This is a genomic window from Acinetobacter sp. ANC_7512 (assembly GCF_056779935.1).
This window is the reverse complement of the sequence record NZ_JBWYIX010000001.1, coordinates 115,344-230,686: the sequence shown is the minus strand read 5'-3', so window position 1 is coordinate 230,686 and position 115,343 is coordinate 115,344. Positions and strand designations below refer to the sequence as shown.

General features: G+C 39.1%; 114 protein-coding genes, 1 tRNA gene, 6 pseudogenes and 1 riboswitch (2 of these 122 cut by a window edge). Of the genes and pseudogenes, 38 read left to right on the top strand and 83 right to left on the bottom strand.

Annotated features, from left to right (window positions below; genetic code table 11):
- Together AC1M9H_RS01155 and AC1M9H_RS01150 are read right to left on the bottom strand one after the other, a co-directional pair.
- Positions 1-379, bottom strand: the 5' portion of a protein-coding gene (locus AC1M9H_RS01155; protein WP_035263843.1) for an NAD(P)H-dependent oxidoreductase. 254 nt of this gene lie to the left of the window's left edge; the window shows 379 of its 633 coding nt (coding positions 1-379); its start codon is at positions 377-379; the stop codon falls past the left edge of the window.
- Between the two features lie 41 nt (positions 380-420).
- Positions 421-1,278 (bottom strand): SDR family oxidoreductase, encoded by an 858-nt coding sequence (locus tag AC1M9H_RS01150; RefSeq protein WP_481612553.1) that lies wholly within the window; start codon positions 1,276-1,278, stop codon positions 421-423.
- Positions 1,279-1,406: 128 nt separating this feature from the next.
- Here AC1M9H_RS01150 and AC1M9H_RS01145 point away from each other — a divergent pair, with 128 nt between their 5' ends.
- Positions 1,407-1,784, top strand: a complete 378-nt coding sequence (locus AC1M9H_RS01145) for a winged helix-turn-helix transcriptional regulator (protein ID WP_481587091.1) — start codon at positions 1,407-1,409, stop codon at positions 1,782-1,784.
- Between the two features lies 1 nt (position 1,785).
- On the opposite strand, the pseudogene AC1M9H_RS01140 reads toward AC1M9H_RS01145, so the two are convergent.
- The 12 genes and pseudogenes from AC1M9H_RS01140 to AC1M9H_RS01085 form a co-directional block, all read right to left on the bottom strand.
- A pseudogene (locus AC1M9H_RS01140) lies at positions 1,786-2,046 on the bottom strand (type II toxin-antitoxin system RelE family toxin); the annotation flags it as partial.
- A 328-nt stretch (positions 2,047-2,374) separates the two neighbouring features.
- Entirely contained in the window at positions 2,375-2,815 is a 441-nt protein-coding gene (locus AC1M9H_RS01135; RefSeq protein WP_481612552.1) for a GIY-YIG nuclease family protein, read from the bottom strand.
- Entirely contained in the window at positions 2,812-3,558 is a 747-nt protein-coding gene (locus AC1M9H_RS01130; protein WP_481591110.1) for an SLATT domain-containing protein, read from the bottom strand. The genes AC1M9H_RS01135 and AC1M9H_RS01130 overlap by 4 nt, the downstream gene beginning before the upstream one ends.
- A 102-nt stretch (positions 3,559-3,660) precedes the next feature.
- Complete coding sequence (uca, locus tag AC1M9H_RS01125; RefSeq protein WP_481612551.1) at positions 3,661-7,281, bottom strand: urea carboxylase; 3,621 nt, start codon at positions 7,279-7,281, stop codon at positions 3,661-3,663.
- Positions 7,282-7,283: 2 nt separating this feature from the next.
- On the bottom strand, positions 7,284-7,937 hold the full coding sequence (locus AC1M9H_RS01120) for an urea amidolyase associated protein UAAP2 (protein ID WP_481612550.1): 654 nt from the start codon (positions 7,935-7,937) through the stop codon (positions 7,284-7,286).
- A gap of 15 nt (positions 7,938-7,952) precedes the next feature.
- Positions 7,953-8,690, bottom strand: coding sequence for an urea amidolyase associated protein UAAP1 (locus AC1M9H_RS01115; RefSeq protein WP_481589888.1), 738 nt, complete (start codon positions 8,688-8,690; stop codon positions 7,953-7,955).
- Between the two features lie 28 nt (positions 8,691-8,718).
- Positions 8,719-8,830, bottom strand: a riboswitch (guanidine-I (ykkC/yxkD leader).
- A 220-nt stretch (positions 8,831-9,050) separates the two neighbouring features.
- Positions 9,051-9,725 carry a hypothetical protein gene (locus AC1M9H_RS01110; RefSeq protein WP_481589887.1) on the bottom strand — a complete coding sequence of 225 codons (675 nt, stop codon included), beginning with the start codon at positions 9,723-9,725 and terminating at the stop codon, positions 9,051-9,053.
- A 300-nt stretch (positions 9,726-10,025) separates the two neighbouring features.
- Positions 10,026-10,943 (bottom strand): LysR family transcriptional regulator, encoded by a 918-nt coding sequence (locus AC1M9H_RS01105; protein WP_481612549.1) that lies wholly within the window; start codon positions 10,941-10,943, stop codon positions 10,026-10,028.
- A gap of 103 nt (positions 10,944-11,046) precedes the next feature.
- A complete protein-coding gene (locus AC1M9H_RS01100; protein WP_481612548.1) occupies positions 11,047-11,847 on the bottom strand; it encodes a sulfite exporter TauE/SafE family protein in 801 nt (266 codons plus the stop codon).
- Between the two features lie 43 nt (positions 11,848-11,890).
- The gene (locus tag AC1M9H_RS01095; RefSeq protein WP_481592758.1) at positions 11,891-12,385 is read right to left on the bottom strand and encodes a flavin reductase; all 495 of its coding nucleotides are present in this window, start codon (positions 12,383-12,385) and stop codon (positions 11,891-11,893) included.
- Between the two features lie 96 nt (positions 12,386-12,481).
- The gene (locus tag AC1M9H_RS01090) at positions 12,482-13,525 is read right to left on the bottom strand and encodes a methionine synthase (protein WP_481589885.1); all 1,044 of its coding nucleotides are present in this window, start codon (positions 13,523-13,525) and stop codon (positions 12,482-12,484) included.
- Between the two features lie 50 nt (positions 13,526-13,575).
- On the bottom strand, positions 13,576-14,559 hold the full coding sequence (locus tag AC1M9H_RS01085; protein ID WP_092766430.1) for a putative oxygenase MesX: 984 nt from the start codon (positions 14,557-14,559) through the stop codon (positions 13,576-13,578).
- Positions 14,560-14,895: 336 nt separating this feature from the next.
- Here AC1M9H_RS01085 and AC1M9H_RS01080 point away from each other — a divergent pair, with 336 nt between their 5' ends.
- Complete coding sequence (locus AC1M9H_RS01080; protein WP_092766431.1) at positions 14,896-15,564, top strand: epoxyqueuosine reductase QueH; 669 nt, start codon at positions 14,896-14,898, stop codon at positions 15,562-15,564.
- Positions 15,565-15,618: 54 nt separating this feature from the next.
- Here the strand turns inward: AC1M9H_RS01080 and AC1M9H_RS01075 are convergent, their stop codons facing one another.
- From AC1M9H_RS01075 to AC1M9H_RS01045, 7 genes and pseudogenes are all read right to left on the bottom strand, one after another.
- Positions 15,619-16,122, bottom strand: coding sequence for a GNAT family N-acetyltransferase (locus AC1M9H_RS01075; RefSeq protein ID WP_481612547.1), 504 nt, complete (start codon positions 16,120-16,122; stop codon positions 15,619-15,621).
- Between the two features lie 2 nt (positions 16,123-16,124).
- Complete coding sequence (locus tag AC1M9H_RS01070; RefSeq protein ID WP_481589881.1) at positions 16,125-16,889, bottom strand: ABC transporter ATP-binding protein; 765 nt, start codon at positions 16,887-16,889, stop codon at positions 16,125-16,127.
- Positions 16,886-17,902 (bottom strand): FecCD family ABC transporter permease, encoded by a 1,017-nt coding sequence (locus AC1M9H_RS01065; RefSeq protein WP_481587080.1) that lies wholly within the window; start codon positions 17,900-17,902, stop codon positions 16,886-16,888. Before AC1M9H_RS01065 ends, AC1M9H_RS01070 begins: the two co-directional genes overlap by 4 nt.
- Positions 17,899-18,915, bottom strand: a complete 1,017-nt coding sequence (locus AC1M9H_RS01060) for an ABC transporter substrate-binding protein (RefSeq protein ID WP_481612546.1) — start codon at positions 18,913-18,915, stop codon at positions 17,899-17,901. Before AC1M9H_RS01060 ends, AC1M9H_RS01065 begins: the two co-directional genes overlap by 4 nt.
- Positions 18,915-21,008, bottom strand: coding sequence for a TonB-dependent receptor (locus tag AC1M9H_RS01055; RefSeq protein ID WP_481612545.1), 2,094 nt, complete (start codon positions 21,006-21,008; stop codon positions 18,915-18,917). Before AC1M9H_RS01055 ends, AC1M9H_RS01060 begins: the two co-directional genes overlap by 1 nt.
- A gap of 214 nt (positions 21,009-21,222) precedes the next feature.
- Positions 21,223-21,903: a GntR family transcriptional regulator gene (locus AC1M9H_RS01050; protein ID WP_481589877.1), complete on the bottom strand. Its 681-nt coding sequence runs from the start codon at positions 21,901-21,903 to the stop codon at positions 21,223-21,225.
- A 207-nt stretch (positions 21,904-22,110) separates the two neighbouring features.
- Positions 22,111-22,740, bottom strand: a pseudogene (locus AC1M9H_RS01045) (methylenetetrahydrofolate reductase C-terminal domain-containing protein); the annotation flags it as partial.
- 58 nt (positions 22,741-22,798) lie between these two features.
- Between AC1M9H_RS01045 and AC1M9H_RS01040 the strand changes: the two are divergent.
- Positions 22,799-23,026, top strand: a pseudogene (locus tag AC1M9H_RS01040) (transposase family protein); the annotation flags it as partial.
- A gap of 1 nt (position 23,027) precedes the next feature.
- Here AC1M9H_RS01040 and AC1M9H_RS01035 read toward each other — a convergent pair.
- From AC1M9H_RS01035 to AC1M9H_RS01015, 5 genes and pseudogenes are all read right to left on the bottom strand, one after another.
- The gene (locus tag AC1M9H_RS01035) at positions 23,028-23,360 is read right to left on the bottom strand and encodes an Imm42 family immunity protein (protein WP_481595413.1); all 333 of its coding nucleotides are present in this window, start codon (positions 23,358-23,360) and stop codon (positions 23,028-23,030) included.
- A gap of 213 nt (positions 23,361-23,573) precedes the next feature.
- Positions 23,574-23,825, bottom strand: coding sequence for a hypothetical protein (locus tag AC1M9H_RS01030; RefSeq protein WP_481596956.1), 252 nt, complete (start codon positions 23,823-23,825; stop codon positions 23,574-23,576).
- Between the two features lie 45 nt (positions 23,826-23,870).
- Positions 23,871-24,116, bottom strand: a complete 246-nt coding sequence (locus AC1M9H_RS01025; protein WP_481612544.1) for a hypothetical protein — start codon at positions 24,114-24,116, stop codon at positions 23,871-23,873.
- 345 nt (positions 24,117-24,461) lie between these two features.
- Positions 24,462-25,067: pseudogene (locus tag AC1M9H_RS01020) on the bottom strand (VENN motif pre-toxin domain-containing protein); the annotation flags it as partial.
- Between the two features lie 37 nt (positions 25,068-25,104).
- Complete coding sequence (locus AC1M9H_RS01015) at positions 25,105-25,377, bottom strand: DUF6966 domain-containing protein (RefSeq protein ID WP_481612543.1); 273 nt, start codon at positions 25,375-25,377, stop codon at positions 25,105-25,107.
- Positions 25,378-25,484: 107 nt separating this feature from the next.
- Between AC1M9H_RS01015 and AC1M9H_RS01010 the strand changes: the two are divergent.
- Positions 25,485-26,412, top strand: a pseudogene (locus tag AC1M9H_RS01010) (IS5 family transposase).
- 189 nt (positions 26,413-26,601) lie between these two features.
- On the opposite strand, the gene AC1M9H_RS01005 reads toward AC1M9H_RS01010, so the two are convergent.
- Positions 26,602-26,678, bottom strand: a tRNA-Ile gene (locus AC1M9H_RS01005).
- Between the two features lie 328 nt (positions 26,679-27,006).
- Between AC1M9H_RS01005 and AC1M9H_RS01000 the strand changes: the two genes are divergently transcribed.
- A complete protein-coding gene (locus AC1M9H_RS01000) occupies positions 27,007-27,573 on the top strand; it encodes a 1-acyl-sn-glycerol-3-phosphate acyltransferase (RefSeq protein ID WP_171076734.1) in 567 nt (188 codons plus the stop codon).
- A gap of 107 nt (positions 27,574-27,680) precedes the next feature.
- Positions 27,681-28,430, top strand: coding sequence for a YebC/PmpR family DNA-binding transcriptional regulator (locus AC1M9H_RS00995; RefSeq protein ID WP_035264495.1), 750 nt, complete (start codon positions 27,681-27,683; stop codon positions 28,428-28,430).
- A gap of 76 nt (positions 28,431-28,506) precedes the next feature.
- On the opposite strand, the gene AC1M9H_RS00990 is transcribed toward AC1M9H_RS00995, so the two are convergent.
- Entirely contained in the window at positions 28,507-28,977 is a 471-nt protein-coding gene (locus tag AC1M9H_RS00990; RefSeq protein ID WP_035264497.1) for an Lrp/AsnC family transcriptional regulator, read from the bottom strand.
- 113 nt (positions 28,978-29,090) lie between these two features.
- Positions 29,091-29,855: a glutathione S-transferase family protein gene (locus AC1M9H_RS00985; protein WP_481612542.1), complete on the bottom strand. Its 765-nt coding sequence runs from the start codon at positions 29,853-29,855 to the stop codon at positions 29,091-29,093.
- Between the two features lie 373 nt (positions 29,856-30,228).
- Between AC1M9H_RS00985 and AC1M9H_RS00980 the strand changes: the two genes are divergently transcribed.
- From AC1M9H_RS00980 to ychF, 8 genes are all read left to right on the top strand, one after another.
- On the top strand, positions 30,229-31,431 hold the full coding sequence (locus AC1M9H_RS00980) for an SfnB family sulfur acquisition oxidoreductase (protein ID WP_481608421.1): 1,203 nt from the start codon (positions 30,229-30,231) through the stop codon (positions 31,429-31,431).
- A 9-nt stretch (positions 31,432-31,440) separates the two neighbouring features.
- Complete coding sequence (locus AC1M9H_RS00975) at positions 31,441-32,664, top strand: SfnB family sulfur acquisition oxidoreductase (protein ID WP_481612541.1); 1,224 nt, start codon at positions 31,441-31,443, stop codon at positions 32,662-32,664.
- The gene (locus AC1M9H_RS00970) at positions 32,664-34,094 is read left to right on the top strand and encodes an LLM class flavin-dependent oxidoreductase (RefSeq protein ID WP_481612540.1); all 1,431 of its coding nucleotides are present in this window, start codon (positions 32,664-32,666) and stop codon (positions 34,092-34,094) included. The genes AC1M9H_RS00975 and AC1M9H_RS00970 overlap by 1 nt, the downstream gene beginning before the upstream one ends.
- A 25-nt stretch (positions 34,095-34,119) precedes the next feature.
- Positions 34,120-34,962 (top strand): MetQ/NlpA family ABC transporter substrate-binding protein, encoded by an 843-nt coding sequence (locus AC1M9H_RS00965; RefSeq protein ID WP_481596939.1) that lies wholly within the window; start codon positions 34,120-34,122, stop codon positions 34,960-34,962.
- 9 nt (positions 34,963-34,971) lie between these two features.
- Positions 34,972-35,805 carry a MetQ/NlpA family ABC transporter substrate-binding protein gene (locus AC1M9H_RS00960; protein ID WP_481591139.1) on the top strand — a complete coding sequence of 278 codons (834 nt, stop codon included), beginning with the start codon at positions 34,972-34,974 and terminating at the stop codon, positions 35,803-35,805.
- Positions 35,806-35,816: 11 nt separating this feature from the next.
- Positions 35,817-36,887, top strand: coding sequence for a methionine ABC transporter ATP-binding protein (locus tag AC1M9H_RS00955; RefSeq protein WP_481612539.1), 1,071 nt, complete (start codon positions 35,817-35,819; stop codon positions 36,885-36,887).
- On the top strand, positions 36,868-37,527 hold the full coding sequence (locus tag AC1M9H_RS00950) for a methionine ABC transporter permease (RefSeq protein ID WP_092766235.1): 660 nt from the start codon (positions 36,868-36,870) through the stop codon (positions 37,525-37,527). Before AC1M9H_RS00955 ends, AC1M9H_RS00950 begins: the two co-directional genes overlap by 20 nt.
- A gap of 123 nt (positions 37,528-37,650) precedes the next feature.
- Complete coding sequence (gene ychF, locus AC1M9H_RS00945) at positions 37,651-38,742, top strand: redox-regulated ATPase YchF (protein ID WP_035264512.1); 1,092 nt, start codon at positions 37,651-37,653, stop codon at positions 38,740-38,742.
- A gap of 60 nt (positions 38,743-38,802) precedes the next feature.
- On the opposite strand, the gene AC1M9H_RS00940 is transcribed toward ychF, so the two are convergent.
- Positions 38,803-39,357: an Mpo1 family 2-hydroxy fatty acid dioxygenase gene (locus AC1M9H_RS00940; RefSeq protein ID WP_481612538.1), complete on the bottom strand. Its 555-nt coding sequence runs from the start codon at positions 39,355-39,357 to the stop codon at positions 38,803-38,805.
- A 99-nt stretch (positions 39,358-39,456) separates the two neighbouring features.
- Here AC1M9H_RS00940 and AC1M9H_RS00935 point away from each other — a divergent pair, with 99 nt between their 5' ends.
- Complete coding sequence (locus AC1M9H_RS00935; RefSeq protein ID WP_481612537.1) at positions 39,457-40,149, top strand: Crp/Fnr family transcriptional regulator; 693 nt, start codon at positions 39,457-39,459, stop codon at positions 40,147-40,149.
- Between the two features lie 66 nt (positions 40,150-40,215).
- Here the strand turns inward: AC1M9H_RS00935 and AC1M9H_RS00930 are convergent, their stop codons facing one another.
- Entirely contained in the window at positions 40,216-40,698 is a 483-nt protein-coding gene (locus AC1M9H_RS00930; protein WP_035264529.1) for a hypothetical protein, read from the bottom strand.
- Positions 40,699-40,823: 125 nt separating this feature from the next.
- Here AC1M9H_RS00930 and AC1M9H_RS00925 point away from each other — a divergent pair, with 125 nt between their 5' ends.
- The 5 genes from AC1M9H_RS00925 (at position 40,824) to dapC (ending at position 47,184) form a co-directional block, all read left to right on the top strand.
- Positions 40,824-41,552 (top strand): AzlC family ABC transporter permease, encoded by a 729-nt coding sequence (locus tag AC1M9H_RS00925; protein ID WP_180027874.1) that lies wholly within the window; start codon positions 40,824-40,826, stop codon positions 41,550-41,552.
- Positions 41,549-41,890, top strand: coding sequence for an L-valine transporter subunit YgaH (ygaH, locus tag AC1M9H_RS00920; protein WP_179998205.1), 342 nt, complete (start codon positions 41,549-41,551; stop codon positions 41,888-41,890). Before AC1M9H_RS00925 ends, ygaH begins: the two co-directional genes overlap by 4 nt.
- Positions 41,891-42,075: 185 nt before the next feature.
- Complete coding sequence (gene purT / locus AC1M9H_RS00915; RefSeq protein ID WP_481591144.1) at positions 42,076-43,293, top strand: formate-dependent phosphoribosylglycinamide formyltransferase; 1,218 nt, start codon at positions 42,076-42,078, stop codon at positions 43,291-43,293.
- A 23-nt stretch (positions 43,294-43,316) separates the two neighbouring features.
- Positions 43,317-45,983, top strand: a complete 2,667-nt coding sequence (gene glnD, locus AC1M9H_RS00910) for a [protein-PII] uridylyltransferase (protein ID WP_481591145.1) — start codon at positions 43,317-43,319, stop codon at positions 45,981-45,983.
- A 31-nt stretch (positions 45,984-46,014) separates the two neighbouring features.
- Positions 46,015-47,184, top strand: coding sequence for a succinyldiaminopimelate transaminase (dapC, locus tag AC1M9H_RS00905; RefSeq protein ID WP_481612536.1), 1,170 nt, complete (start codon positions 46,015-46,017; stop codon positions 47,182-47,184).
- 212 nt (positions 47,185-47,396) lie between these two features.
- On the opposite strand, the gene AC1M9H_RS00900 is transcribed toward dapC, so the two are convergent.
- From AC1M9H_RS00900 to AC1M9H_RS00770, 27 genes are all read right to left on the bottom strand, one after another.
- Complete coding sequence (locus AC1M9H_RS00900; RefSeq protein WP_092766229.1) at positions 47,397-47,903, bottom strand: hypothetical protein; 507 nt, start codon at positions 47,901-47,903, stop codon at positions 47,397-47,399.
- 309 nt (positions 47,904-48,212) lie between these two features.
- Positions 48,213-48,911, bottom strand: a complete 699-nt coding sequence (pyrF, locus tag AC1M9H_RS00895) for an orotidine-5'-phosphate decarboxylase (protein WP_481612535.1) — start codon at positions 48,909-48,911, stop codon at positions 48,213-48,215.
- Between the two features lie 139 nt (positions 48,912-49,050).
- Entirely contained in the window at positions 49,051-49,416 is a 366-nt protein-coding gene (locus tag AC1M9H_RS00890; protein WP_035264552.1) for a lipopolysaccharide assembly protein LapA domain-containing protein, read from the bottom strand.
- Between the two features lie 20 nt (positions 49,417-49,436).
- Complete coding sequence (locus AC1M9H_RS00885; RefSeq protein ID WP_035264555.1) at positions 49,437-49,742, bottom strand: integration host factor subunit beta; 306 nt, start codon at positions 49,740-49,742, stop codon at positions 49,437-49,439.
- Between the two features lie 162 nt (positions 49,743-49,904).
- Entirely contained in the window at positions 49,905-51,581 is a 1,677-nt protein-coding gene (gene rpsA, locus AC1M9H_RS00880; RefSeq protein ID WP_035264556.1) for a 30S ribosomal protein S1, read from the bottom strand.
- Between the two features lie 116 nt (positions 51,582-51,697).
- Positions 51,698-52,378, bottom strand: a complete 681-nt coding sequence (gene cmk, locus AC1M9H_RS00875; protein WP_481612534.1) for a (d)CMP kinase — start codon at positions 52,376-52,378, stop codon at positions 51,698-51,700.
- Positions 52,379-52,396: 18 nt separating this feature from the next.
- Positions 52,397-52,828: an SRPBCC family protein gene (locus AC1M9H_RS00870; RefSeq protein WP_481612533.1), complete on the bottom strand. Its 432-nt coding sequence runs from the start codon at positions 52,826-52,828 to the stop codon at positions 52,397-52,399.
- Between the two features lie 76 nt (positions 52,829-52,904).
- A complete protein-coding gene (gene tadA, locus AC1M9H_RS00865) occupies positions 52,905-53,429 on the bottom strand; it encodes a tRNA adenosine(34) deaminase TadA (protein WP_481612532.1) in 525 nt (174 codons plus the stop codon).
- A 2-nt stretch (positions 53,430-53,431) separates the two neighbouring features.
- On the bottom strand, positions 53,432-54,553 hold the full coding sequence (locus tag AC1M9H_RS00860) for an enoyl-CoA hydratase/isomerase family protein (RefSeq protein WP_481612531.1): 1,122 nt from the start codon (positions 54,551-54,553) through the stop codon (positions 53,432-53,434).
- Entirely contained in the window at positions 54,550-55,263 is a 714-nt protein-coding gene (gene ung / locus AC1M9H_RS00855) for a uracil-DNA glycosylase (RefSeq protein ID WP_092766225.1), read from the bottom strand. The genes AC1M9H_RS00860 and ung overlap by 4 nt, the downstream gene beginning before the upstream one ends.
- A gap of 28 nt (positions 55,264-55,291) precedes the next feature.
- The gene (locus AC1M9H_RS00850; RefSeq protein ID WP_481612530.1) at positions 55,292-55,888 is read right to left on the bottom strand and encodes a 6-pyruvoyl trahydropterin synthase family protein; all 597 of its coding nucleotides are present in this window, start codon (positions 55,886-55,888) and stop codon (positions 55,292-55,294) included.
- Between the two features lie 162 nt (positions 55,889-56,050).
- Complete coding sequence (gene gspK, locus AC1M9H_RS00845) at positions 56,051-57,007, bottom strand: type II secretion system minor pseudopilin GspK (protein WP_481612529.1); 957 nt, start codon at positions 57,005-57,007, stop codon at positions 56,051-56,053.
- Positions 57,008-57,022: 15 nt separating this feature from the next.
- A complete protein-coding gene (gene gspJ, locus AC1M9H_RS00840; RefSeq protein WP_035264568.1) occupies positions 57,023-57,670 on the bottom strand; it encodes a type II secretion system minor pseudopilin GspJ in 648 nt (215 codons plus the stop codon).
- A complete protein-coding gene (gene gspI, locus AC1M9H_RS00835) occupies positions 57,667-58,059 on the bottom strand; it encodes a type II secretion system minor pseudopilin GspI (protein WP_481588351.1) in 393 nt (130 codons plus the stop codon). The genes gspJ and gspI overlap by 4 nt, the downstream gene beginning before the upstream one ends.
- Positions 58,046-58,606 (bottom strand): pilus assembly FimT family protein, encoded by a 561-nt coding sequence (locus tag AC1M9H_RS00830; RefSeq protein WP_481612528.1) that lies wholly within the window; start codon positions 58,604-58,606, stop codon positions 58,046-58,048. Before AC1M9H_RS00830 ends, gspI begins: the two co-directional genes overlap by 14 nt.
- A 1-nt stretch (position 58,607) precedes the next feature.
- Positions 58,608-59,222 (bottom strand): TetR/AcrR family transcriptional regulator, encoded by a 615-nt coding sequence (locus AC1M9H_RS00825; protein ID WP_035264575.1) that lies wholly within the window; start codon positions 59,220-59,222, stop codon positions 58,608-58,610.
- A gap of 45 nt (positions 59,223-59,267) precedes the next feature.
- A complete protein-coding gene (locus AC1M9H_RS00820; protein WP_481612527.1) occupies positions 59,268-60,041 on the bottom strand; it encodes a TatD family hydrolase in 774 nt (257 codons plus the stop codon).
- A gap of 31 nt (positions 60,042-60,072) precedes the next feature.
- Positions 60,073-60,414 (bottom strand): PilZ domain-containing protein, encoded by a 342-nt coding sequence (locus AC1M9H_RS00815; RefSeq protein WP_481612526.1) that lies wholly within the window; start codon positions 60,412-60,414, stop codon positions 60,073-60,075.
- 25 nt (positions 60,415-60,439) lie between these two features.
- Positions 60,440-61,417 (bottom strand): DNA polymerase III subunit delta', encoded by a 978-nt coding sequence (locus AC1M9H_RS00810; protein WP_481591156.1) that lies wholly within the window; start codon positions 61,415-61,417, stop codon positions 60,440-60,442.
- Positions 61,418-61,430: 13 nt separating this feature from the next.
- Positions 61,431-62,192, bottom strand: coding sequence for a 3-deoxy-manno-octulosonate cytidylyltransferase (kdsB, locus tag AC1M9H_RS00805; RefSeq protein ID WP_481612525.1), 762 nt, complete (start codon positions 62,190-62,192; stop codon positions 61,431-61,433).
- A 9-nt stretch (positions 62,193-62,201) separates the two neighbouring features.
- Positions 62,202-63,212 (bottom strand): tetraacyldisaccharide 4'-kinase, encoded by a 1,011-nt coding sequence (gene lpxK / locus AC1M9H_RS00800; RefSeq protein WP_481612524.1) that lies wholly within the window; start codon positions 63,210-63,212, stop codon positions 62,202-62,204.
- Between the two features lie 3 nt (positions 63,213-63,215).
- Positions 63,216-64,940 carry a lipid A export permease/ATP-binding protein MsbA gene (msbA, locus tag AC1M9H_RS00795; protein ID WP_481596924.1) on the bottom strand — a complete coding sequence of 575 codons (1,725 nt, stop codon included), beginning with the start codon at positions 64,938-64,940 and terminating at the stop codon, positions 63,216-63,218.
- Between the two features lie 233 nt (positions 64,941-65,173).
- Positions 65,174-66,064 carry a ParB/RepB/Spo0J family partition protein gene (locus tag AC1M9H_RS00790; RefSeq protein WP_481612523.1) on the bottom strand — a complete coding sequence of 297 codons (891 nt, stop codon included), beginning with the start codon at positions 66,062-66,064 and terminating at the stop codon, positions 65,174-65,176.
- Positions 66,061-66,843: a ParA family protein gene (locus AC1M9H_RS00785; RefSeq protein ID WP_092766214.1), complete on the bottom strand. Its 783-nt coding sequence runs from the start codon at positions 66,841-66,843 to the stop codon at positions 66,061-66,063. Before AC1M9H_RS00785 ends, AC1M9H_RS00790 begins: the two co-directional genes overlap by 4 nt.
- Before the next feature lie 23 nt (positions 66,844-66,866).
- Positions 66,867-67,499 (bottom strand): 16S rRNA (guanine(527)-N(7))-methyltransferase RsmG, encoded by a 633-nt coding sequence (rsmG, locus tag AC1M9H_RS00780; RefSeq protein WP_092766213.1) that lies wholly within the window; start codon positions 67,497-67,499, stop codon positions 66,867-66,869.
- 85 nt (positions 67,500-67,584) lie between these two features.
- A complete protein-coding gene (gene murU, locus AC1M9H_RS00775) occupies positions 67,585-68,274 on the bottom strand; it encodes an N-acetylmuramate alpha-1-phosphate uridylyltransferase MurU (RefSeq protein ID WP_180027674.1) in 690 nt (229 codons plus the stop codon).
- The gene (locus AC1M9H_RS00770; RefSeq protein WP_481612522.1) at positions 68,271-69,287 is read right to left on the bottom strand and encodes an aminoglycoside phosphotransferase family protein; all 1,017 of its coding nucleotides are present in this window, start codon (positions 69,285-69,287) and stop codon (positions 68,271-68,273) included. The genes murU and AC1M9H_RS00770 overlap by 4 nt, the downstream gene beginning before the upstream one ends.
- Before the next feature lie 119 nt (positions 69,288-69,406).
- On the opposite strand from AC1M9H_RS00770, the gene AC1M9H_RS00765 reads away from it, so the two are divergent.
- Both AC1M9H_RS00765 and AC1M9H_RS00760 read left to right on the top strand, forming a co-directional pair.
- A complete protein-coding gene (locus tag AC1M9H_RS00765; RefSeq protein ID WP_481612521.1) occupies positions 69,407-71,881 on the top strand; it encodes an LPS-assembly protein LptD in 2,475 nt (824 codons plus the stop codon).
- Positions 71,881-73,179 carry a peptidylprolyl isomerase gene (locus tag AC1M9H_RS00760; protein WP_179998229.1) on the top strand — a complete coding sequence of 433 codons (1,299 nt, stop codon included), beginning with the start codon at positions 71,881-71,883 and terminating at the stop codon, positions 73,177-73,179. The genes AC1M9H_RS00765 and AC1M9H_RS00760 overlap by 1 nt, the downstream gene beginning before the upstream one ends.
- 106 nt (positions 73,180-73,285) lie before the next feature.
- On the opposite strand, the gene hfq is transcribed toward AC1M9H_RS00760, so the two are convergent.
- The 4 genes from hfq to tsaE form a co-directional block, all read right to left on the bottom strand.
- On the bottom strand, positions 73,286-73,798 hold the full coding sequence (gene hfq / locus AC1M9H_RS00755) for an RNA chaperone Hfq (RefSeq protein WP_035264611.1): 513 nt from the start codon (positions 73,796-73,798) through the stop codon (positions 73,286-73,288).
- 89 nt (positions 73,799-73,887) lie between these two features.
- Entirely contained in the window at positions 73,888-74,832 is a 945-nt protein-coding gene (gene miaA / locus AC1M9H_RS00750) for a tRNA (adenosine(37)-N6)-dimethylallyltransferase MiaA (protein ID WP_481612520.1), read from the bottom strand.
- A gap of 6 nt (positions 74,833-74,838) precedes the next feature.
- On the bottom strand, positions 74,839-76,791 hold the full coding sequence (gene mutL / locus AC1M9H_RS00745) for a DNA mismatch repair endonuclease MutL (RefSeq protein WP_481612519.1): 1,953 nt from the start codon (positions 76,789-76,791) through the stop codon (positions 74,839-74,841).
- Between the two features lie 8 nt (positions 76,792-76,799).
- Positions 76,800-77,267 carry a tRNA (adenosine(37)-N6)-threonylcarbamoyltransferase complex ATPase subunit type 1 TsaE gene (gene tsaE, locus AC1M9H_RS00740; RefSeq protein ID WP_481612518.1) on the bottom strand — a complete coding sequence of 156 codons (468 nt, stop codon included), beginning with the start codon at positions 77,265-77,267 and terminating at the stop codon, positions 76,800-76,802.
- Between the two features lie 116 nt (positions 77,268-77,383).
- Between tsaE and AC1M9H_RS00735 the strand changes: the two genes are divergently transcribed.
- The 3 genes from AC1M9H_RS00735 to AC1M9H_RS00725 all read left to right on the top strand — a co-directional run bounded on the left by AC1M9H_RS00735 (position 77,384) and on the right by AC1M9H_RS00725 (position 79,281).
- Positions 77,384-78,307 carry a pseudouridine synthase gene (locus AC1M9H_RS00735; RefSeq protein ID WP_481612517.1) on the top strand — a complete coding sequence of 308 codons (924 nt, stop codon included), beginning with the start codon at positions 77,384-77,386 and terminating at the stop codon, positions 78,305-78,307.
- Between the two features lie 106 nt (positions 78,308-78,413).
- The gene (locus AC1M9H_RS00730; protein ID WP_180027665.1) at positions 78,414-78,716 is read left to right on the top strand and encodes a type II toxin-antitoxin system RelB/DinJ family antitoxin; all 303 of its coding nucleotides are present in this window, start codon (positions 78,414-78,416) and stop codon (positions 78,714-78,716) included.
- Between the two features lie 121 nt (positions 78,717-78,837).
- The gene (locus AC1M9H_RS00725; protein WP_035264628.1) at positions 78,838-79,281 is read left to right on the top strand and encodes a GNAT family N-acetyltransferase; all 444 of its coding nucleotides are present in this window, start codon (positions 78,838-78,840) and stop codon (positions 79,279-79,281) included.
- Between the two features lie 50 nt (positions 79,282-79,331).
- Here the strand turns inward: AC1M9H_RS00725 and AC1M9H_RS00720 are convergent, their stop codons facing one another.
- Entirely contained in the window at positions 79,332-80,060 is a 729-nt protein-coding gene (locus tag AC1M9H_RS00720) for a pseudouridine synthase (RefSeq protein ID WP_481612516.1), read from the bottom strand.
- A gap of 123 nt (positions 80,061-80,183) precedes the next feature.
- Between AC1M9H_RS00720 and AC1M9H_RS00715 the strand changes: the two genes are divergently transcribed.
- Positions 80,184-80,636, top strand: a complete 453-nt coding sequence (locus AC1M9H_RS00715) for a DUF441 domain-containing protein (protein WP_481612515.1) — start codon at positions 80,184-80,186, stop codon at positions 80,634-80,636.
- A gap of 120 nt (positions 80,637-80,756) precedes the next feature.
- Entirely contained in the window at positions 80,757-81,608 is an 852-nt protein-coding gene (locus AC1M9H_RS00710) for an alpha/beta hydrolase family protein (protein WP_481591168.1), read from the top strand.
- Between the two features lie 49 nt (positions 81,609-81,657).
- Here AC1M9H_RS00710 and gltS read toward each other — a convergent pair whose 3' ends face one another.
- The 11 genes from gltS to AC1M9H_RS00655 all read right to left on the bottom strand — a co-directional run bounded on the left by gltS (position 81,658) and on the right by AC1M9H_RS00655 (position 97,463).
- Positions 81,658-82,881 carry a sodium/glutamate symporter gene (gene gltS, locus AC1M9H_RS00705; protein ID WP_035264641.1) on the bottom strand — a complete coding sequence of 408 codons (1,224 nt, stop codon included), beginning with the start codon at positions 82,879-82,881 and terminating at the stop codon, positions 81,658-81,660.
- A 122-nt stretch (positions 82,882-83,003) separates the two neighbouring features.
- On the bottom strand, positions 83,004-83,249 hold the full coding sequence (locus AC1M9H_RS00700) for a hypothetical protein (RefSeq protein ID WP_481612514.1): 246 nt from the start codon (positions 83,247-83,249) through the stop codon (positions 83,004-83,006).
- 219 nt (positions 83,250-83,468) lie between these two features.
- Positions 83,469-83,735: a hypothetical protein gene (locus AC1M9H_RS00695; RefSeq protein ID WP_481612513.1), complete on the bottom strand. Its 267-nt coding sequence runs from the start codon at positions 83,733-83,735 to the stop codon at positions 83,469-83,471.
- 185 nt (positions 83,736-83,920) lie between these two features.
- Positions 83,921-84,703: a hypothetical protein gene (locus tag AC1M9H_RS00690; protein WP_035267104.1), complete on the bottom strand. Its 783-nt coding sequence runs from the start codon at positions 84,701-84,703 to the stop codon at positions 83,921-83,923.
- A gap of 23 nt (positions 84,704-84,726) precedes the next feature.
- Complete coding sequence (locus tag AC1M9H_RS00685) at positions 84,727-85,719, bottom strand: restriction endonuclease (RefSeq protein ID WP_035267103.1); 993 nt, start codon at positions 85,717-85,719, stop codon at positions 84,727-84,729.
- A gap of 74 nt (positions 85,720-85,793) precedes the next feature.
- The gene (locus AC1M9H_RS00680; RefSeq protein WP_481595459.1) at positions 85,794-88,433 is read right to left on the bottom strand and encodes a bifunctional aconitate hydratase 2/2-methylisocitrate dehydratase; all 2,640 of its coding nucleotides are present in this window, start codon (positions 88,431-88,433) and stop codon (positions 85,794-85,796) included.
- Between the two features lie 290 nt (positions 88,434-88,723).
- On the bottom strand, positions 88,724-88,993 hold the full coding sequence (locus AC1M9H_RS00675) for a hypothetical protein (protein ID WP_481612512.1): 270 nt from the start codon (positions 88,991-88,993) through the stop codon (positions 88,724-88,726).
- Positions 88,994-89,135: 142 nt separating this feature from the next.
- The gene (locus AC1M9H_RS00670; protein ID WP_035267099.1) at positions 89,136-89,513 is read right to left on the bottom strand and encodes a hypothetical protein; all 378 of its coding nucleotides are present in this window, start codon (positions 89,511-89,513) and stop codon (positions 89,136-89,138) included.
- 73 nt (positions 89,514-89,586) lie between these two features.
- Entirely contained in the window at positions 89,587-90,021 is a 435-nt protein-coding gene (locus AC1M9H_RS00665) for an I78 family peptidase inhibitor (RefSeq protein WP_481612511.1), read from the bottom strand.
- A 118-nt stretch (positions 90,022-90,139) separates the two neighbouring features.
- Positions 90,140-94,663, bottom strand: a complete 4,524-nt coding sequence (locus tag AC1M9H_RS00660) for a translocation/assembly module TamB domain-containing protein (RefSeq protein ID WP_481612510.1) — start codon at positions 94,661-94,663, stop codon at positions 90,140-90,142.
- 43 nt (positions 94,664-94,706) lie between these two features.
- Positions 94,707-97,463, bottom strand: coding sequence for an autotransporter assembly complex protein TamA (locus AC1M9H_RS00655; protein WP_481612509.1), 2,757 nt, complete (start codon positions 97,461-97,463; stop codon positions 94,707-94,709).
- A gap of 176 nt (positions 97,464-97,639) precedes the next feature.
- Between AC1M9H_RS00655 and AC1M9H_RS00650 the strand changes: the two genes are divergently transcribed.
- Together AC1M9H_RS00650 and coq7 are read left to right on the top strand one after the other, a co-directional pair.
- Positions 97,640-98,959, top strand: coding sequence for an MFS transporter (locus AC1M9H_RS00650; protein ID WP_481606992.1), 1,320 nt, complete (start codon positions 97,640-97,642; stop codon positions 98,957-98,959).
- Positions 98,960-98,963: 4 nt separating this feature from the next.
- Complete coding sequence (gene coq7, locus AC1M9H_RS00645; RefSeq protein WP_481588376.1) at positions 98,964-99,599, top strand: 2-polyprenyl-3-methyl-6-methoxy-1,4-benzoquinone monooxygenase; 636 nt, start codon at positions 98,964-98,966, stop codon at positions 99,597-99,599.
- A gap of 28 nt (positions 99,600-99,627) precedes the next feature.
- On the opposite strand, the gene AC1M9H_RS00640 is transcribed toward coq7, so the two are convergent.
- From AC1M9H_RS00640 to AC1M9H_RS00620, 5 genes are all read right to left on the bottom strand, one after another.
- The gene (locus tag AC1M9H_RS00640; protein ID WP_481589836.1) at positions 99,628-100,176 is read right to left on the bottom strand and encodes a DUF2799 domain-containing protein; all 549 of its coding nucleotides are present in this window, start codon (positions 100,174-100,176) and stop codon (positions 99,628-99,630) included.
- 146 nt (positions 100,177-100,322) lie between these two features.
- Positions 100,323-100,778, bottom strand: coding sequence for a 2-amino-4-hydroxy-6-hydroxymethyldihydropteridine diphosphokinase (locus tag AC1M9H_RS00635; protein ID WP_481589835.1), 456 nt, complete (start codon positions 100,776-100,778; stop codon positions 100,323-100,325).
- Complete coding sequence (gene folB, locus AC1M9H_RS00630; protein ID WP_481589834.1) at positions 100,735-101,115, bottom strand: dihydroneopterin aldolase; 381 nt, start codon at positions 101,113-101,115, stop codon at positions 100,735-100,737. The genes AC1M9H_RS00635 and folB overlap by 44 nt, the downstream gene beginning before the upstream one ends.
- A gap of 119 nt (positions 101,116-101,234) precedes the next feature.
- Positions 101,235-102,533: an ABC1 kinase family protein gene (locus tag AC1M9H_RS00625; protein ID WP_481612508.1), complete on the bottom strand. Its 1,299-nt coding sequence runs from the start codon at positions 102,531-102,533 to the stop codon at positions 101,235-101,237.
- Between the two features lie 39 nt (positions 102,534-102,572).
- The gene (locus tag AC1M9H_RS00620; RefSeq protein WP_481586996.1) at positions 102,573-103,352 is read right to left on the bottom strand and encodes a HesA/MoeB/ThiF family protein; all 780 of its coding nucleotides are present in this window, start codon (positions 103,350-103,352) and stop codon (positions 102,573-102,575) included.
- 240 nt (positions 103,353-103,592) lie between these two features.
- Here AC1M9H_RS00620 and AC1M9H_RS00615 point away from each other — a divergent pair, with 240 nt between their 5' ends.
- Positions 103,593-104,519: an N-acetylmuramoyl-L-alanine amidase gene (locus AC1M9H_RS00615; protein ID WP_481612507.1), complete on the top strand. Its 927-nt coding sequence runs from the start codon at positions 103,593-103,595 to the stop codon at positions 104,517-104,519.
- Positions 104,520-104,577: 58 nt separating this feature from the next.
- Here AC1M9H_RS00615 and AC1M9H_RS00610 read toward each other — a convergent pair whose 3' ends face one another.
- Complete coding sequence (locus AC1M9H_RS00610) at positions 104,578-105,342, bottom strand: 3-hydroxyacyl-CoA dehydrogenase (RefSeq protein WP_481612506.1); 765 nt, start codon at positions 105,340-105,342, stop codon at positions 104,578-104,580.
- A gap of 281 nt (positions 105,343-105,623) precedes the next feature.
- On the opposite strand from AC1M9H_RS00610, the gene AC1M9H_RS00605 reads away from it, so the two are divergent.
- The 3 genes and pseudogenes from AC1M9H_RS00605 to AC1M9H_RS00595 form a co-directional block, all read left to right on the top strand.
- Complete coding sequence (locus AC1M9H_RS00605; protein ID WP_481586993.1) at positions 105,624-105,977, top strand: hypothetical protein; 354 nt, start codon at positions 105,624-105,626, stop codon at positions 105,975-105,977.
- Between the two features lie 293 nt (positions 105,978-106,270).
- Entirely contained in the window at positions 106,271-107,242 is a 972-nt protein-coding gene (locus tag AC1M9H_RS00600) for an aliphatic sulfonate ABC transporter substrate-binding protein (protein WP_481608390.1), read from the top strand.
- Positions 107,243-107,358: 116 nt separating this feature from the next.
- Positions 107,359-108,060 (top strand): annotated as a pseudogene (locus AC1M9H_RS00595) (ABC transporter permease); the annotation flags it as partial.
- Positions 108,061-108,097: 37 nt separating this feature from the next.
- Here the strand turns inward: AC1M9H_RS00595 and prmC are convergent.
- Both prmC and prfA read right to left on the bottom strand, forming a co-directional pair.
- Entirely contained in the window at positions 108,098-108,916 is an 819-nt protein-coding gene (gene prmC, locus AC1M9H_RS00590) for a peptide chain release factor N(5)-glutamine methyltransferase (RefSeq protein WP_092766184.1), read from the bottom strand.
- Entirely contained in the window at positions 108,916-110,004 is a 1,089-nt protein-coding gene (prfA, locus tag AC1M9H_RS00585) for a peptide chain release factor 1 (RefSeq protein WP_035267080.1), read from the bottom strand. Before prfA ends, prmC begins: the two co-directional genes overlap by 1 nt.
- Before the next feature lie 402 nt (positions 110,005-110,406).
- On the opposite strand from prfA, the gene AC1M9H_RS00580 reads away from it, so the two are divergent.
- The 5 genes from AC1M9H_RS00580 (at position 110,407) to AC1M9H_RS00560 (ending at position 114,479) form a co-directional block, all read left to right on the top strand.
- The gene (locus AC1M9H_RS00580; protein ID WP_092766183.1) at positions 110,407-110,835 is read left to right on the top strand and encodes a glycine zipper domain-containing protein; all 429 of its coding nucleotides are present in this window, start codon (positions 110,407-110,409) and stop codon (positions 110,833-110,835) included.
- Positions 110,836-111,036: 201 nt separating this feature from the next.
- The gene (locus AC1M9H_RS00575; protein WP_092766182.1) at positions 111,037-111,543 is read left to right on the top strand and encodes a hypothetical protein; all 507 of its coding nucleotides are present in this window, start codon (positions 111,037-111,039) and stop codon (positions 111,541-111,543) included.
- Between the two features lie 131 nt (positions 111,544-111,674).
- The gene (locus AC1M9H_RS00570) at positions 111,675-112,679 is read left to right on the top strand and encodes an LLM class flavin-dependent oxidoreductase (protein WP_481608389.1); all 1,005 of its coding nucleotides are present in this window, start codon (positions 111,675-111,677) and stop codon (positions 112,677-112,679) included.
- Between the two features lie 289 nt (positions 112,680-112,968).
- A complete protein-coding gene (locus AC1M9H_RS00565) occupies positions 112,969-113,898 on the top strand; it encodes a ferritin-like domain-containing protein (protein ID WP_481612505.1) in 930 nt (309 codons plus the stop codon).
- A gap of 20 nt (positions 113,899-113,918) precedes the next feature.
- Positions 113,919-114,479 carry an NAD(P)/FAD-dependent oxidoreductase gene (locus tag AC1M9H_RS00560; protein WP_481586989.1) on the top strand — a complete coding sequence of 187 codons (561 nt, stop codon included), beginning with the start codon at positions 113,919-113,921 and terminating at the stop codon, positions 114,477-114,479.
- 163 nt (positions 114,480-114,642) lie between these two features.
- On the opposite strand, the gene ppsR is transcribed toward AC1M9H_RS00560, so the two are convergent.
- On the bottom strand, positions 114,643-115,343 hold the 3' portion of the coding sequence (gene ppsR, locus AC1M9H_RS00555) for a posphoenolpyruvate synthetase regulatory kinase/phosphorylase PpsR (protein ID WP_035267069.1). The gene runs 136 nt beyond the window's last position; the window shows 701 of its 837 coding nt (coding positions 137-837); the start codon falls outside the window, past its right edge; the stop codon is at positions 114,643-114,645.

The window sequence follows — 115,343 nt, the reverse complement described above, 5'->3', positions numbered from 1 at the left end:
ATTGCTGCTCTTCAGTAAACGTCGAGAACAGGTTCTTTAAGTTTTGCACCACATCCATGGTCGTATCTAAAGGTAAATGACGCTCACGATTCATTGCGTTATAGCGTTCATCAATACGCTCGTCTGGAATCGTATCCCAAGCCGTAAATACCAAAAGATGCGATGACTGGGTAATTTGCGGTTGATTCAATGCAACTGGTGAAATTTTCTCTTTAAGTTCTTGGTTGCTGATCGAGATAATATGGAACGGTTGTAAGCCCGCTGAGGTCGGTGCTAAACGCGCAGCTTCAAGAATTTGATCGACTAATTCTTGCGGTAGTTTTTCACCAGTCATTTGTTTGGTTGCATAACGCCACTGTAAAGCTTCTAATAATTTCATGTATTTACCTATAATGTTTAAATGTGAATATTTTTAATTCTTTAAGCGTATAAACTCGCCAACATTGATTTGAGTGGTTGGCTTGGACGACCTAAAAGTTGTTCTAAATCTTGGCTTTGAACTTCATACTGTCGATGTTTAATATCTACGACTGTGCCATGTGTGAGATAGATCAGAAATTCGGGCAAACCGATTCTTTTTAAGAACTGTTGATAGGCTTCTTCAGTGAGATCGTGATATTCCACTGGTATTGTTTTGAGTTGACTTAGCTCATCAGCGATATCTTGATAACTATAAGCTTGGCTGCCGACTAACTCATAGACCTTATTCTCATGATCATTTTGAATTAAGGTATTTGCTATTGCTTCTCCTAACTCTGCTCTTAGCACATAAGGCACTTTTCCCGCTCCTCCAGAGAGCTGGATGCCTGTATCGATGACCCTTTCACCAATAATTTGTGGAATCGCTTCTGCATACATGGTGTTGCGTAGGAGTGTATATTTCAGTCCGCTTGCTTTGAGGTAATCTTCAGTTTGAAAATGACTGATCATCAAATCCTTCACCGCTGAATTTTCAATATTTTGAATGGACAAACCTGTGTAATACACATGTCGAACACCTGCTTCACGCGCAGCATCGATAACATTCTTATGTTGTTCAAAGCGATTCATTTCCATCGTTGAAATAAGAAGTAGCTTGTCGACACCCTGAAAGGCTTTGATCAAACTTTCAGGGTGATTGAAATCTCCTTCACGGACTTCAATATGTTCGTTGACATAAGGTTTGGCTTTTTCTAAGTTTCTCGCCAATACAGCAAATTCATTGTTTTGTAGCTGTTGCTTTAATTGTTGCACTACACTTCGCCCTAAATGGCCAGTAGCACCAGTAACTAAAATCATTCAATAGCCTTGGATTATTTTTGCAATGATGTAATTTATAGGCGAGTTAAAAAACGAGATCACTATACTGTTGTATAGTGAATTTAGGATTTCATTTGATTAAATTTTATGACGAGATGGGAGGATAGATGGCTGATTTTATGAAAGAGAATGCTGAAACATTAAGCGAAGATGACCAATGTAATTTGATGTTTATTGTGGCGCTTAAAAATGCCATGAACGTCATTAATGGCAAGTGGAAACTTGCGATTGTTGCAACCATGATTAAACAGCCACGCCGTTTTAATGAGATTGAACGTTTGCTGCAAGGCATTACACCCAGAATGATTTCTAAAGAGCTCAAAGAACTTGAATTGAACAATGTTGTTGAAAAAATTGAGTCTCTTGATGAAACCACGGGTAAAACGACCTCAATGTATGATCTGACGCCATCAGGTCGGAGATTAGAAAAGTTGATGGTGCAAATGGCGGTTTGGGGACAAGAGCATAAAGAGAGTTTGAAATAATTATTTTTTTATAAATCGTATCACGGCTGTCTATAACTAAAACCAATACCACTATTTTTGAATCAATGACTTGATATACCAAGAAATCGCCTGCCGATTTCAATTACACTTTGTACAAATCGACCGATCCACTGAGCTTATTTTTCGGAATCTTGGGATTGTCTAAAATGGTTTCGAGCTTACGAATAAATTGTTCTGCAATTTGCGGATTGAGTTTATCGAACTTATTAAGCGCTGTTTTTGTGAACGCGAGCTCGTAGCTTGTCTAAAGTGAGCTTTATCGTTTTTGCCCTTTAGCTTTTTTTCTAATTCTATTAAATGCACATCTTCCGAAAGACAATCGTTCAAAATTATTTTTGCATTTTCTATAATTCGCTTTTGACTTTCAGGACTACGTTCCCTGATGAGGTCTTCAAGTTTTTTACCCATCATCGAATTCTATTTTGTTGAGAGATATCTGAAAAAATAGTGACAAAGCGTGAATGAATAATATTGTTCATATTGGAAATGTCCTAGATATGCAAATAACAGACAAATAATGACCAATTTAGAGACCTTTTAAAAGACCTGTTTCTCGGTCTTTTAAAATTTTACATTCCTGTTTTAATGTAATTATATTTTGGTTGCAGTCGTGAGATTAAATAGATTTCCAAAGCATTTGCAAGGTAAGCATAATCTTGTTCAAAACCAATAGTTACAATTGCCCCTGCTTCTTTTAGTCTTGCATCAATAGGCCCATAAATATTTTTAGATTTATCAATCCAACGACAATATTTCATAACTCTAGCACTTAATCCATTTCCACGATACAAACCACCACCCCGAGAAGTACCGACACCTATATAAGTAATTTCATCATCTTTGACAAAAGCATAAACCCCTTGTTTATCGTAATTCGGGATTTTTCGGAAGTCTTTGTGTATAGATGACCAACTAGGAGGTAAGCCCAATTTTTCTACATTCCAGTGATTTTGGAAGAAAATGTCTGTAAATGCTATTAAATTCTCAAAACGGGCTTTATGTGAAATCATTTTCTTATTGGAACTCCACCCAAATATTGAGGCAAAATATTGGTGACACCAACCATATCAAGAATAAAAATACTTTCGATAATAATCATAGTAGTTGGAATTAAATAGGGAAAACTAGAAAGCATTAATGCTTTGAAAATATAATATAATCTGACTAGACCTGTTATTTTAAACTCTTTTGGTCGCTCCAACATTACTTTTAGATAATCTAGTCGGATATGATTCTCTGAATCTTTAACTGCATCATTATATTTTTCTTGTATGTCACTAAAATTAGTTTGTGTTTGTGGTAATCCCCTGAGAGTTCTAATAATGTCTTTGACTTTGTCACCACAGTCGTTTAGGGCTATCGATCTAGCATCATATCTTGCTGTTGCATTAATTGTAGAATAAACCAGTACAGCAACAGCGAGAAAAACCTGCATCAAATTAAGAACTTTAGGATAAAAGTTCAGATGAATATCTGTGTTTTGAATGAGTGGTATTAATATAAGACCAAGTGATAAATATGTAGCAGTGAATAGAGAGAATGTATTTTGGAATCTCAGTCTTTCTGATGCTTTATACCTACAATTTGCAGTTGTTCGCATACTATCATGTAGCATTTCTCGAGCAGTGATATCTGCCTTAATTGTTTCAATAGGATATAAACTAAATATCCATTTTCCTGAACTCATGAAACTGTTGATAATCTTTTTTATACAAGGATGCCAACGTATACAATCCTCATTATTATTTGTCATATAATAAAGTTCATTTTTTGAAAAATATAAAAATATTTCAATTACTTATATTTGTCAATTTAAAAAACCGCCCTTACAGACGGTCTTATTATTTCAATCTCATCAAGCCACAGGCGCCAACATAAACAACACCTGCCCTGTTTTCACAGTTTGCCCTTTTTCAATGCTAATCGCTTCAACCTTCATACGTTCAGGCGCAATAATTGGAATCTCAATCTTCATCGCTTCAATCACGGCAAGCGTAGCGCCTTCTTCCACAATATCCCCTGACTGACATTCAATTTTCCAAATTGAACCCGGCATATGTGATTCCACCGCACAGCCCCCTTCAGGCACTTCCACGCCTTCACTATCATCCACAGTATCAAGGCTTTCAGACACGTATTCTGCAAGTCCTGCCTCATGCCAACGACGACGTTCTGCATCAAAGTTGGCTTGTTGCACAGACTTAAATGCCGAAATGGACTCTTGGTTTTCAGTTAAGAAGTCGTTGTACTCTTTTAAGTTTAATACGCCTTCTTCAATACGCAGTTTTAAGCGACCAGCTTTAAAGTCCTCACGCATCTGCATAAGTTCTTCTTCAGACACTTCATAGAATTTAACTTGGTCAAAGAAACGCAGTAACCACGGTTTGCCTTGCTCAAAGTCAGCATTTTTACGGTAGCGTGACCACATTTGCGTGGTACGACCAACAAACTGATAGCCCCCCGGACCTTCCATGCCATACACGCACATATAAGCACCACCAATGCCCACGGCATTTTCAGGGGTCCATGTACGTGCAGGGTTATATTTGGTCGTCACCAAACGCTGACGCGGATCAAGTGGTGTTGCGACAGGAGCACCGAGATAAACATCGCCCAAGCCCATCACCAAATAACTTGCGTCATACACCACATCTTTCACAGCTTGTTTATCTTTTAAGCCATTAATACGACGGATAAATTCGATATTGTCTGGACACCATGGTGCATCTGGACGCACGGTTTGCATATAACGTTCCGTTGCCAATTGCGTTTGCGAATCTTCCCACGCCAGTGGCAGATATACGGTACGCGATGGCACTTGCATCTCAGTCACATCAGGTAGTTCAGTTTCTGCCACTTGTAATAAACGCAGTAAATCAAGTTGATCGAGTTTTAATGAGTCAAAGTGAATTTGTAGCGAACGAATACCCGGTGTCAGATCAATAATGCCCTGAATATTTTGCTTTTGTACCCATTGCATCAAAGCATGAATACGGAAACGTAAGTTTAGATCCAGCACCAACTCGCCATATTCCACCAACATGTAGTTGTTGCCGGCAGGACGATACACCACATCAGGCGCACCATTTTCACCTTTTAAGGTATCGAGAACCGCATTTTTTAGAGTTGCGAGTTCAGGATAGAACGACTCATCAAATGCCACCGCTTCTGTATCTGAAGCTTCTAATTGCGCATGATATTTTTCATTTAAAAGTTTGGCTTGGTGATAGCTTACAGGGACAAATTTCACTTTGTCACCGGCTTTAAGCTGACCGAGTTTCCAAAGTTCTGAGTTAATCACCACAGCAGGACAAACGAAACCACCGAGACTTGGACCATCTGGACCGAGAATAATCGGCATATCACCGGTGAAGTCGATGGCACCAATGGCATAAGCATTGTCATGAATATTGGATGGATGCAGACCGGCTTCACCACCATCTTCACGTGCCCATTCGGGTTTTGGACCAATTAAACGGATACCAGTACGGCTTGAGTTAAAGTGAATCTCAAAGGTATTGGCAAAGAAAGTATCAATGTCATTTTTAGTAAAGAAATCTGGCGCACCATGTGGGCCGTACATCACCGCAATTTCCCATTCATGACTAAATGACGGTACTTGTTCAGGTGCAAGCGTTTTCACTTCATCGGAGCTAAATGCCGTAATTGGAAGCATATCGCCAATCAGTAAGTTACGCCCTGCATGACCGCCAAACTGACCTAAGGTAAAGGTTGCTTGTGAGCCGAGATATTCAGGTACATTCAAACCACCTTTGATACCGATATAAGTACGGCAACCTGTCGCGATTTTGCCACATTTTAAAATCTGACCTTTACGCACATTGACGGTTTGCCACATCGGTACAGCTTCGCCATCCAACGTCGACGGCATATCACCGCCGGCAAGTACGATTTGGCTGTCACAATGGAATTTTAAGGTTGGCCCTTGTAGGGTACATTCAAGCCCTGCAGTGTTATAGGCATTACCAAGCAACTGGTTTGCAACATTCAGTGATAATGGATCTATCGCACCTGAGGGTGGCACACCGACATCCCAATAGCCCAAACGCCCTGTGACATCTTGCACGGCGGTTTGAATGCCAGCTTGCAACACTTCAATCTTTTGGGTTTTCCATTCAAAAGTATTTAAGAAACGTGTGGTTTGTGTCCCTGCTTTAAACACATCACAGTCGATAATGTTTTGTAAATATTCAAGATTGGTTTCAATCCCTGCAACTGAAGTTTTCGCCAAAGTATCCGTCATGGCTTGAATCGCAGAAGCTCGATCATCTGCAGTGACAATGATTTTAGCAATCATCGGGTCATAGAATGACGATACATTCGAGCCTGTTTCGACCCATGTTTCATTTCGGGCATTAGCATCGAACTCAACATGTGTCAGTAAACCGGCACTTGGTTGGAAGTTTTTAATTGGGTCTTCAGCGTACAAACGCACTTGAATCGAATGACCTTTGGATTCGAGTTTTTCAGTTGGCGCAGTCCAATCACCGCTGGCCAATGTCACCATCCATTCCACCAAGTCCACACCAAAGATTTGCTCGGTCACGCCATGTTCCACTTGTAGACGAGTGTTTACCTCTAAGAAATAGAATGCTTGTGTGTCAGTATCCATCACAAATTCAACCGTACCGGCAGAACGGTAATTTACCGACTGCATCAGTTGAATGGCAACATTTTGGATGTAGGCACGTTGTTCATCATTGATATGCGGTGCCGGGGTTTCCTCAATCACTTTTTGGTTACGACGTTGTACCGAACAATCACGCTCACCGAGTGCAATCACTTGACCTTGACCATCACCAAAAATTTGCACTTCGATATGACGGGCATTTTGCACAAATTTCTCTAAGTACAATCCTGCATCTTTAAAGTTGGCTTGGGCTAAATAAGACACGGTTGCATAGGCATCTTTCAGCTCTGCTTCGTTCCAGACCAAGCGCATGCCGATCCCACCGCCACCTGCGGTACTTTTCAGCATCACAGGATAACCAATACGATCAGCCTCAAGCAGTGCTTCAGCTTCATCCGCCAATAACTGACTACCCGGAAGTAACGGTACATTGGCTTGAATCGCAAGTTCACGTGCCGTGTGTTTAAGACCAAAGGCACGCATTTGCGCGGAGTTTGGACCAATAAAAGCAATGCCTTGTGATTCACATATATCACAGAATTCAGCATTTTCAGACAAGAAGCCATAACCCGGATGAATGGCTTGTGCTCCGGTTTGTTTAGCAACCTCTAAGATTTTTTCAACGTTTAAGTAGCTTTGGCTGGCTGGTGCTTCACCGATATACACTGCCTCATCGGCCAAAGTCACATGCAATGAATCACGATCAGCCTCTGAATAGACCGCAACTGATTGGATACCTAATTTTTTAAGGGTACGAATGACACGACACGCAATTGCACCACGGTTGGCGATTAGAACTTTATTCAATCCATATTTTTTAGTCATGGTTATGCGTCCTCGCCTTCACGGATGATCAATTGAATTTTGGTTGGGTTATAGGCATTACAAGGATTATTCAGTTGTGGGCAGTTGGAGATCAGCACGATTAAATCCATTTCCGCTTTAATTTCCACATATTTACCCGGTGCAGAAATACCATCATCAAACTTTAGATGCCCCTCAGAGGTCACGGGCACATTCATAAAAAAGTTAATATTTGGACCGATGTGACGCACGTTTAAGCCGTGTTTTTTGGCAATTGGATGCTGAGACAGCGCAATCATGAAATTGTTACGGCAACTGTGCATTGGGTATTTGTCATGTGCATAACGAACGGTGTTACTTTCACATGAACAAGCACCGCCTAAGGTGTCATGGCGACCGCAGTTATCATCATGAATGATGGCAATTTTGTTGCCAAAGTTGGTGTATAAAGCTGTACCTTTTTCTAAATAGATTTGTTTATTAATCGCTAAGGTATCAGTTGTGCTATAACGCTCTTCAGGGTTTGAAGCCGAGATAAACAGCGTATCCACCGCTTGGTTGCCTTCTAAATCCACAATACGGAAATATTGCCCTTTTTTGACTTCGCACATCCATGCTTCACCAGCAGGACATACTTCGCTTAAAACTGATTTTTCTAATTTTACGAGTGCAGTCATGTTGTATTCTCCCAATTAAGCGCTGAGTGCGTAGTAACGAGTATTGTTTTGAAATGCACGCTGATTTTGCGGGCATGAATCACGACATACATCGCTGTCGCTTAAAGGAAGTGCTTTGTATAAAGACAATTGAACATCGGCAGGTGCATATTCGGTGCTGGTGTCTAAAGCATGCGGTGCAGAGGATAAAAACACCAAGCAATCCATTTCAAAGCGCAGTTCAATCACTTGATTCGTATTGTCAGATGCCACATAGCTGAGATTGCCATGGTCATCCGGTTGAACTTTAGAAAACAAATTTAAAGTACTGCTGAGGTCTGTTGCAGATAAACCAAACTTGGTCATTTCAAGCAATAACGAATCTTTGCCGTTACGGTACATGTCGTTGCGTACATCTTGAAAGGTTTTTGAACCAAATTGTTGTTCAATTTGTTGTGCGGTACTTGGTGCACAAAATGCATCATTCCAGCCATGGTCATCTTTGACGATAGAGATCATCGCGCGACCAAGGTCAGATGCAAGGATATGTCCTGTACTTAAAAATGCCGTATGTTGCCCTTTTAAGCTGTCTGGCATGTTGTAGCGTTCGAGCTTATCTTCGCTATTGATGCAGTACAGTGCCACATTGGCATTTTTACCTAAGGCTTTGAGTTGTAATACTGCGCCACGCTGAATACGTGCTGACCAGTGGTGTCCACCCGGTAAACGTTCCGTCCAAAGGACTTGATCTTCGTGATAAGTTATTGTGCTCATATGCATCCATCCCAATCTTCTACGGTTTACCTCCCGGGCTTTTATCCCTCCGTGTAGCTTGAGCTTGCAACTTAAGCCGTGAACTCTCGGTCGCAGACCTACATGAAACTTCATGTATCGGAACCCTAGATCACTTTATGATTGAATAGATAGATGCAAAGGCTGTGCCAAAGTAATACTTTTTTGTATTTTAGTATTACTATCGCTTGATATATAACATTTCTCTTAGAGCTGATTGTATTGAACAGAATTTAATTCAAGTAAACCTGTTGAATCAGTCGGAGTAAAGAATACGCGGTAAGCACCGAAATTAACCTGCGTGCAATTTTCTTGTGCAAAGAAAAAAGCTAACACATGATTCTATTTTGTTTGTTTTGAGCGGTTATTTTCTGATTGCTTAAGTAGGTTTAGACTCTGATTGATATCACGCACAGTGATTAACTTAAAAATCATAACTAAGCTTCCAAGTGCTACGAACAAAAGAAATACAAGTAAAATGATTAAAGTCATCCCTGTGTTTAATGCGCTGTCTGAGGTATAACGAGCTAAAAACCAAGTAAAATTTGAAAATATAAAAAAAGCTAAGGAACCGGTGACGGTATATAGAGCACCATACGCTAACCCTTTAAAGACTAATTCCCGTTCTGAATAAATACATTGAATTTCTCCATTTTCAACTTTAAAAAATTTCCATGTAGTGCGAAGGGACTTCACTAAGTAAAAATAGTAATCTGCATATTTGCGTATAAGTATATCGGTTAAAAATGAAGGAATCTCGACACCGCCATTAAGTTGATCACTGGCAATTTTCTTCAAAAAAGGATCTATTGTTTTATTCGGGCTTACAGAGATAAATTCTCGAATGTAAAAAGATGCAGCCTCATATAAATTTTTATTTTCATTAAAACTTTTTAGACTCACAAAATACGTTTTTCGACCGTAAAAGACAGCGACGATACCTATAAGCGTCGTACAAATAATCGAAAATAAGCTGAGATAGTCTGAGACTGAAAATGAAGGTATGAGTTGTATCATGGATATAATCTTAAATTTATAATGAATTGAGTTTTATAATTAAAAAAAACACTTAGATAAATGACCAAAATGGTGGGCAATGGGCTGAGATCAAATCGTTTACTGTCTACAAACAGATGATGAGTCCAATGTATCGATGTCAGACATCACTCTTAGTTAAAAAAGTATAATCTAAAGCAAAAAATTCGTCTTCATACAAATAATAGCGACTATCTAATTTTCATCTTAACTTTGCTCATTATTAATATGAAGATTCATTCGAGGTTCAATCTTCACTTTATTCAGAATGATTAAACTTTCTTACATGTAATAAAGTTTTCTTGATTCTGAAAATTTAGCTAATTTTTTTATAAATGAATCGAAATAATCTTTTTCCTTATCTTCAGTTCGAAAACCTGCATATAAAGTACGCCTTAACCCCTCTGGTGCAACGCAATCTAGGCGACGTGAAGTGACCCACCCTTTGGTTTCATATTCGTTTACCACCCAATCTGGTAAAGCTGCGATTCCACGCCCACTTGCGACTAACTGAATCAGCATCTGGGTCAGATCTGTGGTTCGAATATTTTTTGGAAGAATATTTGCAGGAATGAACAACTTCGACATGATATCTAAACGATGTTTGTCTACTGGAAATGTAATCAGCGTTTCTTCAGCTAAATCTTGAACAGTAATGTTTTTTGCACGTACCAAAGGATGTGTTGTAGATAAAACAAGTCTTGATTCATATTTAAATACTGGGAAATATTCAACTCCCTTTAATGCAATTGGGTCTGCAGTAATCAACAAATCAAATTCGCCATTTTGTAGCAATTCATGAGGATTTGCTTCAAACCCTGATGCGAAATCTAAATCAACATCAGGATATTGGTTTCGATACTGATTTAATATCGGCATGAGCCAATCAAAACAACTATGGCATTCTGAAGAAAATGTAATTCTGCCAGTTTGCCCATGGATAATACGCGTGATATCGCTTTGAGCAATCTGAACTTGCGGTAAAATTTCATCCGCTAACTGCAACAGTCTTAAGCCAACATTAGAAAAAGTAATTGGTCTCGTCTTGCGGTTGACGACTTCAACCCCCATCCACTGATCAAGCTCACGTAACTGATGAGATACGGCTGAAGGTGTAATGCAGAGATCACTCGCTGCAGCGACTAAAGAGCCATGCTCTCTCAAAGCCAATAGCATTTTCAAATGTTTTAGTTCGATCATATGGGAAAAAACTCAAATTATGATCCCTCTAGGGACATATTAAAATCTTCGCTTTAGCCTACATTAAGTGAGCTATCTAGGCTGATAAGACATTTGGGTGAAATTAAATCAATCCTTTTACAAGGAAGATACTTCCTATGATAACCAACAAGACAGCGAAACATTTCTTTAACATTGCTGGCGATAAGGTATGTGCAGTTTTGGCACCAAATTTTGCTGTTATAAAACTCATCACACTAATGCCAATGAAAGCATAAATATGAACATACCCGATGGTATTCGGCACATTGATCTCAGCAGTCATACCAAAAACCATAAACCCTATAGCACCAGCTAGAGCTATTGGTAATCCACAAGCAGCAGATGTACCGACAGACTTTTGCATCACCACCCCATAACGATTCAGATATGGAACGGTCAGACTACCACCACCAATTCCAAAGAGTGCCGATGCAATCCCAATGACACTACCTGCTGCAACTTGCTGACTTGATGAAGGAAGAGTCATTGTTGAATTAATTGCTTTGTTCGAGCCTGTAAACATAGTATACGCCACCCAAATCAAAAATAAGCCGACCATGATTTGAAGATGTAATCCCGATAACAAACCAGCAATTCCAGCACCTGCAAAACAGCCGATGGCCATGGGTGGAGCTAGATTTTTAAATACAGGCCATATCACAGCACCATTTTTATGGTGTGCCATTAATGAGCTAATCGAAGTGACAACGATTGTTGCTAAAGATGTACCTAGTGCCAGATGCATAATGACATCAGGATCATAACCCATTTGGGTAAAGACAATAAAAAGTAGTGGCACAATAATCGTACCACCGCCTACACCAAACAGCCCAGCCGCAAAACCAGCAAATGCACCGATGATTAAAAAGGTTATAAGTTCCACAATAGACTAACTTTTAAAAAGATGAAGGGATTAAGGGGTTGAGTTAAGCGTGTTCCAACTGACCCACTTGATGATAAGCACGGTTAAAGTACACCAAACTTTCTTCTTGATTACTTTGCTTTACTGCAGTCACACGGCATAAAAAAATACTATGTGTACCGACTTGTTGAATATTCTCAATCTCGCAATCAAAACTGACTAAAGCATCTTCTAAAATCGGCGACCCAGTTTTTAAATCAATCCAATCACCTAGTCTGAAGCGATCTTCTGAGCTGAGCTTGCTTGAAGCAAAAGCATTCGAAAGCTGTTCATGCTGAGTACTCAGTACGTTTACAGCTAAGACTTTATTTTCAACAAAATGTGCATGTGAACGAGAGGACTGATTCATACAGACTAATAGTGTTGGCGGAGTATCTGTGACACTACATACCGCAGATGCAGTAAAGCCATGCATCCCTGCTTCGCCTGTGGTTGTAATCACATTTACCGCAGTTGTAAGTAAAGACATTGCATTTCTAAAGTCTGTTGCTTCAATCATCTCTTTCATCTCAAATATACATATGACGTGTCGTACATTAGACAGAACAAATGATCTTGCGACGATTTGCCCTGATTAATACAAGACTACGTTTGATTAAGCTTCTAGCTCTTTACGGACAATGGCAGCTCCAGCACTTAAAGCCTCAAGCTTGCCACGTGCCACTTGACGAGAGAGCGGCGTCATACCACAGTTCGTTGATGGATAAAGTTTATCCGCGTCCACAAATTGCAAAGCTTTACGCAGGGTATTCGCGACTTCTTCTGGGGTTTCAACTTGATTAGTTGCCACATCAATTGCACCGACCATGACTTTCTTACCACGAATCAATTCAATCAAATCCATTGGCACACGTGAGTTTTGGCATTCAAGCGAAATAATATCGAGCTTAGATTGTTGTAGCTTAGGAAATGACTCTTCGTATTGACGCCATTCATTACCCAAAGTTTGTTTCCAATCGGTATTGGCTTTAATACCGTAACCGTAGCAAATATGAACCGCAGTTTCACATTTTAAACCTTCAAGTGCACGCTCTAGGGTTGGTACCCCCCAATCATTTACTTCATCGAAGAATACGTTAAACGCCGGTTCATCGAATTGGATAATATCCACGCCTGCTGCTTCAAGCTCTAAAGCTTCTTGGTTTAAAATTTTGGCAAATTCCCAAGCCAATTTTTCACGGCTCTTGTAGTGACCATCAAATAAAGTATCAATCATGGTCATTGGACCAGGCAACGCCCATTTAATTGGCTGATTGGTTTGGCTACGCAAGAATTTCGCATCTTCAACAAATACCGCTTGTTTACGAGAAACTTCGCCCACAACAGAAGGTACACTTGCATCATAACGATTACGAATACGCATGGTTTCACGCTTTTCGAAATCCACACCTTCAAGATGCTCAATAAATGTAGTGACGAAGTGCTGACGGGTTTGTTCACCATCACTCACGATATCAATACCAGCAGTGACTTGCTCATGTAATGATAATTTCAATGCATCACGTTTTGCCTCAAGAAGCTCTTCCCCTTCGAGTTTCCATGCAGACCATAGTTTTTCAGGCTCAGCTAACCAAGATGGTTTCGGTAAACTACCCGCAGTTGAAGTTGGGAGTAATAATTTCGGTGGTGTAAGTGCCATGTCTAATCTTCTTTCTCTAAATTCGTGAATCTGTATATCAATTGGATGTTTTAAGCAGCTGTTTCGACTTCGAAATTTTCAGCCCATTTATTTAAAATGTCTTGATAAGGCTTAATGAAATTTTCTTCTGTCCATTTACCTTGTTTGACTGCTAACTCAGCACGTTCTACACGGTCATAAACAATACGAGTTAGTGAGTAGTCGCCATAGCTTAGACTTGGTTTATACTCCACGCCTGCTGGTGAGTTAGTATTGTAAATTTCAGGACGGTAGATTTTTTGAAAGCTTTCCATAGTTGCAATCGCACTGATCAATTCAAAATCAGTGTAATCACGAAGTAAATCTCCAGCGAAATAGAATGCGAGTGGCGCATTACCACCTTCTGGTTTGAAATAGCGTACACGTAGGCCCATTTTGGCAAAATATTCATCGGTACGTGAATATTCATCATTTTTGTATTCCACACCTAAAATAGGATGTACATTGGATGTACGATAATAGGTTTTAGAGGTTGAAACACTTAAGCAAATTACTGGTTCTTTATTGAATTCTGCTTTAAATACTGCTGAATTCACCAGATGTTTATACAATTTGCCATGTAGATTACCAAAATCTTCAGGTTTTTCACCCACGCCACAACCCAACTGAGGCAATACCACACTGAAGTCATAATCACGCACATAAGATGAGAAGCTATTGCCAATCATACCTTCAATACGTTCACCTGTTTGGTGGTCAATCACCACACTTTTCAGTGTTTCAATAAATGGGAAAGTTTGTCCATTGCCTTCGATATCAATTTCTGCAGAAATGATGTCGATCTCAAGTGAATAGCGATCACCTTTAGGATTATCGACAGTCGCCAAGCTATTAAAACGGTTGTTGATCATCGCAAGTGTACGGCGCAGATTTTCCTGACGACTTTCACCACGAGCCAAATTAGCAAAGTTTGTAGTCAAACGTGTACTTTCTGCTGGCGTATAGTTTTCATCAAAACGGATACGTTTAATTGAACACTCAAATGCTGTACTCATGGAGATTGCCACCTAAAATTTTATAAAAAGCTAAATTTCTGAATGGCTGTATTTAAACGTGAATAATAAAGTGAGTAAAACGATATAAATTCAGCTTAAGATGAGAATCCCTCATGTTAAAGCATATTCGCTATTTCAAAGCGATTTAGAATAGATGAGCTAACTTATCCATGCAGTTAATGAGTAGATCACTGGTATACGGATGCGATTCCGTTCACTCAAATGGTGCTCAAGTGAATTTATCTCAACCTAACCTTAGAAAATATCAGCTTATTAGAGGTTTAATTATCAACTCAATCTTTAAAATATAGGGTTTAAATTTAAACCTATATAACCATGTCAAACAAACTTGAACGTCAAAAACTGTCTCTCCCAGCAGGTCACGACAAACTTCTACTTCATTCCTGCTGTGCACCATGCTCGGGTGAAGTGATGGAAACCCTGATTGAATCAGGCATCAACTTTTCGATCTTTTTTTATAACCCCAATATTCATCCTGTCAAAGAATATGAAATTCGTAAAGAAGAAAATATTCGCTTTGCCGAAAAACATAACATTCCTTTTATCGACTGTGATTACGATACAGACAATTGGTTTGCACGCGCCAAAGGTATGGAAAATGAACCTGAAAAAGGCATTCGTTGTACTATGTGTTTTGACATGCGTTTTGAACGTACAGCTTTATATGCAGCTGAAAATGGCTTCAGTCTAATAAGTAGTTCGCTTGGTATTTCCCGTTGGAAAGATATGAAGCAAATCAACGACTGTGGTCATCGTTCAGCTTCACATTATGAAGGGATAACTTATTGGGATTACAACTGGCGTAAGAATGGTGGTGCTGTGCGTATGCTCGAAATCAGCAAAAAAGAGGAGTTTTACCAACAGGAATATTGTGGTTGCGTCTATTCCTTACGTGATACTAATCGTTGGCGTATGAGCCAAGGGCGTGATCGCATCAAAATAGGTGTGAAATTCTATTCAAATGCTCTGGATGATCTAGACTGATTACTTCAGTATTTAGCTATAATCTATATAAATAATTAAGCTTATGGCTAAATTTCAAAATCGTTGATCAGATTTTATAGTTCTTAACATATGAATGGTATTGTAAGTTTTTAACCACTCACGTTTAATCACGTCGAAACCTTGTAAACGCCAAAATTGCTCCGCTGCAGGTAAAAAGGGATGTGTATGCAAATACAAGGTTTCTATGCCGTGTTGCTCGGCATGTGTAAATAATAACTGACACAGTTGCGTGGCAATGCCTTGTCGACGATATTCAGGCAGTACAAAAAGTTTGACCACCTCACCAGCACCTTCAGCAATATCCAAATCAAAACGTCCGTCATAGGCACGGTAAGCAATCGTTGCAATAATTTTGGCTTGATTTTTGACCACGATAAAACAGCCTAAAGGACTGTCCACATAGTACTGCGCAAACTGGGCAATATCTTTTGGAATACAAGCACCATACAGTTCTGGAAATAAAAGCTGCCGTGAATATAAAGCAAATTGAATGACAGATTGATCAGCGGATTGCAGTGTTTCAAACGTTAAATTCATTTTTACAACCAAGAATGATCAGGGATAACAATGGTCTTGTCTTGAATCATGGCTTCATGAAACTCGACATCGTAAACACTTTTTAAAAATTTCGGATCGGTGAGACGCGCTTTTGAATCAGGACGAATCACTTCATGTTCACGCATAAAGAACAAATGATCTGCAAATAAGAAAGCCAAATTGGGGTCATGCATAATGGCGATCACAGTAAAATTCTGCCGTGACAGTTGACGCAGTTTTTTCATCAAATAAGATTGATAATAGACATCCAAATGATTGGTCGGCTCATCTAATAAAATCACTTTTGGTGCTTGCACCAAAATACGGGCAATCATCACCAATTGACGCTCTCCGCCTGATAGCTCGGTATAAGGACGCTCTTTTAAATGCTCGATATCGAGATCAACTAAAGCCTGATCGACCATGTCCCAATCTTGTTTAGATGGACGAAATCGACTAAATGCAGCCCGACCTGTAATCACCACATCTTTAACTAAAAATGGGAAAACCGTTTTATGGAACTGCGGTAAAAATCCAAGTAGCGCGGCCCTTTCTTTACCTTTTATGTTTTCTAAAGCTCGACCTGCATAAAGTACTTGCCCATCTGTGGTCTGTTCTAAACCTGCCATCAGTTTAAATAGGGTCGATTTGCCACAACCATTGCGACCTAAAATCACCGAGAACTGATGGGCTGGAAATTCAAGCTGAATATTTTTTAACACGTGTTTATGCCCATAGGCATAGTTCAACTGTTCAATATGAATCATGCCCAAGCCGTCCTTTGTGTTTTGATTAATAATAAGAAAAATGGCGCACCGAGGAGCATGGTGAAAATGCCGATTGGAATTTCAAAGCTCAGTAAAACTCGTGAAAAATTATCAATCAGCAGTAAAAAACTACCGCCTAGAATCATGTTGGCAGGAATACTGTAGCGGTGGTCAGGGCCGACCAGCATGCGCACAATATGCGGCATAAATAGTCCGTATAGACTGATAATGCCTGCGGCAGCTACTGAAGTGGAGGTGCATAGCGTCACCAATACAATCAGTATGAGTTGCTCCCACTTCGGATTCACCCCCACAGCTTGTGCTTCATCAGCTCCCAATGCCATCAGATTCAAGCGCCAACGCATGGCGTATAAGCCCATTAAAGCCACCGTAATCGGCACAACCGCATATTGGACTTTCTGCCACGATGCCTGATGTAAATTCCCCATGGTCCACTGCACGATCGCTTGTAATTTAAAAGGATCACTTAAATATTGAATAATGGTCAGTCCTGCTAAAAACAGACCTGAAACAATCATGCCGGATAAAATCACCATCACCAATGAAGTTTGGCTTTCATGCTTTTGCTGGGCAAACACATAGGTTAATGCCACTGCACATACGCCAAAAATAAACGCCGATAAATTGGGCGATAACCAACTCAAAGATAATGCTAGGGCGGCACCAAAGGCGGCACCTGATGAAATCCCCAGCACATAGGAATCCACTAAGGGATTGCGGAACAAAGCTTGCAAGCCATTGCCGGCTGTTGCCAAAGCAGCCCCGACCATAAAGGTCAATAAGATGCGTGGTAGGCGAATATTGAAGACAATATTTTGCATCAAGCTAAATTGTTGCGCATCAAAATACGCTGTACCCAACATCCACTGGATAAACCACAGTGCATAATCCCCTGCGCTTAATGTTTGACTCGGTCCTAGCAACAGCGACATAAAAATCAGTAGAATCGGCAATGGATAAAACCAGGTGTATTTCAATTTTGCCTTATTCATGACATCAACTCCTTGGTAATTTTCTGACCATAGAGTTTCTCTAAAATTTTGAGTTGCAAGGCTTCAACTGCTAAGTCTGAGGTGTCAGGGTAAATGTGATGATGCAGATAAATCGCAGCCACAAGAATTTTGATGGTATGTGGGTTATAGATAAATGCAGGGCTGAGATTAAACACTTTCTGTTGTTGTACTGCTTTTAGACCTTGCAATTCTTTACGCTGATAAATCAGGTTTGGGTCGGTATTCCACAGTACAATATTGTCAGGATTCCACTCAATCAACGTTTCTGGATTGACATTCGGTTGATTGGTCTCCGTTTTAACCACGTTGTAAGCCCCTGCCAATTCAATAAAATCATTGGTAATCGATTTACGGCCTGAGGTTGAATAAATTCGTCCACCTGACCATGCGTAATATATTGATTGCTTATATTTTTGCTTTGAGGTTTTGAGTGCCACTTCAGCCAGAAGCACATCTGAAAAATCCAGAATTTCTTTAGCCCGTTGCTCAGCACCTGTAAGCTGTGCAATTTCATACAGCTCTTCTTTCACCTGATCGTAAGTGCCTGATTCCATCACATAGACTGCAATACCAAATTGTCGAAGCAATTGAATGGTTTGTGTTTGCCCACTACCTAAAATCACCAAATCTGGCTTTAATAGCATTAAGCTTTCAATGTTGGTGGCATTTGAGCCTTGTGAAGGTGTAGCGAGTTGCTTATTGGCAATACGTGGATCCATTTTGGAATAAGCATTAAATAACAAGGTCTGTAAATAGACCTCAGCAGGAATCCCCACGACCTTTGCACCCTGCCCCAACATATATAGCCCGTCTAAACCTGATTCAAACAAGGACACAATACGCTGTGCTGGCTGAGCTAGGCAGACTTCGGTCTGTGAGCTATCCATCACACAACGCGATGTTGGGCTTTGTATTTTTGCTGGTATCGGTTGCTCTGTTGCCGTACAAGCCAACAGTACACAGCTCAGTAAAATGACAATAAATCTTTGCATTAATATTGCCACTGTACCGATAACGCTGCTTTGATCGGCTCACCGGGTTGAATCCATACATGGCTATAACTGGATAGATAATATTCTTCGTTTAACAAATTATGAATATTCAATTGATAGCGTAAATTTGGATTTGCTTGGTAATAAGCCCCAAGGTTCAATACGGTATAGGCAGGTAAGCTGAAACCATTAGCCGTATTGGTTGGGCTGTCCCCACTGCGTTGCCCGACATAATGGAGATTGAAATTTAGACCTGCCGCTTGTTGCACATTTTGCCAAAGGTCATAACTTGCCATGACATGTGCGCTATGTTTGGGTACGTTGCTCAGTGCTGAGCCTGTTGGAAGTACATCATCTTTGCTGACTTTGGCATCCATATAGGCGTAGCCTGCTGACACCATCATCTGGTCATTGATACGATGGTCGAAGTCAATTTCGAGCCCTTTGCTTTTCACTTCACCAACCGCAGCTTCATAGTTTGGATCAATGGCATCCGTCATCAGGACATTTTTTTTGCTCATATCAAACAAGGCGATGCTAAGCATACTGTGATCTTGCCATTGGTATTTCGCGCCGATTTCATAGCTTTTCGCTGTTTCAGGTGCAAACGTCTCCCCTGTACGACCCATGCCATTATTCATGGAAAATGCTTCACCATAATTGCTATATACAGACAGTGCTGGTGTAGGACGGTAATTAAGGCCTATGCGTGGGCTAAACTTTTGTGCTGTACTCTGATCCTTGAACTGCGTGCGATGGTTGATGAAGCGCTGTTCGACACGATCGAATCGACCTCCGAATAACACATTCCATTGGTCATTAAAAAAGACCTGATCTTGTACATTCACAGCCATGTACTGCTGACGTTCATCGGAATCGGTATGTAAAGGTAGTTCAGAGCTAAATTGCCCATAAGTGGGATTGTAAATGTTGATCCAATTTGGCTGAGCAGCCGAGTGATTAAGACGCAATTGACGTTGCATAAAGTCCAAACGCCCTGTTTCTGCACCGAGTACCAATTCATGCTGAACATGACCGAGTTCCAGTTGACCAAGTAATTCACTTTGGAGCAGCATATCCTCGGTCTGATAATCACGATGACGACGCTGACGCTCTAATGTTTCAAGGTCAGCCTGTAATTTGCGTGGTTCTGTTGAATAGCCGACCATTTGCGCATCTTTATAACTGATCGCAGCATTCATCTGCCATGCGTCATTGAGCTGATGCTTTAATCGTACTTGATAGAGATTGTCTTTGACGCGCATATCACCATCAGAAGGCTCACCCGTAAAGGTCTTTGGATCCATCAATAACTGGTTGTTGACAGCCGTGATACCACGGTCAAATGTGCCTAGATGCTGGGTAAATTCAGTATCTAAATCCACTTGGGTATTTTCAGATAATTTCCATGAGAATTGTGGCGCGACAAATAAACGTTGGCTACTGACATGATCACGGAAAGACTGGTTATCTTCCATTGCAGCGGCTATTCGATACGCCAACGCATCGCTGATTGGCGCGGTCTGTTCAAGACTTAAACGATATTCATCTTGTGTTGTCCCACGAAGATTAAGCGTTGTTTCAGACGTCCATTTTGGTTTTTTTGTGGTGACATTCAATGCCCCACCGACCTCACCACGTCCATACAGTGCGGCACTGGGACCTTTTAAAAAATCCAGTGATTCAATATTGACCATATCTTTAGGTGCAGAAATGCCACGATTGACACTCAGCCCATTACGAATGGCATCCACCCCCATATTGGGATTGCCTTGGAATCCTCGGAATGAATAGTTATCCCAAAAGCCCCCACCATAATTATTTTGATGCAATACCCCACTCACGATGCTGAGGGCTTGATCCATGCGCTGAATATCTTGCTGCTGGATAACGTCTTGCGACAAATGGCTTTTATTAAACGGGATATCCAATAGATCATGCTGAAATTTGGTAAGCGCTTGAGCGTGCTGTGTAGATTCTGAGGCTAAAGCTGTGCTGAGATAAATCGTATCTAGGGTTTTGACCTGATCTGTTGCAAACACCCCTTGATTGATGCCAGTTAAACCTATTAATAAAGTTACACGAGATCTCAAAAAAACTATCCTCATTTATACGCACAATATTGATGCGTTTACAAATATTGAATTCAAATTGGTGCACTATTCATTAAATCTATGCACTAAAACTAAGCAAATGTTGTTCTGGCATCGCTGGATTAGTTTTGTGTACATTCTTGTATACAAGATATGAATTAGAGGCAAAAAAAATGCCAATTTTTTAAAATTGGCATTTTTTTAATAATTTATCCTAAACAGTCGAAAATATTTTAAGAGTAATTTTCTTCACGTCCTCAATACTATGTAAGACATGATGTTCTGCTAAATGGATCGCCCCATCAGCATCACGAGCTAAAATACATCTAAGTATTGCAGCATGATCTTGATAAGCATGCTGGATATCGAATTCACGCATGGCGCCTAGACTGAGCACAATTCGGATTTTTTCACTGATTTCATGATGAATCTTGGCGATTTGACGATTTCCTGCAGCTCTAACCAAGGCACAATGAAAATCTTCACTTTGCAGCACCAATGCTTTGGTGTTCTGGTTATAGTCCTGTTCGTCTACAAGCCATAATCGCTTTAAATTCTGTAATTCTTCAGATTGCTCATGATCCATTACGCATAAACGTTTAACAGCCTCTTTTTCCAAGATCATACGTAAATCAAAGAGCTCCTGATAAAAGGTAAAATCTAAAGGCTTAATTTCCCAACCACTGCGGAAATGCACATTCACATAGCCTTCCTGTTCAAGACGATACAGTGCTTGCCGTGTTGGGGTACGGCTGACCTCATACTTTTCAGAAAGGTCCGTTTCAGTAAAACGTTGTCCAGGTTTGAGCTTAAAGCTAAAAATATCATCCTTTATTTGTTGATAAATCACATTAGCTAAATTGCCAGTGCCTGACTTAATGGGCGTTATGCTCATCCTTAATTCTCGTTTTACATCTATGTAATAAATAAATTATAGAGTCATCATGAGAATTTAAGAATCAGTAAATATTGATATATAGGAAAATAGATTAAATTTTGGCTTTTAGATTTATAGGATAATTTAATTTAAGCCCCTATATAACGCTAATTAATAATTGCATTTCAATACTATAAATCAACCCATACAAGAAATTGAAAAGACTTAAACTTTTCCCAAAAACCAATTTTTCCAAGAACTGGTTCCACGAACTTCAACGGGTACGGTTGCAATCAGGGTATCTTTTAAAACGTCAGTTTGTCCTACGGCTTTGGCTAATCGGGCTTTTACAGAGTGAATGCATTCCCGATCTCCAAACTCACATCGATCTAATGTGGTGCCACCGCAAGGACCATTTGCAAGTCCTTTAGGACATGTTTCAGAGCAAATATATAAAGTATCAGCCAATCTACATTGACCACAATTTTCGCAGCCCACAACCATATGTTTTGACTTAAATTCGGTTTTTAACAAAGTTTTTGATGCCAACTCATTATCCCAAAAGGACGCTTTAAAAATAAACCTACCTACACCTTTAGAGATTTTGGACTCAAAAAGGGCTTTATGCATGACATGCAAATGATGATATTTAATCAGCTGACCTAATGTCGGTTGACGCGCATCATAAGTTAATTCTGGAACAAACTCATCTCCAGTCTTAATCTGCCAAAGAGATTTCCAGCGTGCTTCAAGTTTCTCTAAATCATCATGTTGATATTGCTCAATATAATTTTGCAGAACCTTCTGTTCTTCTGAATTTTCGCATGCTGAAAGATGAACACCATTAAAACCTAAAAGCCAAAAAGCCAAAAAGCCAAAAAGCCAAAAAGCCAAAAAGCCAAAAAGCCAAAAAGCCAAAAAGCCAAAAAGCCAAAAAGCCAAAAAGCACTGTAAACTAGATCCTGAGCTAAAAGTTTACAATCAAGAAATCAATAAAAGAAGAATTGGGATTGAGCATGTATTTGGGACTTTGAAGACCTTCAAAATCCTTGCCGAGCGATATCGTAATCGAGGCAAAAGATTAGGCTTAAGATTCAATTTAATTGCTGGGATCTATACCATGGAACTGAATAAAAAATGACTTATGATAGAACTCTATTATTAAAACCAAGCCCTAAACCAAAACCAAATTGAAATAACTCCCCTGTATCAATCCAAACAAAATTATCACCATCCAAAGATGAAAAATCAATTTCATTAATAGGCTTTTCTCCAAAATCTTTTTTTAGATTATTAATCACTTCAATGTTACTGACCAAAGTATAAAAAATAGAGTTCAAAGTGATATTAATTCCTTTCCCTGGATAACATTTATCCTGAATCCAAAAACTAAATATTCCTAAATTTAATCCATCATTTAATGCAAAAATTACATCCCATTGAACAAAAAAATCATCATTAAACTTTAAAATCATTCTAGTGCCTCTGACTTCCATCCATTTTTACGCAAAATGGCTTTGGTTTTATTATCTAACTTTAAAGAATTTCTGGCACCATCTGAACTGCCAGCCCAATGGTAAGTATTTGAGCCAGTCCTTCATATGTGAACTGATGAATATTTCCTTTGAAAAGTCAGTCAAACGCCCTTTATTAAAAAACAGCAATCTAAACGAAATTAGTATAGTTTTTTAAGTTAAATCTATTTCCATTTCTTTATGTAGCCCTTTGTCGCACTCTAAAATAAATGGATAAATTTTTTCGGGTTCAGCGTAAATATATTCTAAATAGCTTGCTGGTAACCAATAATAAATTTCATAATCACTTTGCCTATTATGAGTCGGAACTAGAAAAGATACATAATATTTTTTCATTCCTTCTTCAATCCCAACACTAAATTTTAATTCTTTTGATACATATATATCTCTAAAATTAAATTTCATTTTAATTTCCTATTTTTCTGACCTTTGTTGCATCAATAACAGCCTCTAAACTACCATTAGTAATTTACCCTCAGGAATCCACTGACTATTTGCACCAGCCTCATTACCAGATGGTAGTCTTAAACCTGCAGATCTTGGATTAGATATATCAATCCTTACTAAACTGCCATTTTTAAGTTGACTTTGTGGTATGCCTATTGAAGCGATTGCAAGTTGTCTTTCATTCTCTGTAATTTCCTGACCTGTTAGGAAATCATTCTTCAAACCAACTGTAGCCCAAATTTGTTTCAAAGTAAGCTCATTAGCCCAAGCAAGAGTTCGCTTACCTAAAGTTTTTTCAGGTGTGGGCCCAATAAAATTTGTAGTAGCACCACTGACGGAACCTACATCCTGACCTGAACGGACGGCTTCTATATCTTTTATTGCTTGACTTGTGTAACCAATGGTGTCATTTAATAAGCCTGTAACCTGTCCTGATATTTTTAATCGTTATAATTATTTCACCATTTCTTTCATTTCTGGTGAAGCATCACTTGCCAAAATATTTTTTAGATGTTGTTCTACACAAGCAGCATCAGCTTTTTGCACACACTTATTGAAAGCTTTATCAAGCATTTGGTCGGTCTTTCTTAATATTGAAATTCCTTTCTCAATACATGCTCTATCATTCGAACTACATTTTTGAAGGTGTTTATTTACAGCTTTAAGAGTAGCTCTGGTTTGATAATTATTCTCCACCGCATTTTGAGCACTTTGACCACTCTGTACAGTCGAAGCCACATCACCAGTACTTGCACCAACACCAGATGCAACCAAACCAGTAATCGCACTTACCGTTCCTTTCTCATCAGCAGTTAAGTCTTTTGATTCTTTACCATACAGGTATTTAGCTAGTAGAGGTGCTGATGCTTCTGCTCCACCTGCTGCCAAACCTGCCGTTAAAGCATTATTGCCACCTGCTGCTGCAACTGCCGCACCCAATACAGTATGCGCTAAAATATGCGCTGCACTTCCTTCACTATCATTTGATTTGAAATATTGCCCAATCTCATAGCTGAGTTTAGGACTTGCTGTTGCGGCTGCTATACCTAAGCCACTGCTCGTTGGGGCTGATAATCCTGCTGAAATACTATCGACTAATATGCCTAAGGTTTGAAGTTGTTGCTGTTTCTTGTCGAACTCAGCTTGACTCAGTGTTCCTGCTTCCTTAGCTTTTTGGGCTTCATCTAACTTTTTATTAATTTAGCTCTAACTGCCAGTAGATTTACGTTCAATTGAGTCATACTAAGCACAAATCATAAAGATCATTCCGTAATTTGGAAAATTTGTCATTTTCATAAAGTGGATATTCTCCATTTTTTTCTAAAACGATGTCATTAAATGAGCCCATTCCAGCATAATTCCTTAAAATATCGTGCTTAACTTGAGAAAAATTTGAATCAATTTCCGTCAAAAAACGTTTAAATGCTGTTGACCAATATGTTAAGTCAAATTCTTTAAGCAAATTAATTATTTCACTTATGATTAATTTTATAGATTGAACTTCATTCATTTTAGAGGCTTCTCACTGATTACTTTTACTCCAGGAATTTTCCAAGGTTCAACGGCTTTGTTGCAGAAAGCTATTCTTAAGGGCTTCTTCAGCCATATAATTTTCAAATGAAGAAGCCTACACAAAATCTACCGCACAACCAATTGGCCCGCATATAACCGAGCACTCATTAATCGCGGAAATATTGCCATTTGGTTTGATCCTACTACGCAATGGTATGCTCCATCTAAAGGCAAACAAGGACGAAATCAAATCTACTCCGACGCAGCCATCCAATGCTGCTTAATAATTAAATCCTTATTCTGTCTGTCTTTACGTATGGTCACTGGCTTTATGCAAAGTCTGATTAAACTTTGCGGATTAAATTGGACAGCACAGATTACAGTACGCTTTGTAGAAGACTAAAGTATATTGATATTGCAATCAGCTACCAAAAAATAGCTATGGGCTGCATCTACTCATGGACTCTACAGGCTTGAAGTTTCTAGGTGAGGGTGAATGGAAACACAAGAAACATGGACCTGAATATCGTCGCCAATGGCGTAAGCTACATATTGCTATAGATGCTGAAACTCTTCAAATACATGCTATTCAGCTCACAACCAATAATATCTGTGATTCACAGGTACTTGGTGATTTACTTGATCAGATTCCACAAGATGAGCAGATTGACTCTGTTTATACCGATGGAGCTTATGACACCAAGCAATGCCGTCAGGCCATTGCAGATCAGCAAGCGCATGCGGTGATTCTACCTAGAAAAAATGCGAAACCATGGAAAGATACAAAGAGCAGCTCGCTAGAGCGAAATGAATTGCTTCGAACAGTTAAACATTTAGGTAGGACACTATGGAAAAATGGTCAGGCTATCATCGCCGAAGTTTGGTTGAGACTAAAATGCACTGCATTAAATTATTAGGAGATAAATTCAGTGCAAGGAGCTTTGATAGCCAAGTCAATGAGGTTCACGCACGTGTAGCAGTCCTCAACAGATTTACGGAATTAGGTCGACCACTTACCCAAGTTACGCCTTAAATTTGGCTCAATTAGGGGCTCTTTGCCTTTCAAATCTTTGTGCAACAAAGCCATTTAGGATACAAACAAGGATACACAGAGCGTGTTCCCATATGAAGTTATATGACGTTAAACAAAGCAATAAAAAACCCTTAACTCATTTAGAATTAAGGGTTTGGATCTTATATAAAGCTATATAAGTATAAAATTTGGTGGGCCCAGACAGACTTGAACTGTCGACCAACGGATTATGAGTCCGCTGCTCTAACCAACTGAGCTATAGGCCCTATAAATACTGATTTCTCAAGTATTTTCGAATCAGAATACTAGCCAATATCAAATTCAAAAACAAGGTTTTTCATTTTTTTATCTTCAGCTTGACCAAAATTTATTCATCGCAGTTTACAAATCACGTACGATCTTGATCATCTATAGAATTTCAGTCACAAATATGTGAAAAATTATGAATTTTCGGTAAGCGTGGAGGATGTAAAGTTTGCAGATAAAATCTAAATTTAGTAGTCAATTTTTCTATAATTTATTACTAAAGGGATTGAATTTTTTAAAATGAAGTAAGAAACTCTGCCATATAAAATTCAAATATCTCTGTGAATCATGAAAAAACACATTGCCGAAATGGCATTTAAACTTGCTGGCGTCAAATATCATGTTGAACCGAATGTTCTTGGTGATAAACAAGTCATTATCGGTTTTGAACATACCACGATGATGGATGCTGTACTCTCAATCGCACTGTTTCAAATCCATGATATCCCGATTCACACACTAATTAAAAAAGAACTATTCAAAGGACCTTTTAAGCCAATTCTAGAAGGGGTTGGCGGTATTCCAGTTGACCGTCACTCAAATAAAGATATCGTGGCGCAAATGGTTGAACTCTTCAACTCTAATGACAAATTTAATCTCGTGATTGCTCCTGAAGCGACTCGTGCGAAAAATGGTGAACAACGTAAACCGATCCGCACTGGTTTTTGGCATATCGCAAAAGCGGCAAACGTCCCTATCGTTTTCTTGTTTGTGAACCAAAAAACCAAACAAGGCGGAATTTTTGGCAAAATCATGCCATCAGAGTTGGATCATGATTTGAAATTGATTCAGGAACTTTATAAGGAACATACAGGTTTAGACATTATTATTCCTGAACCGAAGAATAAAGCCTGATCTTGATCAATTGCTAAAATAAGGGTCTTTATTAAAAAAAAGACCTTATGGTAGAATTTCGCAGATTTGATTAGGCATAAGGCCAATCTACAAGGAGCATATTTCGCATGGCGGGTCATTCCAAGTGGGCCAATATTAAGCATCGTAAAGCTAAACAAGATGCTAGTCGTGGTAAAGTTTTCACAAAATATATTCGTGAAATTGTTACAGCTGCAAAACTCGGTGGTCCTGATGCAGCAAGCAACCCACGTCTTCGTGCAGTTGTTGAAAAAGCATTGTCCGTTAACATGACTCGTGATGTCATCAACCGTGCCATTCAGCGTGGTGCTGGTGGTGAAGACAATGATGATTTAAAAGAAGTCACATACGAAGGTTATGGTGTTGGTGGTGTAGCCGTTATTGTTGAGACAATGACTGATAACTTAAACCGTACCGTACCAGATGTTCGTCACTGCTTCTCTAAAACAGATGGTAACTTAGGTACTAACGGCTCAGTTGCATTCCTTTTCACAAAACGTGGCGAAATTACTTTTGAAGATGTTTCTTTAGAAGACCAAATTATGGACGTTGCGTTGGAAGCTGGTGCAGAAGACATTGAAGTGACAGAAGATGAAATTCTTGTGATCACCACACCTGAGTCTTTTGGAACAGTGCAAGATGCTTTAGCGGCTGCAGGTTTAAAATCTGACAATGCAGAAGTGGTGATGAACCCTTCAACTAAAGCAGAAATCACAGATATCGATCAAGCGAAAAAAATCATGAAAATGATTGATATGCTTGAAGATTTAGATGATGTACAAAACGTATATACCAACGTTGAATTCTCTGAAGAAGTTTTAGCACAATTGGATGCTTAATCCATATTCAGAATTAGAAAACGCACCTTCTGGTGCGTTTTTTTAATTGAAAGGCGTCTTTTTTTGCAAGCTTGAATTATGCTTTACTCAATAAACCATGACAGTTAAATACATCATATTCTTTAATGACAAAGCTTGAATGCAATGCCACAACATGATCAATTTTACCAATGCGCTGTAACAAAATCTGGCTATAATTTTCCATATCTCGAGCAACAACTTCTATAATAAAATCAGCAGATTGCCCTGTGACTAAAAAAGCATTGATCACTTCAGGAATACTTTTAAGTTCATCTAAAAATTTTGCAAAAGTATCTGAGTCATGCTTACTCAATGATACTTGTAACAACACATGTAAATTAAACCCCAATTTTTGATAGTTAATATCACGCTTTAAATTCGTCATGATATTGGTTTCAATGAGATGTTTAATACGACGGTGCACTGAACTTACAGACAGGTTAATACGCTCCGAAAGCTCGTTCAGATTCAAATCTTCATGCGTAAGAATTTCTAAAATTTGTTTATCGTAACGATCTAATTCCATCTTCTTCTCAATATTTTCATGGCATAAAATGATTATGCGTTATTTTTTCAAAAATATCGATTAAAATGAAAATAAATTAACTAATCAGACAACTTAATAGAAAATATGCTCTGTTATATCCCGCGCCAATCTACCCGCGCATTTCGTTCGTTGGCATAAATACGTTTGACATATTGCCCTATCGGCAAATCAAGCAATTGATTTTGATAGTCCTCAAATTCAGATGAAACTGGCTGATGATATTCTCTTTCCCATGGTGTACCAGAGATCTCAAGTAGTGGAGCAAGCATTGAACAAACAGCGATATCTGCCAAACCTAAACGATCTCCCACCATATATCGAGCTTGATTCTGAATCAATTGGTCGTTTAACTGCAAAATAATTTCATGCATATTTTCTTTAGCAAGCGCAACTAGTTCATCATCAAGTTGGTAGCTAGTTGAAACTAAAGTTTTAATAAGTGGCTTACTGATCTTTTGAAATTTTCTCAGATATCCTTTTTCACCAATCATGATTTCTAGCGGCTCATCACTTTCAGATAAAGCTTGAGCAAGCCCCCACCGCCTCACTGATACGCCCAATTGATTACTCAGGTCATTAATTTCAATTGCTTTTTTTCTTAACTTTAAATCTGCTCTGAGCAATGAATGCTCTGGATAGACATCATCCAAATACAGGGCAATTTGGGTTGAATCTGCAATCCACTTTTCTTTATCACGTAATATCGGCAGAGAGTTTTGACCTGTTTTTAATTTTGCGAATGCACGATGTACGCCCGGAATCATATTTTGAGCAACATAATCCAATTCCTTATGATCAAGTAACCAGCGAGCTTTTTCACAAAAGTGAGATAAAGGAAACTGGTAAAGGATGCGCATAAAATCTCCGAAGTCTTGATCAATCATAGGATTTATTGTTTTGCTTACTTTATGCAACCCTATGCCAAAACACAATGTGATAATGCATCAATTGCAACTTAAATTGTTATTTTTGGAAATATGAATCCGTTAAATTATAAATGTTTAGCAAATCTTTATCTTTTTTATTGCAAAGTCTAAATGAATTCAACGTGTTTAGAGCACTGAAATTTATTAAAATTCATTATTAATCAAAATTTTAAGTTTTCTAATATTTTTCAATCGATATCTATATTTGTCTTAAGCATTTTTTTTGAATAGTTCAACGAAAACCAGCATTTAAAAAAAATATTCTATGGGCGTAGCGTATATCTCCTCAAAGAGGAATTGATCTATGTCTCGTTTAATTACTGAAAATGTTCATGTTATTGAAAATGATCAAGATGCCATTCATGCAGCCTATCATGTTGCTGATTATGCGCTCGAAGGTCGCAATCAGCGTGACCAACAACGAGCTTTACCATTTGCAGAAATTGAATTATTCAGCCAAAAAGGTTTAGGAGGCTTACGCATCCCCCACGTATATGGCGGTGCTGAAGTATCTCATCGTACCCTTGCCCAAGTATTTCGTATTCTAAATAAAGCGGATTCAAGTTTAGGGCAAATTCCACAAAATCAAATTGCATTGCTCAATATGATCAACATCATGGGAAGCGATGAACAAAAGCAATTTATTTTCAACGAAATTTTAAAAGGTAAGCGTCTTGCCAATGGGGGGCCAGAACGACATACCAAAGATACCAAGACTTTAGACACACACCTTGTTTTGGAGGATGGGAAATATCGAGTTTCAGGAAAAAAATTCTATTCTACAGGCAGTTCATTTGCACATTGGTTAGCCATCAAAGCCATACACCCTGAAGGTCACGTGGTTTTAATTTTAGTGAACCGTGAATCCACTGGTATCGAAGTCATCAATGACTGGGATGGATTTGGTCAACGTACCACTTCAAGTGGCACAGTGATTTTAGACCATGTTGAAGTTGATCCATTACTGATTTTTGATGAAAGAAAATTATTGGACGTCCCTAATTTTAGAGGCGCGTTTTCACAGCTGATGCAAGTGGCTATCGATGTTGGTATTGCTGAAGCAGCATTTGAGGACATGTTGTTTGCGATCCGTAAAGCACGCCCAATTGTGGATGCACAAGTTGAGCGTGCCAGTGATGAGTATTTCACCTTACAAGAAGTTGGTAAAGCTAATGTTTTGTTAGATGCCGCCATTCTTTTGCTTGATGAAGCAGCTGATTATTTAGATTCACTCAATGTAGTTGAACAACTCTCTGATGAACAGATTGCTGAAGCTTCGATCAAAGTTGCTGAAGCTAAAGTCTATGCCAATGATGCTGCACTGCATATCTCAGAAAAGTTGATTGAGCTCGGGGGAAGTCGCGCCAGCCTCAATGTCCATAATTTTGATCAACACTGGCGAAATGCACGTGTACATACCCTTCATGATCCTATTCGCTGGAAACTTCACGCGCTGGGTTCGTATTACTTAAACCATACTTTTCCTGCACGTCATGCCTGGATTTAAGGAGTCATCATGTCATCTTTACAAGCTTTAGAGATCCAAGAATCAGGCAGTTATAGACCAGCGCATATTATTCGCTCTGATGAAGAAGCATTAAAAGTCGCACACGAACTTGCAGAAAAGTTTAAGTACCGTGCATCTGAACGAGATTTAAATCGTGAGCTTCCTCATGAAGAAATCGAAGCGTACAGTCAATCTGGCTTATGGGCCATTACAGTACCTCAACAATATGGCGGTGCCGATGTTTCTATTCATACACTGACAAAAATCATCGCATTAATGAGTGGTGTTGATGGCTCTATCGGACAAATTCCACAAAATCATTTCTATGCACTTGAAATTTTGAGGAATACTGGGTCTGAGGCTCAAAAAAGACGTTTATTTACTGAAGTTTTACAAGGTGCTCGCTTTGGAAATGCCTTGGCTGAGTTTAAAACTAAAAATGCAGCACAACGCCATACCTCTTTAAGACAAGTCGAAAATGGTTATGTCCTCAATGGAGAAAAATTTTATTGCACTGGCAGTCTATTCGCTCACCGTATTCCAACCCTTGCTAGTGATGAACAAGAGCGCCAGTTTCTAGTCTTTGTTCCATATGATAGCGAAGGCTTAAGCCTATTAGATGACTGGAGTGGATTTGGTCAACGTACCACAGGCAGTGGGACTGTTAAATTTGAAAATGTACAGATTGACCCAGAGGATATAGTCCCTTTTGATTTGGCTTATTCAACTGCCACCATTTCAGGTCCATTTGCACAAATTATTCATGCCTCAATTGAAACAGGCATTGCTCGAGCTGCTTTTGAAGAAACATTAATACGCGTTCGTCAAGCACGCCCTTGGATAGATGCAAAAGTTGAACATGCCACTCAAGACCCTTTGACACTATACGAAATTGGTCGAATTGCAACAGACGTCAAGGCCACCGAGTTACTACTAAAACAAGCAGCGCAAGCGGTTCAAGACGCCAAAGTCGTCCCTTCAGAACCTTCAGTTGCACATGCTTCTATTCAAGTGGCTAAAGCACGTGCACACAGTACCGAAACAGCACTAAAAGTCTCGTCAAAACTGATTGAACTGGCTGGTAGCCGTGGAAGTCAACGAAAAGATAATCTTGATCGATACTGGAGAAATGCACGCGTTCATACCTTGCATGATCCAGCGCGTTGGAAATATTTCTTTATTGCCAATTATGTTTTAAACGGCGTATTCCCCCCAAGACGAGGTACGCTGTAATGACAAAAATTCAATCGAATCCTCAAAAACAGATCCTGTTCAATGCATTTGATATGAATTGTGTAGGTCATATCAACCATGGGCTTTGGACACACCCACGTGATCAATCCTACCGATTTAATGAATTAAGTTATTGGACAGAACTCGCTCAAACTTTAGAGAAAGGTCTTTTTGATGGATTATTCATTGCCGATATTACTGGCGTTTACGATGTCTATCAAAATGGCATTGATCTAACCTTGAAAGAATCGATTCAACTGCCGAGCCATGATCCAAGCACGCTGGTGTCTGCAATGGCAGCCGTCACACAGCATTTGGGTTTCGGTATTACAGTGAACTTAAGTTATGAATCTCCTTATCAATTTGCTCGTCGCTTCGCGAGTCTGGATCATCTAACCCAAGGACGTTTGGGATGGAATATAGTCACTGGCTACTTGGATAGCGCAGCGCGATTGGTCGGTCAGCAAGGACTGAAAGATCATGATTTACGTTATGAACAAGCTGAAGATTTTTTAGAACTCTGCTACAAATTTTGGGAAGGCTCTTGGGAAAATGATGCTGTCATCCAAGATAAGCTCAATCGCATTTTTACCGATCCGACTAAAGTACATACGATCCACCATCAAGGACAGTTCTATAACAGTCACGGCGTCTTCCAAGTCTCGCCTTCAGTGCAACGTACACCTGTGCTATATCAAGCAGGAGCATCACCTAAAGGACTAGAGTTTGCCACTCGACATGCAGAAGCCATATTTATTGGTGGAGATACTGCTGAAAAAATTGCGTCGCAAACACAAAAGATTCGCCAATTAGCCCATTCACAAGGTCGTGATGGTACAGCAATTAAATTATTTGCGGGTATCACTGTCGTTACTGCTGAAACAGATCAACAAGCGCAAGAAAAACTGCAGGAGTATATTCAATATGCAAGTCCTGAAGCAGGGATTGCGCATTTTTCAAGCTCAATCGGAACAGACTTAGGTCATCTAAAAGATGAGGATGCTATTCCATATAAAAAAACCAACAGCATCGTTTCTGTAAATGAGCGCTTTAAGGAAAACAAAGTCACTTTGGCAGATTTAAAAGCTCAGCATGTACTCGGTGGACGTTATCCCTTATTTGTTGGCAGTGGAGCAACAGTTGCTCAACAGCTAATCGAATTCATTGATATTTCTGGATTAGATGGTTTTAACCTTGCCCGTACAGTCGCTCCAGAGTCACATCAAGATTTTATTCGTTATGTCATTCCTGAACTCCAACAACGTGGTCGCTATAAGACCGCCTATGCTGAGGGTAGCTTAAGGCACAAGCTATTCAATGCGGGAGATCATTTACCACTTTCACATCCTGCACATCATTTCCGATGTCCAAGCTCAACACAAGATATACAACAATCAAATTTAAATCCTATACACCAACATTCAGCTTAAGTTTTTAATATTTAGGGGTCTTTCTATGGCACAAGCTCAGTCTTCTCGACTTAAATGGATCGGCGTTGCAATCGCCATTATTGTGATTGCAGCGTTTGCATGGTCCTTTTTGAAAAAAAATGATCAACAAGAAATTGTCATTGGTATTAGCCCACCTTTTGCAAAACCACTTCAAGCCGCAATTGAAGAAGCAAAGGCTCAAGGCATTCATGTACGTTTGGTAGAATTTTCAGATTGGAATACACCCAACATCACCCTAAATCATGGGGATATTGATGCAAATTATTTTCAGCATCAACCTTTCTTGAATAATGCGTTAAAAGAAACCAACTTTAAGCTCAAACCCTTGGGCATCGGCTCAGGAACACATGTCGGTTTATATTCAAAAAAATATAAAGCGATTAGTGAAGTTGAAAATGGCGCTCGAGTTGTACTGCCAAATGATCCTGTGAATCAGGGTCGCGCCCTACTCCTCTTACAACACGCTGGATTAATACAACTAAAGGATTCCAACAACCATTTATCCAACTTAAAAGATATTCAAACCAATCCAAAAAATTTGAACTTTATTGAAGTCGAAGGCCCGCAAACTGCGCGTGCCGTAGATGATGCAGACCTCGTATTTAGCTATCCAATGTACCTACGCTTAGCACAAACGATTGATCCGAATGATGCCTTAATTTTGGATGAAATTAACAACACGCTTTATGCCATCTTATTTGTTGTTCGCGATGACTTTGAACAAACTCAGCCTGAAAAAGCAGCTCAACTGAAAAAATTTATCCAAATTTATCAAAGCTCAGACAAAGTTAAACAAGCATTGAATGAGGATATTGGTGAAAAACTATGGTTCAAAGGCTGGAAATAAGGAGTGTTCATGTCTACTTCAACTCAATCATCTAAATTCATCAAAATTGCAGTCATCATCGTCGCAGTACTGGCGGCCTTAGTGGGATATCGTTATATCAGTCAAAACTCAAATGATAAAGTGATTAAAATCGGCATTAGCCCACCCTATGCTGAATTACTGCAAAGTGTCGCTGAGGATGTAAAAGCACAAGGAATCCATCTCGAGTTGATTGAGTTTTCAGACTGGCAAGCACCCAATGTTGCTGTGCAAAATGGTGATATTGACGCTAATTTCTTTCAACAAAGTGTTTTTCTAGCGAATGCAGTGCGTGAAACAGGCTATGACCTTGTGCCTTTTGCGAAAGGTTCAGGCAGTCATGTCGGACTTTATTCAAAAAAATATCAATCCCTACAGGAAATACCTGATCAAGCGAAAGTAGTCGTACCGAATGATCCAGTTAACATGGCACGTGGTTTAAATTTGCTGGCTCGTGCAGGCTTAATTCAAGTCAAAGATATTAATAATGAGCTCACCAGCACCCGAGACATTATCAGTAATCCTAAAAAACTCAAGATTATTGAAGTTGAAGGCCCGCAAACGGCGCATGCTTACAATGAAGCTGACTTAATTATGGGTTTTCCTCATTATTTGAAAATGGCAAAAGTTGCTGATCCTACGTCTGCACTGTTATTAGATCCGATTAATAAAAAATTTGCGATTTTGTTTGTAACGCGTCGAGATTATCAAGATCAGGATGACAAATTAAAAACTGTGGTTGAAACCTTCCAAAACTCTGCAAAAGTCCGTCAGATTCTAGACAAAGACTTTGGACAAGGTTTGTGGTTTGAAGGCTGGAAATAAGGAGAATGAACATGGTGAGTTTTGGTTCACACATTGAATTTGCAGTACCCCATATTACGATTCGTCATTTAAATAAGTATTACGATGTACAAGGAAAACAAGTTCACGCACTCAAAAACATTAATTTGGATATTCCCAAAGGAAAAATTTTCGGCATTATCGGCAAAAGTGGTGCAGGCAAATCCTCATTGATCCGCACATTAAATGGGTTAGAAACAATTTCTGATGGTAGTATTCATATACATCAACATGATCTAGGGCAGCTTAATCACAATGAATTAATCGCCCTACGCCAGCGTATTGGCATGATTTTTCAACATTTTAATTTACTATCTGCCAAAACAGTTTGGGAAAATGTCGCGCTTCCATTGAAAATCGCAAAAGTGCCTGCTGCTGAGATTCAAACTCGTGTGGATGAGGTTTTAAATCTAGTAGGTTTAGCTGAAAAGCATCATCACTATCCATCACAATTATCGGGTGGGCAAAAACAACGAGTTGGGATTGCCCGCGCATTGGTCAGTAAACCTGAAATACTATTGTGCGATGAAGCAACATCGGCACTTGATCCAGAAAGCACATCTGTTGTTCTATCTTTACTGAAGGAAATTAATCAAAAATTAGGACTCACCATCGTTCTCATTACACATGAAATGCAGGTAATTCGTGAAATTTGCGATCAAGTGGTGGTTATTGATCAAGGTGAAATCGTTGAATCAGGGCAAGTTTGGTCAGTCTTCTCTCGTCCCCAGCAGAAAATCACGCAAGAACTCCTCAATTTGGAACAGCTTGATTTGCCATTCCAGTTACATCAAGAGCGAGCTACACATTTAACGCATACCATTTTGAAAATCAGCTATGCAACTGATTTGAAAAATCCTCCCAACTTAAATGATGTACTTTCTAAAATTGCACTGCCTGTGCATTTATATCAAAGCCATGTAGACACCATTCAACATCATTTGGTTGGCTCACTCATCGTAGGTATTCCTCAATTAGATATTGATGTGCATACGCTCCATCAGCAATTCCACCATAAAACATCACAAATCGAGGTGCTTGGCTATGCACAACCAGCTCATTGATCTTTTAATTACAGGCACTATTGATACTTTATTAATGGTCGGTATTTCTGCATTTTTAGCACTTCTCATTGGCTTGCCTATGGCCGTGATCCTCGTCAATACCTCAGAAAATGGGATTTATCCGTCAAAAAAAATTAATCATGCCTTGGGTTGGGTGGTGAATATTACGCGCTCTATTCCCTTCCTAATTTTGATGGTGGCGCTCATTCCCTTCACTCGACTGATTGTGGGGACCAGTTATGGGGTATGGGCTGCGGTTGTACCTTTAACTATTGCGGCTACACCTTTTTTCGCACGTATTGCGGAAGTCAGTCTACGAGAAGTTGATCATGGACTCATAGAAGCTGCACAAGCCATGGGCTGTAATCGCAAACAAATTATTTGGCATGTGCTTTTACCAGAAGCACTGCCTGGTATTGTTGCAGGTTTTACTGTCACGCTTGTAACCATGATCAATTCCTCTGCGATTGCGGGTGCTATTGGTGCGGGTGGTTTAGGTGACATCGCCTATCGATATGGCTACCAACGCTTCGATATGCAAATTATGTTGGCGGTGATCATTGTATTAGTCGTATTGGTCATGCTGATTCAAGCTTTGGGTGATCAATTGGCACATAGTTTGGACAAACGTAAAATCTAATTCACACTATTCAATTGAGTCTCATCTGTCTTTTCGAGAAACATCCAAGCCATGACCTGACTTTGTCATGGCTTTGATGTAAAATCACCGACAATTTTTAAATAACACTGTGTGAGTCTTTTCATGGGTTTTAATTGCGGTATTGTCGGCTTGCCGAACGTTGGTAAATCTACACTTTTCAATGCATTGACGAAAGCTGCTATTGCTGCAGAAAACTTCCCATTCTGTACCATTGAACCAAACACCGGCATCGTTCCTGTTCCAGATCCACGTTTAGATAAATTAACTGCTATTGTTAAACCTCAACGTGTTATTCCAACCACAATGGAATTTGTAGACATCGCAGGTTTAGTTGCTGGTGCTTCTAAAGGTGAAGGTTTAGGGAACCAATTCTTAGCCAACATTCGTGAAACTGATGCAATTGCACACGTAGTACGTTGTTTTGAAGACGAAAATGTTATTCACGTGAACGGCAAAATTGACCCACTTGATGACATTGCAACTATTAACACTGAGCTTGCTTTAGCAGATTTAGAAACAGTATCAAAAGCGGTTACACGTTTAGCAAAGTCTGCGAAAGGTGGTGATAAAGAAGCAGTTGCAACAAAAGCTGTACTAGAAAAAATTCAGCCATTACTTGATGAAGGTCGCCCTGCTCGCGCAGCTGATCTTGATGACGACGAGCGCAAATTAGTTCGTGGCTTTGGTTTATTAACCCTTAAACCAACAATGTATATTGCTAACGTTGCTGAAGATGGTTTTGAAAACAATCCGCACCTTGATGCTGTTAAAAAATTAGCGGCAGAAGAGAATGCTATTGTAGTTCCGCTTTGCAACCAAATCGAAGCTGAAATCTCTTTGCTTGAAGATGATGAGCGTGCTGAATTTTTAGAAGCGATGGGCATGGAAGAACCAGGTCTTAACGTGGTTATTCGTGCAGGTTATGGCTTACTTGGCCTACAAACTTATTTCACTGCAGGCGTTCAAGAAGTTCGTGCTTGGACTGTAAAAATCGGTGCGACCGCTCCTCAAGCTGCTGGTGTGATTCACACTGATTTTGAGAAAGGCTTTATTCGAGCAGAATGCATTGCCTATGACGATTTTGTTCAATACAACGGCGAAGCTGGCGCTAAAGAAGCTGGAAAATGGCGTCTTGAAGGTAAAACTTATGTCGTTCAAGATGGTGATGTTTTACATTTCCGTTTCAACGTTTAAGTCATTAAAAAAACAGCCGAAAGGCTGTTTTTTTTGCAAAGATTATTTAAAAGATTGAGATCATGGATTTTGAGTTGAAGTACTCGAGTGATTTACGTGTTTATGGTCCATGTCATAGCGTAATTGTTTAGCTCGAACCAATACTTTCTCTTCCAGTTTCTTACGTAAACCAATAAGAAAGATAAATTCTGCTACGACAAATAAAGGACCTATCGCGAGTCCAACAAGATCATCCACAAAAGCTGGTTTTTTCTTTTCATAATAGTGCCCAATAAATTGAATAATCCATCCCACAATAAAAAATCCAGCACTTACCAATACCCAAGAGGATGTCGCTAAAGCTGCTACTTGTGTGGCTGGCTGATAAATTAAAGCAAATAACACTGCCATCACTACCCCAAAAATGAGATCCAAACTCAAGTAATAAATCACCGATGCGACGATCAATAACATTGCAAGATCAATGGGATATCCTGCAACTGTAAATTGTGCTTTGGCTGCAAAACACAAGATCGAAAATACAATCAAGGGAATTCCAACAAAATGTGAAAATACGTTTTTACGATCTAGGTGATAAGCTGCATATTGTCCAAGCAAGCTCTCTAAACGAGTCATGTTATCATTCCTTTTTCTGACTATTTCCTTCACTATATATAAATGTAAACCAATAAGTTGTCGACTAGACGACAAATAAACAGTATAAAAGGGATAATTTTGCTTTCAAATCAATACGTTTATCTTTTAAAAAATAATTGGTGGTTTAGCCAGTTTGATCATGAGCTACAACAGCTGATGCTCGAACATGGACAGCTCATTGAATATGGCAAAGAGCAACTGATATTTTCTAAAGCTGATCAATTTGATGGCATTTATGCCGTGATTGATGGTGCTGTTCGTTTAGCACATATTGACGTAGAAGGTCGTGAGGCGGTGACAGTTATCGCAGATCCCATTATGTGGTTTGGTGAAATTTCGTTGATTGATCAACAACCCCGCTCTCATCATGCGATTACCAGTAAAAAATCCAAAATCCTCAAAATAAGTCGTGTAGGACTTGATCTAATTTTAGAACAATATCCAAAATTTTGGTTTTATCTGGCCCAATTGGTCAGTCATAAACTCCGTTATGCTTTCATGGAGTTGGTGTCTATTCAAACACAACCCCTTATTCAACGTTTAGCTCAAAGATTAATCTTTATCTTAAATGGATACGGTAATCTCAAAGAGATTGAAAAAAACACCATCAACCTATCTCAAGAACAATTGGCACAAATGTTGGTCTGCTCAAGACAGACCATTAATCAAGAACTACAACATTTAGAAAAAATTGGCGCAATTAAAATTGCATTTAAAAAAATTGAGGTGATTAATCTTAATCAACTTAAAGCTTTAGCCGATCAAGCTTAATCGATTAAAGATGATGTGCTTCAGTAAAATCTGGATTAATCATTGTATTGGTGTCGCTAGGGTCACTTAAAATAATTTTGTATACGCCTTAGTGTTTCCTAATTCTGGTTGCTCAATTGCAGTTTTGCACTGCGCTTTATCGCGTTCATAATTGGCTTGACGCTGTGCGAGCTGGCCCTCATTTTCCACGATTGCACGTGCCCAAGCATCTATGGTTGTTAGCGCTTTACGACAAAGCGCATATTTCCCTTCAGTCACTGAGTCGGTCATTTTGACATTAATACGCCAATCCAATACCAATTGACGCACAGGCTCGCGTACTTGTGATGGTATAAGCGCTTTATTGGCTTGATACAGAATAGGATCAACCTGATTAATCAATTGCCAAGCATGATTTGCATATTCAGTTGCGTCATTAGTCAGCTTCGGTGCTTCTTTAATTTCAACCTTTTCATCGGCAGTTTCTGCCTGACCACCACAACCGGATAAAGTGAAGATGAGGAATGTAGTCAATGCAGCTAATTTAAAGGGAGATTGAATCGCAAACATGACATCGCTCTAATAAACTATTCGGCACTATGCTAGTAAATTCGGGTAGAATACTCAATCTCGTTTTATACCTTTTGTTCCAATCTCCAATTAGGTTTATCGTGACCCAATCAAGCTCCCCACACATGACACCGGCAGGTTTTTGGCAAGGTGCCAAAGACAGTCAAGCCATCATTTTCACCTATTTGCCTGTTTCATTCGCGTTTGGTGTATCGGCAACTCAATTTGGATTTACGGCGTGGGAAGCATTATTTTTATCCTGTTCGATGTATGCAGGTGCCAGTCAATTTTTGGTGGTTGCCTTACTCGGCAGTGGCACTTCTATCTGGATGACAGCCTTAACTGTAATAGCACTTGATATTCGACATTTGTTATATGGCCCTGCTTTACAAAACTTAATTCAAGATAAACTCAATCTGAAAAAAACAGCAATTTGGTCATGGGGCTTGACCGACGAAGTCTTTGCATCAGGCATGATTAAACTTTCGCAACGCCGTCAAGAATGGTCTGAATCTTGGATGTTAGGTCTGAGTCTGTTTAGCTGGTTGTCTTGGGCACTTGGATCTTTTCTCGGAGGCTTATTTGCAGATCAAGTCAGTCATCTCCCCCAATTTTTGCAAGCAGCGCTCGACTTTCTATTACCTGCACTTTTCTTGAGCTTTTTATTGGCTGCATTTGAGAAAAAACATACCTTTGTCGTGACCATCACCATTATTGTTTCTGCTATTTCGTGTTACTTTATCGATTTATCCGCAGCGATATTCATTGGCATAAGCTCAGGTATTTTGGCTGGTTTGTTTAAACATTATGTACTGAAGCAACATGATCCTTTGCACACAGGTGAACAATCATGAATCTAGAAATTATTTGTGTCGGTATTCTAGTCGGCATCGCGAATTTCGCCTCACGCTTTGGTCCTTTTTTTGTGATTCAGAAACTACAACAAGGTCGCCAGAAACGCGGTGCTCTTTGGCTTAAAATCGCCCTTGGATCAATCGGTATTGCAGCAATCAGTTCAATGCTCGTGGTCGCGACTTTACCGCCGCTCTTAGAAACACCCAATAAGAGCGTTGCCATGTTAATTGGTTTTATTGTGCTCTCGGGTTTATATTTCAAATTTAAACAGATTGTACCTGCAACACTCACAGCGGCACTCACATACGGTTTGGTGTATACCTATTTCCCACTTTAAAACATTTCTCGCGTATTATTCATTCAGATTCTAAATTTATAAGCCTGATCCTCGGATAAGGCTTATAAATTTTTATCAATAAAAAAATTAAACGATATCAAAATAATTTCTTGCTTTTTCTTGTATTCATCGCGCTCAAGAGGTTTTAGTTCTGATATGCTAAAAGTCCATAATATCAAGCACGGATGAATCAAATGCTTATTACACTCGGTACTCCACTTCAATCTTCGGCGTTTAAAGTTCTATTATTGGGTTCAGGTGAGTTGGGTAAAGAGGTGGTAATATCATTACAACGATTAGGTGTAGAAGTACATGCAGCAGATCGCTATGACAATGCACCTGCCATGCAAGTTGCTCATCATTCCTACACTTTGAATATGGCGGACCCAAAAGAATTAAAAAAACTGATTGAACAAGTTCAACCTCATTTAATTGTTCCTGAGATTGAAGCCATTGCCACTGAAGTCTTAGTGGAAATCGAAGATGCTAAAACTGCCGTAGTTATTCCCTCTGCGAAAGCCGTGAATCTCACCATGAATCGTGAAGGAATTCGTCGCCTCGCAGCTGAGGAACTAGGGCTACCAACCTCGGCTTATCGTTTTGCCAATAGTTTGGAATCATTCCGTGCAGCATGTGATGATATTGGCTATCCAAATTTTGTAAAACCTGTGATGTCATCATCGGGTAAAGGACAATCACGCGTAAAATCTTTTGATGAAGTCGACGCTGCTTGGGAATATGCTCAAACAGGTGGTCGTGTCAATCAAGGTACTGTCATCGTAGAATCGCAAATTGATTTTGATTTCGAAATTACATTACTCACAGTACGCGCAAAAAATCCTGAAACAGGAGAAATCGAAACGCACTTCTGCGATCCTATTGGACACCGTCAAGATGCAGGTGACTATGTAGAAAGCTGGCAACCTCAACCTATGAGCACAGCTGCCCTTGATGAAGCAAAACGTATTGCCAATAAAGTCACAGTAGCGCTCGGCGGTTGCGGTATTTTTGGTGTGGAATTATTCGTTAAAGGTGATCAAGTTTGGTTCAGTGAAGTTTCTCCTCGTCCACATGACACTGGATTAGTCACACTTGCATCTCAATATCAAAGTGAATTTGAACTTCATGCCCGTGCGATTTTAGGTCTTCCAGTGAACACGCAACGTCACAGTGTTGCTGCAAGCGCTGTGATCTATGCAGGTGTTGATGATACGAATTTGTCATTTTCTGGCGTAAATCTTGCTATGCAAAACCCTAATGTCGATTTACGTCTTTTTGGTAAACCTGAAGGTTTTAAACGTCGCCGTATGGGGGTCGCAACTGCACGTGCTGAAACAACTGACATTGCACGCGAATTAGCGACTGAAGCAGCTTCAAAAGTAATTGTAAATCAAAACAAATAATTCTTTAGGTAGGCCATCATTTCATGATCAATACGTCTCCATTAGCAAACTATGTTTCGAGTAATCACGACATCAAGGCAATTAATCAATGGCGCTCAGATGTTGAAAATCAATTACAACATGAGTTTGAAAATGGTAAGGCGATACGTGAGATCATCCTCACTCGATCTAACCTGATTGATGAGGCACTTAAATTCCTTTGGCAACATGCTGAGTTAGATCAAACCGATCTGGGCTTGTTCGCTGTAGGAGGTTATGGTCGTCGTGAAATGATGCCCTACTCTGATGTCGACATTCTGATCCTTTCAGAAGATGATCTTACACAAGAACAAGAAAATGCCATTACCATTTTTATTTCCTCTCTATGGGATGTTGGAAATTTTAAACCTGGCGTAAGTGTAAGAACCATTCAACAGTGCTTTGAACAGGCCATGAATGACTTAACGGTAGCAACATCTCTCATTGAGTCTCGTTTAATTATTGGCAATGAACACTTAGCGAAATGGCCTCGTCGTGTTGTTTCACAAACTTGGACGGATAAAACCTTCTTTGATGCCAAGATGGAAGAACAAGCCAAACGCTACGCTCAGCACAACAACACTGAAAGTAATTTAGAACCTGATATCAAAAATGCACCGGGCGGCATTCGAGACATTAACCAAATTGGTTGGATTGCAAAACGGCATTTCCGAGTAAATCGTATATACGATCTTGTACATTTAGGTTTCATTTCTGAGTTTGAACTTGGGGTGCTCGAAGATGCTGAGAATTTTCTCTGGGAAATTCGTCATCATTTACACCGCTTAACTAAGCGTGATGAAAACCGACTATTGTTTGATTACCAACGCGATATCGCAGCAAAATTTGGTTACCACAAAGTCGAAGGTGAACATATCAATTATCCAATTGAACAGTTCATGAAACGCTACTATCGAGCAGCTCAGCAGGTTTCAACCCTGAATGAAATGCTACTCGCCTATTTTAATGAATCAGTCATCACTCCTCGCTTACCCAACTATGAGCGTAAAATTGAAGAAGTGAATGAAAACTTCAAATTGGTGGATGGTAAACTCGCAGTTCAACACCATAAAATTTTTGCAGAGAAGCCTACAGCCATCCTTGAGATTTTCTATATCCTAGCAAATCGCCCTGATATTGATGGTATTCGAGCTCGTACACTTCGATTGCTTACTTTAGCTGCAAAACGCATTGATCAAGCGTATAGAGACAATCCAGTTAATCAAGCCTTGTTTATGGCGATCATCCGATCACCAAATAACTTATATGAAACATTGCTTGCGATGAAACGTTATGGTGTACTCGGCAACTATATTCCTGCATTTGGACAAATCATGGGCCTTATGCAATACGATTTATTCCATATCTATACTGTAGATGCACATACGCTCCTACTCTTACGAAATTTAAATCGTTTTAAAGCGCCAGAATTTGCTAAAGATTTTCCTGTCGTAAGTTCGGTATTCCAGCGTCTGGTGCGCCGAGACATCGTATTCCTCGCTGCTTTGTTCCATGATATCGCCAAAGGCCGTGGTGGAGACCATAGTGAATTGGGCGCGGTTGATGCCATTGAGTTCTGTAGCAAGCACGGTTTTACTGAGCGTGAGTGTAATCTTGTTGCGTGGTTGATCCAAAATCATCTATTGATGTCGATGACTGCGCAGAAAAAAGATATTTCTGATCCAGATGTTGTAAAAGATTTTGCCGAGAAGCTAGGTGATATGGAACACTTAGACTATCTGTATACGCTTACAGTGGCTGACATTAACGCAACCAATCCTAAGCTTTGGAACACATGGCGAGCATCGCTCATGCGTCAGTTATATACCAATGCTCGTGACGTTATTCGTAGTGGTTTGGGACGTCCTGTCGATTACCAAATGCTGATCGAAGATACCAAATTTGCAGCAAGTGAATTACTTGTCAATGATTATGCTTTAGAAGCTGTTGAAAAAGTTTGGCAAGAACTTGGTGACGAATACTTCCTCAAAGAAACTGCAGATGAAGTCGCATGGCATACACGTGCAATCCTAGATCATGGTGATAATTCAGCACCATTGGTGATGATGCGCGCGCACCGTAAATCAGCGCAAGATGCTGTGCAGATTTTTATTTACACTCAAGATCAACCTAATCTTTTTGCCACCACTGTTGCAGTTCTAGATCGTATGAATCTAGATGTACAAGATGCACGCATTATTACAGCAACTAAATCCTTTAGCTTAGACACCTACGTGGTGCTTGATCGTTTTGGCACATTAGTGACAGATCCAGAACGTGAAAATACGGTAAAAGAATCATTGGTGCACGCATTAACAGATTCACAAAATTATCCAGGTTTAATGCAACGCCGTATACCACGCCAACTTCGTCATTTTGATATCGAAAACACAATTGATATTACGTTGAACGAGGCGCTGCAGCAAAATATGGTCGAGATCTCTACCCTCGATCAGCCTGGATTACTTGCCCGTATCGGTGGCTTATTTATGATGCAAGGTCTCGATATCCATTCCGCGAAAATCGCCACCTTGGGTGAGCGCGCAGAAGATATTTTCTTTGTAACCAAAAAGAATGGCGAACCTATGAATTTAACTGAAGCTCAGGCTTTTGCTGAACAATTAAAAGCAGCATTAGATGAGGCTTCAAATCAGGTCTGTAATCATCATTAAAATTTAGATTTAACCCGACGGTAACTGTTTCATGAACTCTAGTTTAAACCTATTACATCCTTATCCATTTGAAAAGTTGAATAAACTTTTTCAGTTTGTAAAACCTGCAAATCTTCCGTTAATTCCATTGTCAATTGGTGAGCCAAAACATCCTGCACCTGAATTCGTAAAACAAGCTATTGTCGATAACTTCAATCATCTTTCGACATACCCAAACAGTAAAGGCTTACCAGAATTACGTGAAAGTATTGCGCAATGGCTCACACGCCGTTTCAAATTAAATGCTATTAGCGCAGAAGATCATATTTTACCTGTGACTGGCACACGTGAAGGAATTTTCTCATTCGTACAAGCGCTGATCAATCGTGATGAAGCGCCTTATGTAGTTATGCCGAATCCCTTTTATCAAATTTACGAAGGTGCAGCTTTACTCGCTGGCGCTCAACCCTATTTCATCAACTGTACTGAAGAAAATGGTTACCTTGGCGACTTCGATGCTGTCCCTGCGGAAGTATGGGAGAAGACAGCTTTGCTCTTTGTCTGCACCCCCGGAAATCCGACAGGTGCTGTGCTTTCAAAAGAACAGTTCAAAAAATTAATTGCGCTCTCTGATCAATACAATTTTGTCATCGCATCTGATGAATGTTATTCAGAACTATGGTTTGATGAAGCACCTGTTGGCTTATTAGAAGTTTGTGCAGAATTAGGTCGTGATGACTATAAAAACTGTATCGTATTCCACTCTCTGTCTAAACGTTCTAATTTACCAGGTATGCGATCTGGCTTCGTTGCAGGTGATGCTAGTCTATTAAAACCTTATTTAAAATTCCGCACTTACCACGGTGCTGCAATGCCAGTACAACATCAATTGGCATCGATTGCTGCATGGAATGATGAGGCACATGTTGAAGAAAACCGTAAACAATACCGTGCTAAATTTGATTTATTCCAACAAGAATTAGGTCATTTGCTACCACTGAAAAAGCCTGATGCGGGTTTCTATTATTGGTTAAAGGTCGATAATGATGAAACTTTTGCCAAAATGCTGATGGAAAAAGCACATATCAAAGTCTTACCGGGTCGTTATTTATCTCGTGATACTGAACAAGGAAACCCAGGTGAAAGCCATGTTCGTCTTGCTCTCGTAGCAGATTTAGTCCAATGTAAAGAAGTTGTTAAACGCTTAAAATCAATTCTCTAATCGTGCATGATCTTTAATTTTAAGCCCTCTTTTTAGAGGGCTTATTTTTTTGATTGATGATTCTAGGCATAGTTTGAGCGGAAAATGATATTTTCTAACAAACCTCTCTCTAACTCTCTCCCAAAGGGAGAGAACTAAAAAAATGGATTGCCCATGATAATGTTTGGATCACTCTCAAGTGTGAGTTGCGGTGTGCCTTACACTTTTAGGAATTACACTAACTTTTTGTATATTGAATAAGGATGTACATGCTCAACAAACCGATTTGTACATAATCTAATTTGTTCAACATCATCATTAAAACTCTGTTCTTTAGTTTTCTGTTTCGAAATTCTTAAAAATATTTCTTGAATCTCAGGTTCAGTATTTTGTATTTCAATTTGAAAATCGTCTAATAGTTTTAAATAAGATGTAATCAAGGGTAATGCTGTATTATCAGTATTCTTAATTGTAATGTTTAACAGTAAAATCCTAGATAAAATATTTAGGTAGCTAGACTTAAACTCAATCAACAAATCCTTCTTTTGAGCAAGGTTATACATATCTTTCGCATGATTAAGTGATGCAATGTTTGCAAGTAATATACCTATAACCTCTCTACATTCAGTTGCTATAACTTCATTACATTTTTGCTTTCTCCATTGCCATGAAATATATAAAGCTACTAATGCTCCTATTAAAGTAGCAATTGCTCCCCAATCCCAACTACAAGCTTCCATATCTTATCCTTTTAAACTCTATAATCAGTGGAAACGCTACAGCTTTTGCAATTTCCTGTTTCGTTAAACCTGATTCATTCAACTCTTTGATTTTATAATATTTTTTAGTGTCAACTTTTTCTATTAGGCTTGTATCAACATCATTCTAAACCTTGTTGAATATGTTCCCAAACCAAACTAATGGACAGTAGTTTCCCTCAAGAAAATGTAAGGTTAACTTTGAAAACATCATTGATTTTAAAAATTAGTCAAAAAAAAGCCATGAACATTCATGGCTTTTTAAAATAGTTCAAGACTGTAATTTGAAAATTACAAAGTAGCCAGAATGGCTCTTAAAGTCTGATTTGGATTTTCTGATTTAGTAATCGGACGACCAATCACCAAGTGTGTAGAACCATCTAACATTGCTTGCTTAGGTGTAACAATACGTTTTTGATCATCCGCTGCAGAACCTTCTGGACGAATTCCCGGAGTGACGAGAGCAAAGTTCTGACCTAGAGTTTCACGTAACATTTTTGCTTCTTGCGCAGAACATACAACACCGTCCAAGCCACTTTCTTGAGTCAAAGTCGCTAGACGTTTCACATGTTCAAAAGGCTCGATATCCAAACCAAGATCACGTAGATCTTCTCGCCCCATTGAAGTTAATACAGTGACTGCAATCAACTGTGTTTGATAGTTACCTGCTTTTAATCTTTCTACACAAGTTTCCATCATTTTTCGTCCACCAGATGCGTGAACATTGACCATCCATACCCCTTGATCTGCAGCAGCGCAAACGGCTTGTGCTGTCGTATTTGGAATATCATGAAATTTTAAATCTAAAAATACTTCAAAACCTTGATCATGCAATGCTTTTACAACGGTCGGACCTTCATGTGTAAAAAGTTCTTTACCCACCTTTACACGACAAAGTTTAGGATCCAAATTTTCAGCAATTTTCAATGCGTCGTATTGGCTTTTTGCATCTAAAGCAACAATGATACTCAAGGTTGTTCTTCCGTCCATCTAAAGTTGCGTCATTATAAAGATGTTCAACTTAAGCTGCAAAATTAACTTTCAAAAACTCAGCTTAAAATTCAACAGTTTATTTTCAATAAAAAAAACCTCTAAAATAAATTTTAGAGGTTTTTTAAATATTTATAAATTACAGCGGATTTGAGTTACGCGGATCTGAATGCACATCTAGTACTGTCTTTTCATGACGTACATTTGCAGCAGCTTCAGCAGCAGCTAACTGAGCATTTTGGATTTGTTCTTTACGAAGATATTCAATATCTTTGCGAAGACGCTTAATTTCCCAACTATTTTGGAATACACGGAAAACTTGAACTCCGAGTAATAATCCAACGATGATCCCAAGTGCCAAAGTCAACAAAAGCAATAAACCTAATCTCATTGCCGGTACTTGAGTGAATAGAAGATCAACAGTCAGTTCTGTACCATTTTGCAGAACCAATGCCAATGCATATCCGAAGATTACAACTAACAGTGCAACTAATACGTAACGCATAACCACCCCTGAGTAATTTATTATTTTCCTGCTGATTCGTTTACAGCATCTCTTAGTGCTTTACCTGGTTTGAAATGAGGTACAGCTTTAGCAGCCACTTCAACTGACTTACCTGTTTTAGGATTACGCCCAACTCGCGGTTCGCGATGATGTAAAGCAAAACTTCCAAACCCACGAATTTCAATACGATTATCAGCTGATAATGACTCAATCATTTGATCGATCATAATTTTAACAGCTTCTTCGACCAATGGCTCAGCCAAATGAGGGTTTTTGATAGAAATACGTTCTATTAAGTCAGACTTATTAAGTGCTTCAGTAGTCATCTGCGACCTCTTTAATTATCAAGCTACTCTGTGCATAGCGAGATAATAACCTGTTTAAATACAAAACGGTAGCGCAGTAAGTCAATACTACGCTACCGTTTACAGTATTTGTGTAAAAAGTATTAGTTAAATTACATTAACAATACATTGAACACGAAAGACTTAGTGGTTCATTTGAGCTTTGATCAAATCACCAATTGTCTTAGGACCGTTGTCTTGACCTGCAGAAGCAGTTTTCAAGTTAGCAACAGCTTCTTTCTCTTCAGCTTCGTCTTTCGCTTTGATAGACAAGTTGATTGCGCGTGATTTGCGATCAACATTGATGATCTTAGCTTCAACTTCTTGACCAACTTCTAAGAATTTAGTTGCATCTTCAACGCGGTCACGGTTGATTTCTGAAGCTTTAAGAGAAGCTTCAACTTCGTCAGCCAACTTAATTGTTGCGCCACGAGCATCAACTGCAACTACAGTACCTTTAACAAGAGCACCACGTTCGTTAGCAGCTAAGAAATCGTTGAACGGATCGCTGTTCATTTGCTTGATACCAAGGCTGATACGGTTGCCTTCAGCGTCTACAGAAAGGATAACCGCTTCAACAGTGTCACCTTTCTTGTAACGACGAATCGCTTCTTCGCCTTGTTCATTCCAAGAAATGTCAGATAAGTGAACTAGACCATCGATACCGCCTGGTAAACCGATGAAGATACCGAAGTCAGTGATAGACTTGATTGTACCTGAAACTTTTTCACCTTTGTCGTGAGCCTTAGCAAACTCTTCCCATGGGTTAGCACGAGTTTGTTTAATACCAAGAGAAATACGACGACGCTCTTCATCAACTTCAAGAACCATAACATCAACTTCATCACCAATCTGAACAACTTTAGATGGGTGGATGTTTTTGTTTGTGTGGTCCATTTCTGAAACGTGTACTAAGCCTTCAACGCCTTCTGCGATTTCAGCGAAGCAACCGTAATCAGTTAAGTTAGTTACACGCGCTTTAACGATAGAACCTTTAGGGTAACGGTTCATGATCGCTAACCATGGATCTTCACCTAGTTGTTTAAGACCTAATGATACACGGTTACGCTCTTTGTCAAATTTAAGTACTTTAACAGTAACTTCTTGACCAACTTCAACAACTTCTGATGGATGCTTGATACGTTTCCAAGCCATGTCAGTGATGTGAAGAAGACCATCAATACCGCCAAGGTCAACGAAAGCACCGTAGTCAGTAAGGTTTTTGATTGTACCAGTAACTGTTTGACCTTCTTCAAGTTGAGAAAGAAGAGCTTCACGGTCAGCTGAAGATTCAGCTTCCATAACTGCACGACGTGATACAACAACGTTGTTACGTTTAGCGTCAAGTTTGATAACTTTGAATTCTAACTCTTTACCTTCAAGGTGAGTCGTGTCACGGATAGGACGAGTGTCTACCAAAGAACCTGGTAAGAATGCACGTACTGGACCGATGTCAACAGTGAAACCGCCTTTAACCTTACCAGAGATAACACCAGTAACGATCTCGCCGTCTTCAAAGATTTTTTCAAGTTTAGTCCAAGTTTCAGCACGTTTAGCTTTTTCACGTGATAAAACTGTTTGACCCATACCGTTGTCAAGCGCTTCAACAACTACGTCAACTGTGTCACCAACGTTAACTTCAAGTTCACGTTGTTCGTTTAAGAATTCAGAGCGAGCTACTACGCCTTCAGATTTAAGGCCAGTATCTACAGTTACCCAGTCAGAATCGATGCTAACAACGATACCTTGGATGACTGCACCCTTTTCAACGTTGAGGTTTAATTCGCTTGCTTCAAAGAGGGCTGCAAAAGATTCGGTCATGATATACCTAGAAAAGTCAGCGGTCTTGGATCAGACAAGGCCGGTTTAGTTAAGTATCGACATAGTCCATATAGAACTGATCAAGCTATGCTTCCACTAATATTCATTAATTTATCTTATTGCGCATCAATATATGCGGTCATCAGGTTAAATACAGCGTCAATGTCCAGATCTGAACTATCGATAATGTAAGCCCCTTCAGCCGGCTTAAGCGGCGCAACGGTTCTTTCCATATCACGCTTATCACGTGCTTGGATATTAGATAAAATGTCGCTTATTTTAACATTTTGCCCCATGGCCTGCAACTGCTTTACACGTCGCTCAGCACGCGACTCAGCAGAAGCCGTCAAATATATTTTTGCTTGGGCTTCTGGGAAGATTGAAGTCGCCATATCACGGCCATCGGCAACAAGACCTGGTGCTTGAGCAAATGCACGTTGTCTTTCGAATAATGCCTGTCTTAATTCAGGTACAACTGCAACCTTGGATGCAAACTCACCGACTTTTTCAGTGCGAATTTCATCCGTTACATCATGCCCGTTAAGTAAAATTTTTGTTTTTATATGATCACTAACAAATTGAATATCGAGATGAGTCGCTATTTCTACGCATTTAACCAACACATCTGGATTGTGAATTGAATCAATTAAATTCAGCTGATGTAATGACAATCCCAACAAACGATACAAAGCGCCAGAATCTAGTAAATGAAACTGGTAATGCTGTGCCAATTTTGCTGCCAAAGTTCCTTTGCCTGAACCGCTTGGTCCATCGATCGTGATAATTTGAATTGTCATTACTTTACCAACTTCGCCTTAAAGGCGTTTTGCTAATTTCTTAAAACCAAGTGTAATAGCAAGTTTGAGTTGTGCAAGAATTAATTTGCTCACAAACGGTGCTCTTGCCTGTAATTCGATCGTGTATGTGACTAAAGTTTTAGCTGTTGAAAGCTCTTTAAATTCAATAATTCCAAGATGATGTTTGATTAATGGATTCTTGATAATTTTGTATTCAATACGCTTATTTGGCTCTAGTACAGTAATTTCTTCTTGAATTGGCTTTATTGGGCCTAATCCCATTTTTCGTACTGATCCAATCCCATCAGGACGACTCGGATCAGCTGCATCTTTAATGCGTACAACCTGAATCGGTGCAAATACATCATTATAAGTCGCATGTTTTGACAAAATTTCAAATACACGATCTATAGGCTGGTTAAATTCTTGTTTAACTTGGATTGAATTCATTTTTTATTCCTTTTCATTGAGTCCGCTTCATACTGACAATACATTATGTCAATTTTTCCACAATCAACAATAGCAATCATTCCTGATTATTTTCTGTTTTTTGTCGTACACGCTGTTGTTTTTTTTGTTCACGTCTGAATTTAAAAAATTCTGAAAGCTGATGAGCACACACTGATTGCATGCAGCCCCCTTCAAATTCAAATATATGGTTGTAATAACCTTGATTATTTAATAACTGTCGCGCACTGACCAGAGAACCCGCTTTCGGCTCTAAAGTACCAAATACAACACGGTGAACTCGAGCATGAATTAAAGCCCCCACACACATCGTGCATGGCTCAAGGGTTACATAAAGGGTTGCATCTTCTGGTAGACGATAGTTCTGAATTTGATTACATGCTTGGCGAAGTGCGACCACTTCTGCATGAGCAGTTGGATCATGACTCAGGATCGGTTGATTATATCCTTCACCAATCACTTTTCCCTGACTCACAATGACAGCTCCAACAGGGATTTCTCCCAATTGAGCTGCGAATGCAGCCTGCTCATAGGCACGCTGCATCCATTTTAGATCTTCAGTATCAAATTGGATTTCAGTCAAAATTAGATAATACCGTACTGTTTTAACAAATTATTCCAGCTCTCGATATTTGTAACTGGTGGGTGCGCACCTAAAATTCCTTTTAAGGACATAGACTCTGCAGGTGTCCATTCAGGAGATAAATCTTTATCCACTAAACGCGCACGCACGCCCTCAACAAAATCAGGATGTCTAATTTTCCAATCAGAAATTTGAGTTTCAAGTTCAAATACTTCTTGCCAAGGATGAACTTGACGCCCCCATTGCCATAACAACCAAGTAATCGCAGCCGTACTCGGTGAGCCTTTTGCTAGATTCTCACTGGCTTGTCTTAACCAATCACTTCGTGCATCATTTAACCCGATGATTGCTTCGTAGTCATTTTCAAAGTTTGCACCGCGACAGACACTGTGAATCACATCTAACGAGATTTGCAGTGGCCCTGGAGAAACTGGTCGATGCAAACTATTTAAAGTGTCATCTAATGCCCTAAAATCGCCAGCAGGATAATGATCCCAATCGATATTGATCAACTTTTGTAAAACAACATCACGCTGAGCATCACAAATATGAGTCGCCCAACCGATACCATAAGCTCCTGCCGCAGTCATGATCGATCCAGTTAAACCTGTAAATAGACCAATTGGACCACGATCTGCCAAGAAACGACTAGCACCAACATCTGGATATAAACCAATATTCACTTCTGGCATTGCAAGACGCGAATAAGGTGTAACGAGTCTGAATGGTGCAGCCATAAATAAACCAAGCCCACCACCCATCACATAACCTTCACCCCAAACGACTATCGGCTTAGCGTAGTTATGCAACAAAAGATCTAGCGCGTATTCTTGTTCAAAAAATTTATTTGCCGCATCAACTTCATTATTGATGACCAACTGACGGAGTTTGCGCACATCCCCACCGGCACAAAAAGCTTTAGGTGTTGTTGAATCAAACCAGATCGCTTTAACGGCATCATCATGATGAAACTTTTCAAAAACAGCCAATAAAGCCGTCACAATAGATTCATCAAGTGCATGTAAAGATTTTGGACGATTTAATCGAACCACTCTCCATCCATTCTGTGCTTCTTCAACAATTAAGTCAGGATGATATTGATTCGTCTCAGGAGATATTGTCATGCTTCCAGCTGCCATTTAATTGGCTCAATGCCATTTTGTTTAAGATAATTATTTGTTTTTGAAAAAACTTTACACCCAAAAAAACCACCTCGGTTTGCTGCCAATGGTGATGGATGTGCTGCTTTTAAGACCAAATGCTTATTTTGGTCAATTCGTTGACCTTTCTTATGCGCGTACGCACCCCAAAGAATGAAAACGATCTTATCACGTTGCTCATTTAGAACATCTATCGCAGCATCGGTGAAATCTTCCCAACCTTTCTTTTGGTGTGAAGTCGGCTGGCCCGCTTCAACAGTCAATACACTGTTCAGCAACAAGACACCCTCTTCAGCCCATTGGGTTAAATCACCATGCTTGGCAGGCGCTATTCCAAGGTCAGTGCTGAGTTCGTGATAGATATTACGCAAAGACGGCGGTAATGCAACACCCTTTTGCACTGAAAAACTCAATCCATGTGCTTGATTTGGACCGTGATAAGGATCTTGACCGAGAATCACGACCTTTACACGATCTAAGGGTGTGGTGTTGAAGGCATTAAAAATAAGAGAATTAGGTGGGTATATCACCTTATTCGCCTGTAATTCAGATTTGAGAAAAGCTTTCAGCTGATCCATTTTATCGCTGAGCAAAAACTCTGCTAAAGCATACTTCCAACCATCCTCTAACCGAACTTGATTCAGTTGACTTAATTCTTGTTCGGTGAGTTGCATTGTGTTCATCCCTAAATCAATCACAGCTTTAAAGTTTTACTTGTAAATCTACACTTGGGTTCTTAAAAGTTAAGCCTTGTTTCAATTGTTCGTACATTTTAGGATCAGACCATTCATTTTGAATTTGTTCTGAGAATACGATTTGATCAAGCGCCAATAAGCCCATCTGTTCATTTACGATATCTTCAGCAAAACTTTGCGCATAGCCTGTGTCAGTTTCATGCACGATCACTGAATAGACTTCAACATCACCTTCACCATTTTGCGTGATAGTTGATTTCAGTACTTGTTCTGCCAAATAAAAGAAAATTCGAGAAAATTGTTCAGCAGAAGGTGAAACGGGTAATGAAACCCAACGCGCACTAAAAGTTTTACATGCTTGAATATATTCAGCTGAATCTTCTTGCCAAAAACAAATCGCATGATCAAAACTATCATAAAGTTCTTTGATCACACCTTTCAGCAAACCAAAATCATAGACCATTTGACCATGATCTAGCTTTGAGGCTTTCAATAATAATTCGACTTTATAGCTATGACCATGAATTGAACGCTTACAGCGGTCTGATGTGCAATTTCGCACAATATGCGCGTTTTCAAACTTAAATAATTTTCGAATTAACATATGTCAGAGCAATAAAAAATCATGGATTAAAATGATTATAGTGCATATTCACACAACTCATCATTAATTTTAACGTTTTAAGCAATTGGCAAAACGTATTAAAAACAAAAAAAATAAAAAGCTATCATTCAATTTGTTTAAATTAATAGTTTAGCAATTTAATCAATTGGTTTGAAGAGGTGCCAAACTTCTTGAGAAGACATAAACCTTATCTTCATCACGCATCAGATAACTCGAAAAATATCGCTTTCGATCAGATAGCATGATTTCAATATCTGCTCGATAGAATGCGGATTTAACATCAAAATTATTTTTTGCTGTGCTTTTTGCTTCTTCACTTAACTGACTTAGAGTGTTGAGTTCCCAGAGCTGATCTACGGACTCAAAAAATTCACCATTGGCTTTTTTCTGATCCAAATCACGCTGTACATTTTGCACATCCAAACTTGGGTCTATAGTAGCAATAATCATCGCTGGTGCTGTATTAATATTAATTTTAATTTCTTTTAAAGGAATCGCTGTAACATAAGGTTTTATCAATAAAAACTTATCACCTTCAAATCCTCGCACTTGCTTCAACTCTTCCACGCTATGAAAAGGACCATTCGCTGGCAAATAAGGACGCGTTAAACTTAAATAATAATTACTCTCTGCACCCATCGCGCCAATCGTCAAATCATCTTGATCTTGCCAATCAATTACCGCTTCACTCAATTCTTCTGGTAAACCAAGCTTTGTTAATAATCCCTTAAAGTAATTCACCGCATTATCATTCGGCACACCATCATCTTTGACCAAACTGTTTAAATTAAACTTACCCGTTTCATCAATAATTCGCCCTGCAACATAACCACCATCAATTGAAAATGGTGGCATCGGTTGAGCCCAAGTTTCTAGAAGATTATCTGATTTTGAATTGGATTTAGCATCTTGAACCAATAATTCTGAGAAAAAAGCTTCAGCACTTTTTGCATAATACAGTGCTTGGTTTTGACGAATCACATAGGCCGTATTTTCACTGGTATTATATTGACGATGGGCAATCGTCGCAGCAATGATAGTTGCCAAAGCGACTAACATTAAAATCGTAATCAGGGCGATTCCTTTTTGCTGCTTCATGCATTTTCCTAATGATTATTGACTAGATGTCGGTTTTAAATAGTCAGTATTAAGCAAACTGAAAATCCACTCGTATTCAACATCTTGTTGCTTAAATCTAATTCGCATACCTTTAGGCAATAGTCGAGCAACACCATCTTGAGCATCATTACCATTAGAACTTATTGTTGATGCATCCGGCCACGAATTCAATTCATTCGGGTTCAAAATTGTGATTTGAAACTCATCCACATTCTCTAGGATCGTACTGGATAAAGGTTGGGTTGTTTGAAGAACATTCAGATTGGGATACTTTAAACGATAAACTTTTCGATCTTGTGCATTATAACGATATTCTATTCTCTCAAATGGAGACAAACCCTGTTTCAGCGGATCTGTGACCCCTGCCTTACTAAATTGTAAAGACTGATCATCCAGTAAAAATGCAGGTTGGATTTGTCCTGCGATATTTGCAGTCAGCGGTACAATTTGCAAAGCATCTCTTTGCATTTGTAAATAACTATCTTGCAAACTGAGAAGCTGCTGCTCATGCACCGCATTGCGATCTTTGACTTTATTTAAATAATCAAAAATTTTCCATCCTAAAGCAGACAATACTGCAAAGATGGCTATGGCAACCAAAAGCTCTACCAAGGTAAAACCTTGTTGTTTACTCTTGATCATGAGTTGGATTGCTCTCTGATAGGATAGTTATAAAACACCATGGTGGTGACACCTGATTCAACTTTACCTAAATCATTGTTATATAGACTCACTTGCACTTCTATTTTCTGAACATCCGGGCTAATAGTCGCTTCTGATTTTTTATCAATTTGCCAACTTAACCCTTGAGAGGTAATTTGCTTCGATTGAGTTCCCTCTAACCATTCACCACTAATTTGCATTGCAGCGACTTCATTTTGTGCGACGAATTGTGCTTTTGTTCGTAAAATTGCATTCGCAGTCGCCTGTGTGTACTGCATAGCTACCTTCGTCAATGACATTGCTGCTACAGCGAAAATAGCCAAAGCCACCACAACCTCAATCAAGGTAAATCCTTTAAGCGCCCGCATAGATTTTACCTAAGTAATCTATTTGAATAAGATCACCAATTGCTTTTTGTTCATAATACATTTGAATTGTGACAGGTTTAACCTCGCCATTGCCCAACCAAATTAATTTCGGTGCATTATTATTCATCAAGTCTGCATTAGTTGCATTTTCAAAACTATAGTCGCTACTTTCGATCTGAAATGAAACCTTAGCAGGTAGCTCTCTCGCAGAAAACTCTGGCATTTCAACCCAAGTGAAAGGTTGACGATTATTGTTCGATACAAGCGTCTGCTCAGGACGAGTTAAATCATTATATTTTTGAAATGTATAGCGAAACTGATCACCATTCCATTGTGGCACCAATGCAACCACTAACGATTGATCAACAGCCTCTCGTTGAATACGTTTTAAATCTAATATTAAAGCTTCTCTAGCTTGCATTGCCTTACGTTGATCAATCCCACTAATATTCATCACCACCAATGCCGCCATGATGCTGATGATCACAATGACCACCATCAATTCGATTAAAGTAAATCCGCCTTGACGGTGATCTAGAGATTGCATATTAGGCCACTGATTCTGTCAAATTAATCTGTTTAGGCATCATCAACGCTTGATCAATTAAAGCAACCCTTAACGTATCTCGACAGCCTAAATAGCGTTGATAGAAACTCGAGTTTAATATCGCAGCACCACCATGAGTAATCGACCAAATGGATGCTAAATAATCCCGAGAACTCATCTTACTTTGAATGGATGCTAGATGATTTTCTGTCATACGAATGATAATTCTGAGTCTACTTTTGCGAATCTGATACATTTCATTAAACAAATGATTAATACCCTGACCGGTTGTAGACAATCGCTCTTCAATTTGATGAAAGAGTACAGTACGTTCTGGATGATGCAAATGGTGCAACATAAAAAAAGCTAAATGTTCAGGAAATCCTTTTTCAGTATCTCGAACCATTTCTAATAACATGCGCTCATTACGAATAATGAGCAACATATACAATTCATCTTTACTTTGGAAGTGCTTATAGAGTGTTCCTTTTGCCAAATCCAACTCAGCGGCCAATGCATCCAATGTCATGCCCGCTTCGCCGTTTTCCAAAAGAAGTTGTTCTGCGACCTGAAATATTAATGCTTCTCTCGCTCTAAACTGAGCCTGACGATCCATCTTCACTCTATAAACTCTCTTCTTTCTATTTTCCGTATTAAATTTTTACTGCATTCGTAGAAGATTCTCGAAATTTTGCGTTGTAATAAAGGCAATCTCCTCGACTGACTTATCATATACATCACTTAATGCTTTGGCTACATATGGGACATACTTTGGTTCATTAGACTTTCCTCTATATGGCATTGGTGCTAAATAAGGGCTATCAGTCTCAATTAATAGTCGATCTAATGGAACTTGCTTGGCCACATCACGTAAATCCTGAGCATTTTTAAACGATACTATTCCTGAAAATGAAATGTAATAACCGCAATCTAGAACCGCTTTTGCCGTATCCCAATCCTCAGTAAAACAATGCAAAATTCCGTGTGTCGACTTTTCAGCTCTTATAATATCTATCGTATCCTTTTTAGATGAGCGTGTGTGTACGACCACTGGCTTTTTCACCATCTGTGAAGCTTGAATATGTCGTGCAAAACATTCTTTTTGTTCTTTAACAAATTCAGTACTGTGATAATAATCTAGACCCGTTTCACCAATTGCCCAGACCTTATCTTTACTCGCCAATTCAACCAAAGTTTCAACAGTAGCACGCTGCATGACTGCTAGATCTTCACATGGATGCACCCCAACACTGTAGCCTACTCCTTCGTGTCGAGCTGCAATTTCTGACAGAATAATATGATCATCTAAATCAACGGATATCCCCATCATTTTTGTGACACCAGCATCAATCGCTTGCTGAATTGCTAAATCGATATTTCCCTCGTAAGGTTCAAGATTGAGCATGTTTAAATGACAGTGTGTATCTACAAACACAAGGACACCTTTTAATTTTTTAAGTCAGAGCCTACATTGTAAAGCTTGCGCGTGCTGTTGACATACTTCCAGCGAGTATTTTTTCTACTTCCATTTTGTAATAGGCTCCTTTATCTCCAGTTAACTGCAATCCAAAACCTTGTGGTTTAATGCCCGATTGCTTATACGAAATCCAAATCACCTTACCCGTAATTGGTATTTTTTGGGTTTGATTAGGAAGTGTTGCCAAGATAAAAATCTCTTCACCCATTTTGACTGAATGTTTGGTTGGAATAAATAATCCACCACCCTCAACAAAAGGCATATAACTGGATTGCAGAGTTTCGCGATCATTAATATTGACTTGTAATAAACCGCCCGGACGTGGCTGCATCTCTATCCCCTGTATTCAAACATGATTATTGAACATTCATTAATTTTATAAAAAGCTGATCAACAATTAAATTTGATTGAACATTCTGCTCAACCATTTGTTTTGCTTGATGCACATCATTATAAATATCAAATAATTGCTCTAATTGATATTGCTCAGCCAACAAACTAAAGTCTAAATCGCTATTTTTTACATTTTGTTCCATTTTATAGGCAACAAGATCAGCTAATAAGTACTCAAACATAACAATCAACTCGGAAAAGTTGAGTTGCTTATTCCATTTAGAGGCGTACTGCATTGGCATATTTTTTTGACTGACTAAATGATACCAATCATTTATAAACGCACTTCGCAGAGTTAACCATTCACTTGAGGCCAACTCAATAGCAGCTAAAGGCATACCATTCGAAAGGTTAAGCAACAGTGAGCTCAAAGTCTGCTGCTCTGCATTCAAATGTTCATTCAAATATGCATTGGCTTGATCATCAGTCAACCGATCTAAGGCGTAATGTTGTAGGCGACTTCGTATAGTGGCTGGTAATTTTAAATAATGATCCGCCAAAAGAATAATCACAACACGCTCACCTGGTTCTTCAAGTGTTTTCAATAAAGCATTTGACGATGCAATATTGAGCGCTTCCGCCGGTTCGATCACAATAACCCGCCAACCATCGACGGTTTGTTGCACGAATGGCTGTAATTCACGAATTTTCTCAATTTTAATTTTAGCGTTTTGTTTCTTATTGTCCTCATCCGTCGTGACGTAAACATAATTTGGATGAGTATCTGATTTTAGCCACAAACAACTTGAACACTGACCACAAGGTTGATTTGGCTGCTTATCTAAACATAGCAGCCAAGTAACAAATTGCTGGGTAAAAGCTTCTTTACCACAGCCTTTTTTGCCATAAAAAAGTAATCCATGACCTACTTGAGGAAACCGCTGAGTCAGTGTGCTCCATACGTTAAGTTGCCAAGGATAAACATGCTGAGTCTGAGTCATTGACTAATCTATACTATTGGAAATGAGAAATAGGCATTGCATTAAGACGGTCTAAATCTTGTTGCGTATCCACACCTGGTGGTAAGCTCACCTCTGCCACATCAATTGCGATTCGATGACCATTTTCTAAAACACGCAGTTGCTCAAGGCTTTCTAAAACCTCAAGCTCACCCTGATCCCATGTCACGTACTCTTGCAGCAACTTCACTCTATAGGCATATAAACCAAGATGTCGGTAGGCTTTAGGATGTAGTAAATGTGGTTGTTGCTTTGATCCATCACGATCATATGGAATGGTTGCACGACTAAAATAAAGCGCTTCATTGAATTTACTCATGACAACTTTCACAATACTATCGCGCTTAAATTCTTCTAATTCCTTGATCACTTCACACAAAGTGGACATTGAACATTCAGGCTTTTGCTCTAACAAAGAAGCAACCTGTTGGACTAAAGATGCAGGCAATAATGGTTCATCACCTTGCACATTTACAATAATATCTTCACTCGCCCAACCTTTGATTCGTGCGACTTCACTCAATCGGTCGGTTCCAGAAGGGTGTTCTGCACTGGTCAACACAACATCAATTTGTTCTGCCTTACAAAGATCAAAAATTCTTTGATCATCTGTAGCAACACATAAATCATCAAACCCAGTCACTTTTCGCGCCTGATCTACCACACGTAAAATCATTTCACGCCCGTGTATTTTAAGTAGTGGTTTTCCAGGTAAACGCGAACTTGCAAAGCGAGCAGGTATTACAATATGTTTCATGGATATTCCTTATGTGTTTACGATACCGAGTTTTGCAAGCTGGTGATCCAGCAAATCATAACAAGCTGATGATAAAGCTGCTTCAACAGGAACCACCCAAATTTCACGACTAAATTCTGGATGTTGTTTTAACAAAGGGAGGAGTTTCACAGCATCTTTTTCAGTGGTGATGATTGGATTTGAATCTTCAAATTGTAAATCTTCAATCTGATAATCATAATGATCAGGAAATTCATGACACTGAAAATGCTTTAAGCCCATACTTTCAAGGGTTTTATAAAACCGTTGCGGGAACCCAATACCAACGACCGCATAATAATTCAAATCAGTGGCAAAATATTCAACTTGATTTTCAACTGGATTTAACAAGTACGGCGCTGCGACTTGTAATTGCATATACAGATTTGAGCTTGGTTGTTCAGCATGCTCAATTACTGTACCACTGCATAACCGTGCTACTGGCTCACGCAAAAAGCCTTCTGGCAACAGTTTCTGATTACCCAAACCACGATTGTTATCCAGCACAATCCATTCTAATTGACGATCAAGTGCCCAATGTTGCAAACCATCATCACTAATGATCAAATCAAGTTGATGCTGAGAGAGAAGTAACTCTATACTTTTCTGTCGTTGCCCACCTACGACCATCGGCACGCCAGTAGATTGCACAATTAAACAGGGCTCATCACCCACTTCATTTGGCTCAGAATCGAGATTCACGCTTGCAGGAAAAGGACCTTTACCACCATAGCCTCGACTAATTACTCCAACTCGAATATTTTTTTGTTGAAGATATTTAACCAATTGAATTAATAACGGTGTTTTTCCACTGCCACCTACCGTTATATTGCCAATGACCATGACAGGAACTGGTGCAGTATAAATAGGTTTTATACCACGTTGATACAAGGCTTTGTTCAGGAAAAATCCTAATCGATAAAGCAATGACAGGGGTCGCAATACAATCAACCACTTGGATTGCTTATTCCAAGCGTTTTGAATGACCTGCGCAATAGACATAACTTATTCCTCAAAATTACGTTGATGCAGTTGGAAATATGCACCACGCAAATCGAGTAATTCCTGATGTGTTCCCTGCTCTAATATTCGACCTTTATCCATTACCACAATAAGATCTGCATTCTCAATCGTTGATAATCGATGTGCAATGACAATCGTTGTCCGATCCTGCATAGCTGCATCAAAAGCACGTTGAATGAAGTATTCAGACTCATTATCTAATGCGCTTGTCGCTTCATCAAGAATTAAAATCGGAGCATTTTTTAAGATTGCTCGAGCAATTGCAATACGCTGTCTTTGTCCGCCAGATAAATTTAAACCTTGAGCACCTAATGGTGTGTCATAGCCTTGAGGCAATGCCATAATAAAGTCATGGGCATAAGCAGCTTTCGCAGCAGCAATAATCTGCTCTTCCGAAGCATCTTGTAACTGTCCATAAGCAATATTCTCACGAACAGTTCGGTTAAACAGCACGACTTGCTGATTGACCATAGCCACTTGTGAGCGTAACGCTGTAACTTCAATATCTTGAATATCATGGCCGTCAAATTTAATTGACCCTGAACTTAATTCTTGAAAACGAACCAATAAGTTGACTAAAGAAGACTTACCAGCCCCCGAACGCCCCACCAACGCTACAGTCTGCCCAGCCTTAACATTTAAATTAAAATCATGGATCGCATGGAAACCATCACTATATGTTAAATTTACCTGATTAAAATCAATATTGCCTTTGAGTTGTGGTTTTAACTGCCCTTCGTTTTTTTCTTCAGGCATATCCAATAATTCAAATACTGAATGTGCTGCAGCCATTCCTCGCTGTAATTTTTCATTGATATCGGTCAAAGCTTTAATTGGCTTACTCAGCATACCGGCTGCAGTAATATACGCAACAAACTGACCTGCTGAAGTATCCTGTAATATCTCAGGTCTTAAAGCAATCCAAATCACAATACTTAAAGCGATCGCCATAATAAGTTGCACAACAGGGCTATTTAATTGTTGTACTGCAACCATTTTCAAACCACGACGCAAGTTTTCGAGTGAGGTTTCTTTAAAACGAGTTTGCTCGTATGCCTGTCCACCAAAGCCTTTAACAACCAAATTACCATTCACGGTTTCTTGCACTACATGGTTTACATCACCCATCGTATCTTGCACTTGAGTAGACAGCTTACGCATACGTTTAGCAGCTTTTCTAATCAACAAACCGATTAAAGGCGCAAAAATCAAAATACATAAAGTCAAGCGCCAGTTGGAATAGAACAAATATCCTAACAGCGCAATGGTGATCAAACCTTGTTGTAATAAGGTTCTTAATGACTCCGTTGAGGCAGCAGTCAGCTGTTCAACGTTGTACATAATTTTGGCAGTAATATGACCACTAGTGTTATCTAAATAATATTGCGACGGTAATCGCATTAATTTAGCAAAAACTTCTTGGCGAATATTAAAAATTAGATTTCGAGAAATCACCGAAGTGTAGTATCCACCTAGAAATAGCCCCACTCCTCGTACAAACATCAAAACAACAACCAAAAACGGGAATAAGTTCGTGAAACTTCGATCCTGTTCTTGAATGGCATTGATAATATGCTCTAATAATTTCGCAACAGAAACTTCAGTCGCGGCATTCAGCACAAAACCAAATACAACAATCAATGCAATCGTCCAGTACTGTTTTAAGTAACTCAACAAACGCATATAAACTTTAAAATCTTGCTTCACTCACTACCTCTAATTGGTACGGTATCCTTAAACACCTAAACAGATTCAGCACGTATGCAATTTAATCATACATCATTCGAACATCGCATGCTAAAGTCTGCCCCACTCTAAAATCAATGGCCTGATTGTATGAAATGATCAAAGTAAACCTTAGCTCAATTGGAGTATTGAGACCTAAATGACTTAAATCTCACACTCAACTAAATAAATCACATTTACTGCTTTTAAATTAATTATTTTTCATCTAAACAGATATTTAGAATACCATCTAACTCATCAAGTGAATGGTAATGAATCACAAGCTTACCTTTACCTTTCTTATTGTGATCAATTTTAACATCTGCACTGAAACGTTCAGAAAGACGCTGAGTCAGTTGCTCTAAATCAGCTGAAATTGATGGTTTTGGCTTATCCTGTTTTGGTGCATTAAAATCACGCACTAACTGTTCTGTTTGACGAACAGAAAGGTTTTTTTCAATGACAATTTTTGCAATTTCAATTTGGTCTTTTGCACGCAAAGTCAATATTGCACGCGCATGCCCCATATCTAATTGACCTTGTTGGATATGGTCTTTAATCGGATCCGCTAAGCTTAATAAGCGCAATAAATTACTTACTGTAGTACGTGCCTTGCCCACCGTTTCAGCAATTTCTTGGTGACTTAATCCAAACTCTTCATGAAAACGCTGCAATGCCATAGCTTGATCAATTGGATTTAAATCTTGGCGTTGAATGTTTTCAATTAATGCCAAGGCAATTGCAACTTGATCTGACAAATCACGAACAATTGCAGGAACTTCATTTAGTCCAGCGATTTGAGCTGCTCGCCAACGGCGCTCCCCTGCAATAATTTCATATTGATGTACATCATCCTCAATTGGACGAATGACAATCGGCTGCATGATGCCATGCTTTTTAATAGAAGATGCTAATTCCTGAAGGTCTTCTTCATGAATAAAGCGTCGCGGCTGATAATTACCACGTTTAAGAAGTTTGACATCTACTTGTTTGAGCTGACCATGATCTAATGACTGTGCTTCTAATTGTAATTTTTCTTTTTGAATAGAGCCCAATAACGCATCTAAGCCACGACCCTTTGCTAAGCCTCTTTTCTTCATGGTCATGCTTTACTTCCTTTTTTCACTTTGGTTTTTTTTAACATTTCAGCAGCAAGATTCAAATAAGCCACTGCACCCTTAGAACTTTTTTCAAAATAAATAATCGGTAACCCATGTGCTGGCGCTTCCGCTAAACGCACATTTCGAGGAATAACCGTTTCGTATAATTTTTTACCAAAATACTGCTCCAACTCATCCGACACATCACGTGTCAGCGCATTTCGAGCATCGTACATGGTACGCAATACACCAATGATTTCTAAATCAGGATTTAACGCTTGTTGAATACGATCAATCGTTTGTGTTAAATCTGCCAAGCCTTCCAAGGCATAATATTCACACTGCATTGGAATGATCACGCTTTTAACAGCAGCCAATGCATTTACAGTGATCAAACTTAAGCTTGGTGCACAATCCACAATGATGTAATCAAACTTATCTTCAATTTGTTGGATCGCATCACGCAGAATAAATTCACGACCGTCTTGCTCAGCAATGGCTAATTCAACACCTGCTAAATCACGATTGGAGCCAATTACGCGATATCCAACTTCAGCTTTAGTGATGGCAGTTTCAATTGGCACTTCACCCAGTAAAACATCAGTTACTGAGTATAAGAGATCATTCTTTTGAATACCTGAACCCATAGTGGCATTGCCTTGAGAGTCCATATCAATCAACAATACTCGCTTTTTAAGCACTGCTAATGATGCAGCCAAATTGACAGCAGTCGTGGTTTTACCTACGCCACCTTTTTGGTTCGCAATAGCAATAATTTGAGCCATGGTAACCCCAATCCCTAGAATTTTTAAATTTGTTTAAGTAGCAATAAATGACGTTGTTCATCTAAACGAGGAACGTGAAGCTCAATAATTTCGCAACTCAACTCATCTTTATGGTTTTCAATTTCCTCAGCAGGAATTAAACCTTTCATAGAAGCAATAATACTGTTTTCATGCATAAAAGGACGAGAAGCAGTAATAAAATCTGTCAGTGAGGCGAAAGCACGACTGGTAATTACATCGAATTTACCCAGTTCATTAATACTCTCTTCATTCTCTACTCGAGTTTGAACTGCCACAACATTTTTTAGTTTTAGATCAGCAATAAACTGTTTGAGAAAACGAATTTTTTTTCCATTCGAATCCAGAAGCACACAGCTTCGCTCAGGTTGACATAGCGCGATGATCATCCCCGGCATACCACCACCGGTACCGATATCAAGCAATCGCCCTTGAGGCAAGTCTTTCAAGATGCTGAGGCTATCCAATAAATGCTTAACTAACATTTCTTTAGGATCACGAATCGCAGTCAAGTTGTACGCCTTATTCCACAATACAAGCGCATCTTGATATTTTAATAATAAACTCAACGCCTCATCACTGAGTGATAAACCTAGTTTTTGACTACCTTGTTGTAACTCATGAAAAAAAGGATGCATAAACAGTAAACATCTCAATAAAATTAATCAAAGTATACCGTTTTATGCATCGTGGAACACTATTTAACGCTTAGTGAATACTCAGTTAGTTAAATTGTCCTTCTCGAATTTGCTGATCTAACTGCATCAACCTTTCTGGTGTACCCACATCCACCCACGTTTCAGCCATTTTTTCAGCAGAAATTCTGTGGTTGTGCATAGCATCTTTAAGCAAAGGTGCTAAAGGACGCTTGCCCCATTCTAGACCTTCGAATAAACGAGGATGAATCACCGCAATACCACTATAAGTCAGATTTTCGCCCTCTTTTTCTTGCTCAAAAGTATAAGCACGGCCATCTAATAGTGTGAAATCACCTTGAGGATGTTGTAGCGGATTTGGTACAAGTACCAAGTGTGCCAGATCTTCTTGTAAATCAAGCTCAAGCAACTGAGCAAAATCAAACTGAGTCCACACATCCCCATTAACGAGGATAAATGGTTCTTCACCCAACAAGGGCAAAGCATTGATGATTCCACCAGCTGTTTCCAAACCCTCATCTTCACGCGTCCAGCGAATGTTCACACCAAACTGAGAACCATCGCCTAAAGCACCGATCAATTTGTCTGCCAGCCATGCCGAATTAATAATAATTTCACTAACACCAATCGACTTTAATTTTTCAATATGCCATACAATTAAAGGCTTTCCACCCACTTCCAATAGAGGCTTTGGTTTATAAAGCGTCAAGGGACGCATACGGTTACCCAGACCCGCTGCTAAAATCATGGCTTTCATGTAGCTACTACCTCATAGTGACCATACTTAGCTTCAAATGCATGAAGCACTTTATCTTCAACCCATTGAATAAATGGAGTGAGTTCAGCGTAAGGTTTCGACTCTTCGAGTAAATACCACATGACACGAGGCAGGTCTTTTAAATAGCCCGACTTTCCATCACGTTCAAACAATCGCACAAAAATACCTAAAATCTTCAAATGACGTTGAATCGCCATGAAGTCAGCATCTTGAATAAAACGCTCTAAATCACGATCAATTTTTGAATCATCTGGTAATAATTCATAGAAAGTTTTAAACCATTGTTTTACTCGTGCTGGAGGCCATTGCACGTATGCATCACGTGTAATTGAAATCAAGTCGTAGGTATCCGCACCGATTACCGCATCTTGAAAATCAATTACGCCTTGTTCTTGTTCATCATTCAACAGCATGAGATTACGACTGTGAAAGTCTCGATGAACAATCACTTGTGGTTGAGCTAAAGCCGAATTTGCCAATATCGCAAAAGTGCGCTTAATCAAACCTTGTTCATCAGCATTTAATCGAATATTTAATGATGGAAGCAACCAATCTGTGAATAACTCCATTTCACTGATTAATTTTTCGTAACTATATTCTGGAAACTGATCCACACCACGAATAGACTGTAATTGAATGAGTTGTTTAAAACTCTGTAAATAATGCTGATCTACCGTGTCATTGTTTAAATGGTTCGATAAAAGCTCATCCCCAAAATCTTCAAGAAGCAACAACCCTTGCTCTAAATCCTTTGCAAAAATATGTGGAACACGAACACCATGACGATCAAAGAATTCATCAATCGTCACAAAAGGTACACAATCTTCTTTTTCTGGAGGTGCATCCATTAACATAAATGATTTATTATTCAAGGTGATTCGCGCATAGCGACGGAAACTGGCATCGCCTGCTAAATATTTTATTACGAACTGCTCTGATTGAAGTACAGATTGCACCCACGTATGTATCAATTGTTCACGTTGTGTATTCATTTGCTATAAATTCTAGTACAGGCTGAATATTTAAAGTGCTAAGTGTAGCCACTAATCCGTTTTTTCTCTATGATGCGACAATAATTAATTGCAATTTGCATATTTGGTTAATGATATAAATGAAGCATCAGTTTACTTTCAGCCCTTTGGCGACTGCTATTTTAACCTTATTGTGTGGTAGCACAGTCTCAAGTTATGCCGACTCTAAAGACAGTACAACTGAGGTGGACAATCAAGCACTTCAAACTGCAATTAAAGAAAGCTACCCTGGTCAGCGCTTCTTTGATCAATATTATGTCAATAAAAATTCAGCCGAAGCGCAACAACGTAGCACGTTCTCCCCAAGCTCGAAATTTTGTGCTCAAACTTGGTTGACACCAATCAGCCCTGATACTAAAGCAGTTGATCCTGAGCAAGCAACATCGATCATCACCGCTGATCGTGCATATTACAATCCAAATGGTGATTCAGAATTAGAAGGCAATGTCATCATCGATCAGCAAGGTCGTATGGTTCGTGCGGATAAAATTAAAATTGATAACACTCAAACCCACGCCAAGGCTTCTGGCAATGTACAGTTAGCACAAGCGGGTTTATTGGCTCAAAGTGATCAAATTGACTACAATTTAAAAACCCAAACGGGACGCCTCAATAACAGCTTTTATATTTCAGAAGCGACACATGGGCATGGTCGTGCAGAAAATATTGAGCGCACCTCACCCAATATTTTACTCCTTCAGAATGCAACTTATAGCACGTGTCCACCTGAGCAAAGCCCAACGTGGAAGATTCAAGCCAATTCGATTGAGTTAAATCAAGACACTGGGCGTGGCGTGACCAAAGGCACTAAACTATATATTAAAAACACACCAGTGCTGGCTGTGCCATATTTCAATTTCCCTATTGATGATCGTCGTACCACTGGCTTATTAAACCCAGGTTTTGGTTATACAAACGATGGTGGTTTAGAACTTGAAGCGCCAATTTATCTCAATTTAGCACCCAATTATGATGCAACTATAACCCCACGTTTCATTGGCGGTCGTGGATTGATGGCTGAAGGTGAGTTCAGGTATCTGACTGAACAATATGGTGGTGGCCGTATTTGGGGTGGTTATTTAGCACAAGATCGTAAATATGATGATGAAGATCGTAAAGATTTACACCTCTTGCACAATTGGAAAATCAATGACCAATGGACGACCAACCTAGAATATAACTATGTTTCTGATAAAGACTTCTTTGCAGATCTAGACAGCAATCCGAATACAAGAACAGAGTTAAACCAACGCCGCGCTTGGGATCTTAATTACGCGAATGGAATTCCAGGGTTACGCGCGCAACTCAAAGTTGAAGACTTCCAGACGCTAGACCCTGATGTTGATGATGTTGATCGCCCCTATGCACGACTACCGCAATTGCTCGTCAATTATATCACTGGCAACCCGCAAGGATTGGAATATGAATTTAATAACGATACAGCATATTTCCAAAAAGATATTAATGACTTAAATGCTTCAGACAACTCAAATATGGACACCATTTATCAACCAAGTGGTACACGTCTTTATAATGAGTTTTCTGCTCGATATAACTTCCGCAATCAGTGGTCATTCTTTATACCACAAGCATCAGTTCGCTCTATAAATACTTTCTTTGATCAAAATACGATTGATCGTATCACTGAAGAACAAAGAAAAAACACCAAAGATAATGCAGTTATAGTTCCAGAGTTTACTTTAGATGCTGGTCTTATCTTTGAAAAAGATGGAAAATTCTTACAAACCATCACACCACGTGCATTCTATGCTTATGCACCACACAGAAATCAAAACAGTTCACCGAACTTTGACTCAACCGCAGCGTCCCTGAATTACGATCAACTCTTTAATCCACGTCGCTTTTATGGCCACGACCGCCTAGAAGATAATAACTTCTTATCACTCGGAGTAAGTTACAGCCTCTTTGATACAATCGGATTAGAACGTTTACGTGCCAGCATCGGACAAAGTTACTATTTTGAAGACCGTAAGGTGACTTTGAATAATAGCCAAAATGACCCATTTAATACTGAGCGTCAAACTGGTCCTGTGATCAGCATTGCCAGCCAGCTTTCTCAGAACTTTACTGTGAATGCAAACTCAATGTGGATGTCTAACGGACATAATGCTCAACGTGATCTACAAGTGTATTACACAGGTGATCAAGGTAACCTATACAACTTTGGTTATTTTAATCGTAAGCGACTTGAAGATCGTCAAGACCACTATGACCAAGTTACAGCATCCTTTATACAACCTGTGAAAGGTAATTGGAATTTGATGGGTCATATGCAATATGATCTAGACAACAGTGTTGCACGCGAGTACCTTTTAGGTATTAATTATGAGTCGTGCTGCTGGGGTGTTTCGGTCTATGGTCGCTCTTATTATAATGACTTAGATGATGTTAATGCACCAGACACCAAACAAAAACGTGCTGTAATGGCAGAGTTTACACTTAAAGGACTTGGTGGCTTAAACAGTAAGTTAAGCTCTTTACTGGAAAATCGAATCTTGGGTTTCGATAAAGTTAAACAAAATTGGACGAATTAATGAAGATGCAAAATTTAAAACAACTCTTTAAAGCTTCAGCGTTAGCACTTGTTATTTCTGCATCAGTGTCAAGTTATGCAAACCCATCAGATCAAATCGTTGCTATTGTTGGCAAAAGCGCCATTTTAAAAAGTGACATTGCACAAGGTGTCGCTGAGCTACAACATCAGCTTAAAGCTCAAAAACAGGATGTACCACCACTTCAGGTACTTGAAAATCAAGCTCTGAATAAACTTATCATCCAAAATGCGCAACTTGAACAAGTAAAACGCTATGGCATTCAAGTTGATGAAAAAACTTTAAATGATGCTGTACTTAATGTTGCTCGCCAGTCGAACAGTAATAGCCTAGAAGACTTCCAGCAAAAGCTTGACCGTATGGCTCCAGGCACTTATGAAAACCTACGTGCTAAAGTCGCTGATGATCTTGCTATTCAGCGCTTACGTCAACAACAAGTGATGTCACGCATCAAAATCAGCGACCAAGATGTTGAAAACTTCCTCAAATCACCGGAAGGTCAAGCTGCTGTGGGTACTCAAGCTCACGTGATTCACTTCAGAATTTCTGGTGAAGCCTCTCAACAAGAACTCACTCAAGTCGCGCAACAAGTTCAAGATGCACTTCAAGCTTCGAATGATGTAGATGCGATACAGAAACAATTTTCTACATCTACAATTAAAGTTGAAGGTGCAGATATGGGCTCGCGCTCAATCGCAGATATTCCAGAAGAACTAGCATCGAGTATCGCTTTAGTTTCACCTGGCAATACTACTGATTTAATTCAGGCTCGAGATGGCATTCACTTGTTGAAACTCTTAGAGCGCAAGTCAAATGAGAAAAAGACAATTGTGCCACAATACCAAACTCGCCATATTCTGATTAAGACTTCTGAAGTGGTGAGCCCTGAAAATGCCAAACACACTATTGACAGTATCTATAGCCGTGTAAAGGCAGGTGATGATTTTGCAGTCCTTGCTGCAACTTATTCAAATGATCCGGGTTCTGCACGTGATGGTGGTAGCTTAGGTTGGGTTTCACCAGGTATGATGGTGCCAGAGTTTGATCAAAAAATGCAGACTGCGAAAATTGGCGAAGTCAGTGAACCTTTTGAAACACAGTTTGGTTGGCATATTTTGCAAGTTACTGATGCACGTCAGCAAGACATGACTCAGGAACAGCAAAAACGCATAGCGCGCCAAATTCTTGGTGACCGTCAATTTGATGCAGAGTTAGATGGCTGGTTAAGAGAGCTTCGCGCAAGTACATACGTTGAAATTAAACAACCCAACCAAAACTAATTTTTTCTTAATTGAGAGCCTCCACTATGGGGGCTTTAATTTTAATTTTAGGCTGTTCATATAAAAAAAGGCACCTTCATCAGGTGCCTTTTTGATTACTCAAAAATTAACGATTGTTATCGTCTTCTTGAGCATCATCAAATTTTGTTTCGCCATCAAAGTTTGGTGTAGAAGTGGCACCAAAGCCACCTTGACCACCGAAGCCACCTTGACCACCGAAGCCACCTTGACCGCCAAAACCTTGACCGCCACCGAAGCCACCTTGACCGCCAAAGCCACCTTGACCGCCAAAGCCACCTTGACCACCGAAGCCGCCTTGACCACCGAAGCCACCTTGACCACCGAAGCCACCTTGTTGACCACCGAAGCCGCCTTGAGCACCAGCAGGAGCGCCTGCAGGAGCACCAGCAGGACGTGGATTACGTGCAGGTACAACTGTTGAAATAGCGTGTTTGTAAACCATTTGGCTTACCGTGTTTTTTAATAATACAACGTATTGGTCAAATGATTCGATATGGCCTTGTAATTTAATACCGTTGACTAAAAAGATTGAAACTGGAATACGTTCCTTACGGAGAGAGTTTAAGAACGGATCTTGTAAAGTTTGACCTTTAGACATGTTATACTCCAAAAAATAAAATCAGCGCAAAAAAACTATCTTTATTTTTCAATTAAAATTTATAAAAAAGATAGTGAGTAAATTTTGCTTTATCCATATAAGTTTCGCAAGTCTTCTTGAGCTTGCTTTATCGTCAAAAAAGTTTGAAAACTGTGCGCTTCTTGCAAAGAACGTAACCAAGTGTATTGACGTTTAGCAAGTTGTCGTGTTGCAAACAAACACTTGGCTTCCATATCTTGCTTAGATTTGAGACTTCTATCACTATTTTTAAGAAAATCTAAAGCTTGGCGATATCCAACAGATCTCGCCGATGGCAAATTATCGTTTAAATCGTATTTTTCAATCAGATACTCCACCTCATTTAAAAAACCGATATCCCACATTATTTTTAGGCGCAGTTCAATTCTTTTGTGTAATTCTACACGATCAGGTAATAGCGCATAATTATGAAAATTGTAACGATATGGCTGTTTTTTAGGCTGTTCAGCTTGAAGCTCAGTGATAGGTCGACCTGTCAGACGATAGACCTCTAGCGCGCGTATAATGCGCTGACGATCACTCACTTTAAACTTCTCACCTGCCACAGGATCGACACGTTTTAACTCTTCGTAGACGCTCTCCCAACCCAATGCCATGGCTTCATTTTCAATTTGTTGACGTACCTTTTCATCAGCATTAGGGAGATTCGTTGCCAAGCCTTCCAACAGTGCTTTGTAGTACAACATCGTCCCACCCACCAAAATTGGGGTCTTACCGCGTGAATGTATTTCATCAATCAGCAGCGATGCATCTTCAACGAATTGAGCTGCCGAATAAACCTCGAGCGGTGTAATAATATCAATCAAGTGATGTGGATATCGTTCCTGCTCTTCTTTTGATGGCTTTGCCGAACCGATATCCATGTCCTTATAGATTAACGCAGAATCCACTGAAACAATTTCAAAATTACCGCGCTCATATAGCTCGCATGCCAAAGCAGTTTTCCCACTCGCAGTCGGCCCCATTAAGTTGATGACTGGCATTTGATTTGACATGTACAATTACTCTCCTCGAGCAAATAATTTATCTAATTGACTAAGTGGAAAAGCTCTCCAAGTCGGTCGTCCATGATTACATTGACTTGCAAACTCAGTTTGTTCCATCTGCCTCAACAGTGCATTCATTTCAGAAATACTTAACATTCGATGCGCACGCACTGCGCCATGACATGCCATCCCTGCCAAGATATGGTCTCTTTTTTGTTGTAAAGCACTGGCCTCATCATTGGGATCAAGATCACTCAAAAGTTCTGGGATTAATGCATTAAAATCAGCTTTGTGCAAAATAGCAGGCACACCTCGCACTATCACTTGCTCATCGCCATATTGATCAATTTCTAAACCAAGCCGCGCCAACTGAGGCTTAAGGTCTTCGATACGCGTGGCTTGCATGCGTGTAATTGAAATCACTTTTGGAATAAGCAACTGCTGTGATGTCCAAAATTCAGGTTTATCCCAAGCAGATTTCATTTGCTGCAACAAGATTCGCTCATGCGCAGCATGCATATCCACAATGATCAAACCTTCAGAATTTTGCGCCAGAATATAAATTCCATGAAGTTGTGCAATTGCAATCCCCAAGGGGAACTCATCAACTCTAGACGATGTTGATTCTATCTCAGCATCATGAGGAACTTCAAAATTAGATGACGTTTCTTTCAAAGGTGCCAAATAAGATTTGAGTGCATTACTGATATTAGAATTTGAATAAGGCTGGCTCGGCGCACTATATTGAACTGACTGAGGCTGTTTAACACTAAAATCTGTTAAATAGCCCTCATGACTCGATTCCTGCAACGTCTGGGACATAGGAGGCGATGCTGGAGCATTTTGATGCAGATTAAATTGCTCTTGATAACGTGGTAACTGTACTGATGGTGCGATGACATCTTGATCAAGCTTTAAAGCCTGGGCTAAATCCGCAGTCGCAGTTTGAAATTGCGACAAAGTTTCTTTGGCAAAATGACGTACAAATTCGTGTACTTCACGTTGATTCAAAAATCGAATTTCATGTTTAGTCGGATGCACATTCACATCAATAAATTCAGGATCAACTTCTAAGAACAACAAATAAGCTGCATGTTGATGCCCATGCAAGATGCCATCATAGGCCATTCGCAAAGCATGAGAGATTGTTTTATCTTTTACGATACGACCATTCACGTACACATACTGCAAATCACTTTGTGCTCGAGCATCAGAAGGATGACCTAACCATCCTGATAAGCGCATATTGACACTATCAGCATCGATCCAATACGCATTTTCCGTAAATTGTCGACCTAGAAGCTGCTGTACACGTTGAAATCTGAGTTGACCACTGTCTGCGACAGGCAAATTTAAACGAATAGCACCATTATGTTCCAGCACAATCCGAATATCGAAATGCGTTAAGGCTAAGCGCCGTACGATTTCTTCAATGTGACCAAATTCCGTATTTGGCTTTTTTAAAAACTTTCGTCTTGCTGGCACATTAAAAAATAAATCTTGTACACGTATGTGTGTGCCTTGCTGAGTAGCAACAGCTTGAATCTCTTGATGATCAAAGGCCGTGCCGTTTACTTCGACCTGATAACCAATTCCTGAATCATCACGACTACTGGTCAAGGTCAAGCGCGAAACAGCAGCAATGGAAGCCAAGGCTTCTCCGCGAAAACCTAAGCTCACAATTGCATGTAAATCTTCAGCAGTTTGAATTTTACTGGTCGCATGACGCATGACCGCAAGCGGAAGATCCTCAGGATGAATCCCTTTGCCATTATCGATAATCTCAATCAGCGTACTACCGCCTTGTTCGACTCGAATGATTAATTCAGTCGCACCTGCATCAATGGAGTTTTCTAGAAGTTCCTTCACCACTGATGCAGGACGTTCAATTACCTCTCCCGCAGCAATTTGGTTTGCTAATGCAGGAGATAAGGTTTGAATTCGATTCAAGCTAAGATCATGCGCCATAGAATTATTTAAAACTGTGTCTTTAATTTTGCGAGTAAAGCTTCATCATTTGAAGAAATCGTGACATGACGTACTGATTCATCATCAGATTTCTCAATATTCAAGATAACATCTGCTTCTGGAATTTCGTCGCCACCTTTAGAGGGCCATTCAAACAAGAATAGTGCATCAGCAATATCCAGATAATCACGAATACCCATCAACTCAAGTTCATAAGGATCATTCAAACGATACAAATCAAAATGAAAGACATCCTGCTGATTGATTTTATAGGGTTCAACCAGTGTATAAGTCGGGCTTTTAACCGCACCACGATGACCTAAATTTTGTAGCCAATAACGCGTCAGGGTGGTTTTACCCGCACCCAAATCTCCAATGAGGTATATGACACCCTTTTCAATACACTGCCCTAAACATGCAGCTAATTTTTGAGTATCTGCTTCATCATTTAAGTTGAGTTGAAAAGAATATTGCATCTGGATCACATTAGACATCTGTTGAAGAGGTATAATAGCATGCTCCTGAACAGTGCCTATCTAGACTTGTTCAAAAACTCATTCATCTGATCATTTTTTTATTCTGTTGTCTTGTTATGCCAAAATCAAATTCAGAAAGTGCCCCAAGTTTTACGCCACCGATGATCAATGGTGTAACAGCCAGCAAAGTATTTCTTCCAAATCTACAAATCTCCCCAATTACGATTTATAATTTTCTCATTCAAGCCTTTTCTCATATAGACGCACTGGAGTGGCAACAACGTTTTCAAGATGGTCTTATTTATAATGCAGATGGCAACAAACTTTCCATCAACTCGGCGTATCAACCTAATTCTCATATTTTTTATTATCGTTTTTTAGCAAACGAAATTCATGTTCCGTTTAAGGAAAAAATTTTATACGAAAACGATGAACTGCTCGTGGTGGATAAACCTCATTTTTTAACCATGAGTCCGACAGGTCAATATGTTCAAGAAACCTTATTGGTGAGATTAAAGCAGTTCACTGATAATCCTCATCTCACACCGATTCATCGTTTAGACCGCGAAACAGCAGGTGTTGTTTTATTTTCAAAAAAAGTCGAAAGTCGCGGAGTCTATCAACAACTTTTTGCAGATCGAAAGGTATCCAAAACATATCAAGCCATCGCACCTTACTCAAAAGATTTAGTCTTTCCACAAACAGTAGAATTGCGCATGGAAAAGGGAAATCCATTTTATATAATGAAAGTATGTGAAGGCGTCACCAATTCTGTCACTGAAATTGACCTGATAGAACACAATTCACAGTGGGGACGATATATTTTGAAACCACTGACCGGTAAGCAACATCAACTCCGCGTTCACCTCAATGCGCTCAACATTCCAATCAAAAATGATCCTTTTTATCCGCTAATCGCGCATAAAGCTGAGGATGATTTCAGTGCTCCGTTGCAATTACTTGCTGATGAGCTTCAATTTATTGATCCGATATTAAATATTGGAATGCACTTTAAAAGCACGCAAACACTGACATTGTAGATTCATTGTAATGACAAATTTATATAATTTTCACGTTCAGACATTGAAATTACATTTACTTAGATTAAAATAAGCACTTAAATTTAGAGTCGTTTGGTTTTAATTCATGAGAAAAACAGAAGTTTATCAAGTCCGACTTGACTCACAAGAAAAAAAACAAGCCTTTGCAGTTTTTAAGCAATTGGGGATTACACCAGCGCAAGCAGTGCGTTTATTTTTCAAACAAGTTGTACTGACAAAGTCCATTCCTTTTGCAATCGAAAATCAAACGATCAACATGGATCAATTGTTGAAACTCAAAAAGCTTAAGCAAGAACAACAAGAATCCAATACTACAACTTCGAGTTTAGATGACGACGATTTTTTTGCAGAATTGAATGCACTTTTGGGTGAAAGCGATAAAGATTAATTTTTGACATAAGTTAACTTTGTCGTATTTCTAAACAATTTAATTTACAGCGCCCTGCGCAAATATGTTTAGCTCTTCATCATAACAAGATTAAAAATAATGATCTGAGGAGAGCTCAACAGTGATAGTACGGAAAGCCACAACAGAAGATCTCAATCAACTCGCTGTACTTTTTGATGAATACCGACAGTTTTATGGTGCATCATCCAATATTCAACAATCCTATGATTTTCTAAAACAGCGATTCGAAAACCAACAAAGTGTTATTTTTATTCACATCAAAAATGATGTAATCACTGGGTTCGTGATTCTTTATTTAGGTTTTTCGTCCCATGCTTGTTCAAGCTACTACATTTTAGATGATGTATATGTCACTCCAATTTATAGAAGACAAGGTTCAGCTAAACAACTCATTGACACTGCAATTTTGTTTGCACAATCCGAAAAAGCCAGTCGAATTTCATTAGAAACACAACGAAGTAACTTTCAATCTCACCAACTTTACGAAAAGATGGGCTTCGTCAAAGACAATGAATTCCAAACCTATCATTGCTTTCTATCTTAAGGCATTACATAACATATCGTCTTGAGAATAGAGTCTTTAGCATTGATGATTTAAATTTCAAGGAGTTGAGCATCAGGACTTTGATTTTTGGCAGCGAGTATTTGCTGTTCAGTGAGATAGCAATATTCACCTTCAGCAAGCTGATCTAATTTTAATTGTCCAATTTGCAGTCGATGCAATGATTCAACACGATTTCCCACAGCAGCAACCATACGCTTTACTTGATGATAAACGCCTTGATGCACTGTAAATTGTAGGTGTTGATTGCTTATGAGTTGAATATCTGTTGCTTGAAACAATCCTGTTTCATTGCGAAGCTCTACACCTTGACCCAATTGAATGATTTGCTGCTCAGTGACTGGATCTGCTGTATGCATTTGATAAACTTTAGGAACATGTTTTTTAGGATGAGTCAGCGCTTGCAGAAATTGTCCATCATCTGTAAGTAACAATATACCAGTCGTGTCTTGATCTAAACGTCCGACTGTTTGCACTCCCCTTTGCAACAATATGTCATCGATTAATTCAAACACGCTGAAGTGATGCGTCGCTTGATGCGAGCATTCATAGCCTACAGGTTTATTGAGTGCTATATAAACTTTTTCACGATAACTATATTCATCGTTATACACGTGGAAGCTAAGACCTTGAAGCTTCAGTTTATATTTCGGGTCCGTGATCACAGTACCATCAATGACCACTGCACCAGCTTTAATTAATTGTTGACAATATTTTCGTGATCCAAAGCCTTGAGACTGTAACATTTTTTCCAGAACCATGAATCACTTCCATTACTTACAATATTCGTTGAAATTTAAAGGATGCCATCTGAATGCAGACTTTAAATCAGTTAAACTATTATAACTTTCAAGTACTGTCCTGATAAGCACTGGATCTTCTTTATGTCTCAATTAGACCTCAATTTAATCGTTCTAATCATTTTATTGGCATGTGGAATATTCAGTCAAAATACAGCTGTCACAATTGCAGTCGCAGTACTTATTGTTTTACGTATCACCCCTTTAAACGAGTATTTTCCATTGCTTCAACAGCATGGTTTAAATATCGGCATTATTATCCTCACCATTGGCGTACTCACGCCAATTGCCAGTGGCACCATTCCGGGTAAAGATATCCTCAAATCATTCTTGAGCTTAAACTCAATTTTAGCTATTGGAATCGGGTTACTGGTGGCATGGTTAGGTGGTCGTGGCGTAACGCTTATGGCGAATCAGCCAAATATTGTCGCTGGACTTCTGATTGGTACTGTAGCAGGTGTGGCTATTTTACGTGGCGTCCCTGTTGGACCTTTAATTGCAGCAGGAATACTTTCCATTATTATTGGCACTTCTTGAAACAGGTTGCTTTCACGACTGAACAGTCATTTCACAAACGCAACAGTCATTATTTGTTGGTTTGATCTTTTAGAACTGCAGTAAAGTATTTTGATTACGGATACTTGCACAGTTTAAATTATGCAAAAAATTAAAATTATTCGTCAGGATCAATACGAACTCGCTGCTACCTTTTTTCCTGCCGAGCATTCAAAGCGTCTTCCCGTCTTGGTGTGCCCTGCCACTGGAATTACTCAAAAGTTTTATCATCGATTTTGCGAATGGCTTAACCAACAAGGCTATGCCGTAATGGTGTTTGATTTTAGTGGTATTGGTGCTTCTCTTTATGGCCCATTGAAGCAATCCAAAGCAAGTATTGTGCAATGGGGACAGTTAGATATTCCCGCTGCGATTGATCAACTCTTACAACTCACCCATGCCAAGCAAGTTATTCTTGTCGGTCACAGCGCCGGCGGACAACTCATTGGGATTACCCCCAACCATAATAAAGTTGCAAAAGTCGTTGCAATTGCAGGTTCGACTGGGCATGTAAAAGGGCTCAAAGGTCGTACGAAACTACTTGCCCCTGTGATGTTTAAAGGTATTTTTCCTCTCGCACGTATGATGCTCGGTTACGGCCCTACCCAAGCCATTGGTATGGGGGAAAATCTACCGAAAGATGTTGCACGTGACTGGGCTCAATTTTGTAGTCAACCAGGCTATGTTATTAATGCGATTGGCAAAACGGTTACCCTAGATCAAGATTATCACCAAGAGATACGAATTCCTGTCACGGCCATTTGGGCAAGTGATGATGAGATTGCAACCGAAGCAAATGTTCAGGATTTACTTCGGTTGTATCCTAATGCACCTACCGAAGCGATCGAACTCAAACCCAAAGAGCTTGGCCATAAAGCGATTGGACACATGATGATGTTCAAACAGTCGCATCAAAATATTTGGCCGATGATCGAATCTCAACTGCATATATAAGTCTCCATAAGTAAAAAACCGCATTTAAGGCGGTTTTTTTAAACTTGCTCTATCCCAATATCCCAATGGAGAGCTGGATCACTATCGCATTTACAATATCGATGAAAAATGCACCTGTCAGTGGAATGAGTAAGAATGCTTTGTGTGAAGGACCATAGGTATTGGTTACTGCTTGAATATTGGCAATAGCCGTTGGCGTCGCACCCATACCAAAACCACAATGACCTGCTGATAAAACCGCAGCATCGTAGTTGCTCCCCATCACCTTAAATGTCACAAAAGCAGTGTATAAAATCAATACCAGCATTTGCACAATCAGAATCGTGACTAACGGACCTGCTAAATCCGCTAATAACCACAGTTGTAATGATAACAATGCCATAGATAAATAAAGTGATAAAGATGCATTTCCAAACACGTCAATCGCACGATCAAAGATATTTACTTTGAATACATGTTCAAGCAGATTTCTCAAAATCACACCTGAACCTAGAGCCCAAACAAAGGTTGGAAGCTCAAACCATTTACCCTGACTAAAATCTGTCATTAAGTTTGCCGTGAATATACAAAGTGCAAACATACCAAGGGTCGAAACCGCATTACTTGCAGTAATTAATCGTGTCTTTTTTGGATATTCAAATGGTGCAGATTTTAACTGATCATCCAATTGTGATTCGTTTTGATCATTGTCAATTTTGTCAGCCAATTGATGACGTTTAATTAAAAATTTAGCAACTGGACCACCCACGATACCACCAATAATCAAACCAAAGGTCGCACTTGCCATACCTAATACAATAGCACCTTGAATGCCATGCTGGGTTTCAAGCACTTGCCCCCATGCACCTGCCGTGCCATGACCACCCGTTAAGGTGATTGAACCTACAATTAAACCGATAAGAGGATCTAAGCCTAAAACCGTCGCTAAACTCACCCCAACAATATTTTGAACGATCACAAATCCGATCACACAGAACAAAAATATAAATAGGGCTTTCCCGCCATCTTTTAATTTAACAAAATCTGCACCTAAGCCCACAGAGGTAAAGAACATCAGCATTAAAATGCTTTGAATTTGCGCATCAAATGTGGCACTGATATTAAAGAATTTAAATAAGATGAATGCTGTAATTGCTGCGACCAAACCGCCAATCACAGGTTCAGGTAAATTGTAGTTTTTAAAGAATTGGACGCGGTTGACTAGATAGCGCCCAATAAATAGAAAAAATACGGCAATCACGATGGTGCCAAAGGCATCAACTTCAAAATTCATTGTATTTCCCTAATGTTTTAATTTTAATCAATTTTCACAAAGAATTATGCTTTATTCAGCTATTGAAATGTAATTTTCCAGTGATTAATAGGCAGTACATTTATTTGTACTGCCCTGTTGGTTTATTGCGCCTGTTTTCTTCTTTGTTCTAGAATTGATTCGCGAACTCGATCTGGCTCGACTACACCTAAGTGATGCTGATTGTAATAGCGTTGTTTATCGTATTCAGACATATTTACTGTTTCATCTTTATATTTCCGATAACGTGCGTCTTCTTCTGAATCATAATTTTTAATCTCCACGCTTGAACATGCAATGAGCGATAGACTGATTAAACTTAATGTGAGTAGGCTTTTCATTATATTCATGCTGTGTTCATTTTTTGCTTATTCTATTTATTTCACCTTTATAGATTGTTGCTGTCTGTTTTCTTTATGGTTATGAGCTTGTAAGCTTTTCACAGTAGTCGATTTGAATTTATATTCGATTCAGCATGACGAATCTGTGTGAATGTGTTTTAATGCAGGCAGTATGAGATGAGCCTTATATGAGTATCACGAGAGTGGTACGACTAGCCCCGTTAATTTTTAATTACGGGGCTTTTTCATGGGCTTTCTTTTTCGGTAAATGACGGTTTCGCCGTATTTTTGAAACACCCACTCTTTTGCTTGCTGGTCGGTGATGTTTTCAAAAACGTAGTAGTCATGATCCCATGCTTCTTGATGGAAAATGACCTTCTTCGTATAAGTTTCATTCTTTCCGTTGGTCATACAAACAAAGCTGTCGCCTTGGTCTTTAATTTGTGTTCCGTTTAGGAAGCCACCGATATAGAGGAAACGGGATTGTGAGGACATTATAACTTTAACTTTTTTCAATCATTTTACAATTTGCGGATTAAATAATTTATTGAATGAGGAATAAAGTTCATTTAAGTAATTTTCAATAAAATACATGATATCAAATTTGACTTAATGTAGAGTTAAAAGATAAATAGTATAAACAATTTATATGAATTCTAATTTATTTAAAATTTAATATATTAAGCAATTTTAAAATTCTCCATGTACTCTTTTCCTTTATTTTCTAATTCAAAAATCCTCCCCTCTTTCCCAACATCTCTGATTAAACCTTTTGATTTTAAAGATTTGAGGGCATCTGCATAATTTAGATAATCTCTCAAATTACTTTCTTCCACATATTCTTTTGATCCAATAGTTATACTAGGTCTATATGAAACTTCATCTTTTCCAATATATTTACCTTCATTAGCGTAAAGATATTCAAGAATATTTTTCTCATAAATTGTTAATTCTTTATACTGCTTTATATTCTCATTATGATCTAATTGATTTCTTTCCTGTCTTAACTTATCTATTTCAGCTCTTAAAATTTCCCTGGTATTTTCGTCATTAATTTGTTCAATATCTACATCACGCTTTGCTTGGTCAATTAACTCTTTCTCTTTATTTGCCAACTCTAAAGATCTTTCTTGCTCTAATAGATTTTTTTCGGCCAAATATTTATGCTCTCTTTTTAGATCCTGTGAGTTCAGACGTTCATAAGCAGACCTTGAAATCCACCCAAATAAAACTTTTAACCAAGGCGTTACCAACATTATTGCAACTGCCGTAATGATTGGAAAAACAATTAAACTTAAAAAAGTTGTTTGATCATCAAATAAAAAGATTTTTTCTTGCGCTGTTCCTTTAGCAAAACACAATAAAAATAAGGCACGCCAATTAAATGCTAAAAACGCTAATAAAAAGAATCCCCAATATGGTTCTTTAACGCGTGTATTAATTGCATCAATCAAATCTTTCATTATTATTCTCGTTCTAGATAACTTTACACCCAACTCAACTTAGGAACATCCACAATGCCTAGTGCTTCTTTAGTCGATGATTTTAATTTTGATAAATTTGCATAAATCCAATCAACCAATTGCTCACCTTCCATAATATTTACTTGGTTTAACTCAGCAAATTCTTTCGACTCTTTTGAAAGATATCCTGTTGTTATAACCCATTTGTAAGTTCTGATACCTATTTCTTCTTCATAGGCAATCAATTGGTTTATTGCATGTTTATCTGTTTCCCCCCTATGATGTTTCACTTGAACTAAAATATTTTTTAAAAATGGGTTGTTTTCTGATGTTGCTTCTATATCAATATCCGCTATGCCTTCACCATTCTTTTTATCTAAGATCAATACACTTGAGTAACCTTGTATTTCTAAGAGTTCTTTAATCAATTCCTCTAAACCCCTACCGCCAGCTTTTAAACGTGTATTCCCTTTCCATAAGGCATTCAATAATTCTGTTTTAAATTCATTTTCATATTGATCTATTTTTTCTTGAAAACTACTCTTTATATCAAAATCCCCTAAGTCCTTTAAGTTTTGAATAATATGATCTATCTCTTGGGAAAATCTTGTTAGATCACCTATTGTAGTTCTAAGCTTTAATCTGCTCTCTAAATTTTCTTTTAGCTTAGAGCGTGGAATATAAATTACTTTTCCATCTTTTCTAAAAAACTCTACATCGATTTGATTAGCACCATGTCCTCCTTTAAATAGAGGATCATATTTTTTGGTTCCTATTACTTTAGCAATCGCAATCTTTTTACCTAAAGGAACAATAACAATATCTTCACTCTTTAATTCAAAATAGTTCTTAACTTGATTAGTCATACGACCAATCGAACCATTTTTCTCGATAATTTCTTGAATCACAGTTTTTATATTTGAATGTACTGAAAAGTTTACCTGCTTCCAACCATATCCAATTCTATTCTCTTTTATTAAAGATTCTGGACTTCTTACCATTAAATATTTTTTCATTTTTTAACACACAAAAATAAGGGCTGATTACTCAACCCTTATTTCTAACTCAATATAAATTATTGTTCAATAACTTAGCTTAATTGAGCAGCAGCAATTTTCTTCGTATCAACGTCTTTAGCAGCGTCTGTATAGTCGTTCATTTGATCGAAGTTCAAGTACTTGTAAATATCCGCAGACATGCTGTCGATTTGAGCAGCATACTGTTGGTATTCTTCAGGAGTTGGCAACTTACCAAGTACCGCAGCAACAGATGCAAGCTCAGCAGAAGCCAAGTAAACGTTCGCACCTTGACCTAAACGGTTCGGGAAGTTACGCGTAGAAGTAGAAACTACAGTTGTATTTGGAGCTACACGTGCTTGGTTACCCATACATAATGAACAACCTGGCATTTCTGTACGCGCGCCAGCTTTACCATAAGTATTGTAGAAACCTTCTTCCATTAATTGGCGTTCGTCCATACGAGTTGGAGGAGCTAACCAAAGACGAGTAGATAAAGAACCACCAGGTACTTTGTCTAAAAGTTTACCAGCTGCACGGAAGTGACCGATGTTCGTCATACAAGAACCGATGAATACTTCATCAATTTTGTCGCCTTGAACGTCAGAAAGAAGTTTTGCATCATCTGGATCGTTCGGGCAGCAAAGGATAGGTTCTTTGATGTCAGCAAGGTCGATTTCATACACTTTCGTGTATTCAGCGTCAGCATCAGCTTTAAGAAGTGATGGATTAGCTAACCATTTTTCCATGTTCTCAACACGGCGCGCCATAGTACGAGCATCGCCATAACCTTCAGAAATCATCCACTTCAACATTGTGATGTTTGAACGAAGGTATTCAGCAACTTTCTCTTCAGAAAGTGTGATCGCACAACCAGCAGCAGAACGTTCAGCAGAAGCATCAGATAGTTCGAACGCTTGCTCAACAGTTAAGTCAGTTTCCATTTCTGATAAGTCGATCTCTAAGATACGACCAGAGAAGATGTTTTTCTTACCTTTCTTCTCTACAGTTAAGTCACCTTCTTTAATTGCGTAGTAAGGAATCGCATGTACTAGGTCACGTAAAGTGATACCAGGTTGCATTTTACCTTTGAACTTCACAAGAACTGATTCAGGCATATCAAGTGGCATAACACCAGTTGCTGCAGCGAACGCTACAAGACCAGAACCCGCTGGGAAAGAAATACCGATTGGGAAACGTGTATGTGAGTCACCACCAGTACCAACTGTATCTGGAAGAAGCATACGGTTTAACCAAGAGTGGATAATACCGTCACCTGGACGTAAAGAAACACCACCACGGTTCATGATGAAATCAGGAAGCGTGTGTTGCATTTGAACGTCAACTGGTTTTGGATACGCAGCAGTATGACAGAAAGATTGCATTACGAGGTCAGCAGAGAAACCTAAGCAAGCTAAGTCTTTCAATTCGTCACGCGTCATTGGACCTGTTGTATCTTGAGAACCAACAGTTGTCATCTTAGGTTCGCAGTAAGTACCTGGAAGTACACCTTGACCTTCTGGAAGACCACAAGCACGACCAACCATCTTCTGAGCAAGCGTGAAGCCTTTGCCAGTTGCAGCTGGTTGAACTGGAGTACGGAACAAGTCAGAAGCAGGAAGACCCAATTCTTCACGTGCTTTAGTAGTCAAGCCACGACCAATGATCAAGTTAATACGACCACCCGCACGTACTTCGTCTAGAAGTACTGGAGTTTTTAACTCAGCTTCAGCAATTTGAGCGCCATCTTTGAACGCTGTAACTTTTGCAGTCGCTTTGTCAATCTTTAACGTGATTTCGTCGCCCATGTTCATGTTAGCAACGTCGATTTCAACTGGTAACGCACCAGCGTCTTCCATAGTGTTGAAGAAAATCGGAGCAATCTTAGAACCTAAGCAGTAACCGCCTTCTTTCTTGTTCGGAATGTGAGCGATTTCGTCACCAAAGAACCAAAGTACAGAGTTAGTTGCAGATTTACGAGAAGAACCTGTACCAACAACGTCACCCACGTAAGCAACTTGGTTGCCTTTCGCGATTAACTCTTTGATTTGGCTTAATGGACCAACTTCACCAGGAACTTCTGGGTTAATACCATCACGTACGTTTTTAAGCATTGCATTCGCGTGTAACGGAATGTCTGGACGGCTCCAAGCGTCTTGAGCAGGTGACAAGTCGTCAGTGTTAGTTTCGCCAGTAACTTTGAAAACTGTAAGTTTGATTTCTTCTGGAACGTCTTTACGGCTAGTGAACCATTCAGCGTCAGCCCAAGATTGAAGAACAGCTTTCGCGTTTTCGTTACCTGCTTTTGCTTTATCAGCAACGTCATGGAACGCATCGAAAACAAGAAGTGTTTTCTTAAGCGCTTCAGCAGCTAAAGCACCAAGCGCTGCGTCTTCTAATAATTCAACTAAAGGAGCAACGTTGTAACCACCAAGCATAGTACCTAGTAAGTAAACCGCACGCTCTTTAGAAACTAATGGAGAAGTCGCTTCACCTTTCGCCAAAGCAGCCAAGAAAGCAGCTTTTACGTAAGCAGCTTGGTCAACACCTGCTGGAACACGGTTTTCAAGCAAATCAACTAAGAATGCTTCTTCGCCAGCTGGTGGATTTTTTAATAATTCAACTAATGCAGCTGTTTGAGCGTCATCAAGTGGCTTCGGTGGGACTCCGAGTGCGGCACGTTCTTCAACGTGTTGGCGGTAAGCTTCTAGCACGGTGTTATTCCTCTTCTTTAAAAAATTACTTGCAATATCCTGCTTATAAAGCCTGCAAATAATATGGACTGCTAAATTTTACTAAAATTCCGGTTAAAAGTTAATGCAAGAAGAGTGTTTCTTTGTGATGACCATTATTTTCTTACTAAATGATCTCTCTTCTGATTACTCATTGCTCAATATGTTGTTTTATCGAACAATTCTGACATTAACATGAAGCTTTTACGGATCTGAAATAAATAAAAGGCAACAAGATGTTGCCTTTTAAATTCTTTTTTGACTATTCAACCTTAGTGGACAGTCGTGCGATCTAAATATTGTTGCAGACTTTCTCGTGTTCCTTCGAATTTGACCAGAATTTCATCATCATGTAGCATGCGGTGTTCGGCACAGGCAAAACTAATGTGTACCTGATAAATTTTGGCATGTTCATTGATCATATTTTTAAGATAGACTCGATCCCCTACACTTAGGACGTAATGGCTGCCATTAATTACAGCAACACCATTGGCATCTTCAAGCAGAAGATCGGCATTATTCAGGTATGCGACCACTTCCATTGTTTCGCTCCTTTTGTTTTATTTATCTTATTTTTATATAAGCTTTTCTATTTTAATGCTAATCAAAATTTGTAATTAATTTCGACAAAAAAAGGGAAACTTACGCTTCCCTCTTATTTATGGTCAATCTTATCGAAGCACCTTAAAACTGTTTATAGTCAGGCAGATTATCTTTATCGTAAGGAGTGGCTAAACACTCATCCGTTGCTTCTTTTTTGAATTTAGCCATTAATGCATCACGATCCACTTCTAATTGATTCGCAGGATAAGCATAAACCTTCTCAATTTGAGCATCTACAAATTTCTTCGTCGTCGGATCGGTCAGTTTAGAAGCATGTTCGACCGCCGCAGTTTTCTCGATACCATTTTGACGGTCTAGCAAAATAGAGCGTGCAGCATTACCAATACTGGTACAGTAACCATGCCAGACTTCTTCAGGGGTTAGTGGCTTTTTTTCTTCACAAGCACTGAGCAAAACGGCTGAACCAAGTACAGCACCCAGAATCACGAATTTGTTCATACATCTCTCCTGTTGCGGCTATGATAATCGAGTTAAACCGAATAGGAAATCGTGTAATGACATTTCTCGTTCATTAGCCACAGTTTGAGCGAATAATTTTATTCTGATCATCCACGGTTACTGTAATACGATCATTTCGATAGTCCATAGTAACCAGATCATTTGGTCCGACACGGCGAATAATTTTGGCTTTGGTTTTATTCAAAATCTGTTGATCATCAAGATTATGCATGCCGACTAATTTTTTCGCTTCTTCAGGTTTGCAAATATTTTGATGATGTCTAAATAACTCCCATTCTTCTACCACAACGCCATCTGGCAACTGGCAATAACCCACTTGACCATTTGCCTCATCGCGTATTTCTAATTTTCCACCTTGTTGAACACAAAATTTGCTTGCAGGATTAGCCATTCCAATTTTTGGAGTAAGTTGCTCAGTTTGAGTGGTTTGACAGCCCGCCATGAGTGTTGCCGCTATCATCGCGATGAATATTGCAATTGTTTTCATTTTTTAATTCTTTCTTGTCCGATAAATTTTAAGTCTAGCATTTTAACAATAGGGCTTAAATTTAATTTCGGTTTATACATTGAATTAAAAAGGGCTTCGATTGAAGCCCTTTTACCTTTTAGAATCGCCAATTGTAGAAAATATCAATGGCTTTTTCTAAAGACTGACTTGCTTCCAGATAGAGTCTTTGGTTCATCTGATATCGTAGCGTTAATTTATTGACTGGCGTAAAGACACCAACACCATAACGGATATATAAATCAGGGGTTAGATAACCTGTCACACTCACTTGAGTGTCATCGCCTGTTCCTTGCGCATCAAGAGCAAGACCACTCAACCCAAATGTCTGTCCAATTTGATTGGTTAAAGCACGTGTACCACCAAGCCCTAAGCTAATCCCCGCTGCAGCAATGGTATTGTTCACATCTGACTTAAAGCCTTCTGCTTGACTCAAGCTACTAGAACCCTCATTGATTCGACCTGTAATCAAGGCATTCATCGCCTCTTGTTCAGACAACCCGGCATCATTAAAGACTTGGATATTTGGACTGCTTGCAGTTCCAGTAACACGCACACCAACTGTACTGCCTGAAATGAGTTTACTTGCTTCAACCTCAAGGGTTGGGTTAGACAATGCACCATTGAAACGCGCAATTGCACGACTTAGTTCTAAAGACTGCCCATAAGCTTCAATAGTAACGCGCTTACTTACACCAATCGCACCATTGGCACGCATGGCAGTTTCTAAACCGCGTTGCGTTAAGTAAATTCGCCCAAGCAATGGAATACGACTATTAAAGCCTTGGAAAATCACTTGGTTTCCTAAATTTAATTCTAAGTCAGCGCGGATATCCCATGGCTTTGCGGCCTTAAGTACCGCGAGTTGATTATCACCTTCACGTACCACTCGAACATCGGCGGATAAAGGCACTACGGATGCGCTCGATTCTGGCATTGAAATCAGCGCACGCGGAACTTCAACTTTACCATTCAAAGTTAACTGCTTACTGACAGGACGTGCATCTAAATCCATTTCAGTGTTCACAACAGCTGTGATTAATGGTGCTTGGCGAATAAATAAATTATCACCTTTGAGTTTTAAACGAATTCTAGGATCATTTTTCCAATCGATATCACCCGTTAATTTACCGACACCTCGACCGCTGTTGAAAGCGCCATCGATCGTCGCTTGGTTTTGACGAATAGATGAATACAGCTGAATATTCGTGAGATTAACAGGTAACGAAATCATGCTGATGGAACCATTTTTAAGGCGCATTTCGCCGTTAAATAACGGTTGAGTCAATGTCCCACTGATTTTACCCGCAAGGGATAAATTACCATCAATTTTACGCACATCCGAAATGAATGGTTTTAAAATTTTCAGTTGCACTTGACTCAGAGCAACTTCACCACGCATTGGTTTCGAATCAACAAATGGATTCACCACAACATTTGCATATCCAGTCCCAATATTCGGAGCTTTCAAATCAGCACGAAGTAATAATCCTTCACGAATACTTCGTGCAATAAGACTTACTTCATCGTAGTTCATTGTGGTGCTAATATCATCAGGATCGGCAGCTGCTAGACCGACAACACCATTACGCGTAACAAGTTTGGCATCGATTTTTGGTTGAATGCCTTGCCCCCAAAATGCTTTAGCATAACCATCCAATTTACCCGTAATTGCGAAACCTTCAGGCATAAATGCGGCAAAGTCACCAAGATCTAAATTCCTACTCACAAATGAGGCGCTACCTTTGGTCTTACTCACACGTAAGGGCTGATCAAAGCAAAGCTGGCTTTGATTACTGGTCCAGCAATGAGCACCCACAAATAATTCTGTTTTCGCAGTATTATAAATCACAGGGGCAGATTGGGCCTGTTTCAAATGCGCGCGTGCAGAGTCAAAGTCACCTTTTTGAATTTGACCTAACCAATCATTCGCAGGATTAAATCCACCTGCCAGTTGTACATAAAATTTAGACAGCTTGTTCGCGGCTTGGACTTTCAATAAATGTGCTTTTCGCGTGCCAGCAATCGAGACTTCAGCGTTTTGAATCTCACGATTGCCACTTCTTAAACTGTCCATTCTTGCAGTTAATGCAGTAGGCACTGTGTCTGAAGTTGGTAATTCCCCTTGGATGTTGAGTGATTTGATACTGACAAGATCATTGAAACCAAAGTTATTCACCCTCACATTCGCAGTTGCAGACAATCTCGGTTGAGACTGCACGTTAACAAAACCTTGCGCACGACCACGTAAACCAGGATAAAGCTCAAATAATGCAGGCGCGTCAATCTTAACGCGAAGATTCTGAGCATTCCCTTCGGCTTGAATCTGATTCTGCGCATACACAAAATACAAATTATTGGCTTCAAACTGTTGTGGTAGGAAACCTGTCTGATTCGAATTAAGAATAACAGCAAGATTACCTTTTGCTCTCAGCGGTTTTTTATTGATCATGCCAGCGAGATTGAGTCGATCAATATTAATTTTTTTCAAACGATCTGACCAAACACCATCCGTTTTGACATTACCTGAAATTTCCCCTTTAACACTTGAAACAAAATAATGAGGCTTAAAACGTATTAAAGAAGCATTAATGTCCCATCCGATTCCATTGGCTAAATTGACTAAACCATTGGCATTGATCTGACCCGCAGCACCCTGATGTTTAAATTCGGAAATATTGATGCGCTGAGGTGAGCCTGCTACACGTATTTTAAGCTGACCATCCCCTTGTGGCAGTTGGCTTGCATGTAATGCACCATCATAATTTACTGCGAAGCCTTTAAAGCCACCACCCGACTTTTCATCATGTAGAAGAATGGCTGCTGTACTTGAGCCAGTCAGCTTAATTGTTTCCGGTGGATTTTGATTGGCAAGTTGACCTGAAAGATTGATCTGATTTAACTGAATAATTTGCTGGTTAGGTCGAGCAAAGCCACTCGCTTGAATTTGTCCATTTAATAAATTTACAGGAGCAGCAGAACTGATGGTTTGCGGATTAAAGTCTTTTGCATTAAGCACCGCATTCCACTTCAACTGTCTTTGATCAGATGGTAATTCAACCTTGGCATTTGCTTGTAAAGATCCTTTTCCATCTGCTTGATAGATAAATGAAGGAACATGAAGATCATTACCTTTAAGGTCTAATTGGGCATTGTATTTGCCAGCAGGTAAAGTTCCTTTTTCATTTGCACCAACTACGGTTGCCACATGAATATTTTGTTGACCTTCAACTAAAGCAAGTTTTACATCCCCAGATTCACTACTTAACCAACCAATGTACGGAACAGCACGATCAATATTTTTCCAAGCGACATCTAGCAACATCGGATTCGGTTTATTATTTTTTTGTTCAGCTTGATTAAGATTTAAATTCCATGTTTCATATTGGTCAAAATCAATAAGTGCTGTGAGAGCTAATCCCTTCTCTAACGACCCAGCTGAGGCGATTTTGGCATCCAAACGTTCTGGCAGAAAATCTTGCACCACTTGTGGAATCACTTTATCTTTTGGATTGATTTTATCTAAGCGACCTTGCACATCCCAAGTGACTTTATCCTTCCACCCAACGACACCCGCAAGATTCAGCGCCCCGTTCATCAATTGACCATTCAGGTTTGAAATATTCAATTGATTGACGAGATCTGTATGCGCCAGCGCAGTATATTGTCCTTGAGGAATATTTTTACCAGAAATATCGGTATTAATATCCAAATTCAAACGTTGGATATCTCCAGAAAACTTAGCGACTCCTTGTTTAGATAAGAGCTCCTGCTCTAGCATTAAAGGCCAGTGATAATCTTTAAAGTTTAAAGCACCTTGCATCGGTACATTTTTTCGAACTGGATGTACCACTGCCCAACCTGTTAATAAATCAGGGGTACGCGTGGCAATGCCCGCTTGAATGGTATCTAAAGAGCCTTTTGCATGGAGATAAATATCCTCAACGTTGATCGACTTTAAAGATGGGAGTCTTACAACTGCTTGCGCATCTAACGGATATTTACCTTTAAAATCCATCTGACCTGTTGCTTTTTTTACAGACAAATAACCCATATCAAACTGCGAATCTTCAAACTTAAGCTCAGTACCGGACCATAGTGCTTCGTTTAGGATAATGTCATTAAATTGCACTTTAGAACTTGAAGTCTGAATGACCAATTGATCGATATCGGCATGATCAACACGTAAAACAAAAGGGAGTTTAATTTCACTAAACTTAAATGGCTCATCACTCGGCGGTGACTTGTTAATGACACGCAAATTTCGGACATCAGCACGATTCAAATGAATTTCTTTATCTAATATGGCACGCCAACCCAAAGTGACATCAGCTCTATCAATTTTCACATCAACTGATTTCAGCGTTACCAATACATTTTTTAGAATAATGCCTTGAAGTAAATTTCCACCTTCATATTCATACTGAATAATCTGTTGAGTGGACAAAGCACGGTCAAGTAAGAATTTACTGCCTTTGTCTGTTGAAAACATTACGGCAAGCGAAGCCACAAAAAAGATCAGAATAAATAAAATGATCAGCAATACACGGCGTAATAAACTTCGCTGTGGCGTCACGTTTTGATCAGGTTGTTGCTCAGGTTGCTGCTCGATGTCTTCAGCCATACTTATTCCAAAAAATGATTGAGTACTTTTATTATCTTAAATATTAAAGTTGCGGCCCGATAAAGAAATGTAGACGAATCGGTTTACCAGGATCAGATATCCCCGATGCCACATCTAGACGAATTGGACCAATTGGAGAGTTCCAGCGGATTCCTGCTCCTATGCTATATTCAGTATCATTGGTAAATTTTTCATCATAAGCATTACCAAAATCACTAAATAACGCTGCGCGCCAACCTTCTTTAAATTGGTAATTGTACTCTAAAGTCCCAATCGCACGCGCTTGACCTCCGACTTTATATCCAAATTCCACAGGGGACAAACTCTTATAGTCAAATCCTCGTAGACTTTGGTCACCCCCTTCAAAGAATCTCAAGTTATAGGGCACTTTTTGAAAATCTTCAGTGATGATATAACCGAGGTTTGCCCCACCAATGAATTGATGATCATTGTTACTGCCTAATGAATATAAAAATTTCCAGTTCGCATTTACAATCGCCATATCAGCATCGGATAGCAGGCTTTCACTCCCCAATTGGATTTTGTAGTTTTGTTTAAATCCTTTTGTCGGATTTAATCGATTATCACTGGTGACTTTAGTGGCTTCATAACCAATTAATAAAGATTGCTGCTCATCATTACCCGTTGCAACGACAAACTCTGGGATTTCATCCCAATTGGTATCTGGGTCAAGTGTCTCAGGAATATCACCTTCAATCGTCATACGATCTAGACGATAACGCACACCAAAAATATGCTGCCAATCACGACGCGCACCTTTAATAATTCTGTCAGCTCCGGCAACGGCGGATTCCACGATGAGATTTAATCCATTCCCAATTTCATCACGATCTTCACGCTCGTAACCACCAACTAGACTGACATAATCATTTAATGGGTGTTTATATGGAATATTATAACGACCATCAATTGATTGTCTGACTTGTGACAACTCTAAGTTTGCATCAAACGAATGACCACGATCATTCACAATAGAACGGCGGTACTGACTTCGTAAGCGCACACCTGTATCAGTACCATAACCAATACCCGCTTCAACACTATTTAATTTATCCGCATTCAATGTCACGATGACAGGGATTTTTTTCTCTTCACGTGCTAAGGCTTGTAAACGCTCGGTTTCTTCCTGCTTGGCTTGCGCTTGATTATCAGCATCATTACGCTCTTGCAAAGTACGACGTTCATTTCCACCCGCAAATTGAGTTTCATCTGCCACATTCTGCGTGACTTCTTCTGATGAACTTGCCTGTTGTTCAGCCTTTTCTTGACCTGTTAATAAACTTCGATCAATTTTTTGCTCATCCACTAAAGCCTGCAAATCAGGTGCGAGTTCAAGCGGCTTAATAATTGGATCAGGTTTAACAGCGTCAACAAGGCTATAGTTAAAATAACGTGAATTGGTTAAGTTGTTGGCTAATACATTTACACGCCATGCGGTAAAGTCTGCACCTTCTTGCCAAGGAGCTAATGTTCTTAAAATATCTTCACGAATCGGTAATTTTTTTGATGGATCACTCATTCTAAACTGCACATCATCCAGCTTATAACGTTCACCTGTTTCCATCTTCAAATTTATATCTGCTTGATTTTGAGGGCGGGCCAACATGACATCGTGCATTCGCCAATAATAATCAAAGAAACCGTTGTTATTCGCCGCTTCAATGATTCGAGCTTTTGTCGCTTCGTATTTACCATGATCGAAAATATCACCCACCTCCAAATCAGGAAGCACTCGAATCACTTGCAATTGAGCAAGATTCTGCCCAGGCCCAGTAAATTCAATATTTTGTTCTCGCACCACTACTGGATTATGAGGTGTGACATTGACACGCACTCGGTTATCACTGACTTTTTCAAACTTAAATTCAGCATCGTAATAACCTACGGCTTGTGCAGCTTGGACAGTCATATTACGGAGTTGCGGGACGGCAGCATTGAAATCTGAAAATGACTCAACAGTGAATGATGATAACTTTGCTTTGATATTGTCCGCGAGTGGTTTAGGTGCGCCCGTAACATCTGCGGTAATACGTGGCACAGCAGCGGGCTGATTAAGACGTGGAGGACGTATTTTGTAGAAAATGCGTTTAAACACATTTACTTTTTCTGGTTCTTTATTTTCAGGTTCTTGGGTTTGAACGGATAATGAACGTCCTTCCACATTTTCAGACACCTCAATCTGACGATCAGACTGAATATTTTGCATCAACTGATCAATGTTGACTGGCGCTTTTGTTAACTCAGCTTCTGAAATGTCATTCGCAGGTAGATCTTGTACTTGAATGGCTGGAGTCGTCAATCCCGATCTGAAATTTTGCGCTTCCTGCTTGGCTTCTTCAGCGACTGATAAAATTTCATTGGCAAGTCGAGGGTCCACACTCTCCTCAGGCAGCAACTCCAAATCATCAAATTCTATCGGCTTGAATTGCTCTTGTGGACTCAATTGCTCTTGCTGCTGAAGCATTTCATAACTATTAAAATCATCTTGCCCACTCAACTGATCTATTTTTTGATCAATACTTTCAATTTTCTCTTTTGATAATCCCTGTTGTTGCGCAACGTTTTCAATTTTTTGTTTATTATTTTCGATGGCTTGTACGGATGTCGCAGGCTCAAGCTCCTGACTTGAAATCACTGTGTCGGCTGCAAATAATACAGGTGAAGAAAGCGCACCTAAAAAAACACTTGCATATAACCATTTATTGATATCATTTGATATCCATGTGTGCTGTACACATTGGGAAAGTAATGATTTTTTAAATTGTGTTTTCGATGGCATACTGCGCTCTGAATACTTTATATTTTAAATAGAAAATACAGATTTTTCACTCAAGCTAACTGAATCAAATTTCTAGTATTTTCAAAATTTTTAGGATGAAAATATGATACATGATTTTCCGATATTGTTACTAAATCATCACATTTCTTAATAATTTTTAAAAAAGCTGAATTGTCATGCAAAAACAAGAGCATCTACTGAGTTCGCGCCGTTTTTTACCTATGTTTTTGACTCAATTTTTTGGGGCCTTAAACGATAATGTCTTTAAACAATCCTTATTGCTCGTCATTACCTATGGTTGGATTCAACAACAGACCGCAAGCGTAAGCACACTGAATAATCTAGCTGCACTTCTCTTTATTCTACCTTACTTCATTTTTTCAGCGACTGCAGGACAAATTGCAGACAAATACGAACGCTCTTTCTTGATTCGTAATATCAAATTGCTTGAAATCTTGATTATGCTGATTGGTACTGCTGGATTTTTACTCGGCAATTTATGGCTATTGTTATTAGCATTGTTCCTCATGGGTACACACAGTACCTTCTTCGGACCGATTAAATACGCCATTCTCCCTGAAATATTAAAACCGAATGAATTGATGTCGGGTAATGCTTTATTCCAGTCAGGTACTTCCATTGCAATATTGATGGGGATGATCTTGGGTGGTGTAGTGATTTCAAACTCTGAAGGTAACTTAGTTTGGATCAGCCTGACGGTCGTGACCATCGCGATACTTGGTTATAGTTGTAGTCGCTTCATTCTCAAACAAAAAGTCCGTGAAAATCATATCAATGTCGATTGGAATTTCTTTCGAACCAGTTTTCAAACCATACGTTATGCAAAAAGCTTACCCCTCATCTTTACCATTTTATTAGGTAATTCTTGGTATTGGTTTTATGGCGCGACATATTTAACTCAAATACCTCAAATGACTCAGCAAAATCTTCATGCCAACGAAAATGTGGTTAGCCTCCTCCTTACCTTTTTTTCTGTGGGTATTGGTGTAGGTTCATTGCTATGCCGAAAAATTGGTGGCTCAGAGGTCAATATTAAAATGGTGCCTATTGGTGCAGTAGGCTTAACCGTTTTCGCCTTCTATTTAGCAGGAAGTTTAGCCTTTGTTCCTGAAAGGACTGGAGATTTTATTGGCATATCAGACATGTTTAATTCTGGTATGATTTATTATCATGTGATGATTGCAGTTACTTTATTAGGGATCAGTGGTGGTTTTTATATTGTTCCGCTGTATGCCATGATGCAAGCCTATTCACCGTGTTCACATCGTGCTCGCGTAGTGGCTGCTAATAACATTATGAATGCAGTATTCATGGTGTCTTCTGCTATATTCTCCATTATTATTTTAAGTATCTTAAGTATTGATATTAAGATTCTATTCGGTATTACAGCAATATTGAGTGCTCTGTACACGATTTGGTTATTAACACGCTTAAAACCAATGTTAAAAAATGCTCAAATTGATTTAGAGGATTAAGGTTATGCGTCACTACACAGGTCTAGATAAATTTATCCATTCATTTGATCAAGCACTGCGTAGTTTGGTACCAGGCACCACCACCTCACAACGTGAAAATCCAGCAAGTCAAGCAGAGACTCATCTCGCAGTGAGTGAAGCAAGGCATGTTGCTGGACTCATGCGTGTTAATCACAGTGGTGAAGTCTGCGCTCAAGCGCTTTATCACGGTCAAGCATTGACAGCTAAATTGCCTAATGTTCGTCGTGAAATGGAGCATGCCGCGATTGAAGAACAAGATCATTTAGCATGGTGTGAAGATCGTTTAAAAGAGTTAGATAGTCATACAAGTCTACTCAATCCTGTATGGTATGGTCTTTCTTTTGGTATGGGTGCGATTGCAGGTATTGCTGGTGACAAATACAGTTTAGGCTTCGTTGCAGAAACTGAACGCCAAGTGAGTCTGCATTTGCAACACCATCTTGACCAACTCCCACCGCATGATGAACGCTCTCGTCAAATTTTGACACAGATGAATCAGGATGAACTTCAACATCGAGATACTGCACTAAATGCAGGTGGTGTGGAATTACCAGCTGCGGTCAAAATCGCAATGACGGGTATATCCAAACTCATGACCAAAACAAGTTATTATATTTAAAAAAAACGCGGCTCATGGGCCGCATTTTTTATAGATGATGGAATCGTCTAAACTTATTTAATTCACGCTCAGCATGATTGAAATTCAAATCTAACCGCAATTTATCCTGCTTTAAGGACTTTATTTTCTTAAGATACTCTTCCCGCTTTTCTTTGGTGATTTTGTCATCCAGTAAGTAGTCTCGATAAGTTTCAATTTCTTTATCTTTAGCATCTTTGTCTTTCTTAGAACGATAGTACTGATCGGCCACATTATAAAAGGGTGCTAATTGGGCATGTAACTCTGATGGACAAACCCTATACCCACCTCTTCCATCCAAAGCTCCATCGAAAATAACTTCGGGTTGACAATATGAACGAAGCCCAAGTTGGTAACCTTTTTCATATAACTTGTGATCAGGTTCAATATTCACTTTTGAACAGGCTTTTTGATGTTTAACAATGCGATTCGAATAACCACTGCTTCCATCTTTTTCACCTATTTCCGACCATTGAGCAGTTCGACACTCTTGAGGGGAAAGCGTTGCACAACCTGAGAGGAACGCCAAAATTGCGCTTAACACAATAATTTTATACATCTTCTTGATATGGAGCTTATTTATTTTGAAGTGGCGTATTATAAAAATTAGTCCATTTAAAAGAAGCTGATTATTGTTACATCACAGCCTATTTCCGTATCAAAGACATATTTGATCAATGCTACCGATGGACTATTCGGCGAAACTCATCCTATTTTAGAAAATGAACCATCTAGTGACACTTGAGGAAAATGATGCGCTTCATGCTCAAATAATGGATTTTCCCAAATATCAAACATTGGAATTTTAACATCTAAGGCTAATGGCATTTTTTTTGGATTAAATTGCATATTTTGGAGCGTATTTCCCCATGCAATGAGATCTACATCCAAAGAAATATCATGTGACGGACGGACTCGACCAGAAGCTTTTTCCAGCGCTTTTAAAAGATTGGTAATTTCATTGACTTGCCGCTTTGATTCTAATAAACATGCAGCATTCCAATAATCTTGTCCAACACCATCTCGACAAGGTATGACATAGATAGGAGAACGCGTAATACATCCCAATGACGCAATTTGTTTTAATGCATTCACCAGATGATTGTGCGGTTGGCTATTACTCGCCAATGCTAGCGCATAAATCATTACGGTGTCTTTCAAGACGAATTCCTACTGAATTAGCTTGTGGAATAATAGCAGGCTTACGCACAGTAATTTGGATAGACTCAATTGCTGGATATTGTTCAAACAAAGCTTTGAGGACAATTTTTGCAGCAAATTCAATTAATTCAGGTTGAGCTTTTTGAATCGTCTGAGTCGCGATTTCACAAATTTCAGCATAATTTAAAGTATCAGCGAGAAGATCTGAATTTGATGCCTGCTCTAAATCAGTCGCAATATGAAGATCAAGCAATAATGGTTGAATGATTTGCCGTTCCCAGTCAAAACATCCGATGACTGTTTCAACTTTCAATCCTTCAATTAATATGGAATCCATCTTCAATCATGACCTTTTCGTAAACTATCAAACAGTGATAGCACGCTTGACGGGAGGCGATAAAAGCAAATCCTCTTCTATTGAGGATTTGCTGTGATATTTTAACACTTGTTTAAGATTTAATGTTTCAACAAAAGATTAGGATTGATTGTTTGTACCATTTGTAAGCGCTGATCTGCATAAATATCAGTGTACGGCGCAAGAATTCTCATAAAACGATCAAAATAAAGCATTTGTTTAAACAACAATGCGAAATCCCGTGGAAAACGGATGCCATGACGCTCACCTACAGCCACCATATCCATCATGATGTCATTTAAGTCGGCTGGATTAGATGACAGAATTTGCTGAGGATCAGCTGTGAGTACACCACTGAATAATCGCTCTAAATCGTTTGCCAAAACTGTTGTATCAATTTGCGTATTGGTCATGCCCATTTTCAGCATATTTTCTGCCATCAATGGATAATTGGTATTTTGCAATGCATCCATGAAAGCAATACATGCCGTCCATACTTCAGGCTTTAATTGTCCCACAATACCAAAATCAATGAATCCAATGCGACCATCATCCAAAAGCATGAGGTTGCCAGCATGTAAATCTGCGTGGAAACTTTCACACATCATCAAACTACCAAACCATGTGTTCATGGCAGTAATCAAAACCTGTGATGGGTCTTTAGAAACTTGACGAACCACATCGAAATCCGTCAACGGCACGCCATAAAGACGCTGCATTGTCAGGACACGACGTGTTGAATATTGATGATATACCTTTGGTGCAGTCGCTTTAGTATTTTGAGTAATGTGCAGATAATTAACAAAATCATCAATATTTTTTGCTTCTTCAATAAAATCAACTTCACGAACCATACGTGTTTTGATTTCTTCAACAATATCCGCAAGTGAAGCAAATTTTACTTTAGGAACTGCCTTCTCTAGAATCTTGGTCGCCCAATGTAGGACATTTAAATCCGTATAAAGGATAGTTTCAACACCAGGTTTTTGGACTTTGATCACGACATCTTCGCCGCTCACCAATTTAGCAGCATGCACTTGTGCGATCGAAGCAGAAGCTAATGGCGTTTCATCAATAGATGCGAAAATTTCACCTAAATCGCGACCGTCAAACTCAGCATTCAAAACACTTTCAATATAGCTAAATGGGAGTTTAGGTGTCTGATCTAAACACCCTTGAAATTCCTCAACATATTCACGTGGAAATAATGAAGGCGTACTGGCAATAAACTGTCCCAACTTAATATACGTTGAACCAAGTGACTCGAAAGTTTCGCGCATTAATTTCGCATTACTCGGTTTTTCTGTCGCGTATTTAATCCCTGCTCGCGCAGCAATGACCGCAGTTTCACCTACACGGGCCACTGAGCGTAAACCATCTAACCAAATATTATTTTTCATAATGTCGATATTAAATTTCGATATGTTGAGTGTAGCAAATTAAATTGTCTTTGCGGATTGACTGATGTGACAGATTTGACATTCTTTATCCTTGTCAAAATTCAAAATTCGCTGTTGCATGTTCCTTCCATTCCATAGAAGGATCTTCTGTTTTAATGGTGTTAAATTTAACCCCAGATATAATAGCGCATGATGTGCTTGCATACTTGCCATCAGGTTAGGAGTTGTTGCTAAAACTCCTGAATCTGCACACCTTAAACTCTCATCTGCATGATCTTCTTTAGGAAAAAGACATTCATAACATGCTGATTCACCATCCACCATAAATAACTGCCCCTGCAAACCAATCGCAGATGCACTAATGAGTGGAACATTCGCATCCTTACACATTTGATTGACCAAATAACGGGTTTCAAAATTGTCACAACCATCTAACACAAGATCTTGCTGTGTAATCAGTGCGGCAGCATTATTAAAATCAAATTTAGTATTGATGTATTCAATCTTAATATAAGGATTAATTTGAGAAATTTTCTTGGCTAACACTTCAGCTTTGTAAAAACCCACATCATGATGATCAAAGGCAATTTGTCGCTGTAAATTACTAATTTCTACAGTATCAGCATCGATGAGTGTCAATTTACCCACGCCTGCTCTCGCCAATAACTCTGCAGTCAAACACCCTATTCCACCACAACCAATAATAAGCACATTGGACAGCTTTAATCTTTCTTGTGCATCAATATCCCAATCCTCTAGTAATATTTGTCTTGCGTACAACTGTAGCTCAACATCACTCAGTTCAATGCTATCACTCACCTAAACACCCTGATTACATGCTTGTATAAGCCTATGATACCGAATAAATAAGCAGTCTATTCATACAATTCTGAAGATAATTTTTACCCTAGAAGATCTGTACCTTATTGTTACAATTCGAATAGGTTTGTTTAATTTTTCTTATTTTATTTTGTACTATTAATAAACATAATCTCAATAATTGCTTCACTAGCAATTAATTTTAAAAACATCTAACTCCAATAAATGACAGTCATACTTATGAATAAAAAAATTTTTGCACTCGCTACATTATTAGTTTCGAGTTTATTCCTGACGGCATGTAAAGATGAAAAGATCACCAACATTACATACGTCAATCAAGGTTCGGATACCCAACCAGAATATATAGAAAGCACGCTTTATGATCTGGACGAAGAGAATGCTTCACCCAATCAAGACAATCGGCAAATGTTCTTGATTCTGCACTACACAGCAGTATCTAAAGACGAAACATTGGCTTTGTTTAAAGATCCTAATTTCCCTGCCAGTAGTCACTATTTTGTACCCGAATTACCAACCAATGGTAAATTTACTGTGTACCGTCTTGTGCCTGATGATAAAAGAGCTTGGCATGCTGGCACGAGTTCTTGGCAGACCAACAGCAGTTTGAATGCCTCAAGTATCGGCATTGAAATTGAAAATCTCGGTTTCCCTGCAGACGATGAACAACTCCCTTTGATGCAACGTCGATGGTATCCATTTTCATCAAAACAACAAATCAAAGTCCTTGCAGATATTATTTTAAAAATTACTAAAAAATACGAGATCAGACCCGACCGAATTTTGGGGCACAGTGATATTTCTCCAGGTCGTAAATTTGATCCAGGTCCGCTATTTCCTTGGAAACGTTTATATGAAGATTATAACATCGGTGCTTGGTACGATAACGACACTGTAAATTATTATCGTACTTATCATCCTTGGAAGAATGATATTGCTTCGTTACAAAGCAAATTGGCATTATACGGATATAACATTCCTGTCACTGGTCAATACGATCAAGTCACTCAAAATGTTGTATCCGCATTCCAAATGCATTTTTATCCTGAGAAATATGATGGTTTCGCGGATATTGAAACTGTAGCCCGCCTTGATGCATTACTTGAGAAGTATCGTAATGTAGCTCGTCCGGCGATTACACCATAAAGCATCTGAGATCAGTTTAGTCGTCTATTTAAGTGAAGACTAAACTGATTTTCATATATTATTTTGGCGCCATACGAATTGCGCCATCCAATCGAATCACTTCACCATTTAAATACGAATTTTCAAAGATATGTCCAACCAGTTTCGCAAATTCTTCAGGTTTAGCTAAACGTGGTGGGAATGGAACCATCTGTCCCAATGCATCCTGCACATTTTGCGGAAGACCTTTAAGCATCGGAGTTTCCATGATCCCAGGTGCAATAGTCATAACACGGATCTTTTCGCGTGCTAACTCACGCGCCAATGGCAAAGTCATACCAACAACAGCGCCCTTAGATGCAGAATATGCAGCCTGACCAATTTGACCATCAAAAGCAGCAACTGAAGCCGTGTTCACAATGACACCGCGTTCTTCCTCTTCCCCCGAAAGCGCATACTGTGACATTAATTGCGCAGCATATCGCAACATATTAAAGGTTCCACTGACGTTGATATTCAGTACTGTTTGGAACATATCTAAGGCATGCAGGCCATCACGACCAAGCACTTTAGCTGATGGTGCAATACCAGCACAGTTGACTAAACCATTTAATTGTCCATATTTTTCTTGTATGTGTGCAAAGAATGATTCAACTGCTTTTTCATCAGTTACATCTAGTTGAATAAATTCTGCACCAATTTCTTGACCCGTTTGCTCGCCCAAAGATGCATTCATATCAACAATTACGACTCGAGCACCCTGCTGTTGAAGATAAGCTGCTGTCGCCGCACCTAACCCAGAAGCGCCACCTGTAACAACAATCACTTTTCCTTGAATATTCATAAATCCCATTATCCATTTTTAGTTTTAGGTTGGCTTTAGGGTAATCTTCCTCCAATACGGATTCAATTTATTCAGTGACCAATTGGTCTAAATAATTCAAAATAGATATAATTTAATATTTATTTTATATAAAAATAAATCACCCATGACAATTTTTTTTGCCTTAATGACATGATTTAAAAACCATGCAGTCATCGATATTCTTTTGAATTCGGCTAATATTTAAACTATTTTAATCTTATTCATTTCGGCATTTTGCCATATCTCCTAAAGGTTCAATCATGTTTAAAATGATCGATGTCTTAGAGCAAAATTTTGCTCAAACTTTCACCCATGCACTTAATCAAGATTCAGATCAAATTTCAGAGCAGCTTCAAATGAGCATTCTGAATGCATCCGAAATAGATTTAAAAAATGCAATCAATCAATTCCTAGACACTCAAGATGCAAGTGAAACTGCACTTGCATTAGATATTTCAACTGATCGTCTTAATGAACTGAAATCTGGTATTGCGTTAAAAGATGCTTCAAAAATTTCGGACACTTTAAAGGTAGTAGCGCTATGCTTGGCTTTGGAGTCAGACTCATTAGACCTTCTTGAAGTGAGCGATATTTCAACTGAGTATTTCGTATAATGTAAGTATTGAGATCAAACTGATATGGTTTGGTCTCATTTTCACTCTTAGCCTTGCTATATTAAATTATGTGACCTTCATCTCATTGCATTAATTTATATAAAGTTCTGATAAATCACTATATTTTCACAAAACCACAATATTTATAAAATATTGATTTGATTTCAATGTGTTAACTCATAATTTTAACTTTATCAAAATTTGTTCTTTTAATATCTCATTTTCTTTTTTGTCACAAATCACCTGAAAGGCTATTTATATCGAAAATTTAGCGAATTAAATCAGGTACTTCAATGAAAAAATCGATATCTCCATTGAAATTAGGACTGTTGGGTTTAGTAATTAGTGTTGTTCATAGTGGAGCTAATGCTGCCCTCCCTAAGGAAATCAAACTGGATTATGCCTATTATGCTCCTACGAGCTTAGTGGTTAAAAATCAAAAGTTATTAGAAAAGGCTTTACCCAATACCAAAATCAAATGGGTATTTAGTCAAGGCAGTAATCGCTCCTTAGAATATCTCAATAGCGGCAGTGTTGATTTTGCTTCAACAGCTGGTCTTGCCGCTGTATTAAGTCGTGCCAATGGTAGCTCTGTTAAAACAGTTTATATCCAAAGCCAACCTGAATGGACAGCTTTAGTCGTGCCAAAAGACTCCCCGATTAAATCCTTAAAAGATCTAAAAGGTAAAAAAATTGCCGCAACAAAAGGAACTGACCCATTTTTATTGACGCTACAAGCTTTAGATACCGTTGGATTGAATAAAAAAGATGTACAGCTTGTTCATTTGCAACATCCAGATGGCAAAACAGCGTTAGAGCGTAAGCAAGTGGATGCTTGGGCTGGCTTAGACCCTTTGATGGCATCAGCTCAAGTTCAGTCGGGTGCAAAACTGCTTTATCATAATGTAGGCTTTAATAGTTATAGCGTGTTAAGCGTCAAAGAGCCATTTACTCAATCTAGCCCAGAAGCAATTGAAGCCGTAATTAAAGCGTATGAGCAAGCACGTAAATGGGCAAAAGCCAATCCAGATAAACTGGCGCAGTTACTCGCCACTGAAGCTAAACTACCTTTAGAGGTTGCAAAACTTCAGCTTCAGCGTACTGACTTTAATCAAAACATTCCTACAGCCCAACACATTAATGCACTACAAAAATCCGGCAAAATCTTGACTGAAGAAGACTTAGTTCGTAAAGGAACAAATGTAAATCAAGTTGTTCAACAGTTATTTAATGCCTCATTCGCTCAAAAAGTGGTGACAAAATAATGGCGATCAGTGAAAAAGTGATTGAACATCGGAATATCGATGTCCATTCACAACTGTCGACAAAAGGGAATAAATGGTTGAAAGGTATTTTCCTCCCTGTATTACTGGTATTGCTGTGTGAAATTTTGGTTCGAGGTGGTGTAGTTGAACCTTATCTGCTACCTGCACCAAGTAGCTTATTAGTTTCCCTGCAAGAACTTGCTAAGAATGATTTAGGTCAACATATTTGGGCAAGTACATGGCGAGTGTTTTTAGGGTTTGCTATTGGTAGTGGCTTAGCACTATTTTTTGCAGTTTTGGTAGGACTCAATCACCATGCAGAAGAGTTTATTGAACCGACCTTTTCTGCAATTAAGTCAATTCCTAGTCTTGCGTGGATTCCTCTCCTTTTGTTATGGCTTGGTATTAATGAATCCTCAAAAATCACCCTTATTGCGATTGGTGCTTTTTTTCCAACCTATACCAATACTGTGGCTGGTATTCATGGTGTCGACCGAAAATTGATTGAGTTGGCTCAAGTGTATAGACTGAATCGCTGGCAACAAATCTACCAAATCGTTTTACCCGCAGCTTCTCCATCTATCCTTACAGGCTTGCGCAATAGTTTGAGTTTAGCTTGGATGTTCATGATTGCCGCTGAACTCATTGCAGCAACGCAAGGTATTGGATATTTATTAAGTGATGGACGTGAAACATCGCGTCCAGATATTGTGATCATTGCTATTATTTTATTGGCAATATTGGGAAAAATCACGGATACCATAATGAAAGTATTTGAATCAAAATTATTGTTATGGCGTGATGTCATCAAAAGATGAATCAATAAAAAAGCGACCTAAAGTCGCTTTTTTATTTCTAATGAGGCCATTGTGCTAAAGTCACGCGATCGTTACCACCATAATCTTTAACGGTTCTCACTTTCTTATAACCTGCTTGACGAAATAGATGCTGAACAGCGTCTGCTTGATCATATCCATGTTCAAGTACCACCCAACCTTCAACAGTCAGATGCTTCTTGGCTTGTAAAATAATTTGCTCAAGATCAGCTAAACCTTTTTTATCAGAGATTAATGCACGTTGAGGCTCGGTCGCCAAATTGTGCATATGTTCATCTGCTGGATCAATATAAGGCGGATTAGATACAATGACATCAAAAAATTGACGCCCAAACGGTTTTAACCAACTGCCTAGTACAAATTGAACCTGATCTAAGTCATGTTGCTCAGCATTAAATTTAGCGACTTCCAATGTAGGCTCATAAATATCGGTTGCTGTTAAAGACCAATTAGGACGTTCGGAAGCGAGTGACAATGCAATGGCGCCTGTCCCAGTTCCTAAATCTACAACGCGCGCATCCTCAGGCAACTCTAACTTTAAAACTGTCTCCACCAAAACTTCGGTGTCCGGTCTAGGCACCAAAGTATCGGACGTCACTTTTAAGTCCAATGTCCAAAAAGGTTGCGAACCTGTGACATAAGCTAAAGGCTCACCTGCTTCAATCCGAGCAATCGCCTCTCGATACGCCTGCTCTTGTTCTGCAGTGAGCTCTTTATCCTTCTTCATCACCAAATCGAATGAATCGATTTTAGTGATATGTTCGAGCAACCAAGCATTTTCTTGACGCTCATAACTTTCAGGCTCACCACGCAGTGCAAGCGCTTGTTGAATGTTCATTAACCACCATTCTGCTGTGCAAGCATTGCCAATTGATCCGCTTGATATTCACGATGTAAGCTATCTAAAAGCTCAGTCAAATCTCCCTCCATCACTGCATCCAACTTATATAAAGTTAAGTTAATACGATGATCAGTCATACGACCCTGAGGATAATTATAGGTACGAATACGTTCTGAACGATCACCTGAACCCACCAAATCACGGCGCATTTCAGATGTAGCAGCATCAGCTGCTGCACGTTTAGCATTCTCAAGACGAGATGCCAATAATGCCATTGCCTTTGCTTTGTTCTTATGTTGTGAACGCTCTTCCTGACATTCAACAACAGTACCTGTCGGAATATGCGTGATTCGTACAGCAGAATCCGTTTTATTGACGTGCTGACCACCCGCCCCAGATGCACGATAAGTATCAATACGCAAGTCTGAAGGGTTAATATCTACAGTCGTATCAACATCAATTTCAGGAAGAATTGCAACGGTACAAGCTGAAGTATGAACTCGCCCCTGTGATTCAGTTGCAGGAACGCGCTGAACTCGATGAGCACCGCTTTCAAATTTTAAGCGTCCGTAAACACCTTCACCATTAATTAAACAAATAATTTCTTTGTAACCGCCATGTTCACCTTCATTTTCAGAAAGGATTTCGACACGCCAACCCTGTGATTCAGCATATTTACTGTACATACGGAATAAATCACCAGAGAAAATCGCAGCTTCATCGCCACCTGTCCCTGCACGTACTTCCAGATATGCAGAGTTCGCATCATTTGGATCTTTCGGAATCATCAGAATATTCAATTCTGCCTCTAAAGATTCAATTAATGCTTTATTTTCTTTAATTTCTTCTTGAGCCATTTCCTTAAAGTCAGGATCTGACAACATTGCTTCAGCCGTTACAATATCTTCTTCCGCTTGGGTATATTTTTTCCAAACAGTGGTGATTTCAGTCAAATCATTGTGTTCACGTGACAAATTACGGAAACGCTTATTGTCGGAAATGACTTCAACATCAGCCAATAGCGCTTCTAATTCTTCATGACGATCACAAAGTTGGTCTAATCGTAAACGTAACGATTCTTTCATGTTAAATAAAATCTCTAATACTGGATTAACTTAAGGACTGCCTTAAATTAATATTTCTAAAATTGCGAGTAGTTTAACGACTCTGACATTCAATTAACATATTTATATAGAATGACTTTGCAAAACCATTTTTTAAATCCTTGTCACACCCAATTAATGGATAATCAATAATTAGCCCCATAACTGCCAAGTTTAAAAACTGTTTACTGAATCAACTCTCCATAGTTTCTTCTTAATCAGCCCAATAATGTATATTGAATGATCAGTTGTAATATAAAAACAACATTGTGCAACCAAAACGTAAAACTCTAGGTTAACTTCTACATATTTAGCGCTTCAATTCTTGTTACATTGTGCTCAACGAATTATTACTCGTCCACGAACAAGGACATGGAGTCACACATGAAATTAAATACCCTATTAATGTCAGCCACCTTAGCCACTGCATCAATGTTCACGGTATCTGCACATGCAGACAGTACAGCGCGTGTCGCTGCTGCGAGTGCTTTAGGTAGTGTAGCCGGTACAGCAATTGGTAAAAACATGGGTGGCACAACAGGTGCAACTTTAGGTGCAGCACTTGGTGGTGCTGGTGGTGCTGCTGTTGCTAGTAATAAACGTAACCGTACTGAATCTGCCATTGGAGGTGCATTAGGTGGCGGTGCGGGTTATACCGTAGGTAATAGTATGGGTGGAACCAATGGCGGTTATATCGGCTCTGCTTTAGGTGCTGCTGGTGGTGCTGCTCTTGGTAACAAAATTGCGAAAGACAAAGCATATGATTCACGTCAAGATCGTAAATGGAAAAAGAAAAAACATAGCCGCCGTTAATATAATCTGATTGTTAGTTTCCCCTTTGAATACTCTGTATTCACCTCGATGCGCCTTAGGGCGCATTTTTTTATTAACAAATTAATTATGGATAAATTAGGGAGAGAAAAATACAAACCAGCAACTTGCTCTCCAAAATGATTGCAGAAATTTGGATTAAATTAAAACCATCAAATATAAGACTTCGACAAGGAGTTCACCATGAAATTCAATTCAAAGTTATTTGCTGCTGCGATCGCAACTGCGGCCTTGAGTACAACAACTGCTTATGCTGATAGTTCGTCTAGAGTTGCCCTCACATCTGCTTTAGGTGGAGTCGTTGGTGCTGCGATTGGTCAACAAATGGGTGGCTCGACTGGAGCAATGATCGGATCAGCGATTGGTGGTGCTGGTGGCGCAGCTGCATCAGCGAATAAAAAAGATCGTAATGCTGCTGCAATTGGTGCAGCATTAGGTGGTGCTGGTGGTTACACCGTTGGTAATAATATGGGCGGAACAAATGCTGGTTATGCTGGGGCTGCATTAGGTTCAGCTGGTGGTTCAGTTTTAGGTAAAAAAGTGGCTGAAGATCGTCGCGAAGATGACTATAGAGATCGTTATGATCGCCGTGAAAGCGGTTATCGCAATTCAAACTATCGTTATAATGACCGTAATTACAGAAGTGACAATGGTCGTCATTTAGGCTGGTATAAAAACGGTAAACGCTAATTCCAAACTCTTAAAATTCAAGCGCTCAACCTAGAGCGCTTTTTTATTTACACTTATATCGTTTTTTTTCAATATACAAATACTCGAGTTCGTATTAACATCTTTATGAGTGTTCAAAAGAGTAGAAAGTTATGCGAAGCTTAAAAGATATCGAGTTTTCAGTATTGGAACTCGCTCCTGTACGTGATGATAAAACGATTGCTTTTTCACTACAGCATGCTTTGGAGTTAGCACAAAAAATCGAACAATTGGGTTTTAAACGACTGTGGCTTGCAGAGCACCATAATATGGATGGTATCGCTAGCTCAGCTACAGCTGTGTTATTAGGCTATATCCTTGCTAACACCTCCTCTTTAAAAGTAGGTTCTGGCGGAATCATGCTGCCTAATCATGCACCACTTGTTGTAGCAGAACAATTTGGAACACTAGCAACGCTTTATCCTGATCGAGTTGAGCTCGGACTAGGACGCGCACCAGGTACAGATCAATTGACCATGCGTGCCTTACGCCGAGGTCGTCAAGAGACTGAAGATCAATTTCCACAAGACGTGCTCGAAATTTTGAGCTATTTGGGGGAACCATCGCCACATCAGAGAATCAAAGCGACACCAGGTCAAGGAACACATGTTCCCGTATGGCTGTTAGGTTCTAGCTTATTTAGCGCACAATTGGCTGCTAAACTTGGCTTACCTTATTCTTTTGCTTCTCACTTTGCCCCTCGTATGCTGGGTCAAGCGATTCAACTTTACAGAGAAAACTTCGAACCTTCTGAATATTTGGATCGTCCTTATGTATCTATGGGCGTTCCAACTGTTGTAGCTGATACTGATGAAGAAGCTGAATACTTGGCTACTAGCGCTTATCAACGTGTATTAGGCTTAATGCGTGGGCAAAGCTTAAAACTCAAACCTCCAGTTAAATCAATGGATGGAATTTGGTCTGCTCCAGAAAAGATGTCAGTTGACAGTTTTTACGCAATGGCTCAAATCGGATCACCAGAAACAGTGAAACAAGGTCTTGAACAACTACTGGTGCCTTATGATGTAGATGAGTTTATTTTTACCTGTGATATCTACGATACAGACAAACGCATTCAAAACTTTGAGTATTTAATGCAAATTAAGCAAAATGCTTAGATCAAAAAAATCCTGAAATGATTGAGTAATGGTTTTGATTTCAAATCTATAATTAATTACTCTTTCATTTCTTGAGTTTGTCAAACAACTATTGGCAATAAATGACATCAAATGTCCCTAAAAGACTATTCCAATGAAAAAATTCTTTTAACCAACAATATTAGTTATTCATAATCAAATACTTAAAATTTGGCATTTTATATCAAACTAAAATAAGCACTTCTGCAAAACACATCACATTTTTAAGCGATAAAATTTCATGATTAAAAAATAAATACGGATGTATAACATGGCCTCTATCGACTTAGAAAAAATGTTGGATAAAGTAAAACATACTCAATGGACACTCTCGGATATTGCCTGGGATGCTCCTGGCAAAGAATTAGTCACCGCAGAACAGTGGCCCAAGCTTAAAGATTTTATGGCTGATCTAATGTGGATCGAACATGTAGGTGCTCGTGCATTTTCTGCGATGTCAAAAAAAGCACCGACAGATACGCTTCGCGAAATATATGCCATTTTCCACGCTGAGGAACAGCGTCACGCCAATGCCGAAATGGCACTGATGAAAAGATGGGGTATGCTTGAAGGCGATATTCCTAAACCCAATAAAAATTTAAGACTGATCATCGAATGGCTCGACACTTATGCTGATGAAATGCCCTTCTATATTCTAGGTGCTGTCATTCCGATGCTGGAAGTCGCTCTTGATGGCGCACTTTGTACATTCCTATTGGATACTGTAGAAGACCCAGTTTGTCATCAAGCTTTTGAACTAATTAATGGTGATGAAGCTCGTCATTTAGGTGTTGGATTTAGTGTCATGGAAGATCAAGGCTACAATAAAACCTTTATTGAGCTTTCTAAAATGGCAGCGCGAGTTGTAGATCCACGTTTATTACTTGGTATTCTTGCCTACTTACCACTCATTAATAAAATGCGTGATAATGTGATTAAACTAGGTCTGCCAGAAGAAAAGCTCTATGCAGCGATGCACAAATTTGCTCGAATAGGTGGACGTACTGCAGAAGGTCGTCGTAATCCTTGGTATCAAATTATTAACTTCCATGCACGAAGTGCCATGAACCGACGTAATAAATGGTTTCATATCCCTGTCGACACTATGGTAAAAATGACTGATAAGATTCCAGAAAAATCTTTACCTAAAATCCCATCTTGGATATATGAATTAACTGCAGAACCAAAAGCAACCCACTAAAACAATAATTAGGTACAGAAATGAAAAAAAGGAATAAAGCCCACACGGATTCGTTCTTTCATAATGAAGCTGAGTATTTTTCCAACTTTAAAGGAAAAATTATCTCAGCTGAGGACATCAAACAAACCGATTTTTCAGGATTAAAGGTCGCGATTATTGGTGCCAATCAAATGTCAGTTTCACATTTAGATGTGGTTTGCCAAAATGCTCTATTCGTCAAAGTATTTCAAATGACACCTCATTTCGTTTTGCCACACACTGAAAAAGGGATTCAAAAAATTATTGCCCATCCCCTCATCGCTAAAAATAAACGATTATTTAATCAGCGAATTAAGACGACATTGGCAATACGATATTTAGATTCTCAGATTTCAGATACTTGGTTAAAAAGACAATTGATGCCAAATCCAGCTTCGTCGCAAAAAATATTTTTTAAATCCGATCATTATTACAGCGCCTTACAGCGAGAAAACTGTAAATTGATCACATGGCCAGTCGTGAAAATTACTGAAAATGCCGTTCAAAGTATGGAAGGAATCGAACACTTAGTAGATATTATTATTACAACGTACGAAAAATAACCATCATTTAGTAGATAAATGCGATTCTAAATTACATTTTATGATGAAATTATAGACACTTGAATTATATAATTTTTGAATTTTATGAGTATTTATGACGATTAATCTCTTAATAAAAAGAAGCACAGCTAGTGCTTCTTTTTTTTAAATTAGATTTACCGATTTAACCAATCCGGCGTTTCAAGCCTGTCATTTGCAATACTCGTGTTGAGATTTCTTCAATCGACATTTCTGAAACATTTAGATATTTAATCCCTTCAGAAATATAAATACCTTCGATTGCACGCAATTCCATCTGACATTGGCTAAAACTTGCATAACGACTGTTGGCTTTGCGTTCAGATCGAATTGCCACCAAACGATCAGCATCAATCATTAATCCAAACAACTTATGCTTATGTGGACGTAAAACTGCTGGCAAACGGTTGTCATCCAAATCTTCTTCAGTTAACGGATAGTTCGCAACTCGAATACCAAATTGTAATGACAAATAAATTGAGGTCGGTGTTTTACCAGAACGCGACACTCCAATCAAAATTAAGTCCGCTTTATCATAGTGTCTTGTACGTGCGCCATCATCATTATCCAGCGCGAAATGTACAGCATCAATACGTGCCTTATAAGACTCAGAATCAGTCACAGCATGCGTTTGTCCGACTAAAGTTGTAGGGGCTGTTCCAAGCACCTCAGATAGCTTACTAATTAACCCTTCAAACACATCTAAATTAACCGCATTTGCCGTATTGATGATATCCCGAACATAGGGATCCACAAGAGTATCAAAGACAAGAGGTTGTTGGCCATCAGACTCTGCGCGCGCGTTAATCTCTGCAACGACGTTCATTGCGGCTTCTTCTGTAGTGA

Excerpts from the sequence above, each read along its gene's own strand:
- AC1M9H_RS00885 (WP_035264555.1), bottom strand. The coding sequence starts at position 49,742 with ATGACTACTGAAGCACTTAATAAGTCTGACTTAATAGAACGTATTTCT.
- AC1M9H_RS01110 (WP_481589887.1), bottom strand. The coding sequence starts at position 9,725 with ATGATACAACTCATACCTTCATTTTCAGTCTCAGACTATCTCAGCTTA.
- AC1M9H_RS00625 (WP_481612508.1), bottom strand. The coding sequence starts at position 102,533 with ATGAAAAATAATATTTGGTTAGATGGTTTACGCTCAGTGGCCCGTGTA.
- AC1M9H_RS00995 (WP_035264495.1), top strand. The coding sequence starts at position 27,681 with ATGGCGGGTCATTCCAAGTGGGCCAATATTAAGCATCGTAAAGCTAAA.
- AC1M9H_RS01065 (WP_481587080.1), bottom strand. The coding sequence starts at position 17,902 with ATGAATAAGGCAAAATTGAAATACACCTGGTTTTATCCATTGCCGATT.
- gspK (WP_481612529.1), bottom strand. The coding sequence starts at position 57,007 with ATGAAGCAGCAAAAAGGAATCGCCCTGATTACGATTTTAATGTTAGTC.
- folB (WP_481589834.1), bottom strand. The coding sequence starts at position 101,115 with ATGGATTCCATATTAATTGAAGGATTGAAAGTTGAAACAGTCATCGGA.
- gspJ (WP_035264568.1), bottom strand. The coding sequence starts at position 57,670 with ATGATCAAGAGTAAACAACAAGGTTTTACCTTGGTAGAGCTTTTGGTT.
- AC1M9H_RS00785 (WP_092766214.1), bottom strand. The coding sequence starts at position 66,843 with ATGGCTCAAATTATTGCTATTGCGAACCAAAAAGGTGGCGTAGGTAAA.
- AC1M9H_RS00955 (WP_481612539.1), top strand. The coding sequence starts at position 35,817 with ATGGTGAGTTTTGGTTCACACATTGAATTTGCAGTACCCCATATTACG.
- prmC (WP_092766184.1), bottom strand. The coding sequence starts at position 108,916 with ATGAACATTCAACAAGCGCTTGCACTGCGTGGTGAGCCTGAAAGTTAT.
- AC1M9H_RS00735 (WP_481612517.1), top strand. The coding sequence starts at position 77,384 with ATGCCAAAATCAAATTCAGAAAGTGCCCCAAGTTTTACGCCACCGATG.
- AC1M9H_RS01000 (WP_171076734.1), top strand. The coding sequence starts at position 27,007 with ATGAAAAAACACATTGCCGAAATGGCATTTAAACTTGCTGGCGTCAAA.
- ung (WP_092766225.1), bottom strand. The coding sequence starts at position 55,263 with ATGCAACTCACCGAACAAGAATTAAGTCAACTGAATCAAGTTCGGTTA.
- AC1M9H_RS00890 (WP_035264552.1), bottom strand. The coding sequence starts at position 49,416 with ATGCGTTACGTATTAGTTGCACTGTTAGTTGTAATCTTCGGATATGCA.
- coq7 (WP_481588376.1), top strand. The coding sequence starts at position 98,964 with ATGCGTCACTACACAGGTCTAGATAAATTTATCCATTCATTTGATCAA.
- AC1M9H_RS00815 (WP_481612526.1), bottom strand. The coding sequence starts at position 60,414 with ATGCAGCCACGTCCGGGCGGTTTATTACAAGTCAATATTAATGATCGC.
- AC1M9H_RS01090 (WP_481589885.1), bottom strand. The coding sequence starts at position 13,525 with ATGGCACTTACACCACCGAAATTATTACTCCCAACTTCAACTGCGGGT.
- ychF (WP_035264512.1), top strand. The coding sequence starts at position 37,651 with ATGGGTTTTAATTGCGGTATTGTCGGCTTGCCGAACGTTGGTAAATCT.
- AC1M9H_RS00825 (WP_035264575.1), bottom strand. The coding sequence starts at position 59,222 with ATGGATCGTCAGGCTCAGTTTAGAGCGAGAGAAGCATTAATATTTCAG.
- AC1M9H_RS00870 (WP_481612533.1), bottom strand. The coding sequence starts at position 52,828 with ATGAATTCAATCCAAGTTAAACAAGAATTTAACCAGCCTATAGATCGT.
- AC1M9H_RS00950 (WP_092766235.1), top strand. The coding sequence starts at position 36,868 with ATGCACAACCAGCTCATTGATCTTTTAATTACAGGCACTATTGATACT.
- AC1M9H_RS01095 (WP_481592758.1), bottom strand. The coding sequence starts at position 12,385 with ATGATTGAAGCAACAGACTTTAGAAATGCAATGTCTTTACTTACAACT.
- AC1M9H_RS00605 (WP_481586993.1), top strand. The coding sequence starts at position 105,624 with ATGTTTAAAATGATCGATGTCTTAGAGCAAAATTTTGCTCAAACTTTC.
- AC1M9H_RS00860 (WP_481612531.1), bottom strand. The coding sequence starts at position 54,553 with ATGACAATATCTCCTGAGACGAATCAATATCATCCTGACTTAATTGTT.
- AC1M9H_RS00900 (WP_092766229.1), bottom strand. The coding sequence starts at position 47,903 with ATGGAAGCTTGTAGTTGGGATTGGGGAGCAATTGCTACTTTAATAGGA.
- AC1M9H_RS00715 (WP_481612515.1), top strand. The coding sequence starts at position 80,184 with ATGTCTCAATTAGACCTCAATTTAATCGTTCTAATCATTTTATTGGCA.
- AC1M9H_RS00760 (WP_179998229.1), top strand. The coding sequence starts at position 71,881 with ATGAAGATGCAAAATTTAAAACAACTCTTTAAAGCTTCAGCGTTAGCA.
- AC1M9H_RS00810 (WP_481591156.1), bottom strand. The coding sequence starts at position 61,417 with ATGACTCAGACTCAGCATGTTTATCCTTGGCAACTTAACGTATGGAGC.
- AC1M9H_RS00990 (WP_035264497.1), bottom strand. The coding sequence starts at position 28,977 with ATGGAATTAGATCGTTACGATAAACAAATTTTAGAAATTCTTACGCAT.
- prfA (WP_035267080.1), bottom strand. The coding sequence starts at position 110,004 with ATGAAAGAATCGTTACGTTTACGATTAGACCAACTTTGTGATCGTCAT.
- AC1M9H_RS00575 (WP_092766182.1), top strand. The coding sequence starts at position 111,037 with ATGAAATTCAATTCAAAGTTATTTGCTGCTGCGATCGCAACTGCGGCC.
- AC1M9H_RS00965 (WP_481596939.1), top strand. The coding sequence starts at position 34,120 with ATGGCACAAGCTCAGTCTTCTCGACTTAAATGGATCGGCGTTGCAATC.
- tsaE (WP_481612518.1), bottom strand. The coding sequence starts at position 77,267 with ATGCAATATTCTTTTCAACTCAACTTAAATGATGAAGCAGATACTCAA.
- AC1M9H_RS00650 (WP_481606992.1), top strand. The coding sequence starts at position 97,640 with ATGCAAAAACAAGAGCATCTACTGAGTTCGCGCCGTTTTTTACCTATG.
- AC1M9H_RS00615 (WP_481612507.1), top strand. The coding sequence starts at position 103,593 with ATGAATAAAAAAATTTTTGCACTCGCTACATTATTAGTTTCGAGTTTA.
- murU (WP_180027674.1), bottom strand. The coding sequence starts at position 68,274 with ATGAAAGCCATGATTTTAGCAGCGGGTCTGGGTAACCGTATGCGTCCC.
- AC1M9H_RS00685 (WP_035267103.1), bottom strand. The coding sequence starts at position 85,719 with ATGAAAAAATATTTAATGGTAAGAAGTCCAGAATCTTTAATAAAAGAG.
- glnD (WP_481591145.1), top strand. The coding sequence starts at position 43,317 with ATGATCAATACGTCTCCATTAGCAAACTATGTTTCGAGTAATCACGAC.
- ygaH (WP_179998205.1), top strand. The coding sequence starts at position 41,549 with ATGAATCTAGAAATTATTTGTGTCGGTATTCTAGTCGGCATCGCGAAT.
- AC1M9H_RS00960 (WP_481591139.1), top strand. The coding sequence starts at position 34,972 with ATGTCTACTTCAACTCAATCATCTAAATTCATCAAAATTGCAGTCATC.
- AC1M9H_RS00980 (WP_481608421.1), top strand. The coding sequence starts at position 30,229 with ATGTCTCGTTTAATTACTGAAAATGTTCATGTTATTGAAAATGATCAA.
- AC1M9H_RS01080 (WP_092766431.1), top strand. The coding sequence starts at position 14,896 with ATGTCAAACAAACTTGAACGTCAAAAACTGTCTCTCCCAGCAGGTCAC.
- AC1M9H_RS00930 (WP_035264529.1), bottom strand. The coding sequence starts at position 40,698 with ATGTTTGCGATTCAATCTCCCTTTAAATTAGCTGCATTGACTACATTC.
- gltS (WP_035264641.1), bottom strand. The coding sequence starts at position 82,881 with ATGAATTTTGAAGTTGATGCCTTTGGCACCATCGTGATTGCCGTATTT.
- AC1M9H_RS00580 (WP_092766183.1), top strand. The coding sequence starts at position 110,407 with ATGAAATTAAATACCCTATTAATGTCAGCCACCTTAGCCACTGCATCA.
- AC1M9H_RS00830 (WP_481612528.1), bottom strand. The coding sequence starts at position 58,606 with ATGCAATCTCTAGATCACCGTCAAGGCGGATTTACTTTAATCGAATTG.
- AC1M9H_RS00720 (WP_481612516.1), bottom strand. The coding sequence starts at position 80,060 with ATGGTTCTGGAAAAAATGTTACAGTCTCAAGGCTTTGGATCACGAAAA.
- AC1M9H_RS00660 (WP_481612510.1), bottom strand. The coding sequence starts at position 94,663 with ATGGCTGAAGACATCGAGCAGCAACCTGAGCAACAACCTGATCAAAAC.
- AC1M9H_RS00985 (WP_481612542.1), bottom strand. The coding sequence starts at position 29,855 with ATGCGCATCCTTTACCAGTTTCCTTTATCTCACTTTTGTGAAAAAGCT.
- AC1M9H_RS00655 (WP_481612509.1), bottom strand. The coding sequence starts at position 97,463 with ATGCCATCGAAAACACAATTTAAAAAATCATTACTTTCCCAATGTGTA.
- AC1M9H_RS00970 (WP_481612540.1), top strand. The coding sequence starts at position 32,664 with ATGACAAAAATTCAATCGAATCCTCAAAAACAGATCCTGTTCAATGCA.
- hfq (WP_035264611.1), bottom strand. The coding sequence starts at position 73,798 with ATGTCTAAAGGTCAAACTTTACAAGATCCGTTCTTAAACTCTCTCCGT.
- miaA (WP_481612520.1), bottom strand. The coding sequence starts at position 74,832 with ATGTCAAATCAAATGCCAGTCATCAACTTAATGGGGCCGACTGCGAGT.
- dapC (WP_481612536.1), top strand. The coding sequence starts at position 46,015 with ATGAACTCTAGTTTAAACCTATTACATCCTTATCCATTTGAAAAGTTG.
- AC1M9H_RS00695 (WP_481612513.1), bottom strand. The coding sequence starts at position 83,735 with ATGTCCTCACAATCCCGTTTCCTCTATATCGGTGGCTTCCTAAACGGA.
- mutL (WP_481612519.1), bottom strand. The coding sequence starts at position 76,791 with ATGGCGCATGATCTTAGCTTGAATCGAATTCAAACCTTATCTCCTGCA.
- AC1M9H_RS01085 (WP_092766430.1), bottom strand. The coding sequence starts at position 14,559 with ATGAGTACAGCATTTGAGTGTTCAATTAAACGTATCCGTTTTGATGAA.
- lpxK (WP_481612524.1), bottom strand. The coding sequence starts at position 63,212 with ATGTCTATTGCGCAGGTCATTCAAAACGCTTGGAATAAGCAATCCAAG.
- AC1M9H_RS01145 (WP_481587091.1), top strand. The coding sequence starts at position 1,407 with ATGGCTGATTTTATGAAAGAGAATGCTGAAACATTAAGCGAAGATGAC.
- AC1M9H_RS00850 (WP_481612530.1), bottom strand. The coding sequence starts at position 55,888 with ATGTTAATTCGAAAATTATTTAAGTTTGAAAACGCGCATATTGTGCGA.
- AC1M9H_RS01015 (WP_481612543.1), bottom strand. The coding sequence starts at position 25,377 with ATGAATGAAGTTCAATCTATAAAATTAATCATAAGTGAAATAATTAAT.
- AC1M9H_RS00700 (WP_481612514.1), bottom strand. The coding sequence starts at position 83,249 with ATGAATATAATGAAAAGCCTACTCACATTAAGTTTAATCAGTCTATCG.
- kdsB (WP_481612525.1), bottom strand. The coding sequence starts at position 62,192 with ATGAAACATATTGTAATACCTGCTCGCTTTGCAAGTTCGCGTTTACCT.
- AC1M9H_RS00975 (WP_481612541.1), top strand. The coding sequence starts at position 31,441 with ATGTCATCTTTACAAGCTTTAGAGATCCAAGAATCAGGCAGTTATAGA.
- pyrF (WP_481612535.1), bottom strand. The coding sequence starts at position 48,911 with ATGGACGGAAGAACAACCTTGAGTATCATTGTTGCTTTAGATGCAAAA.
- AC1M9H_RS01030 (WP_481596956.1), bottom strand. The coding sequence starts at position 23,825 with ATGAAATTTAATTTTAGAGATATATATGTATCAAAAGAATTAAAATTT.
- AC1M9H_RS01070 (WP_481589881.1), bottom strand. The coding sequence starts at position 16,889 with ATGATTCATATTGAACAGTTGAACTATGCCTATGGGCATAAACACGTG.
- AC1M9H_RS01135 (WP_481612552.1), bottom strand. The coding sequence starts at position 2,815 with ATGATTTCACATAAAGCCCGTTTTGAGAATTTAATAGCATTTACAGAC.
- AC1M9H_RS00765 (WP_481612521.1), top strand. The coding sequence starts at position 69,407 with ATGAAGCATCAGTTTACTTTCAGCCCTTTGGCGACTGCTATTTTAACC.
- AC1M9H_RS01120 (WP_481612550.1), bottom strand. The coding sequence starts at position 7,937 with ATGACTGCACTCGTAAAATTAGAAAAATCAGTTTTAAGCGAAGTATGT.
- AC1M9H_RS00675 (WP_481612512.1), bottom strand. The coding sequence starts at position 88,993 with ATGGAAGTGGTCGCATACCTGAATAATGCCGATCTTCTGCTTGAAGAT.
- AC1M9H_RS01150 (WP_481612553.1), bottom strand. The coding sequence starts at position 1,278 with ATGATTTTAGTTACTGGTGCTACTGGCCATTTAGGGCGAAGTGTAGTG.
- AC1M9H_RS00925 (WP_180027874.1), top strand. The coding sequence starts at position 40,824 with ATGACACCGGCAGGTTTTTGGCAAGGTGCCAAAGACAGTCAAGCCATC.
- AC1M9H_RS00560 (WP_481586989.1), top strand. The coding sequence starts at position 113,919 with ATGAAAAAAAGGAATAAAGCCCACACGGATTCGTTCTTTCATAATGAA.
- AC1M9H_RS00710 (WP_481591168.1), top strand. The coding sequence starts at position 80,757 with ATGCAAAAAATTAAAATTATTCGTCAGGATCAATACGAACTCGCTGCT.
- AC1M9H_RS00730 (WP_180027665.1), top strand. The coding sequence starts at position 78,414 with ATGAGAAAAACAGAAGTTTATCAAGTCCGACTTGACTCACAAGAAAAA.
- AC1M9H_RS01050 (WP_481589877.1), bottom strand. The coding sequence starts at position 21,903 with ATGAGCATAACGCCCATTAAGTCAGGCACTGGCAATTTAGCTAATGTG.
- AC1M9H_RS01130 (WP_481591110.1), bottom strand. The coding sequence starts at position 3,558 with ATGACAAATAATAATGAGGATTGTATACGTTGGCATCCTTGTATAAAA.
- AC1M9H_RS00565 (WP_481612505.1), top strand. The coding sequence starts at position 112,969 with ATGGCCTCTATCGACTTAGAAAAAATGTTGGATAAAGTAAAACATACT.
- AC1M9H_RS00665 (WP_481612511.1), bottom strand. The coding sequence starts at position 90,021 with ATGAAAACAATTGCAATATTCATCGCGATGATAGCGGCAACACTCATG.
- purT (WP_481591144.1), top strand. The coding sequence starts at position 42,076 with ATGAATCAAATGCTTATTACACTCGGTACTCCACTTCAATCTTCGGCG.
- AC1M9H_RS00940 (WP_481612538.1), bottom strand. The coding sequence starts at position 39,357 with ATGACTCGTTTAGAGAGCTTGCTTGGACAATATGCAGCTTATCACCTA.
- AC1M9H_RS00600 (WP_481608390.1), top strand. The coding sequence starts at position 106,271 with ATGAAAAAATCGATATCTCCATTGAAATTAGGACTGTTGGGTTTAGTA.
- AC1M9H_RS01075 (WP_481612547.1), bottom strand. The coding sequence starts at position 16,122 with ATGAATTTAACGTTTGAAACACTGCAATCCGCTGATCAATCTGTCATT.
- uca (WP_481612551.1), bottom strand. The coding sequence starts at position 7,281 with ATGACTAAAAAATATGGATTGAATAAAGTTCTAATCGCCAACCGTGGT.
- AC1M9H_RS00610 (WP_481612506.1), bottom strand. The coding sequence starts at position 105,342 with ATGAATATTCAAGGAAAAGTGATTGTTGTTACAGGTGGCGCTTCTGGG.
- cmk (WP_481612534.1), bottom strand. The coding sequence starts at position 52,378 with ATGACAATTCAAATTATCACGATCGATGGACCAAGCGGTTCAGGCAAA.
- AC1M9H_RS00690 (WP_035267104.1), bottom strand. The coding sequence starts at position 84,703 with ATGAAAGATTTGATTGATGCAATTAATACACGCGTTAAAGAACCATAT.
- AC1M9H_RS00770 (WP_481612522.1), bottom strand. The coding sequence starts at position 69,287 with ATGAATACACAACGTGAACAATTGATACATACGTGGGTGCAATCTGTA.
- AC1M9H_RS00670 (WP_035267099.1), bottom strand. The coding sequence starts at position 89,513 with ATGAACAAATTCGTGATTCTGGGTGCTGTACTTGGTTCAGCCGTTTTG.
- AC1M9H_RS01115 (WP_481589888.1), bottom strand. The coding sequence starts at position 8,690 with ATGAGCACAATAACTTATCACGAAGATCAAGTCCTTTGGACGGAACGT.
- AC1M9H_RS00570 (WP_481608389.1), top strand. The coding sequence starts at position 111,675 with ATGCGAAGCTTAAAAGATATCGAGTTTTCAGTATTGGAACTCGCTCCT.
- AC1M9H_RS01035 (WP_481595413.1), bottom strand. The coding sequence starts at position 23,360 with ATGATTTTAAAGTTTAATGATGATTTTTTTGTTCAATGGGATGTAATT.
- rpsA (WP_035264556.1), bottom strand. The coding sequence starts at position 51,581 with ATGACCGAATCTTTTGCAGCCCTCTTTGAAGCAAGCGAATTAAACCTC.
- AC1M9H_RS00640 (WP_481589836.1), bottom strand. The coding sequence starts at position 100,176 with ATGTATAAAATTATTGTGTTAAGCGCAATTTTGGCGTTCCTCTCAGGT.
- AC1M9H_RS01105 (WP_481612549.1), bottom strand. The coding sequence starts at position 10,943 with ATGATCGAACTAAAACATTTGAAAATGCTATTGGCTTTGAGAGAGCAT.
- AC1M9H_RS00790 (WP_481612523.1), bottom strand. The coding sequence starts at position 66,064 with ATGACCATGAAGAAAAGAGGCTTAGCAAAGGGTCGTGGCTTAGATGCG.
- AC1M9H_RS01060 (WP_481612546.1), bottom strand. The coding sequence starts at position 18,915 with ATGCAAAGATTTATTGTCATTTTACTGAGCTGTGTACTGTTGGCTTGT.
- rsmG (WP_092766213.1), bottom strand. The coding sequence starts at position 67,499 with ATGCATCCTTTTTTTCATGAGTTACAACAAGGTAGTCAAAAACTAGGT.
- gspI (WP_481588351.1), bottom strand. The coding sequence starts at position 58,059 with ATGCGGGCGCTTAAAGGATTTACCTTGATTGAGGTTGTGGTGGCTTTG.